We start from the raw sequence: 100,910 nt of genomic DNA, 5'->3' as shown, positions 1-100,910 counted from the left end.
CAGCGATCCGGCCCGGCTGCTCCGGCTGCTGACGCCCCGTGAGACCCAGGCCCTCGCCCTGCTCGCCTCCGGCCGGGACACCGCGGCCGTCGCCGAGGCCCTCGGCGTCTCCATCGGCACGGCCCGCACCCACCTGCACCGGGCGATGCGCAAGCTCGGCGTGCACACCCGCGCGGAGGCCACCGCCGTGGCCGCCCTGCTCGACCCGGCGCCCGCGTCTGCTTCTGCGCCCGCAGCCGAGCCCGCCACCGAGCTCGCCACCGAGGCCGTGCCGCAGGCCGTGCCGGACCCGCGCCCGGAGAGCTTCGAGGAGTTCTGCGCGGTCACCCACACCCGCCTGGTGCAGCAGACCTTCCTGCTCACCGGCTGCCGCCACCGCGCCGTGCACGCCGTGCACCTGGCCCTCTCGGCGACCGGCCGCCGCTGGCGGGAGGTGGGCGCGCTGCCGGACCCGGAGGCCTGGGCCCGGGCGTACGCCTTCGAGGCCGCGCAGGCACCCTGGCACCGCGGCGGCCCGCGCCGGGCCCACCTGTGGCGGCTGCCGAAGCGTCGGATCCGGGTGCACCCGCTGCCGGCCGCCGAGGCCCCGGAGCCGGACGGTCCCACCCCGCGCGACCACGATCTGCTCAAGGCGCTCGGCCGGCTGACCCGCCCTCAGCTGCGGGCCCTGGTGCTGCACGACGCGCTCGGACTGCCCGCCGAGGAGGTGGCGGCCGAGGTGGAGTCCAGTACGGCCGCGGCGGCCGGGCGGGTGCGCAGCGCGCGGGCGGCGCTGGCCGCCTCGGTGCCGGCGCTGGTGGGGCCGGACCCGGCGGCGGAGGGCTTCGGCGACCGCCTCGGCGAGCTGCTGCACCGGGCGGCGGTGCACGGCTGCCCCGCGCCGAAGGCGCCCTCCCCCGGGCTGCTCAGGGCCCGCGGGCGGCTGCGGTCCGGGCTGCTGACGGCCACCGCCGGGGTGGTCACGCTGGGCATGACGGCGACGGTGGTGACCACCCTGGCGGGCAACGGTCCGTCATCCCTCTTCCGGGAGGCCCGACTCGGGCCGCCGTCGGTCTGCTCCACCGCCGACAGCGGCAGCGCGGGACCGGTCCGGCCGGAGGCCGCGACCTGGCCGGGCCTGCCCAGCCACTGGTGCGGCCCGACCCCGGGCAGTTCGCTGCCGCTGGGCCCGGCACCCGAGCCCGCCCCGGCCGCGGCCGCCCCAGCCGCCGCTGCCGCCACCGGCTCCGGCCCGCTCGCCGAGGCGGTGCTGCCCCCGGCCGCGCCCGTCACCCCGGCCACCCCGGCCACCCCGGCCACGGCATCCGACGCGGGCGCACCGCTGCTCCCACCCGTCCCGGTACCGGTCCCGGCCGCGCCCTGCCAGCCGCTGCGGCTCTGCCCTGCGACCGGAACCGCCGGACCTGCCGACGCCCCGCTCCGCTTCGAACTGCCGCCCGCCTAAGACCGACCGGGGCCGCTCAGGCCCGGCTGGGCAGCCAGCCGTGCTGGACGGCCTTGACCCCGGCCTCGAAACGGCTGCGGGCGCCCAGACGCTCCATCAGTTCGGTGGCGGTCCGCCGGGCGGTCCGCTGCGAGACCCCGAGCCGCTTGCCGATCGCCTCGTCGGTGAACCCCTCCGCCAACAGCCGCACGGCGGTGGCCTCCTGCGGGGTGAGCCCGTTGACGTCCGGGGTGCCGGAGGAGCCGAGCGGCTCGGCCGTCGACCAGACGTTCTCGAACAGCGCGCAGAGCGCGGTCACCGTGCCGTGCCCCGTGAGCACCACCGCGGCGGCGGCGCTGTCCTCGCCGTTCACCGGGATCACCACGGTGGACCGGTCGGTGATGATCATCCGGGTCGGCAGCGCGGGCGTCAGCCGGACCTGGCCGCCGCGCTCGGCGAGCCACTCGACGTGGTCCACGGTCGGCTGGTTGTTGCGGCAGCTCTCCAGGTAGACGGTGCGCATCCGGACGCCGCGGTCCAGCAGGTCCTGGTTGAGCGGCCGGGACGCCTCCATGCTCTCCCGGGTGTGCGCGCCGTCCGGGGCGAAGGTCATCACCTCGTCCTTGACGTCCCGGGTGAGCGAGGTGAGCTTGCCGCGGATCGCGTCCAGCCCGACCAGCTGCTCCACCCCCGGGTACGCGGTGACCGGCCGGATGTCCGAGTACTCGGCGATCAGCTGGGCGGCGGCGGCCCGGGAGGCCTCGATCCGCAGCTGCTGGGCGGCCAGCTCGGCCTGCTGACGGGACATCAGGATCTCCATCCCGACGTCCGGCGAGACGGCGCGCAGGGCCCCGCTCTGCTCGTACGAGGGCCGCACCAGGGCCAGCTCGCTGAGTATGTCCAGTGCTCCCCGCACGCTCTCCTCGGAGAGTCCGGTGGAGGCGGCCAGACCGGCCACGCCCTCCTGCGGGTACATCAGCATGGCCCGGTAGACGGCTTCCGAGGCCGTGTCCAGCCCGAGGGTCGTGAGCATTTCCCCCACCTAGATAGCTCTCTCACGAAGTATTCAAGAGATCATTACACGGGGCTCCGTCAAGTGCCGATCGTGTTTGGACACTTCGGGCCAAGGCCCAGACGGTCCAGCTTTCACCCCTGTTCAACCGATTCCGGCATTGCCAGAGTCAGCTCATGTACCTCATCCACGTCGAACTCCGGCAAACCGCGCATGGGGCCCAACTCCCCACGGAGACGGCCGAGCTGATCCGCGCGACCGCCCTGCCCGAGGAACGTCTGGAGCACGTGGTGGTGCACGGCCGGGTGGCGCCGCACCCCGTGGTCGGGCTCTTCCTGATCGCCGATGACCTGCACCAGGCCGAGCGGAGCGCCGCCGCCCTGGCCGACCGCGCGGTCCACCTGCACCCCGCCCTGCTCGGCTGGGAACCGGGCCGCGCGGCCGCCCCGCTGATCGCGCCCGCCGTGGAGCTCGGCCTGGCCGGATACGGCCTCGGTGGACGGAACGGTCCAAGGCCCTTTCCGTCCACCGGAGATCCCTTCCATCGGCCCTGACCTGCGACGAGAGTAGTGATCGCCGGAAGGGACACCCCACCGGCCGGCCCGGAGGCCGAAAGCGTCACCGCGGGACGCAGGACTCCGGAGCCACTCCACACCCCACTTCTCTCCGAAGGACTCGTCATGCTGCGCACCCACGTCGCCAAGGCCGCCGCGGTCATCGCCCTCGCCCTCGCCACCGTCCCCACCCTGGCCGCCCAGAGCTCCCAGGCCGCCACCACCGCCAAGGCCACCACCCCGGTCGTCGTCCAGTACGACATGACCTGGCAGTAGGCCCGCACCACCACGGGACCGCTGCGCCTGCAGGGCGGCCGTCCCAGGAACGCCGAAGGACCCGCGCCGGGGGGCGCGGGTCCTTCGGTGTTGCCGTACTACCGGGCGCTGAGCCCTGGCCGACCGTCTTACTTGGAGATCAGCTCACGGGCCAGGCGGGCGGTCTCGGACGGCGTCTTGCCGACCTTGACGCCGGCGGCCTCGAGGGCCTCCTTCTTCGCCTGGGCGGTGCCGGAGGAGCCGGAGACGATGGCGCCGGCGTGGCCCATGGTCTTGCCCTCGGGGGCGGTGAAGCCCGCGACGTAGCCGACGACCGGCTTGGTGACGTACTCGGCGATGAAGGCCGCGGCACGCTCCTCGGCGTCGCCACCGATCTCACCGATCATCACGATCAGCTCGGTGTCCGGGTCGTCCTGGAACGCCTTGAGCGCGTCGATGTGGGTGGTGCCGATGACCGGGTCGCCACCGATGCCGACGGCCGAGGTGAAGCCGATGTCCCGCAGCTCGTACATGAGCTGGTAGGTCAGGGTGCCCGACTTCGAGACCAGGCCGATCTTGCCGGCCTGGGTGATGTCGGCCGGGATGATGCCCGCGTTGGACTGACCGGGAGAGATCAGGCCGGGGCAGTTCGGGCCGATGATCCGGGTCTTGTTGCCCTTGGAGCCGGCGTAGGCCCAGAACGCGGCGGTGTCGTGCACCGGCACGCCCTCGGTGATGACGACCGCGAGGCCGATCTCGGCGTCGATCGCCTCGACCACGGCGTCCTTGGTGAACTTCGGCGGAACGAAGATCACGGTGACGTCGGCGCCGGTGGCCTCCATCGCCTCGGCGACGGTGCCGAACACCGCGACCTCGGTGCCGTCCACGTCAACGGTGGTGCCGGCCTTGCGCGGGTTCACGCCACCGACGATCTGGGTGCCCGAGGCGAGCATCCGACGGGTGTGCTTCATGCCCTCGGAGCCGGTCATGCCCTGGACGATGACCTTGCTGTCCTTGGTGAGGAAGATAGCCATGATTCAGTCCCCTTCCTTACTTGTTGGCCAGCTCGGCGGCGCGGTCGGCCGCACCGTCCATGGTGTCCACCTGCTGCACCAGCGGGTGGTTGGCGTCGGTCAGGATCTTGCGACCCAGCTCGGCGTTGTTGCCGTCGAGGCGGACGACCAGCGGCTTGGTGACCGCCTCGCCCTTCTCCTCGAGCAGGGCGAGCGCCTGCACGATGCCGTTGGCCACCGCGTCGCACGCGGTGATGCCGCCGAAGACGTTGACGAAGACCGACTTGACGTCGGCGTCGCCCAGGATGATCTCCAGGCCGTTCGCCATCACCTCGGCGGAGGCACCGCCACCGATGTCGAGGAAGTTGGCGGGCTTGACGCCACCGTGGTTCTCACCGGCGTAGGCGACCACGTCGAGGGTGCTCATGACGAGACCCGCGCCGTTGCCGATGATGCCGACCTGGCCGTCGAGCTTGACGTAGTTCAGGCCCTTGGCCTTCGCGGCCGCCTCGAGGGGGTTGGCCGAGGCCTTGTCCTCGAGCTCCTCGTGGTGCGGCTGACGGAACTCGGCGTTCTCGTCCAGCGAGACCTTGCCGTCGAGCGCGATGATCTTGCCGTCGCCGGACTTGATCAGCGGGTTGACCTCGACGAGGAGGGCGTCCTCGGCGATGAAGACCTTCCAGAGCTTCACCAGCACGTCGGCGACCTGGTCGGCGATCTCGGCCGGGAACTTGGCCGCGGCGACGATCTCGGCGGCCTTCTCCGGGGTGCAGCCCTCGTTGGCGTCGACCGGGATCTTGGCGAGCGCGTCGGGGTTCTCCTCGGCGACGACCTCGATCTCCACGCCGCCCTCGACGCTGGCCATGGCCAGGAAGGTGCGGTTGGTGCGGTCCAGCAGGAACGAGACGTAGTACTCGTCCTTGATGTCCGCCGTCTGAGCCAGCATCACCTTGTGAACGGTGTGGCCCTTGATGTCCATACCGAGGATCGCCCCGGCCTTGGCCACGGCGTCGGCCGGGTCGGCGGCGAGCTTCACGCCACCGGCCTTGCCTCGTCCACCCACCTTCACCTGAGCCTTGACGACGGCGCGGCCGCCGAAGCGCTCCGCGATGGCGGCAGCGTCTGCGGCGGTCTCGATGACATCGCCGTCAAGCACGGGCACACCGTGCTTGGCGAAGAGGTCCCTCGCCTGGTACTCGAACAGGTCCACGTGTTTGTCCTTGTTCGTGGTCGCGGATTGTGTCTCTACGAGCGTGCCACGGCAGGATCTTCGCTGCGGGTCGTCGAGGCTGGGCGGGTACGCAGAGACAGCCTTGCGGCCCACACAGCCACGGGCGCACACGTCAATCAACACGCGCGTCACGTCCGCATGGCAGGTTATCCCCGTACGACGTGCGTGTTTCGCCCGGGGCCCCGTCCGCTTTGGTGAGAACCGTCACAACGGGACGCTCCGGGCGTGCCGCACACCCAGCTCACCGGTGGTCCGGACCGCCCGTGAGGGGTGTGCGGCCATCCCTCGTCCGGGTGAATGGTTTGGACACTCCGTCAGTTGCCCCCACCCCCGGGAGGCCGGACCGTCAGGTCTCCGGGACCGGCAGCGGACGGCGCTCGATCGCCGCCGCCATGATTTCCGGGAAGGCGTCCGGCGTGCAGGCGAAGGCCGGACAGCCGAGCGCGGCCAGGGCGGCGGCGTGCGCGTGGTCGTAGGCCGGCGCCCCCTCGTCGGAGAGCGCGAGCAGCGCGACGAACTGCACCCCGGCCGCCTTCATCGCGGCCACCCGCTTGAGCATCTCGTCCCGGATGCCGCCCTCGTAGAGGTCGCTGATCAGCACCACCACGGTGTCGGCCGGGCGGGTGATCCGGGACTGGCAGTACGCCAGCGCCCGGTTGATGTCGGTGCCGCCGCCGAGCTGGGTGGCGAACAGGACGTCCACCGGATCGGTGAGCTGCTCGGTGAGGTCCACCACCGAGGTGTCGAAGACCACCAGCCGGGTGGAGAGGGTCTTCATCGAGGAGAGCACCGCGCCGAAGACCGCCGAGTGCACCACGGACGGGGCCATCGAGCCGGACTGGTCGACGCAGAGGATCACCTCCTTCTTCACCGAGCGCTGCGCCCGGGCGTAGCCGACCAGCCGCTCCGGCACCACGGTGCGGTACTCGGGGAGGTAGTTGGCGAGGTTGGCCCGGATGGTGCGGCCCCAGTCGATGTCCTGGTGGCGCGGGCGGTTGACCCGGGCGCTGCGGTCGAGCGCGCCGCCGAGGGTGGCCCGGGTGCGGTCGGCCAGTCGGCGCTCCAAGTCCGCCACCACCCGGCCGACCACGGCCCGGGCCGTCTCCCGGGTGGTCTCCGGCAGGGCGTGCTTGAGCGAGAGGAGGGTGGAGACCAGGTGCACGTCCGGCTCCACGGCCTCCAGCATCTCCGGCTCCAGCAGCAGCCGTTCGAGCCCGAGACGGGTGATCGCGTCCTGCTGCATCACCTGCACCACGGAGGTGGGGAAGTACTCCCGGATGTCCCCCAGCCAGCGGGCCACCTGCGGGGCGGAGCCCCCGAGGCCGGCCGACCGCGGCCCGCCGGTGCGGGAGCGGGCGCCGCTCTCCTCCGCGCCCCGGTAGAGCGCGGCGAGCGCGCCGTCCATCGCGGCGTCCCGGCCGGCCAGGGTGCGGCCGGTGCCGTCGGCCTCGCCGCCGAGCACCAGCCGCCAGCGGCGCAGCCGCTCCTGACGGGCCTGCTCGGACTGCGGCTCGGACTGCGGCGCCGACTGCTCGGGGAGCTGGGTGGTCGTCATCAGGCACTCCTGCGGTCGGTCTGACGGGGGATCCGGGGGCGGGGCTCCGCGGCGGTGGCCGTAGCGACGATGGTGGTCGTGGCCGGCTGCTCCAGGCCGAGGAGGAGGCGGAGCACGGGCAGCGCCGCGTCGGCCCGCTCGCCGTCCAGCTCCTCGACGGCGGCCGGGCCACCCGGACCGGCCGGACCGGTGGCGGCGCCGAGCCTCCCGGCCGCGACCTGCTCGCCGACCGTGCGGCGCACCCCGGCCTCCAGCGCGGCGAACGTCCGGCGCAGCAACGGCAGCACGTCGGTGAACACCTCGTCCGGGACGGTGCTCAGCCAGGCGTCGAGCAGGGCGAGCAGCTCCGGGTCGTGCAGCAGCAGGACACCGCTGCCGGCCAGGAAGCCCTCCACCCAACCGGCGGTGTCCGCCGGCGGGTTGGCGTGCGAGAGCACCAGGCCGAGCTGCTGCCCGGCCGCCGCCGAGTCGATCCGGCCGCCGTCCAGCAGCAGCCGCACCGCCCGCCCGCGCAGCAGACCCGGCACCGCCGCACCGGCGCCGCCCGCCGAAGCCCCGGGCTGACGACGGGCCAGCGAGCGCAGCGCACCGGCCCACCGGTCGGCCAGCGACCCACCCGGCGCGACCGGCACGCCGGCCTCCGCCACACCCGCCGGGGCGCCGTCCGACACACCGTCAGCAGCCCCGCCGGCAGCCTCGTCGGCCCCCTCCGCCGCGTCCGCCGCGAGCAGTGCGACGGCCGCGTGGACGCCCTCCAGATGGCCGCGCACCACCCCCGCCTGCTCCGCGTCGAGCCCGACGCAGGCCGGCGGCAGGCCGACGCAGATCCGGTCGGCCAGCCCGTTCGCCACCGCGGCCAGGGCGGAGCTGTCGGTGCCCCGGACGTCGCCGTAGCGCAGGGCTCGGACCAACGCGGGGAGGGCCGCGGCGAGTTGGGCCACGTCGGTGTCGAGCGCGGCCCGGTCGGCCAGCGCCCGCATCACCGGCGGGAGGGCGGCCGGGAGCCCGGCCAGCAGGCACTGCTCGACCAGTTCGGTGAGCTCCGGCAGGCCCTCGGCCCGGGCCGCCAGCTCGACCGCCCGGCCGGTGGCGGCGGCCTCCACCGTGGTGCCCCACTGGGCGGCCACCGCGATCCGCACCGCGAACTCCGGCTGCCAGCGCAGCAGCCAGGTCTCCCGGAAGGTGCCGGTGGCGCGGACGGTGTCCTGCGACCGGCTGCCCCAGTCGATGCCGATCAGCCGCAGCCGGTGCAGCAGCAGGGAGCGGGCCGCGTCGTTCTCCTTCCGCAGGTCGAGGGCGAGCTCGCGCGGCTCGGGCTCGGGCTTGAGCCGCAGGCTGCGCTGCAGCCGGGCGAGGTCCCGCTGGAGCGGCACCGTCGGTGCGCCGTCCGGGACTTCACCGAGCGCGTCGCCGATCACCAGCCGCTCGCGGACCAGCTCCAGCGCCACGTCGGAGCCGTCGCACAGCACGGAGCGGATCGCGTCCAGCGTCTCCGGCAGCCCGGGCAGCGGGCGGCCGCGCAGCACGCCGAGCGTCTCGGCCAGCCGGACGGCCTCGATCACGTGCGCGGAGGAGACCGGGTGGTCCTCGGCCCGGAGCAGCGCGGCCGCCCTGGTCATCCAGAGTGGGAGGGCACCGGCGGGGCCCTCGGCTCCGGTTCGGGCGCCGGTTCCGGCTCCTGACGGGGCGTCGGCTCCGGCCGTGAAGAGGTGGTGGTACCAGCCGGGCGAGTCGATCCCGGCGCCGTAGCCGGTGTGCTGGGAGAGCCTGCGGTGCGTCCAGGGCACCCAGGTGACCTCCACCTTGGCCTTCTTCGGCAGGGTGGCCAGCAGCGCCCGGTCGTGCGCGACCGTCGGCAGGGTGGCCAGCGCGGGGACGTGCCAGGCTCCGCAGACCACGGCGATCCGCCGGTGCCCGGCCCGCTTTGCGGCCCGCAGCGCCTGCCGCATGTACGCCTCGCGCAGCTCGTCCCGCCGCCCGGCCGGGTACCGCTCGCGCAGCGCCGTCATCGCCTCGGCGACGGCCTCGAACGGGGCCAGCGGATCGGCCTCGGGGCCGCTGCCCGGGAGGCGGTGCTCGATCACGTCCTCCCACCAGGCCTCCGGGTCGGCGTGTCCGGCCACCGCCGCGAGGGCTCCGATCGGATCGAAGCCCGACGCGTCGTCAACTTCCGGCCGTGCTTCCCCCTGTGCGCCCTCGGACGACTCGGAAGTGCCCCCCGGCACTCCCGGGCCGTCCGGGGCGTCGACGGTCTCCACGGCGGGCACCCCGTGCGCGGTTCCCGGGGCGTCGGCAACGGGTGCCGGAGCGGGCGAGAGTCCGTACCCGGCCGGCAGGTCGATGAAGGTGGCCGGGACGCCGTGCCCGGCCGCGTACCGGATCGCCACCCACTCCGGGGAGAAGGAGGCGAACGGCCAGAACGCCGCCCGTGACGGGTCGTCGGCCGCGTGCGCGAGCAGCGCGACCGGCGGCACCATCCCCTCCTCGGCCGCCAGCCCGACCACGGCGTCGGCCTCCGGTGGGCCCTCGATCAGCACCACGTCCGGCCGCAGCCGCTCCAGGGCGGCCCCCACCGCCCGGGCCGAGCCCGGCCCGTGGTGGCGGACGCCGAGCAGCGTGACCTCTGCCGTGCTCATTCCCCTACTCCCCTCGTTCGCTTCCCGCCGTGCCGCCGTGCCGCCGACCCACCGCCGCTCAGTGCGCGCTCTCCCTGGCCGCGCGGTAGAAGTCCTTCCAGCCGTCCCGCTCGCGCAGCACGCCCTCCAGGTACTCCTGCCAGACCACCGTGTCGGCGCCCGGATCGCGCAGCACCGCCCCGGCCACGCCCGGCACCACGTCCCCCGCGCGCAGTGCGCCGTCCCCGAAGTGGGCGGCCAGCGCCAGCCCGTTGGTCACCACCGAGATGGCCTCGGCGGTGGAGAGGGTGCCGCTCGGGGTCTTCACCTTCGTCCGCCCGTCGGCGGTGACGCCGGCCCGCAGCTCGCGGAAGACCGTCACCACCCGGCGGATCTCGGCGGCACCGTCCGGGAGTTGGGGCAGGTCGAGCGAGCGGCCGAGCTGGGCGACCCGGCGGCTGACGATCTCCACCTCCTCCTCCAGCGAGCCTGGCAGCGGGAGCACCACCGTGTTGAACCGGCGGCGCAGGGCGCTGGACAGCTCGTTCACCCCTCGGTCGCGGTCGTTGGCGGTGGCGATCAGGTTGAAGCCGCGGACCGCCTGCTGCTCGGCGCCCAACTCCGGTATCGGCAGGGTCTTCTCGGAGAGGATGGTGATCAGGCTGTCCTGCACGTCGGCCGGGATGCGGGTGAGCTCCTCGACCCGGGCGATCTGCCCCTGCGCCATCGCCCGCATCACCGGGGAGGGCACCAGGGCGTCCCGGCTGGGGCCGTGGGCGAGCAGCTGCGCGTAGTTCCACCCGTACCGGACGGCCTCCTCCGGGGTGCCGGCCGTGCCCTGCACCAGCAGGGTCGAATCCCCGCTGACGGCGGCGGCCAGGTGCTCGGAGACCCAGGTCTTGGCGGTGCCGGGCACGCCGAGCAGCAGCAGCGCCCGGTCGGTGGCCAGCGTGGTGACGGCGACCTCGACGGTGCGGCGCGGGCCGACGTACTTGGGGGTGATCACGGTGCCGTCGGGCAGCGTGGCGCCGAGCAGGTAGGTGGCCACCGCCCAGGGCGAGAGCCGCCAGCGCTCGGGGCGCGGCCGGTCGTCCTGGGCGGCGAGCGCGGCCAGCTCGGCGGCGAAGGCGTCCTCGGCGTGCGCGCGGAGCACCTCGGGCGCACCACCGCGAGCGGTCTGAGCAGTCATCAAAAGCTCCTCTGGATCGGCCTCAGGGCAGAGCTGTGGCAAGGGAGTGGAGGGGGACGTGCTGGGTGCAGAGGCGTCTTCACATGGGCAGCTACCAGCGCGGGCAGACGGCGAGCGGACCGACGACAACCCCGGAGCCCGTCGCCCTGCGAGAACAACGATGCACCCTCGGACTGACAGTCGGGGCGGTCGAACTGACAGATCACCAGTTCGAGTGAACGGCTGTCAGTGCCCCGTCCTAGCGTCGTCCCCATGGATCGATGGACCACCGAACACGTCCTCTCCCTCGCCCCCGACCAGCCCTCCCGCAAGGCCGCCGGCAAGCTCGGCTCCCCCGCCCCGTGGTCCGGCACCGGCCTCGGGCGCGGTGCGCTCTGGGGCCAGTGCGAGGGCAGCGGCTCGACGCCCTACCGCACCGTGGTCGAGCTCGGCACGCCCGCCTACAAGTGCAGCTGCCCGAGCCGCAAGTTCCCCTGCAAGCACGCCCTCGGCCTGCTGCTGCTCTGGAGCGGCAGCCCCGAGGCCCTCACCGAGGCCGAGCCGCCCGACTGGGCCGGCGAGTGGCTGGACGCGCGCGAGCAGGCCGCCGCCCGCCGCGCCGCACCACCCGCCGCCCCCGCCGATCCGGCCGCCGCCGCCCGCCGCGCGGCCCGCCGGGCCGGGCGGATCTCGGCCGGCGCCGCCGAGCTCCGGCTCCGGCTGGCCGACCGGGTCCGGCACGGCCTGGCCGAGGAGCGGCCCGGCGGCTGGGACGAGGTGGCCGCCCGGATGGTCGACGCCCAGGCACCCCGGCTGGCCACCCAGGTACGGGAGTTGGCGTACGCCCCGACGGCCGAGCGGCTCTCCGAGTACGCCCTGCTGCACCTGCTGGCCGGCGCCGTCTCCCGCGCCGAGGAGCTGCCCGAGCCGCTGGCCGCCACCGTCCGCGCCCGGGTCGGCGTCCCGGTCGACACCGCCGAGCTGCTCGCCGGGCCGACGGTGCGGGACCGCTGGCTGGTGCTCGGCAGCCGGGACACCGCCGACGACCGGCTGACCACCCGCCGCACCTGGCTGCGCGGCGCCAAGACCGGCCGCCCGGCCCTGCTGCTCTCCTTCGGCGCCCCCGGCCGCTCCCCCGAGCTCGCCCTCCCCACCGGCCACCTGCTGGAGGCCGAGCTGGCCTTCCACCCGGGCACCCGCCCGCTCCGGGCCGTGCTCGGCACCCGCCACGGCGCACCCGAGCCGGAGCTCCCGGCGCCCGCCGGCACCGGCCCGGGCGAGGCCGTCGCCGAGTACGGCCGCGCCGTCGCCGACGACCCGTGGCTGGCCTCCTGGCCGGCCGTGCTCGCCGACGTGGTGCCCGTGCTCGGCCCCGAGGGCTGGCGCCTGACGGACGGTCACCACAGCGTCCCGGTCCGCCCCGGCAGCTGCCCCGAGCCAGCGCTCTGGCGCCTCGCCGCGCTCTCTGCCGGGCACCCGCTCACCGTCTTCGGCGAGTACGGCCACCGCGGCTTCGCCCCGGTCACCGCCTGGTCCCCGGACGGCACCCCTACGGGGCTCACCCAATGACCACGACCCCCGGTGCGGCTGGCGAAGGTGGCCACCCCGGGGGCGCGAGGAACTGCGCGCAGGGGAACGGCACCACGTGCAACTGGCTCGCCTGCCCCGACCCAGCTCTGAGCCGCCTTCCGAACACGCGCAGTTCCTCGCGCCCCCAGCGGCACAGCCACCTGCCTCAAGCGCTGGGCCGCCTTCGGCCTCGCGCCCACGCGGCGGAGCCGCAGATCGGCAGAGCCCCGCGCCCCCGGTGTAACCAACTCGATCGACGGAGGGTCAGATGACCACCGACCTCTGGCAGGAGCTGAACACCACCGCCCTGCTCGGCACCGACCGCCGCCCGCTCCCCGCCGATTCCGGCCACCTCCCGGTGGACCGCGGCGACCCGGCCACCGCCCTGCTCGACCTGGCCGCCGTGGCCACCGTCCGCCGCCGGGCCGGGGCCCTCGCCGACCCGGCCGTCCCGGTGCCCGCCCCCGCCGCGGCGGACCCGCGCCCCGCGCCCTCCCCCGCCGCCGCCCACCGACTGGCGATCCTGCTCACCGGGCACGGCCCGCACGGCGGCAACGGCCACGGCACCGCCAACCTCGGCGAGTTGCTCCCGCAGTGGCTGACCGCCGCCCGAGGGCACGGCTACCGCGCCCCGGCCGCCGCCGTCCCCGCCCTGCTGGACGCGGCCCGCGCCCGCAGCGAACTCCGGCCGGACGTGGTCGCGTTGACCGGCCCGCTGGGCCGCTGGCTGGCCGAGCGGAACCAGGAGTGGAAGTACGTCGACCGCACCATCACCGAGGAGCTCGCCCCCGAGCCGGACGAACGGCTCTGGCAGGAGGGCCTGTTCGCCGAGCGGGTCGGCCTGATCTCCCGGCTGCGCGGCAGCGACCCGGCCGCCGCGCTCACCCTGCTCGGATCCACCTGGGCCACCGAGCGCGCCGAGGACCGGCTGCTCTTCCTGGACGCCCTGCACGAGGGGCTGTCGCTCGCCGACGAGGCCTTCCTGGAGGCCGCCCTCACCGACCGGAGCAAGAACGTCCGGGCCACCGCCGCCGAGCTGCTCTCCACCCTGCCGGGCTCGGCCCTGGCCACCCGGATGGCCGAGCGCGCCCGCGCCGCCGTCCGTGCGGTCCCCTCCCGTGCCGTCTCCTCCCCAGCGGCGGAGGCCGACCGGCTGGCCGTCCACCCGCCCGTCGAGTGCGACGCCGGGATGCAGCGCGACGGCATAGCGCCCAAGTCGCCCACCGGGCGCGGGCAGCGGGCCTGGTGGTTCGGCGAGATCGTGGCGGCCGCACCGCTCTCGCTCTGGACCGCCGACACCGGCCTGACGCCGGATCAGCTGCTGCGCCTGCCGGTCACCGAGGAGGAGCCGGACGACTGGCGGGAGGACCTCCACGAGGCCTGGGCCAGGGCCGCCGTCCGCCAGCGGGACACCGCCTGGGCCCGCGCCCTGCTCGGCCCCCCGCCGCGCCCCGCCACCGCCCTGGCCCGCCTCACCGGCCGCTCCCGCACCAAGGCCGACCGGACCGCCCGGGCCGCGAACCGGGCCGCCCAGGCCACCGGCGTCCCGTCCCGGCTGCTCGGCGTGCTGCCCGAGGAGGAACGGGCCGCCTGGACGGCCGCGTTCATCACCACGCACGGTCTGGGCGAGGCCTTCCAACTGCTCGGCGCCTGCGCCACCCCGTGGACCCCGCCGCTCAGCACCGCCGTGGTCGCCGCCCTGGAGCGGGCCGCCGCCTCCGGCTCGTACCCGTGGAGCCACAGCGGCGTGCTGGGCATGACCGAGCGGGCGCTCAGCCCCGCCACCGCCCCGGCCGTGGCGGCCCTGGCCGCCGCCGCCACGCCGAACTCGGCCTGGGCCGACACCCTCACCCGGCTCGCCGAGACGCTCCTCTTCCGCGCTGCCATGCTCGACGAACTCGACCCGAGCTAGCGGCACGACGAAGGGCCCCGGGGGACGCCCCGGGGCCCTCACGATCCGTCAGTCTCAGCCCGCCGCGCGCAGGTTCGCCTCGACCCAGGCCACCACGTCGCGGGTGGGGGTGCCGGGGGTGAAGATGTCGGCGACGCCCATCCGCTTCAGCTCGACGATGTCCTCCTCCGGGATGATCCCGCCGCAGAACACCTTGATGTCGAGCGCGTCGCGCTCCTTGAGCAGCTCGATCACCCGGGCGCAGAGTGTCATGTGGGCGCCCGACAGGATCGACAGCCCGATCCCGTCCGCGTCCTCCTGGATCGCGGTGTCCACCACCTGCTCGGGCGTCTGGTGCAGCCCGGTGTAGATGACCTCCATGCCGGCGTCGCGCAGCGCCCGGGCGATGACCTTCGCGCCCCGGTCGTGCCCGTCGAGACCGGGCTTGGCGACCACCACGCGGATCGGCCCTGACACACCCATCACTGCCTCCGGTTAACCACCGATAACTGAACCTGAGGGGAGGGTAGCGCCCTCTGCCCCGGTTGGCGGAGACCCCTCCCCAAGGGAGGGGAAAATCACAGCCCCGGGGCAGGTCGGACCGACCCTAGGCACCTACCCGGTCCGACGGACCCCTACTCGACCCCTACAGCTTCTCCACCGGCGCGTACCGCAGCAGCAGCTGCTTGCGCCCGGTGGCACCGAAGTCCACCGTGGCCTGCGCCTTGTCGCCGACCCCGGAGGTGGCCACCACGGTGCCGAGACCGAAGGAGTCGTGCGTCACCCGGTCCCCGACCGCCAGCGCCACGACCTCCTTCTCGACCACCCGCCGGGCCGACTGCCCCCAGCCCGCCTTCGGCGAACTCGCCGCCGCCCCACCGGACTTGCGCCCACCGAAACCACCCGAGCCGCCCGAGGACGAGGAGAAGCCGCGAGAGGCCGGCACCGCCGAGGACCCCGTCCGCTTCCACTCCACCAGCGTCTCCGGGATCTCCTCCAGGAAGCGCGAGGCCGGGTTGTACGAGGGCTGGCCCCAGGCGCTGCGCAACACCGAGCGGGTCAGGTACAGCCGCTGCCGGGCCCGGGTCAGGCCGACGTAGGCGAGCCGCCGCTCCTCCTCCAGCTCCTTGACCTGGTTGAGCGCCCGCATGTGCGGGAAGATCCCGTCCTCCATGCCGGTCAGGAAGACCACCGGGAACTCCAGGCCCTTGGCGGTGTGCAGGGTCATCATCGTGATGACGCCCGCGCCGTCCTCGTCGTCCGGGATCTGATCGGAGTCGGCCACCAGCGCGACCCGCTCCAGGAAGTCCGCCAGCGAGCCCACCGGCGGGGCCCCCTCGTCGTCGCCCTCCGGCCGCTCGCCCGGGTCCTGCTCGTACTCGAGGGCCACCGAGGCGAGCTCCTGGAGGTTCTCCACCCGGGTCTCGTCCTGCGGGTCGGTGGAGGACTGGAGCTCGGCCAGGTAGCCGGTCTCCTCCAGCACCGCCTCCAGCACCGCGGCCGGGCCCGCGCCGGACTCGACCACCTGGCGCAGCCCGGCCAGCAGGTCGTTGAACTTCTTCACCGCGTTGGCCGAGCGCGCGGCCATGCCGTACGCCTCGTCCACCCGCACGAGCGCCTGGGCGAAGGAGATCCGCTCGCGCTGCGCCAGCGCGTCGATCATCGCCTCGGCCCGCTCGCCGATGCCGCGCTTGGGCACGTTGAGGATCCGGCGCAGCGGCACGGTGTCCTCGGGGTTGGAGAGCACCCGCAGGTACGCCAGCACGTCCCGGACCTCGCGACGCTCGTAGAAGCGCACCCCGCCGACCACCTTGTACGGGAGGCCGACCCGGATGAACACCTCCTCGAACACCCGGGACTGAGCGTTCGTCCGATAGAAGATCGCCACGTCGCCCGGGCGGGCGTCGCCCGCGTCCGTCAGCCGGTCGATCTCGTCGGCGATGAACTGGGCCTCGCCGTGCTCGTCGTCGGCGACGTAGCCGACCACCTTCTCGCCGTCGTCCCCGGCGGTCCAGAGGTTCTTCTTGCGGCGGTTGGTGTTCCGCTCGATGACCGCGTTGGCCGCGGTCAGGATCGTCTGGGTGGAGCGGTAGTTCTGCTCCAGCAGGATGGTGGTGGCGTTCGGGTAGTCCTCCTCGAACTGGAGGATGTTCCGGATGGTCGCGCCGCGGAAGGCGTAGATCGACTGGTCCGCGTCACCCACCACGCAGAGCTCGGCCGGCGGCACCTCGGCGAGGCGGCCCTCCGCCGGGTTCACGAAGTCGCCGTCCACCGTCCGCTTCGGGGCCGAGGTGGCCGTGCCACCGCTCAGCTCCCGCACCAGCATGTACTGGGCGTGGTTGGTGTCCTGGTACTCGTCGACCAGGATGTGCCGGAACCGCCGCCGGTAGTGCTCGGCGACGTCCGGGAAGGCCTGGAGCAGGTTCACCGTGGTCATGATGATGTCGTCGAAGTCCAGCGCGTTGGCCTCGCGCAGGCGCCGCTGGTAGAGGAAGTACGCCTCGGCGAGCTTCTTCTCCATCGGGTTGGCGGCCTGGTCGGCGTAGGTCTCCTCGTCGATCAGCTCGTTCTTCAGGTTGCTGATCTTCGAGGTGAAGGACTTCGGCGGGAACTGCTTCGGATCCAGGTCCAAGTCCCGGCAGACCAGCGCCATCAGGCGCTGCGAGTCCGCCGAGTCGTAGATCGAGAAGCTCGAGGTGAAGCCGAGCAGCTTGCTCTCCCGGCGCAGGATCCGCACGCAGGCGCTGTGGAAGGTCGACACCCACATCGCCTTGGCCCGCGGCCCGACCAGCGCCTCGACCCGCTCGCGCATCTCGCCGGCGGCCTTGTTGGTGAAGGTGATCGCCAGGATCTCGCCCGGCTGCGCCCCGCGCGCCCCCAGCAGGTACGCGATCCGGTGCGTCAGCACCCGGGTCTTGCCCGAGCCGGCACCCGCCACCAGCAGCAGCGGCGACCCGGCGTGCACCACGGCCTCCCGCTGCGGGTCGTTCATGCCCTCCAGCAGCTGCGCCGGGTCGACCACCGTCCGGGCCGCGCCGTTGCGGTACCAGGCGTCCCGCTCGGCGTCCGCCGCGCGGTCGGTCTCGAACAGACCGTCCGGGATCGCCTCCTCGTACGGCGGCTCCTCCCCGTACCCCGGCGGCTCCTCCCCGTACTCGCCGGCCGGCGGCTCGTCGTCGGAGGACTGCTGCGACCCGGGGGTGGACGGAAGCTCGAACCCGGGGAGCGGAAGGTCGTCAAAGAGGCTACTCATGGCCCTCCGAGTCTATGGCCCACCGCCGACAGGCCCGAAGGATCCGACGGACTCCCCGGCACAGACCGCCCCGGCCCCGGAACGCCGACGGGGCGCCGCCCTCCGCCGAGCGGAGAAGGACGGCGCCCCGTGGGCGTACGGACCGGGCCTAGCGGCGCTCGGCCGACCCCGTGCCACCGGGCGGGAAGGCCTGCGCCCCCGAGGCGGGCTGGAAGCCCTGCGGCCAGGCGCCCTGGTAGCCGCCCTGCTGGCCGGAGGGCTGGAAGGAAGGCGCCCCCGCCGGCGGGTAGCCCTGCTGCCCGGACGGCTGGTAGCCCTGCGGACCGGCGGGCGGGAACGCCTCGGCCGGGCCGGCCTCGGCGACCGCCGGCGGAGCCGCCTTCTGGCCCGCCTTGGCGGCGGCCGCCTCGTCGACCGAGGTGACCGAGGCGAAGGAGGCCGTGAGCCCCTTCTTCAGCAGGTTCGACAGCGGGTTCTCCACCAGCTTGTGCAGCAGGTAGGAGGCCACCAGGATGCCGCCGACCACCGTCCCCAGCGTGGCGAGCGGGGCCATCGACCCGCGCAGCCAGTGGATCGAGGTCAGGCCGATCTCCTGGTGCAGCAGGTAGACGGGGTAGGTGAGCGCCCCGGCCACCGTGAGCCAGCGCCACTGGATCCGGTTGAAGGCGCCGAGCGCCGAGAGCAGCACCAGCACGAAGCAGAGCGTCATCAGCGCCGCCGCCACCGTGAAGGAGATCTTCTGCGGCAGGTACATCTGGTACATCTCGACGGTGCCCTTGAGGCGGTACTGCGCGACCAGCCAGGAGAAGCCGAGCATCGCCCAGAGCAGCAGGTTCTGCCCGAACTTGTACATCAGGTACATCACCACGCCGGCCGTGAAGAACGGCGCGTAGCTGGGCTGGGTGAGGGTGTCCAGCAGCGGGAAGTTCACCGCCGGCGCGATCGCGGCCAGGAAGGTCCAGATGCCGCAGAACGCGACCACCCGACGGTACGTCAGGCCCATCGCGACCACGACCGCGAACAGCACGTAGAACAGCATCTCGACCCAGAGGGTCCAGTAGCTCGGGTCCACCGACGGGGCCCCGATCGGTGCCTGAAGCATCGTCAGGTTGACCAGCACGTTGCGCAGCGACAGGTCCTTCGCCGTGCTGAACGCGTAGCCCGCCGACGCCACCACCGCGGTGGTGATCAGCACCGCCGCCCAGTAGGCCGGGTAGAGCCGGACCACCCGGGAGATGAAGAAGTCCTGCGGACGCTTGCCCCAGCAGGACATGCAGATCACGAATCCGCTTATCAGGAAGAACAGTTCGACGCCGATCCACCCGTAGATCGCCACGCCGTGCAGCCCCGGCATCAGCTTGTCCGGGCTGCCCCGCCACACCTGTTCCCACCCGGCCGGCTTGCCGACGTAGTGGAAGAGCACCACGCTGAGCGCGGCGATCAGCCGCAGCCCGTCGAGCACGTACAGTCGCGGCCGCTTCTGCCCGGGGGTGACGGCGGAGCGCCGTCCCTTCCTACGGGGCTCGGCGGCGGGCGGCACGGCCCCGTTGCTCGGCAGTACGGATGTAGACATCAGGACGCTCTCCTGGAAGGGGACCGCGCGGCCGCCGATCTGGATCGGCGACCGCGCGGTCGGGAACTGAGCCGGATTACGGCTTGGTGACCTTGACCAGAGCCTCACCCTGCGGGCTCTTGGTGACCAGCGTGAAGCCCGGGCCGCTCGGCACCACACCGTCCTCAGGGCGGACGATAACCCACTCGACGTGGTACTTGTCGACGAGGTTCCACTTCTCGGCGCTGGTCGCCTCCTTGGAGAAGAACTTCCAGGTGTCGTTCGCACGCTCGTCGAGCTGCTTCTGCGGCACCGCCGGGTCCGGGTAGCCCGCCTGCACGGTGTAGTAGCCGTAGGCCGGGAGCTGGACGAGCGGACGCTCGCCGGTGGCCATCACCACGTCGCCGTAGGCCAGGTACTTGGTGGCCCACTTGTAGCCCGGCCACGGGTTCCAGGCCTGGACGTTGTCGACGACGCCCTTCGGGAAGTCCTTCTTCGGGACCAGGTAGAACATCGCACCGGACTGGACCCACATGCCGAAGACCAGCGCCACGGTCAGCACCAGGGTGAACTCGCGCTTGAACCACTGCTTGATCGGGGCACGGGAGGCCTCCAGCGCGGCGGCCATCTGCAGCATGACGATCAGGCCCGGGTAGGCCCGGCCCCAGCTGTAGTGGCCGCTGAACCAGCCGTACGCGATGGCCGAACCGACCAGCGCGGCGGTGAGCACCAGCGGGTCGAGCTTGTTGCGGCGGAACCGCATGACCAGCGCGGGGATGCCGAGCACCAGCGCGAAGCCGAACCAGTTCAGCGGGTGGTTGTAGAGGCCCCGGTGCATGGAGTCCAGCGCGGCCGACTGCTCCAGGTCGAAGACGCTCCAGTACGGCCAGAACAGGATGCCGGCCATCAGCACCGCGGCGGAGCCGACCCAGAGCAGCCAGTTCCGCAGCGACAGGCCGCGGATCGAGCCCAGGATGATCCCGGCCAGGCCGAGGCAGACCACGATGCCGGTGAAGGGGTGCGAGAGCAGGATGACGAAGAGCGTCAGACCGACCGCGAGGTGCGCGGGGATCCGGACCAGCAGCGAGTCGGAGAGCGGCTCCTTGCCGGGCACCCGGCCGAGCAGCCGCAGCGTGCCCGCCCAGAGCAGGAACATCAGGCCGGCCGCGAAGGCGCTCGGGTAGGAGACGCCGAGCGAGAAGGAGAGGAAGGACTCGTAACCGCTCCACACCGAGACGTCGACGCCCCAGAGGAACCAGTAGGTGAGCAGCGCGATGACCGGCGCCCACGGCCGGGTGGTCAGCGCCCGCACGAACGCGCCGATGCCGGCCAGCACCAGCAGGACGTTGAGCACGGCCATGGCGTGCAGCGCCTGCAGCGGGGTCCAGCCGGTGGCCAGCGAGACCAACGCGGTGAGCACCTGGTACGGCGAGAAGTACGGGCTGCCGTCGCCGGGCACGTTGATCATCGGGCTGGTGGGGTCGCCCAGGTTCTCGCGCAGTCGCCAGATCGTCGACGCGTGCTGGCCGATGTCACCGGACCACGGCATGGCGATGCACATCGGCACCAGCACGAGCAGGGAGAGCAGCACGGTGATCCGGTACGGGGTCGGCCGGAACCACCGGCGCAGCCCCTTCGCGGTGGGCCGGTCGCCGGCACCGCCGTCACCGTCTCGACGGGAGCCCGGCGCACCGGTGGCGTCGTCCTGGTCGACGCTCGTCTCGGGTGGGGGGCTGCTCGGGGAGGCGATCTGGGTCATGGGGTTCAAGATACGGCACCTGGGCAGGCTCTCCGTCGCCCCCCGGGGCCCGTCCCGCCCTCCCGCTCGACCCCTCTTCTAAGGACTGACGGACCGCCGGGGCGGTTCGCACCGTATTGGTTCCGTTCGTCCCTGGATCTTGTCCCCGGCAGCCTCCGCGCCCTGCCCGACCGGCCCCGTTCGGATGCCCGCCGAGGCCCGACGAGGCCCGCCGGCCGCCCCGGTGGTCAGACCAGACGGCGGGCGGTGGCCCAGCGGGTGAGTTCGTGACGGTTGCTCAACTGCAGCTTGCGCAGCACCGCGGAGACGTGCGACTCCACCGTCTTCACCGAGATGAAGAGCTGCTTGGCGATCTCCTTGTACGCGTAGCCGCGGGCGATCAGCCGGAGCACCTCGCGCTCGCGCTGGGTCAGCCGGTCCAGGTCCTCGTCCACCGGCGGGGTGTCGGTGGCGGCGAAGGCGTCCAGCACGAAACCGGCCAGCCGGGGGGAGAAGACCGCGTCGCCGTCGGCGATCCGGAAGACCGCGTTGACCAGGTCGGTGCCGGTGATGGTCTTGGTCACGTAGCCGCGGGCGCCGCCGCGGATGACCCCGATCACGTCCTCGGCCGCGTCCGAGACCGAGAGCGCCAGGAAGCGCACCCCGTTCGGGTCGGCCATCACCGGTGCGGAGCGCCGGAGCACCTCGACCCCGCCGCCACCGGGCAGGTGGACGTCGAGCAGCACCACGTCCGGCCTGGTCTCGGCCACCACCTTGACCGCCGACTCGACGTCGTCGGCCTCCCCCACCACGTCGATGCCGGTCAGCTCGGTCCGGCCGATCTCGGCCCGGACCCCGGTGCGGAACATCCGGTGGTCGTCCACCAGCACCACCCGGGCCCGCCGCTCCGGCTCAGCCGCCCCCGTAGCCGACACTGCGTCAGTCATCTGCCCTCTCCATCTCCAACTCGACCTCGGTCCCGCCGTCCGGCGCGGGCCGCACCTTGGCGGTGCCGCCGTTGCGCTTCATCCGGCCGATGATCGACTCGCGAACGCCCATCCGGTCCTCGGGCACGTCGTCCGGGTCGAAGCCGGGGCCGTGGTCACGGACGAAGACCGACACCGTCCGCCCCTCCACCTCGGCGTAGACCTGGACCGGCCCACCGCCACCGTACTTGGCGGCGTTGACCATCGCCTCCCTCGCGGCCTGCATCTGCGAGGCGATCCGCTCGTCCATCGGGCAGTCACCGACGCAGACCAGCTCCACCGCGACCCCGTGCAGGTCCTCGACCTCGGCCACCACCGAGCGGATCCGCTCGGCCAGGGTGTCCGGCGCGGCCTCGGCGGCGGCCTCCGGGCGGTACAGCCAGAGCCGCAACTCCCGCTCCTGGGCCCGGGCCAGGCGCAGCACCTCCTTGGCGTCGTCGGCGTTGCGCTGGATCAGGGTGAGGGTGTGCAGCACCGAGTCGTGCACGTGGGCGGCGATCTCGGCCCGCTCCTGGGCCCGGATCCGGGCGGTCCGCTCGGCGCCCAGGTCCTGCCACATCCGCAGCGCGTACGGGCCGACCAGCACCAGCACCCCGGCCAGCACGGCGAGCGAGGCCTCCAGCACCGAGGAGATGGTGGAGCCGCTGCCCTGGAGGATCAGGAAGGCCACGATGCCCGCCACCACCAGCAGCACCCCGGCGCCGATCCTGGTGTACGCGGCCCGCCGCCGGGTGCCCTCCACGCCGAACCAGCGCTGCCAGCGGGAGTCGTCGGCCTGCCGCCAGACCAGCGCGACGCCGACCCCGACGGTGAGCAGCGGCCAGACGTACGGCTTGGCCGGCTGGATGTTCAGCGCGCTGAGCGCCGCCATGATCCCGACCACCAGGCCGAGCAGCGCGAAGACCTGACCGAGCCCGCCGCGCGGAGCGGCACCGGCCGGCTCCTCGCCGGGGGCGCCGGCCGCCACCGCCGCCTCGCCGTGGAAGGTGCGCTGCAGCAGCTCGCGCAGCCGCCCGGGCCGGGCCGGCCTCCCCTTCCTCAGCTCCTCGCCGCCGACCACCGCGTCGGCCGGTACGAAGCGGCCGTTGACGTACAGCCAGCGCGGCCCGCCGCCGGCCGCCTCGCCGATGCCGATCGGCACCACGAACCAGAACGCCGCGTACAGCAGCACCCCGATGCCCTGGGCGAAGAACAGCAGCACGAAGGCGACCCGCACCCAGGCCACCGGCAGCCCCAGGTGGAGCGCCAGGCCGTGCGCGACGCCGCCGAGGATCCGGCCGTGCCGGCTGCGGTAGAGCCGCCGGTACGGCGGGCGTTCGACGCCGCCGTCGGCTGACGCGCCGTCAGCGGGGTAGGGGCCGTCGAGGGCTCTGGGATCGGTACCGGGGGCTGCCACGCCCCGAATGGTCACACGTGCGCGCCGGTGCGCGCATCAGGGTGCCACCCCGAACCCGTCTCAGGGACAGATCAGGGTACGCACCGGGCCCGCGCCGGTTGGGCCGCGGCCGCCGAGCCACCAGGATGTGGAGCATGACCGACGAGCAGACCACCGCGCCGGGGCCCGACGCCCCCACCGGGCCGGAGCAGCCGCCCCGTCCGCCGCTCACCCGGAGCGAGAGGCACCGGGTGGTGGCCGGCGTGTGCGGCGGGCTCGGCCGCCACCTGGACATCGACCCGGTGGTGTTCCGGGTGGTCACCGCGGTGCTCTGCCTCTCCGGCGGCCTGGGCCTGTTCCTCTACGGCCTGGCCTGGCTGATCGTGCCGCGCGAGCCGGAGGACGGGCAGACCGGCCGGACCGAGCTGCAGCGCGCGCTGACCGGCCGGGTCGACGGCCAGTCCATCGGCGCGGTGCTGCTCACCGTGATCGGCACCGGCGTCTTCTTCTCCTCGATGGGCGACGGCGGCCAGCTCTTCCCGATCCTGCTGCTCGGCGGCCTGGTGCTGCTGGCGGTCCGGTACGACCCGGAGCGCCGCCGCCACCCCCGCCGGCGCGGCCGCCGCCGGGACCACGGCGGCCCGTACGACCGGCTGACCGACGAGACCGGCCACCCGTACGACGCCACCGGCGCCGCGCCCGGCTGGCGCGCCGTCAACGACCCGGCCGGGGGCCGGCACTGGTGGGACCAGGCCGAGCAGCACATGAAGCAGGCCTGGCAGGCCCGCCAGGAGTACATGCACGGCGCCTTCGGGTCCGCCCGCGGGCAGGCCCGCTCCGACACCCCACCGGCCGGCCCGAGCGGCTACCTCTGGGACCCGCGGCACCCGGAGCGCAACCCGTACGGCACCACGCCCCCGCCCGGCGCCCCGGCCCGGCCCTGGTGGCAGCGGACCGACCTGCCGGAGGGAGACCCGCTGCGCAAGGCCGAGGCCCCCCTCCCCCCGGAGGAGCCGCTGCCGCCCGCCCACTCCGCCTACCCGGTCCACCCGGTCCGCCGGGGGCCGAACGTGCTGCCGCTGCTGGGCCTGCTGATGGCCGCCGGCGGCGGCGCGCTCGCCTGGCTAGTGACGGAGCGTCAGGGCGAGGCGGTGCTGCTCTCCACCGTGCTGGCCTCGGCGCTGGCCGGGCTCGGGCTGGCGCTGCTGATCGGCGCCAAGTTCGGCCGGGCCCGCGGCCTGGCCGTCCCCGCGGCGCTGCTGGTGATCCTGCTGACCGCCACCACCGGCTCGGACTTCACCCTGGCGAGCAGCGCCGGGGACCGCTTCTGGGCGCCCACCTCGGCCGCCGAGGTGAAGCCCGAGTACACCCTCGGCCTGGGCGACATGAGGCTCGACCTCACCGACTTCGACCCGGCCGGCACCACCGTGGCCACCACCGCCAAGCTCGGCGCCGGCGACATGCAGGTGACCGTGCCGGGCGACGTGGAGGTCCGGCTGACCCTGAAGAACGGCCTGGGCGAGATCCAGGTCGCCGACCGCCACCTGTCCTCCGGGGCGGGCAACGACGTGGAGTACCAGTTGCACCCGACCAACGGCCGGCCGTCCCGGGGGACGCTCGACCTCACCCTGACCGTGGGCCTCGGCGACCTCCAGGTGGTGCAGTCGTGAGGAAGCACCCGCTGGACCCGTTCTCGCTGATCGCGGGCCTGCTCTTCGCCGCCCTGGCGGTGCTCTGCCTGCTCGCCTCGCTGAACGGCCGGGAGGTGAGCGGGCGGGTGCTGCTGCCGGTCACCTTCCTGGTGCTCGGCGGAGCCGCGGTGATCGGCGCGGTCACCGCGATGACCCGCCGCTCCCGGGAGCTGCGCCGGATCCGCGAGGCCCGCGAGGTCCGCTCCTCCGACTGACCGTCAGCTCTGCTGCGCGCCGAGCTCCAGCTGGTCGCCCTTCTTGGTGACCGCGAACTTCGGCAGCGGCTTGGTGGCCGGCCCGTTGAGCACCGCGCCGGTGGTGGCGTCGAAGCGGGAGCCGTGGCACGGGCAGTACATCTGGTTGTCCTTCGGGGCGTCCACGGCGCAGCCCGAGTGGGTGCAGATCGAGGAGAAGGCGCAGTACTGGCCGGCCTTGGGCTGCACCACGTAGAGCGCGTCCCCGCTGGCCGGGTCCTTGACCTTGGCCGAGCCGCCGACCGGCACCGAGGCGGCCGCCACCGTGACGCCGCTGCCGCTGCCGCCGCCGCTCGCGCTCGCGCTCGGGGTCCCCGAGCCGGCCGGCACCGGCGAGGGCGCGGCCGCGGTGGCGGGCAGCTCGTCCCGCCCGAAGGTGGCGGTCAGCGAGCCGGCCAGCAGCCCGGCCCCGCCGAGCGCGACCGCCGCGATCCCGCCGTCCACCAGCGCCCGGCGGCCGACCTGGTCCTCCGTCAGTCCGCGGTGGCGGTCCCGCCCCGCCCGGGCGGCCAGGTAGCCGTCCACCGAGAGGTACGGGGTGCCGGCCAGCAGCAGCGGGGTCCAGGCCATCAGGTAGGCCAGGTCGTTGCCGTAGTAGTACGGGGCCACGTTCCAGCTGACGGTGAGCCACAGGCTCAGGCTGATCGCCGCGCCGCCGGCCGCGGCCAGCCGCCCCCAGAGGCCGAAGAGGGTGCCGAGGCCGACCGCCAGCTCGCCGAAGGCGATGGCCAGCGCGGAGAAGGTGGGCGCGTCCAGCGCCGGGCCGAGCGCCCAGCCGATCGGGCTGTTCGCCTTGGCGGCGGTGGTCTGCGCGACGAAGGAGGCGCTGTCCGCCGCGCCGGCCAGGAAGTGCGGGTCGGCCAGCTTGTCCAGGGCCGCGTAGACGAAGGTCACCCCGAGGAACAGCCGGAGCGGGAGCAGCGCGTACCGGGTGGCCAACTCCCGTCGCTGGGAGGCCCGTTCGGCTCTGCCAGGACGTTCCGGCCCGCTCAGCCCCACCGCCATCGCCGACACCCTTCGCTCACGGCCCGTCAACTCCTGACGGGTCCGGTCCGATTCTGCCCGCTGCCAGCCCGTTTCGGGGGCACGGCCCCCTCACCGGAACGACCGCGCCGCCACACCCGACACGGTCGGGGCGGCGGCGCGGTCGTTCAGCGACGGGGAGGGGTCACTCCCACTCGATGGTGCCCGGCGGCTTGCTGGTGCAGTCCAGGACCACGCGGTTGACGTCCTTGACCTCGTTGGTGATCCGGGTGGAGATCCGGGCCAGGGTCTCGTACGGCAGGCGCGACCAGTCGGCCGTCATGGCGTCCTCGGAGGAGACCGGACGGAGCACGATCGGGTGGCCGTAGGTGCGGCCGTCGCCCTGCACGCCGACCGAGCGGACGTCGGCCAGCAGCACCACGGGGCACTGCCAGATCTCACGGTCCAGGCCGGCCTTGGTGAGCTCCTCGCGGGCGATGGCGTCCGCGTCGCGGAGCAGGTCCAGGCGCTCCTTGGTGACCTCGCCGACGATCCGGATGCCCAGGCCGGGGCCCGGGAACGGCTGGCGCTGGACGATCTCCTCCGGCAGGCCGAGCTCCTGGCCGACCATCCGGACCTCGTCCTTGAACAGCTGGCGCAGCGGCTCGATGAGCTTGAACTGCAGGTCCTCGGGGAGGCCGCCGACGTTGTGGTGCGACTTGATGTTCGCGGTGCCGGTGCCGCCACCGGACTCGACCACGTCCGGGTACAGGGTGCCCTGGACGAGGAACTCGACCTCCTCGCCGTGCTCACCCGCCTCGGCGATGATCTCGGCCTGGGCCTGCTCGAAGACCCGGATGAACTCCCGGCCGATGATCTTGCGCTTCTCCTCGGGGTCGCTGACCCCGGCCAGCGCGGTCAGGAAGCGCTCCTGGGCGTCGACCACCTTGAGCTGGATGCCGGTGGCGGCGACGAAGTCCTTCTCGACCTGCTCGGTCTCGCCCTTGCGCATCAGGCCGTGGTCCACGTACACGCAGGTGAGCTGCGAGCCGATGGCCCGCTGCACCAGCGCGGCCGCGACGGCCGAGTCCACGCCGCCGGAGAGGCCGCAGATGGCGCGCTTGGTGCCGACCTGCTCGCGGATCGCGTTGACCTGCTCCTCCACCACGTTGGTAGTGGTCCAGGTCGGGGCGATGCCCGCGCCGCGGTAGAGGAAGTGCTCGAGGATCTGCTGACCGTGGGTCGAGTGCAGCACCTCGGGGTGGTACTGGACGCCGTAGAGCTTGCGCTCGTCGTTCTCGAAGGCGGCGACCGGCACCACGTCGGTGGAGGCGGTGACGGTGAAGCCCTCGGGGGCGGCGGAGCAGGCGTCGCCGTGCGACATCCACACCGACTGCTCGGCCGGGGTGCCCTCGAAGAGGGTGGAGCCGGTCTTCGAGACGTGCAGCGGGGTGCCGCCGTACTCGCGGGCACCGGAGTTGTCCACGGTGCCGCCGAGGGTGATGGCCATCAGCTGGAAGCCGTAGCACATGCCGAAGACCGGGACGCCGGCCTCGAAGATCGCACGGTCCAGGCGGGGCGCGCCCTCCTCGTAGACCGAGGACGGACCGCCGGAGAGGATGATCGCCTTCGGGTTCTTGGCGAGCATCTCGGCCACCGGCATGGTGGACGGCACGATCTCGCTGTAGACCCGGGCCTCACGCACCCGACGGGCGATGAGCTGGGCGTACTGGGCGCCGAAGTCGACGACCAGCACGGTGTCGAGCTCGGCGGCGGACAGGTCGGGAGTAGCAGAGGACACAGACGGCCTTCCGGCAGCGATGTGGGGGTGTCACCGCCGATTCTACCGGGCACCCACCGCGCGCCGTTTCACCCGCATGCCGGGGCGGCGGGCCGTGACCGGGGTCACGGCAGGATCGTTGCACCCATCGACCGCACCACGCGGGCCGCCCCGGCCAGGGGCGGGCCGGACGGCGCGGACACCGAACCATGCGCGTGGATCTCTCTTCAGTCCACCGGCGCGCGTGGCGCCGCCGCTCCCGAACGGAGCGGCCCGCCGTGGGACCGTGCGCGGGTGGAAGTGGCCGGACCGGCAGGGGACAGCTGGGCCGGGCACGACTGAAAAACGGTGAAGGAGGTGCGGCGGGCGACTCCCGGGACGCCGGGGACGGCCGCCGCACCTCCGCACGCCCGTCCCGGCGTGCCAGTACTACGGACAGTAGTCGACCAACGGGTCGGTATCCACCGGTGTTCGACCGTCTCCGAACGGTCCGACAGGGTACGCCTGCCCCGGGAAGTACACGCCGGACTGTACCGAACTGCGTCGAACCGGTTGCAGAGCCGGGGCTCCGTCCAGCACGATGCTGGATGTGGAGGTCGACCGGGCGACAGCCGGATGATCACGCTCCGTCATGGCCGACACTCCGCACCCATGACCATCTCTCCGAGACGGCGCTCATCCCCCGGCGCCGTCAGCCAGCACCGGCGCCGCCCTGACGCCGCGTGCTGAACGACAAAGGGCCCCGTTCCCCCGCGGGGCCCTTTGCCCGTCCCGGGCCGGGTGGCTCAGCGCTTCCCGAAGTCCAGCACCTCGCCGCCCTGCGGGGGCAGGTACCCGGAGGAGGCGGTCAGCTCCAGCCCCGACGGGTCCTCCTCGTCCGCCTCCGGGCCCGGCCCCTCGGCCGGTGCCGGGCGGCCGCGCCCGCCGAAGCGGTCGAGCAGCTCGGGAACGGCCAACACGCCCAGCGCCGCGAGCACCAGATGGACCGTCAGCAGCGGGAGCGGGTCCAACCCGATCAGGAACTCGGTGCCCATGCCGCGCCCACCCGCCCCCGCCGCGGCGCCGGGCCGCGAGAACTCCGTCGCGTACCGGCCCCCGGCCACCACCGTCAGCAGTGCTCCGCCGAGCCAGACCAGGAGCGCCGCCCGCAGCCGGCCGGGCCGGTCGAGGCGGCGGACCGACCAGGCCAGCAGGGCCACGACGGCCGGCACCAGCAGCAGCGCCAGCCGCCACGGGCCGGGCTGGCCGTCGAGGTGGAGGAGCGAGTAGGTGCGCTCCATCACCGTGGCCGTCCCCCGGTCGGTCATGCCGGTCATCCGGGCCTCGAAGCGGACGTCCGCCCCGGCACCGAACCCGAGCATGGCGAGCCCGAGGTTGGGCAGGACGAGCAGCCCGGCCCACCGCCCCGTCATCGAGGTGTACGCGCAGACCACGACCAGGGCCGCGGAGCCGGCCAGCCCCACCGTCAGGGCCAGGGCCCGGCCGGCCGCCACCGCGCCCGCCCACCAGAGCGGGGCCCGGCGGCGCAGTGCCGGAGCGCCCAGGAGGATCCAGCCGGCCAGGAGCGCGGCGAGCACGGCGGTGCCCAGCACCGGCCAGAGCAGGCCGGCGGTCACCTCGATCCGCCCGGAGACCTCGCCGTCCTCCACCGTCTCGGCGAAGCCGGTGGTGCGCTCGTACCCCGAGAGCAGGGCGAGCAGCCCGCCGCCCGCCGCCGCCAGCACCACCGGGGGGACCGCCTGACGGACCGTCGGCCCGGCCCAGCGGCGCAGCCCGAGGCCGAACAGCAGGGCCCAGAGCAGGGTGACGGTCATCGGCAGTACGTGCAGCAGGGACTCGCTCACCGTGCCGCCGCCGCCGAACCGCGTCGTGGTACGGCCCGCCACCTCGCCGCCGAAGGCGGTCAGCGCCTCGGCCAGGCCGATGCCGAAGCGGTCGCCGAAGCCGAGGTCCTCCCCGCCGATCGCGCCCTCCAGGCCGAGGGCGGTCAGCACTCCGGTGAGCAGCAGGAGTCCGGTCGGCGCGGCCACCACCCGCAGCGCGGATCCCCAGTCGGCCAGCCGGGCCGGCGTGTCGCTCCCCCACCGGGGCGCCACCTCCCGGCCGCCGCCCCAGCGGCCCCGGTCGGGCGCGCCGCCCGCGCCGAACTCCACCTCGCCGATCGCCGGGCCGGTGCCCGGATCAGCCGCGTCGAAGGCGGTCCCGCAGGCGGCACAGTGTGCCACCCCCGTCGCCGAGGCCGCCCCGCAGGTCGTACAGATCGCCATTTCGCCCCCCTCCAGAGGGGGCGTTTATCCCACCGGCGCTGACGGGGTGTCAACCGGGTACCGGGTCAGGGGCGCTTCTTCGGCACCTCCGGCACCGGCAGCAGCAACTCGCCGAAGGCGCCCTTGGGCACCATGGGCGCGGCGGGGGTCACCGCCGCCACCCGGCGGTACGCCTCGCCCTGCTCCGGGCGCGGGTCGGCCTCGCCCTTGTTCGGCCACATCGACATGGCCCGCTCGGCCTGCGCGGTGATGGTGAGCGAGGGGTTGACCCCGAGGTTGGCGGAGACCGCCGAGCCGTCGACCACGCTGATCCCGGGGTGGCCGAAGAGACGGTGGTACGGGTCCACCACGCCGTCCTCCGGGCGGTCGGAGATCGGGCAGCCGCCGAGGAAGTGCGCCGTCATCGGGATGTCGAAGATCTCGCCGACCGAGGAACCGGCGAAGCCGTTGATGGAGGCGGCCAGCGCGTTGGCGCCCTGCTCGGCGGCCGGGATCCAGGTGGGATTGGGCGCGCCATGGCCCTGACGGGAGGTCAGCTTGCCCTTGCCGAGGCCGTCCTTCTTCAGCGAGACGGTGATCGAGTTGTCCAGCGACTGCATCACCAGGCCGATGATGGTCTTCTCCGACCAGCGGTGCTGGTTCATCGAGAGCGCGAAGATCCACGGGTGCCGGGCGGCGGTCACCGCGTAGCGCAGCCAGCGCGGGCCGCGCCCCCCGCCGCTGACCTGCTGCACCGAGAGGGCGCCCATCGCGTTGGAGCCCTTGCCGTAGCGGACCGGCTCGATGTGGGTGTTGGCGTCCGGGTGGATGGAGGAGGTGATCGCCACCCCCTTGGTGAAGTCCACGCGCTCCCCGTACCGCCGGTCGGTGGTCGAAGCCCCCACCAGCGCCTCGGAGTTGGTCCGGGTGAGCTCACCCAGCTTCGCCGAGAGGCCGGGCAGGAAACCCCGGTCCCGCATCCGGTGCAGCAGGGTCTGCGTGCCGTACGTCCCGGCCGCCACCACCACCTTGGCGGCGGTGATGGTCCGGGCCCCGGCCTTGGCCCGGTCGGTGGAGCGGGAGTTGGTGCGCCGCACGTCGACGGCGAAGCCGTCCCCGTGCGGCCGCAGCCGCTCCACGGTGGTGAGCGGGTGGATCTCGGCGCCGCCCCGCTCGGCCAGGTAGAGGTAGTTCTCGGTGAGCATGTTCTTGGCGCCGTGCCGGCAGCCGGTCATGCACTCGCCGCACTCGGTGCAGGCCCGCCGCCGGGGCCCGGCCCCGCCGAAGTACGGGTCCTCGACCTCGGCGCCGGGGGCGGCCACCGCCTCCCCCTCACCGTCCCGGCCGTCGCCGAAGAAGACGCCGACCGGGGCCATGTGGAAGGTGTCCGCGACGCCCATCCGCTCGGCGGCGTCCTTGAGGTGGACGTCGGAGGGGGTCATGGTGGGGTTCTCGCGGACCCCGAGCATCCGCTTGGCCTGGTCGTAGAAGGGCGCCAACTCCTCCTGCCAGTCGGTGATGTGGGCCCACTGCCGGTCCTGGAAGAACGGCTCCGGCGGCACGTACAGGGTGTTGGCGTAGTTCAGCGAGCCGCCGCCGACCCCCGCACCGGCCAGGATCAGCACGTTGGCCAGCAGGTGGATCCGCTGGATGCCGTAGAGGCCGAGCGCGGGGGCCCAGAGGTAGTTCTTGGTGTCCCAGGAGGTCTTCGGCAGCTCGTCCCGGCCGAACCGCCGGCCGGCCTCCAGCACCGCGACCTTGTAGCCCTTCTCGGTCAGCCGCAGCGCCGAGACCGACCCGCCGAAACCCGACCCGACCACGACCACGTCGTAGTCGTACGCACCATCCGTCATGAGATCCACAACTCCCGGGGAGCGAGCACCAGTTGCTTACTTGAAGCGGAGCGCCTTCAGCGCCTTCAGGCTGGAGGTGAACAGCGCGGCGAACTTCTCGTCGCTGAGCCCGAAGGACGGGCCGAGCGGCATCACCCGCTGGGTGGAGATGGTCTGCGCCTCGGTGTAGCGCAGGATGCCGTCCGAGCCGTGCCGGCGGCCCAGGCCCGAGTCGCCCATGCCGCCCATCGGGGCGGAGACCGAGCCGTAGGCCGCGGCGTAGGCCTCGTTCACGTTGACGGTGCCGGTGTGCAGCCGGGCCGCGACCGCCCGGCCGCGCCGGGCGTCCTTGGTCCAGACGCTCGAGTTCAGGCCGTACGACGTGGAGTTGGCGGCCTCGACCGCCTCGTCCTCGGTGTCGAAGCGGTAGACCGAGACCACCGGGCCGAAGGTCTCCTCCGCGCAGACCGCCATCTCGCGGGTGACCCCGTCCAGGACGGTCGGCTCGAAGAACAGCGGGCCGAGGTCGGGGCGGGCCTGACCGCCCGTCAGCACGGTGGCGCCGGCCTTGACGGCCTCCTCCACGTGCCGGGTGACGACCTCCAGCTGCCGCTCGGAGACCAGCGAGCCCATGTCGGCGCCGTAGGCCAGGCCGCCGCCGAGCCGCAGCGCGGCCGTCCGGGCGGTGAACCGGGCGAGGAACTCCTCGGCCACCGAGCGGTGCACGTAGAGCCGCTCGATCGAGATGCAGAGCTGCCCGGCGGAGGAGAAGCAGGCCCGTACGGCGCCCTCGGCGGCCCGGTCCAGGTCGGCGTCCTCCAGCACCAACAGGGCGTTCTTGCCGCCGAGTTCGAGCGAGGCGCCGACCAGCCGGGCGGCGGCCCGCTGGGCCACGTCGCGGCCGGTGCGGGTGGAGCCGGTGAAGGAGACGTAGTCCGCGTGGGCGACCACCTCGGGGCCGACCACCGGGCCGTCGCCGATGACGATCTGCCACAGGTCGTTCGGCAGCCCGGCCTCGACCAGCAGCTCGCGGGCCCACAGGGCGGTCAGCGCGGTCTGGGTGTCGGGCTTGTTGACCACCGCGTTGCCGGCCGCGAAGGCGGGCAGCGCGTCGCCGACGGAGAGCTCCAGCGGGTAGTTCCACGGCGAGATCTGGCCGACCACGCCCTTGGGGCGGCGGGCCTCCACGGTGTGGGTGAGCACCGGCACGGCCCCGCCGCGGCGGCGGTCCCGCAGGTAGGCGGCGCTCTTGCGGCCGTAGTGACGGGCGGCCAGCGCGGCGGCCAGCACCTCCTCGAAGGCGTGCAGCCTGGCCTTGCCGGTCTCCGCCTGGATGAGGTCGAGCACCTCGTCCTGACGCTTCAGCAGCAGGTCGTGGAAGCGCAGCAGCACGCCCTGCCGGTGGCTCACCGGCAGCGCGGCCCAGGTCTTCTGGGCCCGCCGGGCCAGCTGGTAGGCCACCTCGACGTCGGCCGGGGTGGAGCGCGGCAGGGTGGCGAGGCGCTCGCCGGTGAGCGGGGCGGTGGTGTGCACCAGGTCCGGCTCGCCGGTGGCGGTGACGCCCTTGGCCAGCCGGGCGACCAGCGCGGCCGGCACCGCCGAGGCGACGGTGCGGGCCGAGCCGGGGGCCGCGGGGTTGCGTCCGGTGGTCTTTCGGGCTGCCGTGGTGTCCGTCATGGGCGCAGCCTAGGGCCTGCGTCCCCGCTTGTGTACCCGCCGGTAACAGAAAACCCCCGGAGGAGGGCCGCGGGTCAGACCGTCCCGAAACCGTTGAGCACCGTGGTGTAGAGACGCTGCGCGTCGGTCCACTCGGCGTCGGGGTACGAGACGTAGATCGCGTACGAGGTGCCCTTGTCGTCCCGGTACTCCACCTCCCGGGCGTGCCGGCGGCCGTCCTTGCCCAGGTAGCTGAACTCCCAGACCGCGCCCTCGTGCCCCTGCACGTCCACCTCGTCGAAGGCGACCCGCTTGTACTCCTTGAGGCTCTTGGAGACGGTCGCCTCCATCTCCTTGAAGTGCGCCGTCGGCGTCAGCGGCTGACCGACCGTCACGGCGAACTGGAGGTAGCGGTTGCGCTTGTCCGGCGAGTAGTAGATCTGGTTGTTCTCCACCGTCCGCTCCCAGTTGCCCGAGGTGGGCAGCAGGAAGCGGAAGCCGGCCGGGTCGTCCGTCCAGCGGAAGCCCTTGGGCGCGGGCGCCCCCGGGGTGACCGAGACGGTCGGCGTGGCCACCCCGGGCTCGCCGCCGCCCCGGCCGGCGGTCATCGCGTAGGTGCCGGCCCCGGCCAGCACCGCCACCAGCACCCCGGCCAGCAGCAGCCTGGGCCAGCGCCGCCCCGGCTTGGGGAGCACCACCGTGCCGGGCTCCGGCGCCACGGGGGCCGCCGGCTGCTCCACCGACTCGGCCCGGTCCACCACCGGCACGTTCTGGGTGGGCTCGGCCTGCGGCCGCTCCTGCGCCTGCGGCTTGATCGCCAGGGTGTGCCCGGCCCGCACCTCGGCCAGCATCCGCATCGCCTGGTCCGCGCCCGGACGCTCCGCCGGGTCCTTGGTCATCAGCGCGGCCAGCACCGGCCCCAGCGCCCCGGCCCGGCGGGGCTCCGGCAGCGGGTCTCCGACCACGGCGGCCAGCGTGGTGATCGGCGAGGTCCGGCGGAACGGCGAGTCGCCCTCCACCGCCGCGTACAGCGTCGCGCCCAGCCCCCACAGGTCGGAGGCCGGCCCCGGCCGCTCGCCCTGGGCCCGCTCCGGGGCCAGGTAGTCCGGCGAGCCCACCAGGTCACCGGGGCGGGTCAGTTCGGTCGACCCCTCGAAGGTGGCGATGCCGAAGTCCAGCAGCACCACCCGGCCGGTGTTGTGCTCCAGCAGCACGTTGGCCGGCTTCACGTCCCGGTGCAGCACGCCGAGTTGGTGCCCCCGGTGCAGCGCGGCCAGCACCTGGCAGCCGACCTCGGCCGCCTCCCGCGGCGACAGCGTCCCGTCCTGGCTGATCACGTCGGCCAGCGAACGCCCGTCCACCAGCTCCATCACGATCCACGGCCGGCCGTCCTGCTCCAGCACGTCGTGGATGGTGATCACGCCCGGGTGCTTGATCCGGGCGGCCGCCCGGGCCTCCCGCTTCATCCGGGACTGGAGGATCTCCAGGTCCTCCTCCGGGAGGTGGCTGACCGTCAGCTCCTTGACCGCCACCTCGCGGTCCAGCATCTCGTCGCTGGCCCGCCAGACGGTGCCCATGCCGCCCCGGCCGAGCCGCTCCCCGAGCCGGTATCTCCCCGCCAGCAGACGCTGGCCGTCCTGCCCGTCCACAGCGACTGCTCCCCCCGTACCCAGGTGTTCGAATTCCGTACCTGCACAGGTTAGATCAGCCCCCGAGCGCCGCCACCGCCGCCACCGCCACCACCATCAGCACCAGCACCCCGCCCACCAACAGCGGCCCCAGCAGCGCGGGCGACACCCTCGGCGGCCTGCGCTCCACCACACCCGCCGGCCGGCGCTCCACCGGCCCCCGCCGACGGGCCGTCACCGCCCCGCCCCGCCGCACGGCCGGCAGCACCTCGGCCCGCTCCGGGTCGTACGGCTCCGGCGCCCCGGCCAGGAACGCCCCCAGCCAGGGCCGCACCTGGTCCACCGTCAGCCGGCCGGCCAGCAGCCCGCCCACCACCCCGGCCAACGGCCCGCAGCCGTCCAGCGCCTCGTGCCGCCCGTCCCGCACCGCCGCCAGCAACTCCCCCAGGTCCCGCTCCGGGTACGGCGCCCGGCCGGTCAGCAGACGGTGCATCAGCACCCCCAGCGCCCAGGCGTCCCCCGCCGCCCCGCCGTACGGCGCCCAGCGCTCCGCCCGCACCCCCAGCAGCACAGCCCTGGTCTCGTACACCCGGCGCTCCACCACCCCGCCGAGCTCCCGGCAGTACGCCTCCTGCACCGCCCCCAGCAACAACCCGCCCAGCATCGCCGCGCCGTCCTCGCAGACCAGCACCGACTCCGGCGTCACGTTCCCGTGCACCACCCCGCCCCGGTGCAGCTCCGCCAACGCCCGCGCCAGGTCAGCCGCCAGCTCCGCCACCCGGTACGGCGACCACGGACGCTCCGTCAACTCCGAGAGCACGCTTCCCGACGGAGCCTCCTCCGCCACCCAGAGCAGCCGCCCCTCCACGAAGACCTCGAACCCGCGCAGCAGCCTCGCCCCGGACGGCGCCCCGGCCAGCTCCCCCGCCACCCGCGCCGCCAAGCCCTCCCACGGCTGCGGCCGGTCCCAGTCCTCCTGGTCCAGCACCTCCGGCAGCGCGATCCCCACCAGCCGCACCGGCTCGTCCCCCAGCACCGCACCCAGGGCACCACCCATCGGACGGCCCGTCACCCGGTACCGCCCACCGACCACGTCCCCCGGGGTGTACATGCGTGTCCTCCCTAGACCGCCAGCGTACGCGGTGGTCCCTCCGAAGGAGGTACCTCGGGGGCGCGGGTTGGTGGTCACCCCGGGGGCGCGGGGCTCTGCTGACTTGCGGCTCCGCCGCGGGGCGCGAGTCGGAAGGCGGCCCACAGTTGGATCGGGGCACACGAACCAGTTGCACGCGCTGCCGTCCCCTAGCTGCCTATGCTCGTCCTGTGGTGACAGCCGAAGTCGTCGTCGTGGGCAGCGGCCCGAACGGCCTCGCGGCCGCCCTCACCCTGGCCCGCGCCGGCCTCCACGTCGAGGTCCGCGAAGCCGCCCCGACCCCCGGCGGGGGCCTGCGCACGGAGCCCCTCTTCCGCCCCGACGTGCTCCACGACATCTGCGCCGCCGTCCACCCGATGGCCACCGCCTCCGCCTTCTTCCGCGCCTTCGACCTCCCCGCCCGCGGCGTCGAACTCCTCCGCCCGGAGATCAGCTACGCCCACCCGCTCGACACCCGCCGCGCCGCCCTCGCCCACCACAGCCTCGACGCCACCTGCGAGCGCCTCGGCCCTGACGACGGCCCCCGCTGGCGCGCCCTGATGGAGCCCCTGCTGAGGCACAGTCAGGGCCTGGTCGACTTCATGCTCTCCGGTCAGCGCTCCCTCCCCGCCGACCCGGCCGCCCCGCTGCTCCTCGCCCGCGGCCTCCTGGCCCACGGCACCCCCCTCGCCACCCGCCGGTTCAGGACCCCCGAAGCCGCCGCCCTGCTCGCCGGCGTGGCCGCCCACGTGGTCGGCCCGATGCCCACCCCGTCCTCCGCCTCGGTGGCCCTGATGCTCGGTCACCTCGCCCACGCCGGCGGCTGGCCGGTGCCGCGCGGCGGCAGCGCCCGGATCGCCGAGGCGATGACCGCCGACCTGACCGCGCACGGCGGCACGGTCCGCACCGGAGCCCGCCTCGACGACCTGCGCGAACTGCGCGGCGCCCGCGCCGTCCTGCTCGACCTCGGCCCCAAGGAGTTCCTCCGCGTCGCGGGCCCGCTCCTGCCGCAGTCCTACCGCCGCGCGCTCGGCCGCTTCCGCCACGGCCCCGGCGCCGCCAAGGTGGACTTCCTGCTCGACGCCCCGGTCCCGTGGGCCGAACCACTGGTCGGCCGGGCCGGCACCGTCCACCTGGGCGGCACCCAGCACCAGGTCTTCCACCAGGAGACCCAGGTCGCCAAGGGCCTCCCCGGCGACGCCCCCTTCGTCCTCGTGGTGGACCCGTCGGCCGCCGACCCCACCCGGGTGGCCGCCGACGGCCACCGCCCGCTCTGGGCCTACGCCCACGTCCCGCACGGCGACCGCACCGACCCGGCCGAGCTGGTCACGGCCCGGATCGAGCAGTACGCCCCCGGCTTCACGGAGACCGTGGTGGACCGCCGCTCGGTCAGCGCCGCCGCCCTGGAGACGTACAACCCCAACTACGTCGGCGGCGACATCGCGGCCGGCGCCATGACCCTGCGTCAGGCCCTGCTGCGCCCCGTCCCCGCCTGGGACCCGTACCGCACCCCGCTCAAGGGCGTCTACCTCTGCTCGGCCGCCACCCCGCCGGGGCCCGGCGTGCACGGCATGCCCGGCTACCTGGCGGCCTGCTCGGCGCTGCGCCGCGAGTTCGGCATCCGCACCACGCCCCGGCTGACGCCGGATCAGGGAGCGGGCTGGAAGCTGTCGTAGGACGTCTGACGGGCCTGCACCTGCTCCGGCGAGTTCCAGACCGCGTCCGGAGCGATCCAGTAGATCGAGTAGCCGTACTTCCCGGTCACGAAGCCCCGGTTGAGCGCGTGCATCCGGACGCCGTCCTTGTCGAACGTCCACTCCCAGTCCGCCGAGTTGCTCCAAGACCGGAAGGGCGCCGGACGGACCCCGAGGCTCTTGTACCCCGGGAAGCTCCCCTCCGCGTCCGACTCCTCCCAGACCTTCAGCGCGCTCGGCCCCGGGGTGTTCGTGTAGGCCACGATCAGGCTGACCCCGTTGGCCCGGAAGGCCTGCTGGGTCGAGCTCGCCGCCTGCGACTTGAGCGCCTCCGGCGCCGACACCGTGAATCCCTGCGTGCCCTTCTGGCTCTGGTACCCGGCCGGGGCCGCCGGCGGCGTCTGCGTGGCCGGGGTCTGGGCCTGGACCGGCTGCGTCTGCGTCGCGGTGGCCGTCACCGTGGCCGTGGCCGTCACGGTCGAGGTCGGCGCCGGGTTCTGCTGGTTCTGCCCCTGGGCGGGCGGCGTGGGCGAGGGCGTCAGCTGCCCACCGGCCACCGGCACCGCCGCCGGGTTCTGCGTCCCCTTGTCCTTCTCCCCCTCCGGCCAGAGCACCGCCCCGACCACCAGCGCCGCCACCACCGCGACGGCCGCCGCGACCAGCAGCCACCGCTTGCGCGCCGCGTCCCCGCCCGCCGGAGCCACCGACGGCACGGCCGGTGCCGCCACCACCGTGGTGGCCTCGGCCCGGGTGGTGGCCACGGCGGCCACCCGCCGCAGCATCGCCCGCGCCTGGCCCGCGTCCATCCGCCGGGCCGGGTCCTTCTCCAGCAGCCCCTCGATCACCGGCCGCAGCAGCGGCCCGGCGTTCACCGGCGGCTCCAGGTCCTCGGTCATCACCGCCGTCAGGGTAGCCAGTGCCGAACCCCGGTCGTACGGCGGCTTGCCCTCGGTCATCGCGTACAGCGTGCCGCCCAGAGACCAGAGGTCGGCCGGCGGCCCGGGCTTCTGCCCCTTGGCCCGCTCCGGGGATATGTACGAGGGCGCGCCGACCAGCATCCCGGTGGAGGTGATCGAGGTGTCGCCCTCGACGCTGGCGATGCCGAAGTCGGTGAGCACCACCCGGCCGTCGACGTCGACCAGCACGTTGGAGGGCTTCACGTCCCGGTGGATGATGCCCAACTCATGGGCCTCGACCAGGACTCCGAGCACCTCCAGGGCGATCTCGGCGGCCCGGGCCGGCGCCAGCGGACCGTCCTGCTGGATCACCTCGGACAGCGAGCGGCCGCCGACCAGCTCCATCACGATCCACGGCCGGCCGTCCTCCTCGACCACGTCGAAGACGGTCACCGCCGCGGCGTGCCTGATCCGCGCGGTGGCCTTGGCCTCCCGCAGCGTCCGGGCGATCAGCCGGTGCCGGTCGGCCTCGTCCACGCCCTCCTGCATCCGGAGTTCCTTGACCGCGACCACCCGGCCGAGCATCTCGTCCTCGGCCCGCCAGACCGTACCCATCCCGCCCCGGCCCAGCACACCGGTCAACCGGTAGCGGCGCCCCAGCAGACGTCCGTCGGTCTCGGTCATCGATGTCCCCCAGGGTCCGGCAGCCAAGCCCCCATCATCTCGCGTCCACCCGACTCCGTGTCAGCCACCCCCGGCCACAACCGCGTTCGTACCCGACCCGTGACCGGAAACCACCGTCCCCGCCCGCTCACCCGCTGCTCCGGCTCCGACCCCACCCGGCCCTTCGTCTCCTGACGACGCGCCACCGGCAAGCGGAAGGCCCCCGCCCCCTCGGAGGGGGCGGGGGCCTTCCGGCCTTGACGGGCCGTCAGCGCTGGGCCGGGTTGACCGTCACCTCGACGCGCTGGAACTCCTTGAGCTCCGAGTACCCGGTGGTGGCCATCGCCCGGCGCAGCGCGCCGAACAGGTTCATGGTGCCGTCCGGGGTGTGCGACGGGCCGGAGAGGATCTCGGCCGTGGTGCCCACGGTGCCCAGGTCGACGCGCTTGCCGCGCGGCAGCTCCTCGTGCACCGCCTCCATGCCCCAGTGGAAGCCCTTGCCCGGAGCGTCGGTGGCCCGCGCCAGCGCGGCCCCGATCATCACCGCGTCGGCGCCACAGGCGATCGCCTTCGCCAGGTCGCCGCTGTAGCCCACGCCACCGTCGGCGATCACGTGCACGTACCGGCCGCCGGACTCGTCCATGTAGTCCCGGCGGGCCGCCGCCACGTCCGCCACCGCGGTCGCCATCGGCACCTGGATGCCCAGCACGTTCCGGGTGGTGTGCGCGGCGCCGCCGCCGAAGCCCACCAGCACGCCGGCCGCGCCGGTCCGCATCAGGTGCAGCGCGGCGGTGTAGGTGGCGCAGCCACCGACGATCACCGGCACGTCCAGCTCGTAGATGAACTGCTTCAGGTTCAGCGGCTCGGCCGCACCCGACACGTGCTCCGCCGAGACCGTGGTCCCGCGGATCACGAACACGTCCACGCCCGCGTCCACCACGGCCTTGGAGAACTCGGCGGTCCGCTGCGGCGACAGCGCCGCGGCCGTCACCACGCCCGAGTCACGGACCTGCTTGATCCGCTCCTTGATGAGCTCCGCCTTGATCGGCTCCGCGTAGATCTCCTGGAGCCGACGGGTCGCCGCCGCCTCGTCCGTGATCGTCGCGATCTCGTCCAGCAGCGGCTGCGGGTCCTCGTACCGGGTCCACAGCCCCTCCAGGTTCAGCACCCCGAGACCGCCCAGCTCACCGATGGCGATCGCCTGCGCGGGCGACACCACGCTGTCCATCGGAGCCGCCAGGAACGGCAGCTCGAACCGGTAGGCGTCGATCTGCCAAGCGATCGAGACCTCCTTCGGGTCGCGGGTACGGCGGCTGGGGACGACGGCGATGTCGTCGAAGGAGTACGCCCTGCGGCCGCGCTTGCCTCGCCCGATCTCGATCTCAGTCACTTCGAGCCCTTCCTGCACATGCATTTGCTGGTCGCCCCAGTATCCCGTACCGGGCCGCACCGACGCGCATGTGTCCAGGAGGCACACGCCAAGGGGCGCGGGGATTCCCCGCGCCCCTGGCGTGACCTGGTCGGTCAGCTACCTCAGCGGCCGTGGTAGTTCGGCGCCTCGACGGTCATCTGGATGTCGTGCGGGTGGCTCTCCTTGAGGCCCGCCGAGGTGATCCGGACGAAGCGGCCCTTGCTCTCCATCTCGGCCACCGACGCGGCACCGACGTAGCCCATGGTCTGCCGCAGGCCGCCGACCAGCTGGAACAGCACCGCGGAGAGCGGGCCGCGGTAGGGCACCTGGCCCTCGATGCCCTCGGCGATCAGCTTCTCGTCGGAGGAGACGTCGGCCTGGAAGTAGCGGTCCTTGGAGAAGGACTTCGCCTGGCCGCGCGACTGCATCGCACCCAGCGAGCCCATCCCGCGGTACGACTTGAACTGCTTGCCGTTGATGAAGAGCAGCTCGCCCGGCGACTCCTCGCAGCCCGCCAGCAGCGAACCGAGCATCACGGTGTCCGCACCGGCGGCCAGCGCCTTGCCGATGTCACCGGAGTACTGCAGGCCACCGTCACCGATCACCGGCACGCCGGCCGCCTGGCAGGCCAGCGCCGCCTCGTAGATCGCCGTCACCTGCGGCACGCCGATGCCCGCGACCACCCGGGTGGTGCAGATCGAGCCCGGCCCGACGCCGACCTTCACGCCGTCCACGCCAGCGTCGATCAGCGCCTGCGCACCGTCCCGGGTCGCGACGTTCCCGCCCACCACGTCGACGGCGACCGCCGACTTGATCTTCTCGATCCAGGCCAGCGCGTTGTGGCTGTGCCCGTGCGAGGTGTCGACGACCAGGAAGTCCACTCCGGCGGCGACCAGCGCCTGCGCCCGGTCGAAGGCCTCGGCCGAGGCGCCGACCGCCGCGCCGACCAGCAGCCGGCCCTCCGAGTCCTTGGCCGCGTTCGGGTACTGCTCGGCCTTGACGAAGTCCTTGACCGTGATGAGGCCCTTGATCCGGCCCTCGTCGTCGACCAGCGGGAGCTTCTCGATCTTGTGACGGCGGAGCAGCGCCATCGCGTCCGGCCCGCTGATGCCGACCTTGCCGGTGATCAGCGGCATCGGGGTCATGATCTCGCGGACGATGCGGCTGCGGTCCGACTCGAAGGCCATGTCGCGGTTGGTGACGATGCCGAGCAGCTTGCCCGTCTCGTCCGCGATCGGCACACCGGAGATGCGGAACTTGGCGCAGAGCGCGTCCGCCTCGGCCAGCGTGGTCTCCGGGCCGACCGTGATCGGGTCGGTGACCATGCCGGACTCGGAGCGCTTCACCAGGTCGACCTGGTTCGCCTGGTCCTCGATCGAGAGGTTGCGGTGCAGCACGCCGACGCCGCCCTGACGGGCCATCGCGATGGCCATCCGGGCCTCGGTGACCTTGTCCATCGCGGCCGAGAGCAGCGGGATGTTCACCCGGACGTTGCGGGAGACCCGCGAGGAGGTGTCCACCTCGTTGGGCAGGACGGCCGAGGCACCGGGCAGCAGCAGGACGTCGTCGTAGGTGAGTCCGAGCATCGCGAACTTCTCGGGTACGCCTGCGGCGTTGTAGGACATGATGTGGGGACCTTCCATGGCGGCCGTCGTCTGATCCCGCGCTCCCCGCTGAGGGTCTGTGGGAGCACGCTGCTCTCGAACCGGCACTAGCTCAGGACCGCCAAGACACCCGAGGTTTTGGAGGAACCTCCGAGGGAACCTCGCCCACACCCGCGAAACTTTGGCGACCTGCCCAGGCGCCGATACCCCATGGTACTGGCATCCGGTATGCCGAACTCGCGCCCCCTTGACAACGCCGCGAGGGGCGGATCCCTTCCAGGGAACGTTAGGAACTCTCCTCGGCCAGCTCGGCCAGCGCCCGCAGCCGGCTGAGCGCCCGGTGCTGGGCCACCCGGACGGCGCCCGGCGACATCCCGAGCACCTCCCCGGTCTCCTCCGCCGAGAGTCCGGCGGCCACCCGCAGCAGCACCAGCTCGCGCTGACGGGCCGGCAGGTTGGAGAGCAGTTCCTTGGCCCAGGCCGCGTCACTGCTGAGCAGCGCCCGCTCCTCGGGGCCGAGCGCGTCGTCCGGCAGCTCCGGCAGGCCGTCCGGCGGGATCACCGTCGCGCCGGGGCCGCGCATCGCGGCCCGCTGGAGGTCGGCCACCTTGTGCGCGGCGATCCCGTAGACGAAGGCCTCGAAGGGACGCCCCTCGTCCTTGTACCGGGGGAGCGCGCAGAGCACCGCGACGCAGACCTCCTGGGCCACGTCGTCCACGTGGTGCCGGGCCCCGCCGGGGAGCCGGAGCAGCCGGCCCCGGCAGTAGCGGAGCGCCAGCGGGTGGACGTAGGCGAGCAGGGCCTCGATGGCCGGGCCCTCACCGCGGACCGCGGCGGCGACCAGTTCGCCCAGCTCGACCGCCGACGCCGCGACGGCCGGTGCCTCGGCCGGGGCGCCGGGTGGGCCACCGGCCGGAGGAGCGTCGTCGTCGCGCATCGGTCCATGGTGCCTGGTCGGCACGGAAAACGCGGCACCGCCTCCGGAGTTGTGCATCGGAACGTTATGCGTCTCCCCCACCGCCCCCGCCTCCGCCCGCTGGTCCCCGAGGTGCTCCACTGCTCCATGGTGCAGCCTCGGGACCGTGACGTCATACGTCCGAGCGAGCGATGACCGGTGCGGGCCGGTCAGCGGACCAGGCCCCAGCGGAAGCCGAGCGCCACCGCGTGGGCGCGGTCCGAGGCGCCGAGCTTCTTGAACAGGCGCCTGGCGTGCGTCTTCACGGTGTCCTCGGACAGGAAGAGCTCGCGGCCGATCTCCGCGTTGCTCCGCCCGTGGCTCATGCCCTCCAGCACCTGGATCTCACGGGCCGTCAGGGTCGGTGCGGCGCCCATGTCCGGGCTGCGCAGCCGGCGCGGGGCGAGCCGCCAGGTCGGGTCCGCCAGCGCCTGGGTGACGGTGGCCCGCAGCTCGGCGCGCGAGGCGTCCTTGTGCAGGTAGCCGCGCGCCCCGGCGGCGACCGCGAGCGCGACCCCGTCCAGGTCCTCGGCCACGGTGAGCATGATGATGCGCGCGCCCGGGTCGGCCGAGAGCAGCCGGCGGACCGTCTCCACCCCGCCCAGGCCGGGCATCCGGACATCCATCAGGACGAGATCGGAGCGGTCGGCCACCCAACGGCGGAGGACCTCCTCACCGTTCGTCGCCGTGGTCACCCGGTCGACCCCGGGGACCGTCGCCACCGCGCGGCGAAGCGCCTCCCGGGCGAGCGGGGAATCGTCGCAGACGAGTACGGATGTCATGACCGTCGTCCTCCGCAGCTGATCCGCGTCACGTTGAGCCTCCTGGCTGGTACGAATCTCTCCGACACGGCCGAATGACGAAGGACTCCGGTCGCTCGCGGTCTCCCGCGTTCGTTCCCGGCGCCCAGCGTCCGCTAACCGCCTCCGCACTTCCAACGACCGTCACTCGAATGAGTTACGGCTTTCAGGGCCATCTCCACCACTGTACGTGGCCGACCCGTTACCGATCAGCCGCATCGCGGTGCACACGCCGCACTTTCGTGCTGCTCACGCGCTTGCCGCGCACCACCGGCGCCGTCGAACGAGCCTCCGCGCGCCCGGAGCCACCCGATCGGCAGACCGACACACGCCAAACCTCATGCCCTCATTTGTCCGTTTTTATAGCTTCTGTGGGGTCATTGACTGTTGTGCACCGCTGTGAGTGACTTGTCCCAGTGGTTGCCGTAAGTCATATTTCCAGGTGTCCATATCGGTACCGGGCAGGAACGCCGGCCGGACCGGGACCCTCGCCAGCACTCCATGAAGGGAACAAGTGCCATGGCCGACTTCTCCCGCCTCCCCGGCCCGAACGCGGACCTCTGGGACTGGCAGCTCTCCGCCGCCTGCCGCGGCGTGGACAGCTCGCTCTTCTTCCACCCGGAGGGCGAGCGCGGGGCGGCCCGCAGCTCGCGCGAGGCCAGCGCCAAGGAGGTCTGCATGCGCTGCCCGGTACGGGCCCAGTGCGCGGCGCACGCGATGGCGGTCCGCGAGCCCTACGGCGTCTGGGGCGGCCTGACCGAGGACGAACGCGAGGAGCTGATGGGGCGTTCGCGCAACCGGCTGGTCGAGGTGCCGCTCACCATGCCCGCCACCATCCGGCGCTGACGGCGCGTCACCCCTTCGGCGCCACCGCAGAAACGTTTCTTCGCCACCCAGTACCCCATGGCACCCCCGCCGTCAGCGCGCGGCGGCCGCCCCGGCGAGCTGGTCCAGCATGAGCGCGACGGCCGGCACCTCGGCCAGGTCCGGCAGCGTCAGCGCGACCACCTGACGCACCGCCGGGGCCCCCGAGGCGGCCCGCACCGGCACCGCCGCGACGCCCTCGTGCCGGACCGCCTCCAGGGCCAGCCCCGGCAGCACCGCCACCCCCAGCCCGGCCGCCACCAGACCGACCACCGCCGGGTAGTCGTCGGTGGCGAAGTCGATCAGCGGCTCGAAGCCCGCACCCGCGCAGAGCTCCACCAGATGCCCCCGGCACTGCGGGCAGCCCGCGATCCACTGCTCCCCCGCGAGCTCCGCCAGCTCCACCGGCCTGCTCTCGTCCCGGCCCGCCAGCGGGTGCCCGGCCGGGAGCAGGCCCACCAGCGGGTCGTCCAGCAGCGGCCGCACCACCAGGTCGGACCAGTCGCTGGCCGCCTGGCTGGCCGCCGCCTCCAAGGTCGCCTCGGCCCGCGCCTGACGGGCCGTCACGTGCGGCGCCGGCACCGTGGTCACCCCCTGCGAGTCCGGGTACCGGAACGCCAGCGCCACCTCGCACTCGCCCCCGCGCAGCATCGCCAGCGATTCCGGCGGCTCCGCCTCCACCAGCGACACGCGCACCCCCGGACGGGCGCCCCGCAGACGGGCGACGGCCGGCGGCACCAGGGTGGAACTCGCCGTCGGGAACGACACCAACCGCACCCGCCCGGCCCGCAGCCCGGCGATCGCGGCCACCTCCTCCTCGGCGGCGGACAGCCCCGAGAGGATCCCGTTGGCGTGCTTCAGCAGCACCTGCCCGGCCTCGCTGAGCTGCATCCCCTTGCCGGCGCGCACCACCAGTGGCGTGGCCACCGACTTCTCCAGCGCCTTCATCTGCTGGCTGACGGCAGGCTGGGTGCATCCCAGCTCCCGGGCCGCGGCGGAGAACGAACCGGTTCGGGCGACGGCGCGCAGGACGCGCAGGTGGCGGGCCTCGATCATGACTCCGTTATAAGCGATCCTTTGGGCAAACGCCCAACCACCCAGCTCCGGGTCGCCCTCGGACCGCCCTCAGGCCGGCCGGAGGGCGGTCAGGGGCGCGAGGAACTGCGCGCTGCGGAAGAACGAGACCCGTGTGCCGGGTACGGAGACTCACTGGCAAGTGGCTGTCCGTACCCGGCACACCGGTCAGCGTCTTCCGACTCGCGCAGTTCCCCGCGCCCCTGGTGTGACCAATTTCCACGGGCGCCCCGGAGGGCGGCGGCCAACGCCGGAGGCCCGGCTCCCCCGCGTGGGGGAACCGGGCCTCCGGTCGGGCTGACGGTGCGTCAGTGGGAGTGGCCGTGGCCGCCGTGAGCGGCCGGCTCCTCGTCGGCCGGCTTCTCCACCACGAGGGTCTCGGTGGTGAGGAGCAGCGACGCGATCGAGGCGGCGTTCTCCAGGGCGGAGCGGGTGACCTTGACCGGGTCGATGACGCCGGCCTTCAGCAGGTCGCCGTACTCACCGGTGGCCGCGTTGAAGCCGTGGCCCGGCTCCAGCTCGGCGACCTTGTGGGTGATGACGTAGCCCTCGAGGCCGGCGTTCTGGGCGATCCAGCGCAGCGGCTCGGCGAGCGCCTTGCGGACGACCGCGACACCGGTCGCCTCGTCGCCGGTCAGGCCGAGGCCGCCGTCGAGCACCTTCTGGGCGTGCACGAGGGAAGCGCCGCCACCGGCGACGATGCCCTCCTCGACCGCCGCGCGGGTCGCCGAGATGGCGTCCTCGAGACGGTGCTTGCGCTCCTTGAGCTCGACCTCGGTGGCAGCGCCGACCTTGATCACGCAGACGCCGCCGGCCAGCTTGGCCAGGCGCTCCTGCAGCTTCTCGCGGTCCCAGTCCGAGTCGGTGTTGGCGATCTCGGCCTTGATCTGGGCGACGCGGCCCGCGACGGCGTCGGCGTCGCCGGCCCCGTCGACGACCGTGGTCTCGTCCTTGGTGATGGTGACGCGGCGGGCGGTGCCGAGCACCTCGACGCCGGCCTGGTCGAGCTTGAGGCCGACCTCCTCGGAGATGACGGTGGCACCGGTCAGGGTGGCCAGGTCACCGAGGATCGCCTTGCGGCGGTCGCCGAAGCCGGGAGCCTTCACCGCGACGGCGTTGAAGGTGCCGCGGATCTTGTTGACCACCAGGGTGGAGAGCGCCTCGCCGTCCACGTCCTCGGCGATGATCAGCAGCGGCTTGGAGGCGCCGCCCTGAAGGATCTTCTCCAGCAGCGGGAGCAGCTCCTGGATGGAGGAGATCTTGCCCTGGTTGATCAGGATGTACGGGTCCTCGAGGACCGCCTCCTGACGCTCCGCGTCGGTGACGAAGTACGGCGACAGGTAGCCCTTGTCGAACTGCATGCCCTCGGTGAAGTCCAGCTCCACGCCGAAGGTGTTCGACTCCTCGACGGTGATGACACCGTCCTTGCCGACCTTGTCGATCGCCTCGGCGATCAGGTCGCCGACCTGCTGGTCCTGGGCGGACAGGGACGCGACGGCGGCCACGTCCTCCTTGCCCTCGATCTCGCGGGCGACGGAGAGCAGGTGCGCCGAGACGGCGGCGACGGCCTTGTCGATGCCCTTCTTCAGGGCGGCCGGACCGGCGCCGGCGGCGACGTTCCGGAGACCCTCGTTGACCAGGGCCTGGGCGAGCACGGTGGCGGTGGTGGTGCCGTCACCGGCGACGTCGTTGGTCTTGGTGGCCACCTCCTTGACCAGCTGGGCGCCGAGGTTCTCGTACGGGTCGTCCAGCTCGACCTCACGGGCGATGGTGACACCGTCGTTGGTGATGGTCGGCGCGCCGAACTTCTTGTCGATGACGACGTTGCGGCCCTTGGGGCCGATGGTCACCTTCACCGTGTCGGCCAGCTTGTTGACACCGCGCTCGAGCGAGCGGCGGGCGTCCTCGTCGAACTGCAGGATCTTCGCCATGGTTCCGTTTCCTCTGGGGATCTACTGACTACGGGAGCCAACAACCGCGCCCCGGCCGCCGTCTGACGACGAGTGACCGGGGCGGGCTGGAACGACTTACTTCTCGATGATGGCGAGAACGTCGCGGGCCGAGAGGACGAGGTACTCCTCGCCCTGGTACTTCACCTCGGTGCCGCCGTACTTCGAGTACAGGACGATGTCGCCGACCGCGACATCGAGGGGAAGGCGCTGGCCATCCTCGAAGCGACCCGGGCCGACGGCCAGGACGACGCCCTCCTGGGGCTTCTCCTTGGCGGTGTCCGGGATAACCAGGCCGGAGGCCGTGGTGGTCTCGGCGTCGAGCGGCTGGACCACAATGCGGTCCTCGAGCGGCTTGATGGCAACCTTGCTGCTGGCGGTCACGTCCGAGCTCCCCTTCGGAGATTACGGGGTTGTTCTTCAGGTAGGTGGCGATGTGCACGCGTCCGCCGTCGCGGGGGTCGGACACGAGTCCATCGCGTTAGCACTCACCCGGTGGGGAGTGCCAGGAACGACCATAGGCCGCTGTTAGCACTCAGTCAACCAGAGTGCCAACGCCGCGCGTGGCGCTACGGAGGCCCGAAGGGCCGACCGGGGCGCGGGGAACTGCGCGAATCGGAAGGCCCCGACCCGTCTTCCGGGTACGGACAACCACTTACAAGTGCAGGCCCGCCCCCGGCACACGGGTCATCGCCTCCCGCCCCGCGCAGTTCCCCGCGCCCCCGGGGTGACCACCTTCCCCCAGCGCCGCAGGCGTGCCCACCCCGTCGGACCCGCGAGAATGGCCTCCGTGGAGATCGACGCGTTCAAGGCCCTGTTGACCGATCAGGGCCAGGCCCTGCTGGCCGAGTTGCGGGAGTTCAAGCCCGGCGAGGAGCTGGCGCTGGCCACCCGGCTGCGGAAGGAGCACCCCGCCGAACTGGTGACCGCCGCGTTGGCGCAGGCGCACCTGCGCCAACGCGCCCGCGCGAAGTTCGGCCCCGACGCCGACGCCATGTACTTCACCCCCGACGGAGTCGAACAAGCCACCCGCCGCAGCGTCGCCGAGTGGCGGGCGTCCCGCTTCGCGGCCCTCGGCGTCCGCCGCCTCGCGGACCTCTGCTGCGGGATCGGCGGCGACGCGATCGCGCTCGCCCGGGCCGGGGTGCACGTCCTGGCCGTCGACCGCGACCCGCTGACCTGCGCCGTCGCCACCGCCAACGCCGCCGCCCTGAACCTCACCGATCTCATCGAGGTCCGTGAGGCGGACGTCACCGAGGTCGACGTCACCGGCTACGACGCGGTCTTCACCGACCCGGCGCGCCGGACCGCCCGGGGCCGGGTGTTCGATCCGGAGGCGTACTCGCCGCCGCTCTCCTGGGCGGTCGAGGCCGCCCGCCGCACCCCGTTCGGGGCGCTCAAGGTGGCCCCGGGCATCCCGCACGAGCTGGTGCCGGAGGGCGCCGAGGCGGAGTGGGTGTCGGACCACGGCGAGGTCAAGGAGGCCGTCCTCTGGTTCGGCACCGAGGCAACGGCCCCGCACCGGGCCACCCTGCTCCCCGGCCCGCACACCCTGACGGGCGGTCACCTCCCCGACCCGGCGCCCGGCCCGGTCGGCCGGTACCTCTACGAGCCGGACGGCGCGGTGATCCGGGCCCACCAGGTGGCCGAGGTCGCCGAACAGGTCGAGGGCCGGCTGATCGACCCCAAGATCGCCTACCTCACCTCGGACCGCCTGGTGGCCACCCCGTACGCCCACGCCTACGAGCTCAGCGACGTGCTGCCCTACAACGTGAAGAAGCTCAAGGCCCTGCTGAAGGAGCGTCAGGTCGGCACCGTGGTCATCAAGAAGCGCGGCCTCTCCGTCACCCCCGAGGAGCTCCGCAAGCAGCTCAAGCCCAGCGGCCCGAACGAGGTCACCGTGATCCTGGCCCGGACCGACGACGGCCCGCTCATGATGCTCGGTCAGCCCGCCGGAGCCGCGATGTAGTCCTCCAGCCGGGCCACCGCGAAGCCCTGCTCCTGGATCCGGCGCAGCATCTCGGCGAACATCTCGGTCATCGTCTCGCCCTTGAGGTCCTTCGGGCCCCGGAAGTGCGCGAGCACGATGTCGCCGGGCTTCAGCTTCTTGTCGGCGGCCTGGTACTGCATGTCGTGGATCTGCATCGACTCGCGCCAGAGCACGATCGCGCGCGGCCCGCACTGCTGCACCGAGGTGTTGAGCTGCGGGGTGTGCGCGCCGTCCCCGTACGGCGGGCGGAACAGCAGCGGGGCCTTGCCGTACTGCTGGGTCAGCGCGGCCTGCGCGTCGCAGACCTCGGACTTCTGCTTCTCCGCCGAGACCTTGCTCAGCTGGGCGTGGTCCGTGGTGTGGTTGTGGATCTGGTTGCCGAGCGCCTGGAGCGGCTTGAAGTAGCCGTAGTCGTCCTTGACGATGTCCCGGGTCAGGAACATCGAGACCGGGACCTTGAGGTCCTTGATCATCTCGACGAACTTCGGGTCCTTCTCGGCACCGTCGTCGATCGTCACGAAGACGACCTTGTCCTTGGTCGGCACCTCGGAGAAGACCGGCACCGGGCCGCTCGCGGTCAGCTTCACCGGCTTGTCGGCCGGGGCCGGCGGGGCGGCGGGCAACGGCTTGATCCCCCACTTGGCCCAGGCGTCGGAGGAGGCCACCGGGCTGCCGCCCGCGGCCGGCTGACCCTCCTTCACCTGCGGCGCGGAGCTGCTCGGAGCCGGCGGCGCGGGAGTGGGTGACGTCGTCGTCCCGCTGCCGCAACCGGCCACCAGCAGCAGCGCCGACACCGCCACCCCGTACGTCCTCTTCACCGTGCTCCCCGTCGTCGTGCGCTCTCAGCGAACTCCCAGGAACACTACCGGGGTCAGCGCAGCGCTTCGTGCGCCGCCGCGTGCAGATCGGTGTGCGGCACGGAGACCTCGGTCACGGGCAGCGAGGAGTCCGCCGAGAGGCCGAGCGAGGAGGGGGCCCGGTTGCGCCAGACCATCTCGGCGCCGAGCGCGGCGACCATCGCGCCGTTGTCGGTGCACAGGCCCGGGCGCGGCACCCGGAGCACGATGCCGGCCTTGTCGCAGCGCTGCTGGGCCATCTCGCGCAGCCGCGAGTTGGCCGCCACGCCGCCGCCGATCATCAGGTGGTCGACGCCCTGGGCCTTGCAGGCCTTGACCGCCTTGCGGGTCAGCACGTCGGTGACCGCCTCCTGGAAGGACGCGGCCACGTCGGCCACCGGCACCTCCTCGCCGGCCCGGCGCTTGGCCTCCACCCAGCGGGCCACCGCGGTCTTCAGGCCGGAGAACGAGAAGTCGAACTCCGGGTCCTTCGGGCCGCTCAGTCCGCGCGGGAACCTGATCGCCTTCGGGTCGCCCTCGCGGGCCATCCGGTCCACCACCGGCCCGCCGGGGAAGCCCAGGCCGAGCACCCGGGCCACCTTGTCGAAGGCCTCTCCGGCCGCGTCGTCGATGGTCGCGCCCAGCGGGCGGACGTCGGTGGTGATGTCCTCGCTGAGCAGCAGCGAGGAGTGCCCGCCGGAGACCAGCAGCGCCATGGTGGGCTGCGGCAGCCGGCCGTGCTCCAGCTGGTCCACGCAGATGTGCGAGGCCAGGTGGTTCACCCCGTACAGCGGCTTGTCCAGCGCCCAGGCGAAGGCCTTCGCGGCCGAGACGCCGACCAGCAGCGCACCGGCCAGGCCGGGCCCGGCGGTGACGGCGATGCCGTCCAGGTCGGAGCCCTTGATCCCGGCGGTGTCCAGCGCGCGCTGGATGGTCGGGACCATCGCCTCCAGGTGCGCCCGGCTGGCGATCTCCGGCACCACGCCGCCGAAGCGGGCGTGGTCGTTGACGCTGGAGGCGACCGCGTCGGCCAGCAGGGTGGTGCCCCGGACGATGCCGACGCCGGTCTCGTCGCAGGAGGTCTCGATGCCGAGGACCAACGGTTCGTCAGCCATGCTGCCGCTCTTTCGGGTTGTCGAGGCGCATCACGAGCGCGTCCACGTTGGCGGGTTGGTAGTAGCCGCGCCGGATGCCGACCGGCTCGAAGCCGTACCGCTCGTACAGCCGCTGGGCGCCGAGGTTGTCCACCCGCACCTCCAGCAGCAGTTCGGTGCAGCCCCGGCGGGCCGACTCGTCGATCAGGTCGGTGAGCAGCCGGGCACCCAGCCCCATGCCCTGGTGGCCCGGGGCCACCGCGATGGTCTGCACGTCGCCCTCGACGCCGATCGCCATCAGCCCGGCGTAGCCGACCAACGCGCCGTCCAGCTCCGCCACCGTGTAGTGCCGGGTGCCCTCCGGGCCGGTGTCGGCCAGCTCGGACCAGAACATGCCGCGCGACCAGGCGTCCTCCGGGAAGAGCTCCTGCTCCAGCGCGATCACCGGCTCGATGTCCCACCAGCGCATCGGCCGCAGCCGCACGCTCATGCCGGGAGCACCGCCTTGTAGCCTGCCGGCACCTGGGCGTCCGGACGGCGCAGGTACAGCGGGACGTTCGGCAGCAGCTCGCGGCCGGCCGCCAGCTCCCGCACCGCGAAGTCGGCGAGCGCGCCGGCCGAGACGTGCTCCGGCGCGACGGCGTCCGGGAAGGTGTCGGGGTAGAGCAGCGCACCGGCGCCGAACGACACCTGGTGCGGCGTCAGATCGGCCGGGCGGCCGACCTCCGGGCCCTCCGTGCGGCGCTTCCCGCCGTCGTACGAGGCCCAGTAGACCTCCTTGCGGCGGGCGTCGGTGGCCACCGTGAAGGGGGCTCCGTCGTTCTCGGCCTGGTGCGCGAGCGCGTCGAGCGTGCAGACGCCGTACACCGGCAGGCCCAGCGCGTGCCCGAGCGTCGCGGCGGTCACCAGGCCGACCCGCAGTCCGGTGTACGGGCCGGGGCCGACGCCGACGGCGATCGCGGTGAGCGCGCTCTTGTCGACCCCCGCGTCCCGCAGCACCCGGTCGATCGACGGCAGCAGCAACTCCCCGTGCCGCCGGGCATCCACCTGGTGGGCCTCGGCGAGAACCCGCTCCCCGTCGTGGACGGCAGCGGTGACGGCAGGGGTCGCGGTGTCGAAGGCAAGCAGCAGCACGCCCCCAAGGTTAAGGGCTCCCGCGAGCACACGAACGCCCGGAGGGCGTTCAGGGGCGCAAGCTCGCCGCGTTGCCTGACCGTCGTGCTCCGCAGGAACTGGCACGATGGCCAGGTAGTCAGAAAACCTCGAGCCTGGCGGGAGCCGACGTGTCGCGTCCTGGAGTGGTGGTCACCGGTCTGACCGTGGCGGCGTTGGCGGCCGTCGGGCTGCTGGCGTTCCAGGCGAACGGGGCGGCCTCCCGGACGGTGCCGGTGGCGAAGCCGTCCGCTCCGGCGAGTTCGGCCGCGCCGAGCCCGTCCGCCTCACCGACCGTCACCGTCCCGCCGCTGCCGGCCAGTTCGGGCACCGGCCGCCGCGTCGTCTACTCGGCCGGCACCCACTGGGTCTGGCTGGTCGACCCCAAGAAGCCGACCCCCCTGCAGGCGGCCTTCGCCGTCACGCCGGGCACGGCCGAGCCGACGCCGGGCAGCTACACCGTCTACAGCCGGACGGCCGCCGGTACCGGCACCGACGGCGCCCAGATCGAGCACGTGGTGCGGTTCGCCCAGCAGAACGGCGTGGTGTTCGGCTTCAGCGCGGCCATGGACTCGGCGGCGGTGCCCGCGCCGCCGGCCGATCCGAAGACCAAGACCGGCGGCATCCGTTCGAGCCGGGCGGACAGCCAGAGCCTCTGGGACTTCGCCCCCAACGGGACGAAGGTCGTCGTCATCCCCTGACGGCCACTCAGGATCAGCGGTCAGCGGTCGACGGGCTGCGGCGGGGGCGGCGTCGAGACCGCCCTCGCGGCCGCGCACGCGGCGAGCAGCGCCCGCATCGGGCTGGGCGTCTGCGGAGTGGTGGGCGTGGTGCTCGTCATGATGTGTCTCCCTGGTTAGGCACACCTAACTGCCAAGGTCATCCCACCACACCGGCGCACCCGCCCACAACCGCTTGCCGACAGCCCGTCGGCAAACGACGCGCGGTCAGACCTCGGCCAGCACCGCCAGGTCCACCCCGGCCCAGCGTTCGCCGATCCCGGTCAGCCGGACCTGCCGCGGGTCGGAGTCGTCCACCGCGTCCGCGCCGATCGCCCGTTCGATCCGGACCTCCAGGCGGTCGTCCGTCAACTGCTCGACCTTGCCCTCACCCCACTCGACCACCACGACCGACTCGGGCAGCGAGACGTCCAGGTCGAGGTCCTCCATCTCGTCCAGACCGCCGCCCAGCCGGTAGGCGTCCACGTGCACCAGGGCCGGGCCGCCGGCCAGCGGCGGGTGCACCCGGGCGATCACGAAGGTCGGCGAGGTGACCGCACCGCGCACGCCGAGGCCCTCGCCCAGGCCGCGGGTGAGGGTGGTCTTGCCCGCGCCGAGCTCGCCCGAGAGCATCACCAGGTCGCCGGGGCGCAGCAGTCCGGCCAGCGCCTTGCCGAGGCGGTTCATCCGCTCCGGCGTGTCCACCGTGATCACCGAGGTCACTCCTTCTCTCCGACGGCGGCCAGCAGGTCCGCCAGCTGACGGTTCACCAGGTCGGGCCGCTCCAGCATCACCAGGTGCCCGGCGTCCGGCACCAGGACCAGTTCGCAGCCGGGCAGTTCGGCCGCGATGGCCTCGCTGTACTCGGCCGGCGTCAGCAGGTCCTTCGTCCCGGCCAGCACCAGCACCGGCAGGCCGGCCATCGCCCGCAGGGCGGCCACCTTGTCCATGCCGCTGAAGGCCGGGTAGAACTCGGCGACCACGTCGAAGTGGGTGGCCTCCAGCAGCTGCTCGGCGAAGCGGACCACGCCCAGGTCCACGTCCTTGGTGCCGAAGGAGTACCGCCGGTAGAACACCGCCGTGAGTTCGGAGCCGGCCCGCCGGGTGGCCTCCACCAGCGCGGCCTGACGGCCCAGCAGCTTCACCACGCCGGGCGCCATCCGCTTGACCAGCTTGGAGCCGAAGGCGGGCAGCCCGAGGGTCACCTCGTCCCAGCCGCTGGCCAGCGTGCCGACCAGGGCGACGCCCACCACCCGGGGGCCGAACAACTCCGGGTGCCGGTCGGCCAGTGCCATCACCGTCATGCCGCCCATCGAGTGCCCGACCAGCACCACCGGGCCCTCGGGCACGACGGCGTCCAGCACCGCCTTCAGGTCCTCGCCCAGCTGGTCGATGCTCGCCGGCTCGCCCTCCAGGTACGAGCGGGAGCGCTCGGAGCGACCGTGGCTGCGCTGGTCCCAGAAGACCAGCCGGGCGCGGTCACGCAGCGCGGCCCGCTGGAAGTGCCAGCTGTCCTGGCTCAGGCAGTAGCCGTGGCTGAACACCACGGTCAGCGGGGCGCTCTCGTCGCCGTCCACCTCGACGTGCAGCACGGTGCCGTCGGCCGCCGTCACCGGCACCGTCCGCCCGCGCAGCGAGCCGTACGGGGCCGCGGCGTCCAGCTCCTCGCGGGCCCGGCGCCGGGTGGCCCGGCCGACGGTGAGCCGCTCGACCGCGACGCCGGCGGCCGCCCCGGCGGCCAGCAGGCCGACCGAGATGCCGATCAGCCCCGCCGTCCGGCCCACCCCCTTCACCTCCGTCACGCCGACGCCCCCAGGTAGCGGCGCGGCACCCGGGCGCCGATCCGGGTGATGATCTCGTACGCGATGGTGCCGCAGGCCCGGCCCCAGTCCTCGGCGGTCGGCTCGCCGTGCTCGCCGTTGCCGAACACCAGCACCTCGTCGCCGGCCCGGGCGTGGTCGCCGCCGAGGTCGATCACGAACTGGTCCATCGCCACCCGGCCGGCCACCGAGTACCACTTGCCGTTGACCTGGACCGGGCCGGTGCCGCTGGCATGCCGGGGGATGCCGTCCGCGTAGCCGACCGGCACCAGGCCCAGGGTGGACGGGCCCGGAGTGGTGTAGTGGTGGCCGTAGCTGACGCCGTGTCCGCCCGGCACCTCCTTCACCAGGGCCAGCCGCGCGGTCAGCGCCATCACCGGCCGCAGCCCGAAGTCGGACGGCGAGCCCACCTCGGGCACCGGCGAGAGCCCGTACATCGCCAGGCCGGGCCGGACCAGGTCGTAGTGCGACTCGGGCAGCAGCAGGGTGGCCGGGGAGTTGGCCAGGTGCCGCACCTCGGGGCGCAGCCCGGCCCGCTCGGCGTGCGCCAGGGCCTGGGCGAAGGCGTCCTGCTGGAGCCGGATCGAAGGGTGGCCGGGCTCGTCTGCGGCGGCGAAGTGCGACCAGATCCCGACGACCTTCAGCATCCCCTCGGCCTCGGCCCGGCGGGCGGTGGCCACCAGGTCCGGCCAGTCGTGCGGCTGGCAGCCGTTGCGGCCCAGGCCGGTGTCGGCCTTGAGGTGCACCCGGGCCTGGAGGCCGGTCTCACGGACGGCGGCCAACAGCTCGTCCATCGCCCACAGGCCGCTCACCGAGATGTCGAGGTCGGCCCGGAGCGCCTCGGCCCACGGGCCGCCGGGGATCCACAGCCAGCACAGGATGCGGGCCTGAGCGGCGGAGATCCCCGCCGCCCGCAGCGCCAACGCCTCCTCCGGGGTGGCCGTGCCCAGCCACCGGGTGCCGGCCGCGACCGCCTCGCGGGCGCAGCGCACCGCACCGTGGCCGTAGGCGTCCGCCTTCACCACGGCCATCAGCTCGGGGCCGTCGGTCCGGGCGCGCAGGGCGTCGAGGTTCCCGCGCAGAGCGGCCAGGTCGATGGTCGCCTCGGCGCGGACCCCCTCGGTGAGCAGGGCCGTCCCGGTCGTGTTCGCAGTCGTCATCGCGTACCAGTCTCCCATCCCGCCCCGGCGCCCCCGCGCATACGCCTCTGCGACGCGGCGGGTGGAACGTTCGGTTCCGCGTGCAACTGACTCGTGGGCCCCGATCCGACTGTCGGCGCCTTCCGCCTCGCGCAGTTCCTCGCGCCCCCGGCGGCATGGCCTAGTCCCGCGAGGTCAAGTGCGCCGCGACTTCGGTGGCGGTGATCGGGGTGCCTTGCGCGGCGGCGCGCCTCCCTGCCAGTCCGTGTCGGTACGCCGCCACCGAGGCCGCATCGAAGGGGTCGAGCCCCGCAGCCAACAGCGACCCGAGGAGGCCGGCCAGGACATCACCGCTGCCGGCCGTGGCGAGCCAGGAGGTGCCGGTCGGATTGACTCTGGCTCGACCGTCCGGGGTGGCCACCACCGTCGTGGAGCCCTTGAGCAGCACCACCGCCCCGTACTTCTCCGCCAACCGCCGGGCGGTGCGCAGCCGGGTGGCCGCCAAGTCCGCCGCGGCGGGCGGCTCCCCACCCTCCGTCAGCAGCCGGGCCGCCTCCCCGGTGTGCGGGGTGAGCACCAGCGGCGGGCCGTCCTGCGGGCCGCGCCGGGCCAGCTCGGTGATCCCGTCCGCGTCCACCACCACCGGGACCGTGCCCGCCAGCGCCTGGTCGAGCCGCTCCCCCACCCCGGCGCCGCCGCCCGGCCCGACCACCCAGGCCTGCACCCGCCCGGCCGCCGCCAGCGTCCCCTCGCTCACCAGCGCCTCCGGGAAGCGCCGCACCACCTCGGCCGCCGCCGAGCCCACGTACCGCACCGCCCCGGCACCGCCGCGCAGCGCCCCCGCCACCGCCAGCACCGCCGCCCCCGGGTACTGCTCCGACCCGGCGGCCACCCCGACCACGCCCCGCCGGTACTTGTCGCTCTCCGCCCCGGGCACCGGCAGCAGCGCCGCCACGTCCGCGTCCTGAAGCGCCGTCACCCCCGCCTCCGGCAGCTCCAGCCCGATCTCCACCAGGTGCACCACCCCGGCGTACGAGGCCCCCGGATCGATCAGCAGGCCCGGCTTGTACGTGCCGAAGCAGACCGTCACGTCCGCCCGCAGCGCCGCGCCCTCCACCTCCCCGGTGTCCGCGTCCACCCCGCTCGGCACGTCCACCGCCACCAGCGTGCCGCGCCGCCCCGCGGCCGCCAGCCCGGCCGCCCCGGCGCGCAGCCCGCCCCGGCCGCCGATCCCGACGATCCCGTCCAGCACCAGGTCCGCCGTGCCGTACTCCCCCTGATCCGCCGTCACCACCCCGCCGGCCGCCCGCAGCGCCGCCAGCCCGCCGGCGTGCACCCGCTCCGGACTCAGCAGCAGCGCCCGCACCGAGGCCCCCCGCCGGGCCAGCAGCGCCCCCGCGTACAGCGCGTCCCCGCCGTTGTCCCCGCTCCCCGCGAGCACCAGCACCCGGGCTCCGTACACCCGCCCCAGCAACCGGGCGCAGACCGCCGCCAGCCCGTACGCGGCCCGCTGCATCAACGTCCCCTCCGGCAGACGGGCCATCAGCTCCGCCTCCGCCGACCGGACCTGACCGACCGTGTGGGCGCTGCGCATGTCCGACTCCCTGACTCTCGGCGATGACCACTCCGACGCTACGCCCCCGGGGCCCGGAGCTTGCGGCACACTTTCGAATGAGAACCGCTTCGATCCCCTCCGGGAGCCGGTTCGCGCACCTAGCCTTTCGCGCGACGCCACCCGACAGGAGGGAGAAGGGCCTTGGCCGCCATGCCTGCCATCGAGCACCTGTCACCCGAGGACGAGCTCCTGCAAGCCTTCCTCGACCTCGACACGCCACTCGGCTTCAAGGCTGAACTGATCGAAGGGGAGATCGTCGTGACCCCACCGCCGGACGGTTCGCACGAGGCAGCGATCTCCTCGCTGCTCCGTCAGTTCATCCGCGAGGCCCCTGTCGATCTGGACCTGGCGCCGACCAAGGGTCTGATCACCCCCCTCGGCCGCTTCATCCCTGACGGCACCGTCACCCCCGTCGGCCACTTCCACGGCGCCGAGCCCTGGGCCGACACCTCCGGTGTCCTGCTGGTCTTCGAGGTCACGTCCGGCAACGCCGCCAAGGACCGCGACGCCAAGCGCCGTGGCTACGCCGCCGCTGCCATCCCCTGCTACCTGTTGATCGACCGCGGCCGCTCCGAGGCCGTCCTGTTCGGCGACCCGGTGAACGGCGACTACGCCAGCCGCCTCCAGGTCCCCTTCGGAAAGCCGCTCGATCTGCCCGCCCCGTTCTCCTTCGCCCTGGACACCACCCCGCTGGGCTGAGAGCCCGGCGGGGTGGTGACACCCGGTCAGCCCTATTCGACCGTGACGGACTTGGCGAGGTTGCGGGGCTGGTCGACCTCGTGGCCCTTGGCGGTGGCGAGTTCGCAGGCGAAGACCTGGAGCGGGACGGTGGCCACCAGCGGCTGGAGCAGTACCGACGTCGCCGGGATCCGGATCAGGTGGTCGGCGTACGGGACGACGGCCTCGTCGCCCTCCTCCGCGATCACGATGGTGCGGGCACCGCGGGCCCGGATCTCCTGGATGTTGGAGACGATCTTGTCGTGCAGCACCGACCGCCCACGCGGCGACGGCGCCACGACCACCACCGGCAGCCCCTCCTCGATCAGCGCGATCGGGCCGTGCTTCAGCTCCCCGGCCGCGAAGCCCTCTGCGTGCATGTACGCCAGCTCCTTGAGCTTCAACGCCCCCTCCAGCGCCACCGGGTAGCCCACGTGCCGCCCCAGGAAGAGCACCGAGCGGGCGTCCACCAGCGAACGGGCCAGCTCGCGCACCGGCTCCATGGTCCGCAGCACCTGCTCCACCTGCCTGGGCGCGTCCCGCAGCTCCTCGATCACCGCGAGGATCTCGTCCCCCCACTTGGTGCCGCGCACCTGCCCCAGGTAGAGCGCCACCAGGTAGCAGGCGACCAGCTGGGTGAGGAACGCCTTGGTCGAGGCGACCGCCACCTCCGGCCCGGCGTGGGTGTAAAGCACCGCGTCGGACTCGCGCGGGATCGTGGAGCCGTTGGTGTTGCAGATCGCCAGCACCTTCGCGCCCTGCTCCCGCGCGTGCCGCAGCGCCATCAAGGTGTCCATCGTCTCCCCCGACTGGGAGATCGCGATCACCAGCGTCCGCTCGTCCAGGATCGGATCCCGGTACCGGAACTCGCTGGCGACCTCCACCTCGCACGGCACCCGCGTCCAGTGCTCGATCGCGTACTTGGCGATCGCCCCCGCGTGGTAGGCCGTCCCGCAGGCGACGATCACCACCTTCTCCACCGACCGCAAGTCCGCGTCGGCCAACCGCAGCTCATCCAGCGTCAGCTGCCCGTCCGCCCCGATCCGACCCAGCAGGGTGTCCGCGACCGCCTTCGGCTGCTCGGCGATCTCCTTCAGCATGAAGTAGTCGTAGCCCCCCTTCTCCGCCGCCGACGCGTCCCAGTCCACGTGGTACTCCCGCACCACCGCCGGCGCACCGTCGAAGTCCGTCACCGACACACCGTCAGCCCGCAACTCCACCACCTGGTCCTGCCCCAGCTCCACCGCCTCCCGCGTGAACGCGATGAACGCCGCCACATCCGACGCCAAGAAGTTCTCCCCCACACCACGCCCCACCACCAACGGCGAATTACGCCGAGCCCCCACCACCACACCCGGCTGCTCCGCGTGCACCGCCACCAACGTAAAAGCACCCTCCAGACGACGGCACACCACCCGCATCGCCTCCGCCAGATCCCCCGCGAACACCTCCCCCAACAGATGCGCCACCACCTCCGTGTCCGTCTCCGACCGCAACACGTGCCCCCGCCCCGCCAACTCCTCCCGCAACACGGCGAAGTTCTCGATGATCCCGTTGTGCACCACCGCCACCAGCCCGTGGTCATCCAGATGCGGATGCGCGTTCACGTCCGTCGGACCACCATGCGTCGCCCACCGCGTATGACCGATCCCGGTGGTACCGGCCGGGAGCGGCTGCTCCGCCAGCGCCTTCTCCAGATTGGCCAGCTTTCCGGCCCGTTTCTCGGTGGCGAGGGCCCACCGTCCGTCAGGTCGCGGTGTCTGAAGCGCCACACCGGCCGAGTCGTAACCGCGGTACTCCAGTCGTCGTAGCCCTTCGACGACCACGTCCATGGCTCCCTGAGAGCCCACATAAGCCACAATTCCGCACATAAGGTCAGCATATGCGTGGCCCTCGTCACGGACCCGGCGCCGCTCGTGACCGACACCACAGCACCCGCCCGCCCCGGAACGGCCCACAATGGAGCACGTGCTGACCGAACTCTGTACGAGGGGCGCTCCCGCGACGCCCACCCCCTCCCCGTACGTGGATCTGGACCGGGCCGAGTGGAGCGCGCTACGCGAGCGCACTCCACTGCCGCTGACCGCCGAGGAGGTCGAGGAGCTCCGCGGTCTGGGCACGGCGCTCGACCTGGACGAGGTGCGGGACGTCTACCTGCCGCTGTCCCGGCTGCTCAACCTCTACATCCACGCCACCCACGAGCTGCGCAGCACCGTCGGGACCTTCCTGGACACCCCGGACACCGAGCGCACCCGCACCCCGTTCGTGATCGGCGTGGCCGGCTCGGTCGCGGTCGGGAAGTCCACCACCGCCCGCCTGCTCCAGGCCCTGCTGGCCCGCTGGCCCGAACACCCCCGGGTCGAGCTGGTCACCACGGACGGCTTCCTGCTCCCCAACGAGGAGCTCCGCCGCCGGGGCCTGATGGCCCGCAAGGGCTTCCCCGAGTCCTACGACCGCCGGGCGCTGATGCGCTTCGTGGCGGACGTGAAGGCCGGCAAGGACCTGGTCACCGCCCCGGTCTACTCGCACCTGGTCTACGACATCGTGCCGGACGAGCGCCTCACCGTGGAGCGCCCCGACATCCTGATCGTCGAGGGCCTCAACGTGCTCCAGCCGGCCCTGCCCGGCACCGACGGCCGCACCCGCCTCGCGGTGGCCGACTACTTCGACTTCTCCATCTACGTGGACGCCCGCACCGACGACATCGAGCGCTGGTACCTGTCCCGCTTCAAGAAGCTCCGGGACACCGCCTTCCAGGACCCGAACTCCTACTTCCGCCGCTTCACCGAGGTGCCGGAGGAGGAGGCGATGGAGTACGGCCGCCAGGTCTGGCGCACCATCAACAAGCCCAACCTGCTGGAGAACGTCCTCCCCACCCGCGGCCGGGCCACCCTGGTCCTCCAGAAGGGCGCCGACCACAAGGTCCGCCGCGCCCTGCTGCGCAAGCTCTGAAACGGACTCAGGCCCCCACCACCGGTGGGGGCCTGAGTCACGGTCGGAACGGGATCAGCCGAGGTACGTCCGGACGTCCGCCGCCAGCCGCTCCGCGACGGCCTTGGCCTGCACCTCGTCGGCCGCCTCCACCATCACCCGCACCAGCGGCTCGGTGCCGGAGGGCCGCAGCAGCACCCGCCCGGTGGCACCCAGCTCCGCTTCGGCGGCCGCGACGGCGGCGGTCAGCTCCACCGAGGTGGACACCCGGCTCCGGTCCACGCCCTTGACGTTGATCAGCACCTGCGGCAGCCGGGTCATCACGGCGGCCAGGTCGGCCAGCGGCTGCTTGGTGGCGGCCACCCGGGCACCGAGCATCAGGCCGGTGAGGGTGCCATCGCCGGTGGTGGCGTGGTCCAGCAGGATCACGTGACCGGACTGCTCACCACCCAGCGCGAAGCCGTGCTGCTTCATCGCCTCCAGCACGTAGCGGTCGCCGACGGCGGTCTGCACCAGCTCGATGCCCTCGCGCTCCATCGCCAGCTTGAAGCCCAGGTTGGACATCACGGTGGCCACCGCGGTGTTCCGGCGCAGGGTGCCGGCCTCCTTCATGGCCACCGCGAGGATGGCGATGATCTGGTCGCCGTCCACCTCGTTGCCGTCCGCGTCGGCGGCAAGGCAGCGGTCGGCGTCGCCGTCCAGGGCGATGCCCAGGTCGGCCCGGTGCTCCCGCATCGCGACGCGCAGCTTGTCCAGGTGGGTGGAGCCGACGCCGTCGTTGATGTTGAGCCCGTCGGGCTCGGCGCCCAGCGTGTAGACCACCTCGGCGCCGGCCCGGGCGAAGGCCTCGGGAGCGACCCGGGCGGCCGCGCCGTGGGCGCCGTCGATGACCACCTTCACGCCGTCCAGGCGGTTGGGCAGCACGGCGACCAGGTGGGCGACGTACCGGTCGAAGCCCTCGGTGTACTGGCGGACCCGGCCGACGGCCGCGCCGGTCGGGCGCTGCCAGTTCTCGTCCGTGCCGACCCCGTAGCGGTGGTAGTGCGCCTCGATGGCGTCCTCGATGGCGTCGTCCAGCTTGTGGCCGCCGCGGGCGAGGAACTTGATGCCGTTGTCGGGCATCGCGTTGTGGCTCGCCGACAGCATCACGCCGAAGTCGGCCCCGAGCGCACCCGTGAGGTACGCCACGGCGGGGGTCGGCAGCACGCCGACCCGCAGCACGTCCACGCCCGCGCTGGCCAGCCCGGCGATGACCGCCGCTTCCAGGAACTCCCCGGACGCCCTCGGGTCCCGGCCCACCACCGCGACCGGGCGGTGGCCGTCGAAGGCCCCCGCGTCACCGAGCACGTGCGCCGCAGCCACCGAGAGGCCGAGCGCCAGTTCGGCGGTCAGGCCCTCGTTGGCCACACCGCGCACACCGTCCGTACCGAAGAGTCGTCCCACGTTTTCCGTCCTCCGTCGCCGTTCCACCAGCAGTCTGACAGGCAGAAATCTCTCGCGTCCCGAGCCCTCCGCACAGGCGCTCGAACGCGGAAAGCACGACGCCCCGGAGCACACGGGGTGCTCCGGGGCGTACAACACACCCCAGGGGCGCGCACCATCGAAACGGTACGCCCCCCGAAGGGAATGTTTAGCGCTTGCTGTACTGCGGCGCCTTGCGGGCCTTCTTGAGACCGGCCTTCTTGCGCTCGACGGCACGCGCGTCACGCATCAGGAAACCGGCCTTCTTGAGCGCGGCGCGGTTGTTGTCCACGTCCGCCTCGTTCAGCGCACGGGCGACACCGAGGCGCAGCGCGTAGGCCTGACCCGAGACACCGCCACCCGAGATGCGGGCGACGACGTCGTAACGGCCGTCGAGCTCAAGGAGCTTGAAGGGCTCGTTCACGGTCTGCTGGTGCACCTTGTTGGGGAAGTAGTTCTCCAGGGTGCGACCGTTGATCTTCCACTTGCCGGTGCCCGGAACGATCCGGACGCGGGCAATGGCCTCCTTGCGACGGCCGAGGCCGGCGCCGGGGATGGCCTCGCCGAAGCGGCCGGCCAGGGACTCGGAGGTGTAGGTCTCCTCCGAGGTGTAGTCGCCCTCGACGACGGTGTCGTCGAACTCGACCTCAAGGGTGCTCTCGATGGCAGTCTCGGCCACGGTGTTCCTCAGCTTTTCAGTGATGGGGGCTTGGTGGCCGGAATTACTGCGCGACCTGGGTGATCTCGAACGGCACCGGCTGCTGGGCAGCGTGCGGGTGCTGGTCGCCCGAGTAGACCTTCAGCTTGGAGAGCATCTGACGGCCCAGGCTGTTCTTGGGGATCATGCCCTTGATGGCCTTCTCGACGGCCTTCTCCGGGTTGTTCGCCAGGAGGTCGTCGTAGCGGATCGAGCGGAGACCGCCCGGGAAGCCGCTGTGGCGGTACGCCATCTTCTGGGTCTTCTTGTTACCCGACAGGTGCACCTTGTCCGCGTTGATGATGATGACGAAGTCACCAGTGTCAACGTGCGGCGCGTAGATCGCCTTGTGCTTGCCCCGGAGGAGGTTGGCGGCCTGGGAGGCCAGGCGGCCGAGCACAACGTCTTGCGCGTCGATGACGTGCCACTGACGCTGGACGTCGCCGGGCTTGGGGCTGTACGTACGCACGGTCGTAGCCTCTGCTTTTCAGTGAGTGAGTCCTGACAGGAGCACCTGGGCGGGAGATCAGCCTGGCTCCACTTGGACGCAATTCAAGGGGAAGCCGCTGGTCATCGGCCTTGGTGTCTCCGGCGTACCGACCTCTCACGTGAGATGGAGCGAGCCAATACGCACAACAAGGGCCCAGCCTACCGGCCGGGTCCGTACGGGTCAAAAACGCCCGGCGGCCGAGCGGCTCAACGGTCGCGCCGGACCCGGGTCTCGTCCCAGACCGGCTCCTTGGATTCGTACACCCGGCCGTCCGAACCGAAGACCAGGAAGCGGTCGAAGGTCTTGGCGAACCAACGGTCGTGGGTCACGCACAGCACGGTGCCCTCGAAGGCCTCCAGGCCCTGCTGGAGCGCCTCGGCGCTCTCCAGGTCGAGGTTGTCCGTCGGCTCGTCCAGCAGCAGCGCGGTGACGCCGTCCAGCTCCAGCTTGAGGATCATCAGCCGGGCCTGCTGGCCGCCGGAGAGCGACTCGAACTTCTGCTCCTCCTGCCGGTCCAGCTCGTACCGGCGCAGCGCGCCCATCGCGGCCCCGCGGCTGAGCGCGTGCTCCTCCTCGATGATCGACCTGACGGTCCGTCCGAACAGCTCCGGATGGGCGTGGGTCTGCCGGAAGTGGCCGGGCACCACCCGGGCGCCGAGCCTGAACGAGCCGGAGTGCTTCACCGTCTCGTCGCCGGCCAGCAGGCGCAGGAAGTGCGACTTGCCGGAGCCGTTGGAGCCCAGCACGCCGACCCGCTCGCCGTAGAAGACCTCCAGGTCGAAGGGCTTCATCAGCCCGGAGAGCTCCAGCTGCTCGATGGTGAGCGAACGCACACCGGTGCGGCCGCCCTTGAGCCGCATGGTGATGTTCTGCTCGCGCGGCGGCTCCTCCGGCCGGCCGGCCGCCTCGAACTTCTTCAGCCGGGTCTGCGCGGCCGCGTACCGGGTGGCCAGCGCATGGCTGACGGAGGCGGCCTGACGGAGGTTCACCACCAGCTTCTTGAGCTTGGCGTGCTCCTCGTCCCAGCGCCGGCCCAGCTCCTCGAAGCGCTCGAAGCGCTCCTTGCGGGCCTCGTGGAAGGAGTCGAAACCACCGCCGTGCACCCAGACCGAGCTGCCGCCGCCACCGAAGCCGGTCTCGACGCTGATGATCTTGTCGGCGGAGCGGGAGAGCAGCTCGCGGTCGTGCGAGATGAACAGCACGGTCTTCGAAGTGGCCTTGATGGCCTCCTCCAGCCAGCGCTTGCCCGGCACGTCGAGGTAGTTGTCCGGCTCGTCGAGGAGCAGCACCTCCTCGGGGCCGCGCAGCAGCGCCTCCAGGACGAGCCGCTTCTGCTCACCGCCGGAGAGGGTGTTCAGCCCGCGGAACTGCGCGCGGTCGAACGGCATCCCCAGCGCGGCGGCGGTACAGAGGTCCCAGACCGTCTCGTAGTCGTAGCCGTCGGCGTCGGCCCAGTCCGAGAGCGCCTGCGCGTACGCCATCTGCGACTTCTCGTCGTCCTGCGCCATCATCGCCAGCTCGGCGGCGTCCACCGCCTTGGCCGCCGTGGCGATCCGCGGCGGCGCCACCGAGACCAGCAGGTCCCGCACCGAGGCGTCGGCCGGCAGCGCCCCGGGTGTCTCCCGCTGGTCCTCCCGGCCGGTCGTCCCGACGAACTGGCGCATCACGCCCAGCCCCCCGCTGACCGTCACCGTCCCGCCGTGCGGCTGGGTGTCCCCCGCGATCATGCGCAGCAGCGTGGTCTTACCGGCCCCGTTCGCGCCCACCAGCGCCACCGCGGAGCCCTCGCCGACCCGGAACGACGCGTCGTCGAACAGCACCCGCCCGTCCGGCAGGTAGTACTCCAGGTGCGAAATCTCGACGTGTCCCATGGCAGGGATTGTGCCGCCTTCCGCCCATACGGCCCAAACCGTTTTGGCCGGCCAGCACCGGTGGCCCCGAAGGGGCCATCGGGGGCGCGAGGAACCGCGCGAGTCCGGAAGGCGGCCCAGCGCTGGATCGGGGCACACGAGCCAGTTGCACGCGCTGCCGTTCCCCTACGCTCCGGGAAGCGTCCGCATGCGCCGCGCGAGCCGGTTCCGCTCCGCGAGCTGGTCGTCGGCCGGGTAACCGACCTCCTCCAGCGTCAGCCCGTACGGCCGGACCACGTTCACGGCCGAGTTCCGTACCCGGCCGGCCAGCACCTCCCCCGGGAACTCCACCGGCCGGTGCCCGTCGCCGACCAGCAGCATCGCCCCCACCAACGACCGCACCATGTTGTGGCAGAACGCGTCCGCCCGCACGGTGGCCACCGCCAGCGACCCCTCCTGCGAGGCGTAGGAGTCCACCGGCACCCGGTCCCAGCGCAGCTCCAGCAGCGTCCGGATCGTCGTGGCCCCCTCGCGCTTCTTGCAGTAGGCCGCGAAGTCGTGCTCCCCCAGCAGCAGCCGCGCCGCCTCGTTCATCTTCTCCACGTCCAACGGCCGGTCGTGCCACAGCACATGCCCCCGCAGCAGCGGGTCGACCCCGCCCGGGTGGTCGGCGACCCGGTACGCGTACCGCCGCCAGACCGCCGCGAACCGCGCGTCGAACCCGCTCGGCGCCTCCGAGACCCGGTAGATCCGGACGTCCGCCGGCAGCCGCCCGGCCAGCCGCCGCAGCAGCTTCTCGCCGTGCTCGGCCCACAGCTCCGCCGGCAGGTCCACGTGCGCGACCTGGCCCCGTGCGTGCACCCCGGCGTCCGTGCGGCCCGCCACCGTGAGCGGGAAGAGCTCCTGACTGCGCGTCACGATCTGCAGCGCGCTCTCGATCTCCTCCTGCACGGTGCGGCGCCCGCGCTGCCGCGCCCAGCCGGAGAACTCGGCGCCCTGGTAGGCCAGGTCGAGCCGGATCCGCACGTGCCCGTCCGCCGGGCCGTCCTTGACCGGGGGCTGCTCGGCACAGTCGTTCACCACGTAGTACTCCTAAAAAGGGAACGGGCCCGCCCCCCGGTGAAGGGAGCGGGCCCGGACGTCACCTGAGAAGGTGTCAGGCCTTGTCGGCCTCGACCTCGGTGGCCTCGGTCTCCTCGACCGCGGTCTCCTCGGCCTTGGCGTCGGCCTCCTTGACGGCGCGCTTGGTGGCGCCCTCGGCCTCGCCGACGGCGGTCTGCGCGACGGTGAGCGCCTCGACCAGCTCGATCACGGCCATCGGGGCGTTGTCGCCACGACGGGGACCGATCTTGGTGATACGGGTGTAACCACCCGGGCGGTTCTCGTAGCGCGGCGCGATCTCGGTGAAGAGGGTGTGCAGCACGGAGACGTCGGTGATCGTCTTGCGGACGATGCGACGGTTGTGGATGTCGCCGACCTTCGCCTTGGTGATGAGGCGCTCGGCCAGCGGGCGCATCCGACGGGCCTTGGCCTCGGTCGTGGTGATGCGGCCGTACTGGAACAGCTCGCGGCACAGGCCGGCGAGCAGCAGCGGCTCGTGGTGCGGGCCACCGCCGAGGCGGGCACCCTTCGTGGGACGGGGCATGGTTGCTCCTCAAATCTCCGAACCCGGCCGTATCAGGTACCGGGACGGGCGCACCGGCACTGTTGCCGGTACGGCTTTCCTTCATCGAACAGGAGCGGCCCCGAGGGGCCGCCCCGTCCAAACACGGGGTCTGGGGGTGGTCCCCCGGACAATGCTCAGTACTGCTCGGTCTCCGCGTAACCCGCGTCGTCCAGGTCGTCGGCGCCGAAGGCGTCGGCGGCGGCGGTCGGGTCGAACCCGGGCGGGCTGTCCTTGAGCGCCAGGCCCATGCCGGCCAGCTTCGCCTTGACCTCGTCGATCGACTTCGCACCGAAGTTGCGGATGTCGAGCAGGTCGGCCTCGGAGCGGGCGACGAGCTCACCCACGGTGTGGATGCCCTCGCGCTTGAGGCAGTTGTACGACCGAACGGTGAGCTCGAGCTCCTCGATCGGCAGGGCGAGATCGGCGGCCAGGGCGGCGTCCGTCGGGGACGGGCCCATGTCGATGCCCTCGGCGTCGATGTTCAGCTCGCGGGCGAGACCGAACAGCTCCACCAGGGTCTTGCCGGCCGAGGCCATGGCGTCACGGGGGCGCATGGCGGGCTTGGTCTCGACGTCGACGATGAGCTTGTCGAAGTCGGTCCGCTGCTCGACACGGGTGGCCTCGACCTTGTAGGTGACCTTCAGCACGGGGCTGTAGATCGAGTCGACCGGGATGCGGCCGATCTCCTGGCCGGAAGCCTTGTTCTGCACGGCGGAGACGTAGCCGCGACCGCGCTCGACGGTCAGCTCCATCTCCAGCTTGCCCTTGCCGTTGAGCGTGGCGAGGATCAGCTCGGGGTTGTGCACCTCGACACCGGCCGGGGGCGCGATGTCGGCGGCGGTGACCACACCCGGACCCTGCTTGCGCAGGTACATCACGACCGGCTCGTCGTGCTCCGAGGAGACGACCAGCTGCTTGATGTTGAGGATGAGGTCGGTGACGTCCTCCTTGACGCCCGGCACGGTGGTGAACTCGTGCAGGACACCGTCGACCCGGATGCTGGTGACAGCGGCACCGGGGATCGAGGAGAGGAGCGTGCGGCGGAGAGAGTTGCCGAGGGTGTAGCCGAAGCCCGGCTCGAGCGGCTCGATCACGAACCGCGAGCGGAACTCGTCGACGACCTCTTCGGTCAGCGAGGGACGCTGAGCGATCAGCATGTTTTCAGATCCTCCAGTTGGAACTCGGCACCCACTATTTGATGCCGAACAGAACCAGCGTACGGGGTCCGGCCGCACAGTGACATGCACCGAGCCAGACCCCGTACGAGGTTTAAATCATCAGACTGCCCGAAGGCGCCGGATCAAACGCGGCGACGCTTCGGCGGACGGCAGCCGTTGTGCGGGGTGGGGGTGACGTCCTGGATCGAACCGACCTCGATGCCCGCGGCGGACAGCGAACGGATCGCGGTCTCGCGGCCGGAGCCCGGACCCTTGACGAAGACGTCGACCTTGCGCATGCCGTGCTCCATCGCGCGACGGGCAGCGGCCTCGGCGGCCATCTGCGCGGCGAACGGGGTGGACTTGCGCGAGCCCTTGAAGCCGACGTGGCCGGCGGAGGCCCAGGAGATCACGTTGCCCTGCGGGTCGGTGATCGAAACGATGGTGTTGTTGAACGTGCTCTTGATGTGCGCGTGGCCGTGAGCGACGTTCTTCTTTTCCTTGCGGCGCAGCTTCTTCGCGCCGGCAGCCTGACGACCCTTGGGGGGCATAAGTCTGTTTCTCCTACTGAGGTGGTCGGTCCGCTAACCCGCGGGCCGGAGGGATGTCCGGTTAACGGGCGGACTACTTCTTGCCCGGCTTCTTCTTGCCGGCAATCGCGCGACGCGGGCCCTTGCGGGTACGCGCGTTGGTGTGGGTGCGCTGACCGCGGACCGGGAGGCCACGGCGGTGACGCAGACCCTCGTAGCAGCCGATCTCGACCTTGCGGCGGATGTCAGCGGCAACGGCGCGGCGGAGGTCACCCTCGACCTCGAAGTTCGCGTCGATGTACTGGCTCAGCTTGACCAGGTCGTCCTCGGTGATGTCGCGAACGCGGACATCCGGGTTGACGCCAGTCTCCGCGAGCGCGAGCTGCGCGCGGGTGCGGCCGATGCCGTAGACGTAGGTCAGTGCGATCTCAATCCGCTTCTCACGCGGGAGATCAACGCCTGCGAGGCGTGCCATTCATGGCTCCTGTGGTTCTTCAGAGGTCTGACGTGCTACCTACTCCGACACCTCTCGGTGTGGGAGCCCCGGCCTCTGCGCCGGAGGTGGCAGTCCGTCCCGCGAGGGACGGATCGGGCAGCCCGCGTATGACGTTGTTCGCGTCGCGCGAAGCTGTGTTCACGCAAAGACGTACGAGAAATGCGGGGTGAGGCTGATCAGCCCTGGCGCTGCTTGTGGCGCAGGTTGTCGCAGATCACCATGACCCGGCCGTGACGGCGGATCACCTTGCACTTGTCGCAGATCTTCTTGACGCTCGGCTTGACCTTCATGGTTCAGGTTCTCCGGGTCTAGATCTGACAGATGCTTGTTACTTGTACCGGTAGACGATCCGGCCTCGAGTCAGGTCATAAGGGCTGAGCTCCACGACAACCCGGTCGTCCGGGAGGATACGGATGTAGTGCATCCGCATCTTGCCGCTGATGTGCGCGAGGACCTTGTGACCGTTCTGCAGCTCCACCTTGAACATGGCGTTCGGCAGGGACTCGATCACGGTGCCCTCGATCTCAATGGCGCCTTGCTTCTTTGCCATGAACTACGAGATCCACCTTCCGGGGAACGGCTACCGTATGCGGCACGCTCGTGCGAACCTGGGTTCACCCCCGCCCTAGTGGGTAGAGGGCGTGCAGAAGCACGCTACGAGTGAGCCGACGGTCCATCGTACGCCACGGGCCCAGCCACGCCAAAACCGGCTCAGAGGCTGGTGAACACCAGCGGCTCCACCTGCGCGGTGCAGTGCGCGCAGCGGCGGGCGGCCTCGGGGATGTCGCTCAGGCACTCCGGGCACGGGCGCTTGGCCGCCTTCGGCTTCTTCGGCAGGTAGCGCGCGGTCGCCTTGGTGACCGGCAGCACCACGCAGAAGTACAGGACCGCGGCGGTCAGCAGGAACGCGATCAGCACGTTCAGGAACTGGCCGTACGGGAAAGTGACCTCCAGCACGGTGAAGCTGTACGACCGGAAGTCGCCGGCCGCACCGACCACCACGCCGACCAGCGGGGTGAGGAAGGCGGCGACGAAGCCCGTCACCACCGCGGTGAAGGCCGAGCCGATGACCACACCGACGGCCATGTCGATCACGTTGCCGCGCATCATGAAGTCGCGGAATCCCTTGAGCACTTGCTCGTCCCCTTTTCAGCGGTTGTCAGCTGCTAAAAATAGGACAAACGGCCTGCAGGACGAAACCTGCAGGCCGTGGCTGTGTCCGAGGGCTCAGGCCAGCGGGTCGGGAGCTGCCGCGACGCCCAGCTTCGCCAGCTCGGCCTTGCCGCCGTCGAAGGCGGTGAGCACCAGCGGGCCCTCCTCGGTGACGGCCACCGAGTGCTCCCAGTGCGAGGCCCAGGTGCCGTCGTTGGTGACGACCGTCCACTCGTCGTCCAGGATCGCGGTGTGCGGGGTGCCGAGCGAGACCATCGGCTCGATCGCCAGCACGGTGCCCGGAATCAGCTTGGGGCCCTTGCCGCGGCCGGCCACGTAGTTCAGCACGTGCGGCTCCATGTGCATCGCGGTGCCGATGCCGTGGCCGCCGTAGCCCTCGGTGATGCCCCACTTGCCCTTGGGCGGCAGCGGCTGGCGGCGGATGAAGCCCTCGATCGCCCGGGAGACGTCGACCAGGCGGTTGCCCTTCTTCATCTGGGCGATGCCGGCCCACATCGAGCCCTCGGTCACCTGCGAGAGCAGCACGTTCTGCGGGGCGGTCTCCCCCACCGCGACGGTGATCGCCGCGTCGCCGTGCCAGCCCTCCAGGATCGCGCCGCAGTCGATCGAGATCAGGTCGCCCTCCTGGAGGACCCGCTCGCCGGGGATGCCGTGCACGACCTCCTCGTTGACGGAGGCGCAGATCACGCCGGGGAACCACAGCCCGCCGTGGTGCGCGCGGAAGTTCGAGGTCGCACCGTGACCGGTGATCACCTTGTCCGCGATGTCGTTCAGCTCCTGGGTGGTGATCCCCGGGGCCACCGCCTCCCGGCAGGCCTTCAGCGCCTCGGCCACGACCAGCCCGGCCGCCCGCATCTTGGCGATCTGCTCGGGGGTCTTGATCTCCACCATCTGGGTTCCACGCCTTCCGTCCGTACTGCTGCTACTCACCTACGGTACGACGTGACGACGGCCGGGAAGCCCACGAAGGGCTTCCCGGCCGTCGTCACGAGACCGTCAGGCGTTCTTCTTCAGCGCGCCGACCGCGCGCTCGGTGACCTCGTCGACCTTGCCCAGCGCCGAGATGGTGACCAGCAGACCCTGCTGCTCGTAGTAGGCGATGATCGGCTCGGTCTCCGTGTGGTAGACCTCGAGCCGGGTCCGCACCTTCTCCTCGGTGTCGTCCGAGCGCTGGTACAGCTCGCCGCCGCACTCGTCGCAGACGTCCTCGGTCTTCGGCGGGTTGTAGACCACGTGGTACACGTGACCACCGTCGTTGCGGCAGAGCCGGCGGCCGGCGATCCGCTTGACGACCTCGTCCTCGGGGACCTCCAGGTCCAGCACGCCGTCGAGGGCGATGCCGAACTCGACCAGGATCTCGTCCAGGGCCTTGGCCTGGCCGAGGTTCCGGGGGAACCCGTCCAGCAGGAAGCCGTTGGCGGCGTCCTCCTGGAGCATGCGGTCCTTGGCCATCCCGATGGTGACCTCATCCGGTACCAGGCGACCCGCGTCCATGTACGCCTTGGCCTCGAGCCCCAACGGGGTGCCCTGGCTGATGTTGGCGCGGAACAGGTCTCCGGTGGAGATGTGGGGAATGGACAGGGTCTTGGCCAGGACGTGCGCCTGAGTACCCTTCCCGGCCCCGGGAGGTCCGACGAGGACGATACGCATCAGCGGAGGAACCCTTCGTAATTACGCTGCTGGAGCTGGCTCTCGATCTGCTTCACAGTTTCGAGTCCGACACCGACGACGATGAGCACACTGGTGCCACCGAACGGGAAGTTTTGGTTCGCGTTGAAGGCGACCAGGGCGATCATCGGGATCAACGCGATCAGGCCCAGGTAGAGCGACCCCGGCCACGTGATACGGGTCAGCACGTAGTTAAGGTACTCGGCCGTCGGTCGGCCGGCCCGGATGCCCGGGATGAACCCACCATACTTCTTCATGTTGTCGGCAACTTCTTCGGGGTTGAAGGAGATGGCGACGTAGAAGAACGCGAAGAACACGATCAGCACGAAGTAGGTGGCCATGTAGACCGGGTGGTCACCACGGACGAAGTTGGTGTTGATCCACGTCGCCCAGCCCGCCTGACTGTTGGTCAACTGGGCCACCAGCGCCGGGATGTACAGCAGCGAGGAGGCGAAGATGACCGGGATGACACCGGCCTGGTTGACCTTCAGCGGGATGTAGGTCGAGGTGCCGCCGAAGGCGCGGCGCCCGATCATCCGCTTGGCGTACTGGACCGGGATCCGGCGCTGGGCCTGCTCGACGAAGATGACGAGGACCACCACGACGACGCCGATCGCGATCACGCTGAAGAACTCGACCCAGCCGCCACCGATCTTGCCGGAGAGCTTGATCGCCCACATCGAGCCCGGGAAGCCGGAGGCGATGGAGGTGAAGATCAGGATGGACATGCCGTTGCCGATGCCGCGGTCGGTGATCAGCTCACCGAGCCACATGACCACGGTGGTGCCCGCGGTCATGGTGATCACCATGGAGGCGATGCGGAAGATCGACTGGTCCGGCACGACCTGGCCGGCCACGGTGCAGCCCGAGAACAGGGCGCCGCTGGAGGCCGTCGCGACGATGCCGGTGCCCTGGAGCACAGCGAGCGCGATGGTCAGGTAGCGGGTGTACTGGGTGATCTTCGTCTGGCCGGCCTGCCCCTCCTTCTTCAGCGCCTCGAGCCGCGGGATCACCACGGTGAGGAGCTGGAGGATGATGCTGGCCGTGATGTACGGCATGATCCCGAGCGCGAAGATCGTCAGCTGGAGCAGTGCGCCACCACTGAAGAGGTTCACCAGGCCGAACAAGCCGCTCTGCGACTGGTCCTTCAGGCACTGGTTGACCGCGACGAAGTTGACGCCCGGTACGGGAACGTGGGCGCCCAGCCGGAACAGCACCATGATGCCCAGCGTGAACAGCAGCTTCTTGCGCAGGTCGGGCGTCTGGAACGCCCGCGCGAACGCACTGAGCACGGTGCCTCCTGCGCCTCCCGCACGTCGTCGGCGGAAGGGTCGGTCCTGAATGGGTGTGTGGGGATTGCAGCCCCCGTGGGCCCCGGGTTTCTCCGGACGGCACAGGCAAGCCTGGGCGCAGCCTACAAGGGAACTCCACGGACTCTAACAGTGGTCGGCCACCCGAAAGAAGCGCGTACCACCCCTCCCCCACGCATGGGGGACGGGATGCCCGTTTTGACACACAAAAGTCAGCGGAAAATCGTCCCGGAAAGCACGGAACCCCGTCCCTCCCGAAGGAGGAACGGGGTTCCGTGGAACGGCAGCGGGCTCAGAGGAGCTCGGTGACCGAACCGCCGGCGGCGGTGATCTTCTCGGCGGCGGAGCCGGAGACGGCGTCGACCGTCACCTGCAGCGCAACCGCGATGTCGCCCTGGCCGAGGACCTTGACGAGCTCGTTCTTGCGAACGGCGCCCTTCGCGATCAGGTCGGCCACGGTGACCTCGCCACCCTGCGGGTAGAGCTCGGCCAGCTTCTCCAGGTTCACGACCTGGAACTGCTTGTGCGCCGGGTTCTTGAAGCCCTTGAGCTTCGGCAGACGCATGTGGAGGGGCATCTGCCCACCCTCGAAGCGCTGCGGAACCTGGTAGCGGGCCTTGGTGCCCTTGGTACCACGACCTGCAGTCTTACCCTTGGAACCCTCACCACGACCGACGCGGATCTTGTCGGTCTTGGCACCGGGGGCCGGGCGCAGGTTGTGGATCTTGATCGGCGAGTTGTCTGCCATTTCAGTCCACCTCCTCGACCGTGACGAGGTGACGAACGGTGTGGACCATGCCGCGGATCTCCGGGCGGTCCTCCTTCACCACGGTGTCGTTCAGCCGCTTCAGGCCGAGCGAACGCAGGGTGTCACGGTGGTTCTGCTTGCTACCGATGTACGACTTGGTCTGAGTGACCTTCAGGCGAGCCATCAGGCGCTCACCGCCGCAGCGGTACCCGCCGCGCGAGCACGCAGCAGGGCGGCCGGAGCCACGTCCTCCAGCGGCAGGCCACGACGAGCGGCGATCTCCTCGGGGCGCACGAGGCCCTTCAGAGCGGCCACCGTGGCGTGCACGATGTTGATCGCGTTGTCCGAGCCGAGCGACTTCGACAGGATGTCGTGAACGCCGGCGCACTCCAGGACGGCACGCACCGGGCCACCGGCGATAACGCCGGTACCGGGGGACGCCGGCTTCAGGAGCACGACGCCGGCGGCCTTCTCACCCTGGATCGGGTGCGGGATGGTGCCCTGGATACGGGGGACCTTGAAGAAGTTCTTCTTGGCCTCCTCAACACCCTTGGCGATGGCGGCCGGAACCTCCTTCGCCTTCCCGTAGCCGACACCTACGGTGCCGTCACCGTCGCCCACCACGACCAGCGCGGTGAAGCTGAAACGACGACCACCCTTGACAACCTTGGCGACACGGTTGATCGCAACGACGCGCTCGACGTAAGCAGTCTTCTCGACGGCGGGGGCGTTGCCCCGGTCGTCACGCTTACGGTCACGCCGCTCGCCACCGCCGGTGCCGCCGCCGGCGCCGCTTCCGCGGCGCTGGGGTCCAGCCATTGGTATTACCTCTCTCGTTTACGTCCGTCGACTAAGTCGACGAGCGGCTTAGAAGTCGAGCCCGGCCTCGCGGGCCGCGTCCGCCAGGGCGGCGATGCGGCCGGCGTACCGGTTGCCCGCGCGGTCGAAGACGACCGACTCGATGCCGGCGGCCTTGGCGCGCTCGGCGACCAGGCTCCCGACCTTCTTGGCCAGCTCGGTCTTGTCGCCCTCGTTGCCCTTGATGGACACGTCGAGGGTGGACGCCGACGCCAGGGTGTGACCCTTGGCGTCGTCGATGACCTGGGCGACCATGTGACGGTTCGAGCGCGTCACGACGAGGCGCGGACGCACCTCGGTGCCGACGACGCGCTTGCGAACGCGGATCGCGCGGCGCTTGCGGGCAGCGTTCTTGTAGCCGTTGCCCTTGCCGATCTTGACAGAGACGGTCATGGCTTACTTACCACTCTTTCCGACCTTGCGGCGGATGACCTCGCCCGCGTACTTGACGCCCTTGGCCTTGTACGGGTCGGGCTTCCGCAGCTTGCGGATCTTCGCGGCGACCTCGCCGACCTTCTGCTTGTCGGTGCCGTCCACGTGGAACTTGGTGGGCGACTCGACGACGAAGGAGATGCCCTCCGGCGCCTCGACCAGGATGGGGTGGCTGTAGCCCAGCTGGAACTCCATGTCGGAGCCCTTCGCCAGGACACGGTAACCAACACCGCTGATCTCGAGCGACTTGCGGTAGCCCGCGGTCACGCCGGTGATCATGTTCGCCACCAGCGTGCGGGAAAGGCCGTGCAGGGCCTTCGACTGACGCTCGTCGTTCGGGCGGGTGACGAGCAGCGTGCCGTCCTCGCCCTTGCCGATCTCGATCGGCTCGGCGACAACGTGGGTGAGGGAGCCCTTGGGGCCCTTCACCGAGACCGCCTGGCCATCGATGGTGACGTCCACGCCGGCGGGAACCGGGATGGGCAGCCGTCCAATGCGAGACATTGCTGTACCTCCGTTTCCCGAATTACCAGACGTAGGCGAGAACTTCTCCGCCTACGCCCTTCTTGGCGGCCTGCTTGTCCGTGAGGAGACCCGAGGACGTGGAGATGATCGCCACGCCCAGGCCGCCGAGGACCTTCGGCAGGTTGGTGGACTTTGCGTAAACGCGCAGACCCGGCTTGCTGATGCGCTTGATGCCGGCGATGGAGCGCTCACGGTTGGGGCCGAACTTGAGCTCGATGGTCAGCTTCTTGCTGACCTCGCCCTCAACCGGCTCCTCAACCTTGTAGGAGGAGATGTACCCCTCCTGCTGCAGGATCTCGGCGACGTGCGCCTTGAGCTTGCTGGCCGGCATCGCCACGGTGTCGTGGTACGCCGAGTTCGCGTTACGCAGACGCGTGAGCATGTCTGCGATGGGGTCGGTCATGGTCATGATGGCCTCAGGCCTCTCTCGCCGTGGTTTCTCCGCACCAGGTCCCCTTGCCGCACTCCGGAGAGTGCGGCAAGGGCACAGGCGCAGGGGACCTGCGACGTAGTAAGACTGGGTGCGAGCCCTCTCAGAGAGGGTCGCGGACAGCACACAACTGACCGCGACAGGGGGCCCGACCCCACTACCTTACGGGATCCCGTACGGCTCCCCCAAAACGGGGGTGCGTGGGGTCGGGCACACTGCTGATTCGCAGGGAACCTAGAGCCTGGGTTACCAGGAGCTCTTGGTCACGCCCGGCAGCTCGCCGCGGTGCGCCATCTCACGGAGGCACACACGGCAGAGGCCGAACTTGCGGTAGACAGAGTGCGGACGACCGCAACGCTGGCACCGGGTGTAGGCCCGCACGCCGAACTTCGGCTTACGCTCGGCCTTCGCGATGAGGGACTTCTTCGCCATTGGCTCACGCCTCCTTGAACGGGAAGCCCAGTGCGCGCAGGAGCGCACGGCCCTCGTCGTCGTTCTGAGCGGTGGTCACGACGGTGATGTCCATACCGCGCTGACGGTCGACCTTGTCCTGGTCGATCTCGTGGAACATGACCTGCTCGGTCAGACCGAAGGTGTAGTTGCCACGGCCGTCGAACTGCTTCGGCGAGAGGCCGCGGAAGTCACGGATACGCGGCAGGGCCAGCGACACCAGACGGTCCACGAACTCCCACATGCGGTCACCACGGAGGGTGACGTGGGTGCCGATCGGCTGGCCCTCACGCAGCTTGAACTGCGCGATGGACTTACGAGCCTTCGTCACCGCCGGCTTCTGGCCGGTGATGGCGGTGAGGTCGCGGATCGCGCCCTCGATCAGCTTGCTGTCACGGGCAGCCTCGCCGACACCCATGTTGACCACGACCTTGACCAGGCCGGGGATCAGCATGACGTTCTCGTACTTGAACTGCTCCTGCAGCTGGCCCTTCACCTCGGAGTTGTAACGCTCCTTGAGGCGGGGGGTCACCTTCTCAACAGTCGTCTCAGACATCAGATGTCCTCACCGGTTCGCTTGGCAACGCGGATCTTGTTGCCCTCGTCATCGAAGCGGTAGCCAACTCGGGTGACGACCTTCTTGCCGTCCTTCTCCACGACCAGCTGGACGTTGGAGACGTGCACCGGGGCCTCGACGGTGACGATGCCACCCTGAGTGCCCGGGCCCGGCTTGGTGTGCTTCTTGACCCGGTTCACACCCTCGACCAGGACCTTGTTGGTAGCGGGGATGGCCTGGATGACCTTGCCCTGCTTGCCCTTGTCCTTGCCGGTGATGACCTGAACCAGGTCACCCTTCTTGATCTTCATGCTGTTCGCCATGGGTTAGAGCACCTCCGGCGCCAGCGAGATGATCTTCATGAACTTCTTGTCGCGCAGCTCGCGGCCCACCGGGCCGAAGATGCGGGTACCGCGGGGGTCACCATCGGTGTTCTTCAGAACGACCGCGGCGTTCTCGTCGAAGCGGATGTACGAGCCATCCGGACGGCGACGCGACTTGACGGTACGGACGACGACGCACTTGACGACGTCACCCTTCTTCACCGAACCGCCGGGGATCGCGTCCTTGACGGTGGCGACGATGACGTCCCCGATACCGGCGTAGCGGCGACCGGAACCACCGAGAACACGGATGCAAAGGATTTCCTTGGCACCAGTGTTGTCGGCGACACGCAGTCGCGACTCCTGCTGGATCACAGCTTTCTCCTGATCGTCAACGAAGGTCGACGGGCCGGCCGCTGCTCACCCGGTCGTCTTGCGACACCGGGCACATACGGCCGTACCACATCGGCTTCGTTACTTGGCCTTCTCGAGGATCTCGACGACGCGCCAGCGCTTCGTCGCGGACAGCGGGCGGGTCTCCATGAGGAGGACCCGGTCGCCGATGCCGCAGGCGTTGGCCTCGTCGTGCGCCTTCAGCTTGTTCGTACGGCGGATGACCTTGCCGTACAGCGCGTGCTTGACGCGGTCCTCGACGGCGACGACGACGGTCTTGTCCATCTTGTCGCTGACGACGAGACCCTCACGGGTCTTGCGGAAGCTGCGCGTCTCGTTGGTGTTCTCAGTCATCAGGCGCTCTCCACCGTCTCGATGCCCAGCTCGCGCTCGCGCATCAGGGTGTAGATCCGCGCGATGTCCTTACGGACGAGCTTGAGCCGTCCGTGGTTGTCGAGCTGCCCGGTCGCCGCCTGGAAGCGGAGGTTGAACAGCTCCTCCTTGGCCTCGCGGAGCTTCGCAACGAGACCCTCGTTGTCCAGCTCGCGCAGCTCAGCAGCCTTGGTGCCGGCCGACATCAGCTCTCACCTGCCTCGCGCCGGACAATCCGGCACTTCATCGGGAGCTTGTGAGCAGCGCGGGTGAGCGCCTCACGAGCAATCTTCTCGTTCGGGTAGGACAACTCGAACATGATCCGACCCGGGTGAACGTTGGCGATCCACCACTCCGGAGAACCCTTACCGGAACCCATGCGGGTCTCGGCGGGCTTCTTGGTGAGCGGACGGTCCGGGTAGATGTTGATCCAGACCTTGCCGCCACGCTTGATGTGACGGGTGACGGCGATACGAGCGGACTCGATCTGCCGGTTCGTCACGTAGGCGGGGGTGACCGCCTGGATGCCGTACTCGCCGAACGCGAGCTCGGTGCCACCCTTCGCAGCGCCGCGGCGCTTCGGGTGGTGCTGCTTGCGGTGCTTGACCCGACGGGGGATCAGCATGTCGGTCAGGCCTCCGTTCCGGTGCTCTCGACGGCCGGCGCCTCGGCGGTCACCGCGGCCGGAGCCTCGGTGTTCGCGGGACGACGACCGCCACGGGCGCCACCGCGCTCGCCGCCACGGCCACCGCGCTCGCCGCCACGCGCGGGGCGGGCGTCGTTGCGGGCCGGACGGTTGCCCGAGCGGGCAGCAGCGTTCTCAGCGCGGACCTCGGCGATGTTCTTGACGTCGCCCTTGTAGATCCAGACCTTCACGCCGATGCGGCCGAAGGTCGTCTTGGCCTCGAAGAAGCCGTAGTCGACGTTCGCGCGAAGGGTGTGCAGCGGCACACGACCCTCGCGGTAGAACTCCGAACGGCTCATCTCGGCGCCGCCGAGACGACCGGAGCACTGGACCTTGATGCCCTTGGCGCCCGACTTCATGGTGCCCTGCATGCTCTTGCGCATGGCACGACGGAAGGAGACGCGCGAGGACAGCTGCTCCGCGACGCCCTGAGCCACGAGCTGGGCGTCCAGCTCGGGGTTCTTGACCTCGAGGATGTTCAGCTGGACCTGCTTGCCGGTCAGCTTCTCGAGGTCGCCGCGGATGCGGTCGGCCTCGGTGCCACGGCGACCGATGACGATGCCGGGGCGAGCGGTGTGGATGTCAACGCGGACGCGGTCGCGGGTGCGCTCGATCTCGACCTTGGAGATGCCGGCGCGCTCCATGCCCTTCGTCATCATGCGACGAATGGCGACGTCTTCCTTGACGTAGTCCTTGTACAGCTTGTCGGCGTACCAGCGGGACTTGAAGTCCGTGCTGATGCCGAGACGGAACCCGTGCGGGTTAACCTTCTGGCCCATTACCGGGTCCCTTCCTTGCTGCTGACGACCACGGTGATGTGGCTGGTCCGCTTGCGGATCCGGTAGGCACGGCCCTGGGCACGCGGACGGAACCGCTTCAGGGTCGGGCCCTCGTCAACGTACGCCTCGCTGATGACGAGGTCGTCCACGTTGGAGTGGTTGTAGTTGTGCGCGGCGTTGGCGATGGCGCTGTTGAGCACCTTGCCGACCGGCACGGTGGCAGCCTGCGGAGCGAAACGCAGGACCGCCTGGGCCTCCGTGGCACTCATGCCACGGATGAGGTCCACCACGCGGCGGGCCTTCATGGGCGTGACGCGGATGTACCGCGCCTGGGCCCTGGCTTCCATGGTTGTCCCCTTAATGGAGTAAGTCACTTGAGTCGTGCTGGCGCTGAAGCTCGCGGAGCGACTAGCGGCGCTTCGACTTGCGGTCGTCCTTCACGTGCCCCTTGAAGGTGCGCGTGGGGGCGAACTCGCCGAGCTTGTGGCCGACCATCGACTCGGTGACGAACACCGGGACGTGCTTGCGGCCGTCGTGCACCGCGATCGTGTGACCGAGCATGCTCGGGGCGATCACGGAGCGGCGGGACCAGGTCTTGATGACGTTCTGGGTGCCCGCCTCGTTCTGCACGTCCACCTTCTTGAGAAGGTGGCCGTCGATGAAGGGGCCCTTCTTGAGACTGCGCGGCATCTGACCTGCTCCTAGCGCTTCTTGTTGGTCTTGCGGCGGCGCACGATGAGCTTGTCCGACGCCTTGTTCGGGCGACGGGTACGGCCCTCGGGCTTACCCCACGGCGAGACCGGGTGGCGACCACCGGAGGTCTTACCCTCACCACCACCGTGCGGGTGGTCGATCGGGTTCATGGCCACACCACGCACGGTCGGGCGGACGCCCTTCCAGCGCATACGGCCGGCCTTGCCCCAGTTGATGTTCGACTGCTCGGCGTTGCCGACCTCGCCGACCGTCGCGCGGCAACGCGCGTCGACCAGGCGGATCTCACCGGAGGGCATGCGCAGGTGCGCCATCTTGCCCTCACGCGCCAGCAGCTGGATGCCGGAACCGGCGGAGCGGGCCATCTTGGCACCGCCACCGGGACGCAGCTCCACCGCGTGGATGGTGGTACCGACCGGGATGTTGCGCAGCGGCAGGTTGTTGCCCGGCTTGATGTCGGCCGCGGGGCCGTTCTCGACCCGGTCACCCTGGGCGATGCCGCGCGGGGCGATGATGTAGCGCTTCTCGCCGTCCGCGTAGTGCAGGAGCGCGATGCGCGCGGTGCGGTTGGGGTCGTACTCGATGTGAGCGACCTTGGCCGGCACGCCGTCCTTGTCGTGACGACGGAAGTCGATCACACGGTAGGCGCGCTTGTGACCGCCACCCTGGTGGCGAGCGGTGATACGACCGGCGTTGTTACGGCCGCCCTTGCTGTGCAGCGGGCGAACCAGCGACTTCTCCGGCGTGGACCGCGTGATCTCGACGAAGTCGGCCACGCTGGAGCCACGACGGCCCGGCGTAGTCGGCTTGTACTTGCGGATACCCATTTTCGTCCTCGTCCTTAACGACGATCCGAGTCCTCCGTCAGGAGGTCGGACCACCGAAGATGTCGATACGGTTGCCCTCAGCCAGCGTCACGATGGCGCGCTTGGTGTCCTTGCGCTTGCCAAAGCCCGTCTTGGAGCGCTTGCGCTTGCCCTGACGGTTGAGCGTGTTGACGGACTCGACCTTGACCGAGAAGACCGCCTCGACGGCCTGCTTGATCTGGGTCTTGTTGGCACCGGGCGACACGACGAACGTGTACTTGTTCTCGTCGAGGAGCGAGTAGCTCTTCTCCGAGATGACCGGCTTCACCAGGACGTCACGGGGGTCCGTGAACGTCTTGCTCGTGATCTCTGCAGCCATCAGGCGGCGCTCCCTTCGAGCTCGCCCTCAGCAGCCACAGCCTTGGCGGACGCGGCCGGACCGGCCACGAAACGCTCGAAGGCGGCCTGGGTGAAGACCACGTCGTCGGAGACGAGCACGTCGTAGGTGTTCAGCTGACCCGCGTCCAGGATGTGCACGTTCGGCAGGTTGCGAGCGGACTTGATGCCCAGCTCGTCCTCGCGCTCGACGACCAGGAGGACGTTCTTGCGCTCGGAGATCTTGCCGAACAGACCCTTGGCGGCCTTGGTCGACGGGGCCTCGACCGCGACCACGTCGGTGATGACGTGGATGCGGCTGTGACGGGCCCGGTCGGTGAGCGCGCTGCGCAGGGCGGCGGCGATCATCTTCTTCGGGGTCCGCTGCGAGTAGTCACGCGGCTGCGGGCCGTGGACAACGCCACCGCCGACGAACTGCGGAGCGCGGGTCGAGCCCTGACGGGCGCGGCCGGTGCCCTTCTGGCGGTACGGCTTGCGGCCACCGCCTCGCACCTCGCCACGGGACTTGACCTTGTGGGTGCCCTGACGGGCCGCAGCGAGCTGCGCCACGACGACCTGGTGCATCAGCGGGACGCTGACCTTGGCGTCGAAGATCTCAGCAGGCAGCTCGAGGCTGCCGGCCTTGTCGCCCGAGGGCGACAGGATGTCAATGGTGCTCATATCCTCACAGCCCCTTCGCCGCAGTGCGGACGAGGACGAGGCCGCCGTTCGGACCCGGGATTGCGCCCTTGATGAGGAGCAGCCCCTTCTCCGCGTCAACGGCATGGACGGTCAGGTTCTGGGTGGTCACGCGCTCGTGGCCCATCCGGCCGGCCATCTTCATGCCCTTGAACACGCGACCCGGGGTGGCGCAGCCACCGATCGAGCCGGGCGAACGGTGCTTGCGCTGCACGCCGTGACCGGCGCCGAGGCCCCGGAAGTTGTGACGCTTCATGACACCGGCGAAGCCCTTGCCCTTGGAGGTGCCGGTCACGTCGACCTTGACACCCGCCTCGAACAGCTCAGCGGTGATCTCCTGGCCGAGGGTGTACTCGGAAGCATCCGCGGTGCGGAGCTCGACCAGGAAGCGGCGCGGGGTGACACCGGCCTTGGCGAAGTGGCCCGCGAGGGGCTTGTTCACCTTGCGGGGGTCGATCTCGCCGAAGCCGATCTGCACGGCGTCGTAGCCGGCAGCGCTGTCAGCGGTGTGAACCTGGGTCACGACATTCGGCCCGGCCTTGACGACGGTCACCGGAACGATCCGGTTGTTCTCGTCCCAGACCTGGGTCATGCCGAGCTTCTCGCCCAGGATGCCCTTAATCTGCTTTGCCATCTTCGTCGTGCCTCTCAGAGCTTGATCTCGATGTCGACGCCGGCCGGAAGGTCGAGGCGCATCAGCGAGTCAACGGTCTTCGGGGTCGGGTCGAGGATGTCGATCAGACGCTTGTGAGTGCGCATCTCGAAGTGCTCGCGCGAGTCCTTGTACTTGTGCGGCGAGCGGATGACGCAGTAAACGTTCTTCTCAGTGGGCAGCGGCACCGGGCCCGCGACCTGCGCACCAGTGCGAATGACGGTCTCGACGATCTTCTTCGCCGAGGAGTCAATCACCTCGTGGTCGTAGGCCTTGAGCCGGATGCGGATCTTCTGTCCCGCCATGGCTACTCAGTAGTCCTTTGTGTCGTCTGTCGCTTCTACGGCCGGACCCTGCCGGGTGGCTTGGTCCGGTGGCGCCCCCGGGTGGTTGCTTCTCCGACCCCCGCGCTCGGGCGTGTCGCCCTCTCGCTTACAAGAAACCGGGAAGGTCACGCCTTCTCGGTCTCGGTACATCGGGATCGGCGAGGTCTTGCACCCGCCAGGCGCCGGGTCGAGGCCCTGCCCACGCTTCCCGGAAGATTCCCGTACGTCCGCCCCGCAGCTGCCGCGGTGTCGACTACACACCACTACGCCCACATAAAGCACATGGGAATATGAACGGCCATCACGGGAACGACGAGTACTTGGGACTCGCTTCCAGTCCTCCCGGCGGGAGGCGCGCAGCATCGGCAACTCAACCGAGCAACTAGGACATCCTGCCACATTCGGCAGGCTGGATGCCAATCGGAGCAGCGCGTGATCCGCGCCACGCGCCCCCACGGGCACCAACTCGGGCTCACGGCACGGCAGTTCGGCCCTCGGTGGCCAATCGCGCCCAGGCCGCGGGTGCGACGGGCAGGAGCAGGCCGGCGGAGGCCCTGGAGGCCGCGTACGGAGGCTCCGGCGCCGGCCGTGCGCTCCGGGGGCCCAGGAGCCCTCGGCGAACGGCAGAGGGCCTGCCCTCCGTCCTCTTGGACGGGGAGCAGGCCCTCTGATGACCGAAGGTCAGATCGACAATTACTTGTTGATCTTGGTGACCTGGCCGGCGCCGACGGTGCGACCACCCTCACGGATGGCGAACTTGAGGCCCTCCTCCATGGCGATCGGCTGGATCAGCACGACCGTCATGGCGGTGTTGTCGCCCGGCATGACCATCTCGGTGCCCTCGGGGAGGGTCACGACGCCGGTCACGTCCGTGGTACGGAAGTAGAACTGCGGGCGGTAGTTGTTGAAGAACGGGGTGTGACGGCCACCCTCGTCCTTCGACAGGATGTACGACTGGGCCTCGAACTCGGTGTGCGGGGTGACCGAACCGGGCTTGATGATGACCTGGCCGCGCTCGACGTCCTCGCGCTTGATGCCACGGAGGAGCAGACCGACGTTCTCGCCCGCCTGGCCCTCGTCGAGCAGCTTGCGGAACATCTCGATGCCGGTGACCGTGGTGGTGGTCTTGGTCTCCTTGATGCCGATGATGTCGACAGTCTCGTTGACCTTGAGGACACCACGCTCGATGCGGCCGGTGACGACGGTGCCACGACCGGTGATCGTGAAGACGTCCTCGATCGGCATCAGGAACGGCTGGTCCACGGCACGGGCCGGGGTCGGGATGGCCTCGTCCACGGCCTCCATCAGGCCGAGGAGCTTCTGGCCCCACTCGGCGTCGCCCTCGAGCGCCTTCAGCGCCGAGACGCGGACGACCGGCAGGTCGTCGCCCGGGAAGTCGTACTCGGAGAGCAGCTCGCGGACCTCGAGCTCGACGAGCTCCAGGATCTCCTCGTCGTCCACCATGTCGGCCTTGTTCAGGGCGACGACGATGTAGGGGACGCCGACCTGGCGGGCCAGGAGGACGTGCTCCTTGGTCTGCGGCATCGGGCCGTCGGTGGCGGCGACGACGAGGATCGCACCGTCCATCTGGGCCGCACCGGTGATCATGTTCTTGATGTAGTCAGCGTGACCCGGGCAGTCGACGTGGGCGTAGTGACGCGCCTCGGTCTGGTACTCGACGTGCGCGATCGAGATGGTGATACCGCGCTGCCGCTCCTCCGGCGCCTTGTCGATCTGGTCGAACGGCGTGAAGGGGTTGATCTCCGGGTACGCGTCGTGCAGCACCTTGGTGATGGCCGCGGTAAGGGTCGTCTTACCGTGGTCAATGTGACCAATGGTGCCGATGTTGACGTGGGGCTTCGTCCGCTCGAACTTCGCCTTCGCCACTGCAGTCCTCCTGAGGACAGTTCTGTACGCCGTGCTGACGTCAGTTGGTCTTTGATCGGGATTGGGTACGGGCTGCGCCCATGCCGTCCCGCGGGTGGGGGCCGGAGGGAACCTGGGGGAATCCGGGTGGATTCCCCCAGGTTCGCCTCCTAATAGCCTAAGGGGTTACGAACATCCCGATTGTCGGGACGTCACTCACCCTTGGCCTTGGCGATGATGTCGTCCGCCACGTTCCGCGGAACCTCGGCGTACGAGTCGAACTGCATCGAGTAGCTCGCGCGACCAGAGGTCTTGCTGCGCAGGTCACCGACGTAGCCGAACATCTCGGAGAGAGGCACCAGCGCCGAAACGACGCGGGCACCGTGACGCTCGTCCATGGACCGGATCTGGCCACGACGAGAGTTGATGTCGCCGATCACGTCGCCCATGTAGTCCTCGGGCGTGGTGACCTCGACGGCCATCATCGGCTCCAGCAGGGCCGGGCCGGCCTTGCGAGCACCCTCCTTGAACGCCATGGAACCGGCGATCTTGAAGGCGAGCTCGGAGGAGTCGACGTCGTGCGAGGCACCGTCGAGCAGGGTCACGCGGACACCCTGGAGCGGGTAGCCGGCGAGGACACCGAACTCCATGGCCTCCTGGCAGCCGGCGTCGACCGACGGGATGTACTCGCGCGGAACGCGGCCACCGGTGACCTTGTTCACGAACTCGTAGCCCTCGCCGGACTCGATCGGCTCGATCGCGATCTGGATCTTCGCGAACTGACCGGAGCCACCGGTCTGCTTCTTGTGCGTGTAGTCGATGCGCTCGACGGCCTTGCGGATCGTCTCGCGGTACGCGACCTGCGGCTTGCCGACGTTGGCCTCGACCTTGAACTCACGACGCATGCGGTCGACCAGCACCTCGAGGTGCAGCTCGCCCATGCCCGCGATGATGGTCTGGCCGGTCTCCTCGTCGGTGTTGACCTGGAAGGACGGGTCCTCCTCGGCCAGACGCTGGATGGCGACACCCAGCTTCTCCTGGTCGCCCTTGGACTTCGGCTCGATGGCCACGCGGATGACCGGGGCCGGGAAGTCCATGGACTCGAGGATGACCTGCTGCTTCTCGTCGCAGAGGGTCTCGCCGGTGGTGGTCTGCTTGAGACCCATCACGGCGATGATGTCGCCGGCGCCCACCGACTCGATCTCCTCACGCTTGTTCGCGTGCATGCGGTAGATCTTGCCGATGCGCTCCTTCTTGCCCTTGACGGAGTTCAGCACCGAGGTGCCGGACTCCAGGCGACCGGAGTACACGCGGACGAAGGTGAGCTTGCCCAGGTGCGGGTCCGACATGATCTTGAACGCCAGGGCGGCCAGCGGCTCATCGTCAGAGGCCTGACGGATGATCTTCTCGTCGCTGTTCGGCTTGGTGCCCTCGATGCCGTCGATGTCGAGCGGCGACGGGAGGTACTTGACGACCGCGTCGAGCAGGGGCTGGACGCCCTTGTTCTTGAACGCCGAGCCGCAGAAGATCGGAGTGAAGTCCGAGTTCAGCGTGCCCTTGCGGATCGCGGCGACCAGGATCTCCTCGGGGATGTCCTCGCCCTCGAGGGCGAGCTCCATCACCTCGTCGGAGACGTTGGAGACGGTGTCGATGAGCGCCTCGCGGTACTCAGCGGCCTTCTCCGCCAGGTCGGCCGGGATGTCGACGGTGTCGTACATCTCGCCCTTGGGGGCGTCCGCGGACCAGACCAGCGCCTTCATCTTCACCAGGTCGACGACGCCGGCGAAGTCGCCCTCGGCACCGATCGGCAGCTGCATGACCAGCGGGGTGGCGCCGAGGCGGTCCACGATGGTCTGCACGCAGAAGTAGAAGTCCGCGCCCGTGCGGTCCAGCTTGTTGATGAAGCAGATGCGCGGGACGCCGTAACGGTCGGCCTGACGCCACACCGTCTCGGACTGGGGCTCCACACCGGCAACGCCGTCGAACACCGTCACGCCACCGTCGAGCACGCGGAGCGAACGCTCCACCTCGACGGTGAAGTCGACGTGACCCGGGGTGTCGATGATGTTGATGGTGTGGTCGCTGTCATCGAGCGTCCAGTGACAGGTCGTCGCGGCCGACGTGATCGTGATGCCGCGCTCCTGCTCCTGCTCCATCCAGTCCATGGTGGCAGCGCCATCGTGGACCTCACCGATCTTGTACGACACACCGGTGTAGAACAGGATCCGCTCGGTGGTGGTGGTCTTGCCCGCGTCGATGTGGGCCATGATCCCGATGTTCCGGGTCTTGGCCAGGTCAAGGGAGGTTGCAGCCATGGTGGCTCGTTCTCTCTCTGTCTAGTGACGGGGTTGGGACTACCAGCGGTAGTGCGCGAAGGCCTTGTTGGACTCGGCCATCTTGTGGGTGTCCTCGCGACGCTTCACGGAAGCACCGAGGCCGTTGGAGGCATCGAGGATCTCGTTGAGCAGACGCTCGGTCATGGTCTTCTCACGACGGGCGCGGGAGTACCCGACCAGCCAGCGAAGGGCCAGGGTGTTGGCGCGGCCCGGGCGAACCTCGACCGGCACCTGGTAGGTGGCGCCACCGACGCGGCGGGACTTCACCTCAAGGGTGGGCTTGACGTTCTCGAGCGCACGCTTGAGGGCGACCACGGGGTCGGCACCGGTCTTCTCACGGACGCCCTCGAGGGCGCCGTAGACGATCCGCTCGGCAGTGGAACGCTTGCCGTGGAGCAGGATCTTGTTGACCAGCGAGGTCACGAGCGGCGAGCCGTAGACCGGGTCGATGATGACCGGGCGCTTCGGGGCAGGACCCTTACGAGGCATTCTTACTTCTCCTTCTTGGCGCCGTAGCGGCTACGAGCCTGCTTGCGGTTCTTGACACCCTGGGTGTCGAGCGAGCCGCGGATGATCTTGTAGCGGACACCAGGAAGGTCCTTCACACGGCCACCGCGAACCAGCACGATGGAGTGCTCCTGCAGGTTGTGGCCCTCGCCCGGAATGTAGGCGGTGACCTCGATCCCGCTGGTGAGGCGCACACGGGCCACCTTGCGAAGCGCGGAGTTCGGCTTCTTCGGGGTGGTGGTGTACACACGCGTGCAAACACCGCGGCGCTGAGGGGAACCCTTCAGCGCGGGCGTCTTGTTCTTCTCGACCTTGTCCTGCCGGCCCTTTCGGACCAGCTGCTGGATCGTAGGCACCGTTTCTCCGTTTTCTGTGTGCCAAGGCTGCGTAAAACTAACCTGTGATGTCCTCAACTCTCCGACCCACGCGGTCGGGTGTGTTGAGCCTCGTTCGAGGAACGGAATCCATGGATGTGCAGTGACGGCGCTCACGGAGCGGTGAACCGCTCCGGCACTGCGGCCGGTCTGCTGGCACGCACAAGGACCCGGGGACACCCCAGGCACAAGGTCAGAGCGTACCTAGCGCATCCGCGCCGGTCAAAACAAATGCAACGCCGCAGCTCCGCCCGTGACCGAGCCGGTCACGGGCGGTGGCCGGGGCCGCACGGGTCAGGCCTAGGGCCTGTCTCCTTGGTGGGGTCGATGGGCGGGCGTCGTTGGAGTGCGTGCCTCGGCGGCGCCGAGAAGGGGGCACCTCCCGGCCGGAGGCTGGGATGCCGAAGGCTGGGTGGGGGCACCTCCCGGCCGGAGGCTGGGATGCCGAAGGCTGGGTGGGGGCACCTCCCGGCCGGAGGCTGGGGGAGAGTCCATGCGGAGCATCGGCGACTGACGAGAGCCGGCGAGGCACGCACTCCAACGACGCCCGCCAGGCCCCACCAAGGAGACAGGCCCTAGCCGGCCATGCCGATCAGCGCCAGCACCCAGAGCGACACCGCCATCCAGCCGAACACCAGGCCGGCGGTGGCCATCGCGTCGCCCTCCTCGCGGCTGCGCCGGATCTGACCCTTCGCCAGATGGCCGGTCACCAGGGCCGGCACGGCCGTCATCCCGAGGCTCGGCAGGCACAACAGTCCGAGCACCAGGGAGGTCACGGCCAGCGGGTTGGTCCTCGCCCGGGCCGGCGGGAAGTACGGCGGCGGCACCGGGGTGACCGCGACCATCGGCACCACCATCGGGGTCGGGGCCGGGCCGACCGGCAGGTCCGAGACCAGGTAGGCGAGTTGACCGTAGGTCTTGGCCCGCTGCACCGCCTCGAAGCGCTGGCCGTACTCGTCGGCGGAGAGCCGGCCCTCCGCGTACGCGGCCTTGAGTACGTCGACCGCCCGCTCGCGGTCGGTGTGGCCGGCCCGCATCCCCAGCTGGGCGTCCTGCTGGCCCGGCTGCTGCTGCGGGTACTGCGGACCCCATGGCTGGACGTTCATCAGTCCTCCTCCTGTCCCCCAGTCAGCATGACGAACGACACCGGCCGGCAGTTGCGGCTTCACCCGGACGGACCATGATCACTTCCCGCCGTTCGAAGGGTGCCGCCGGCCGGGGTTCCTCTGAAAAGCTGACGGTAGACCCGTACCTAGGAGTGCGCTCATGACACCTGCCGTCAGCATCCACGACCTGTGGAAGCGCTTCGGCGACCACACCGCCGTGGCCGGCCTCACCCTGGACCTGCCCGCCGGTTCCTTCATCGGACTGGTCGGCCCCAACGGGGCCGGCAAGACCACCACCCTCTCGATGGCCACCGGCCTGCTCCGCCCCGACCAGGGCACCGTGCTGGTGCACGGCGCCGACGTCTGGGCCGATCCGGTCAGCGTGAAGGCCCGGATCGGCATCCTGCCCGAGGGCCTGCGCATGTTCGAACGGCTCAGCGGCCGCGAGCTCCTCCAGTACAACGGGCGGCTGCGGGGGCTGCCCGGTGCCGAGGTGGACCGCCGCGCCGAGGAACTGCTCACCGTGCTGGACCTGCTGCCCGCCGCCGACAAGCTGGTGGCCGACTACTCCACCGGCATGCGGAAGAAGATCGGGCTGGCCTCCGCGCTGCTGCACAACCCGGACGTGCTCTTCCTGGACGAGCCCTTCGAGGGAGTCGACCCGGTCTCCGCGCAGACCATCCGCGGGGTGCTCAAGCGGTACGCCGCCAGCGGCTCCACCGTGGTCTTCTCCAGCCACGTGATGGAGCTGGTGGAGCAACTCTGCGACTGGGTCGCGGTGGTGAACGCGGGTCAGGTCATCGCCCAGGGCCCGCTGGACGCCGTCCGCGGCGAGCGCTCGCTGCACTCCGCCTTCCTGGAGCTGATCGGCGTCCGCGAGGAGGCCGGCGAGGGCCTGGACTGGCTGGGCGAAGCCCGGTGAGCGCCACCGTCACCCCGGACGCGGTGGTCGTCCGCACCCTCGTCCGGCTCAAGCTCCGGCTGCTCGCCAACGGGCTGAAGCGCAGCCGCGGCCGGCGGGCGCTGTACGTCATCGGCTCGCTGCTCGGCCTGGCCGTCACCGCGCTGATCGCCACCGCCTTCTCCTTCCTGCGCGGGCACTCCGGCGCGGGGGACGCCGCCGTGATGCTCACCACCTCGATGGTGATCGGCTGGGGCGCGCTCCCCCTCTTCCTGTTCAGCAGCGACGAGGCGGCCGACCCGACCCGGCTGACCATGCTGCCGCTGCGGCCCGCGGCGATGCTGCGCGGCACCCTGCTGGGCGCGCTGATCGGGCCCGGCCCGGTGATCGCGCTGGTGATGCTGAGCGGTGCGGCGGTGGCCGGCTCGGCGGGCGCGGTCTCGGTGCCGTTCGCCGTGGTGGGGGTGCCGCTGACCGTGCTCACCCTGGTGACGCTCTCCCGGGCGGTGGCGGCGGGCAACGCCAAGCTGCTCTCCAGCCGCCGGGGCAAGGACTTCGCCATCTTCGGCGGCCTGCTGTTCGCCCTGCTGATCCAGGTCGGCAACCTGGTCTCGCAGTCGGTCCTCGGCAAGCCCGGCGAGAAGGGGCTGGACCTCTCCCCGCTGGAGCCGTTCGCCGCCGTGCTGCGCTGGATCCCCCCGGTCGCCGCGCTGGACGCGGGCCGCACCGCCGGCGAGTCGGTGCCGCTGGCGCTGCTCCAGCTGGCCTCCACCGCCGCGCTGCTGGTGCTGCTGCTGCGCTGGTGGCGGCGGAGCCTGGTGGACCTGATGGTCACCGCGGACTCCTCCACCCTGATCACCACCCGTCAGGTCGGCCGCTCCACCCGGGACTTCTTCCCGGCGGGCCGGGTCGGCGCGGTGATGCAGCGTCACCTGCGGTACGCCTGGCGCGAGCCGCGGGCCAAGGCGGCCGTCTTCACCAGCATCGGCATGACGCTGGTGATGTGCGTGCTCTCGCTGGTGCAGGGCTGGGCCACGGTGTACCTGGTCTCCTTCACCGGGCTGATGCTCGGGCTGCAGATGGTCAACCTGTTCGGCATGGACGGCTCGGCGTTCTGGATGGTCTCGGCCACCCTGGCCACCCCGGCCGACGCCCGGGACGAGCTGCGCGGCCGCGCGTACGGGGTGCTCTCGTACGCGGTGCCGGTGACGCTGGTGCTCTCGCTGGTGCTGGCGGTGGCCACCGGGAAGTGGTCCGAGTGGCTGCCGGCCCTCGGCCTGGCGTTCGCCGGGCTCGGGGCCGGGGTGGGGGCCGGGGCGCTGCTCAGCGTGCTGGCCCCGTTCGCGCTGCCCGCCGACTCCAACCCGATGCGCAACGCCGCGCCGGGGCAGGGCGGCCTGGTGATCCTGAACACCTTCGGCTCGATGCTCCTGGCCGCGCTGGTCGCCTCACCGGTCGCGCTGCTGCTGCTGGTGCTGCCCGAGTGGACGCTGCTGCCGGGCGGGCTGGTGTACGGCGGGCTCTTCGCCCTGCTCGGCACCCGGCTGGCCGCCGCCCGGCTGCTGGAGCGGCTGCCGGAGATCCTGGCGACGGCGATCGAGCGCTGAGCGGTACCTCTGGTGACGATGCCGGGGCGGCGCTGCCGCTCCGGCATCATTGCTGTGGTCCCCCCTTTTCCTTTCTTTGCGAGGCAGCTCCCCATGCCCCAGCAGTCCACCGCCGAAGCCCTGGTCGCGCAGGCCGTCGCCCAGGTGACGGGCGCCGAGCCGGGGCGGCTCGACCTCGCGCTCGACACCGGGGCCTCGCTGCTCGCCGCCGCCGACTGGTCCGAGGTCAGCCGGGCCCTGGTGGCCCAGGCCGAACGGACCGTCAGCCGCGCCTGGACGGTCGGCTGGCGCCCCGCCGACCTGGCCCGGGTCGTCCGCCGCGAGCTCGGCCCCGTCCACCAGCAGCTCGGGATCGACCTGATCGCCGCCGAGCAGCGCAGGCACCCGGCCGCCGCGCTGGACCGGCGCTGGCACGAGCAGCTGCGCGAACTCGCCACCGAGGTGTGGTGGGACGGCGACGGCGGCTACCTCGCGGAGTACGCCGCCAAGCACCGGCTGGACCGCTTCGCGCTGGCCACCGCGGCGCTGGAACTGATCAGGCTCTGGTCGCTGCTGCCCCCCGTGACGCCGGTCGGCCCCGCGCCGGGCGCCGCCGGGCCGGTGGAGCACCGGATGACCGGGCCGGTGCCCGGTGAGCCCAAGATGCTGTCCCGGATCCGGGCGCTGCTGGCCAAGGCCGAGTCCACCGAGTACCCGGAGGAGGCGGAGGCGCTCACCGCGAAGGCGCAGCAGCTGATCGCCCAGCACAGCATCGACGAGGCGCTGCTGACGGCCGGTCAGGCCTCGTCGAGCACCCCGGGCGCGGTGCGGATCGGGGTGGACAACCCGTACGAGAGCCCCAAGGCGATGCTGCTGGACGCGGTGGCGACGGCCAACCGGTGCCGGACGGTGTGGGCCAAGGAGTTCGGCTTCTGCACGGTGATCGGCTTCGACTCCGACCTGGACGCGGTGGAGCTGCTCTACACCTCGCTGCTGGTGCAGGCCACCGCCGCCATGCAGCGGGCCGGCAGCCGGCACCACAAGGAAGGCGCCGCCCGCACCAAGTCCTTCCGGCAGTCCTTCCTGATCGCCTACGCCGCGCGGATCCGCGAACGGCTCGCCACCGCCACGGCCGAGGCGGTCGCCGGGCACCGGGTCGGCGAGGACGGGACCGTGACGGAGCGGCCGGTGCAGGACGAGCGGCTGCTCCCCGCCCTGGCGGCCCGCGAGGAGGCGGTGGACCACACGGTCGACCGGATGTTCCCGCGGCTGACGTCGCAGCGGGTCCGGGTCTCCAACGCGGACGGCTGGTACGAGGGCCGCGCGGCGGCGGACCGCGCGGCCCTCGGCGGACGCTCGGGGTCGATCTCTCGGTAGTGGTCACACCAGGGGCGCGGGGAACTGCGCGCGGGGGAACGGCGGCACGTGCGACTGGCTCGACTGCCCCGATCTCACGCTGGTCCGCCTTCCGATTCGCGCAGTTCCCCGCGCCCCTGGTGTGACCACCTGCCCTCGCGGCCCCCGGCGAGGGTCAGCGCTTGGTGGAGTCGACGATGACCGGGGTGCCGTTGGTGCCGCAGGGGCTGGCGTAGACGGGGTTCTTCTCGGCGGCGGCCTTGAAGGCCTCGATGCACTGGCTGAGCAGGATCTTGTCGGTCAGCGAGTTGGCGAGCAGCTGGTTGGCGTTGGCCTGGGCCTCGGCCTCGATCTTCTTCTTCTCGGCCTCGGCCTTGGCGGTGGCGACGGAGGCCTGGGCCTGGGCGGTGGCCTGGTCCTGCTGGATCTTGGCCTCGATGGCCTTCTGCAGGGAGTCGCTGGGCTTGACGTTGCGCAGGTTGACGCCGTTGACGACGACGCCGCGCGGGGTGAGCCGCTCGACCACGAGCCGGTCGATCTCGGAGCTGATGGCCTCGCGCTTGGAGCTGTAGCCCTCGACGTTGGTGTAGCGGGCGAAGACGTTGCGGATGATCTCGCGGCTGTCGGAGTAGACCAGCCGCTGCTGCACGGCGCTCTCGCTGCCGGCCAGCTTGTAGAGGTCGACGGCGTGCTTGGGGTCGATGGACCACTTCAGCGTGACGTCGGCGTAGAGGACGCCGCCCTCGGAGGAGCGGACCTCGACGGTGGTGTCGCCGGTGAGGTTGAGGTCGACCGGGCGGGTGGAGAAGGTGGTGACGTCGGTGAGCGGGGACTTGAGGTGGAGGCCGGGCTGCCAGGCGGAGCCGACCTTGCCGAGGGTGGTGGGGACGCCGACCTCGGTCGGCTCGACCACGTGGACGAAGGTGGTCAGGCCGAGGCCCAGGCCGAGCAGCACCGAGGCCAGGCCGCCGAAGACCGAGGCCCGGCCGTCGAAGACCCCGCGCCGGCGGAGCACGAACAGCACCACGCCGACGACCAGCAGGATGACGGATATCAGCAGCATGGCCGCAGCCTAGGGACGTAGTGATCACCCTGACAGTGCGTCACCCAGTGTTCGCCGAAACGTGGCCCTGTGTTCAGTCCCAGAGGGCGCCGAAGGCCAGCAACTCCTCGCGGTACTCGATCCGTTGGACCCAGTCGGCCGGCCAGGCGGCCAGGCCGTGGCGGGCACCGGCGAAGGCGCCGGCCAGGCAGGCGATCGAGTCGGAGTCGCCTCCGGAGACGGCGCCGCGCCGGACCGCCGCGACCGGGTCGTCGGGGAAGAGCAGGAAGCAGAGCAGGCCGGTACCGAAGGCCTCCTCGGCGATCCAGCCCTCGCCGGTGACGGCGCACGGGTCGCCCTCCGGCTCGGGGTGGGCGAGCGCCGCGTCCAGCCGGTCGAGCTGGTGCAGGCACTCGTCCCAGCCGCGCCGGGCGAAGTGCTCCGGGAAGGGGTCCTGGGCGCGTTCGGCCAGGTCGCCGAGCCAGAGCGCGTCGTAGCCGCGCTCCCGGGCGGCCAGCGCGTACTCCCGCAGCAGGCCGGGGAGTTCGGCCGGGGCGGCGCCGTTCACCAGCAGGTGGACGGTGTGCGCGGTGAGGTCGCTGGCGGCCAGGGCGGTGGGGTGGCCGTGGGTGAGGCCGGACTGGAGCTGCGCGGCGCCGGAGCGCTGGCGGTCCGTCAGGCCGGGGACCAGGCCGACCGGGGCGACCCGCATGTTGGCGCCGCAGCCCTTGGAGCCGACGTCACTGGCCTGCTGCCAGGTGGTGTCGGGCTTCCGCAGGCGGTTGCAGGACTGCAGGCAGGTCCGGCCGGGGGCGCGGTTGTTGTCCGGGTCGTGGTACCAGTGCACGAACTCCTCGCGGACCCGGTTGGCCAGCCGCAGCGGGGCGAGCGGGCCGCGCTCCAGCGCGGCCCGCAGGCCGGCGGCCAGGGCCAGCGTCATCTGGGTGTCGTCGGTCACCAACGCCCGCCCGGGGAGCGGTAGTTCACGCCAGGGCGCGCCGCGCAGCAGGTCCTCGTACTCCTCGAACTCGGCGTCCTTGCCGATCGCGTCGCCGATCGCCAGGCCCACCATGGTGCCGCTCGCCCGCCGCATGTCCCCGCCCCCTAGATCTCGACCAGCAGCTCTTCCAGCCCCCGGATCACGTACCCGGGCCGCCAGCGCGGCTCGGTGACCAGCCGCAGGCCGGGCGCCCGTCGCAGCAGTGCCCCGTACGACTCGATCAGCTCCAGTCTGGCCAAGGGGGCGCCCAGACAGAAGTGGATTCCGGCGCCGAAGGTGATGTGCGCGTTGTCGGCGCGGCCGAGGTCGAGCCGGTCGGGGTCGGGGAAGCGCTCGGGGTCGCGGTTGGCGGAGCCGAACAGCAGGGCGATCTCGGCGCCGCGCGGGATCGTGACGGCGCCGAGCTCGATCTCGTCCAGGACCCAGCGCTCGAACATCTGGAGCGGGGTGTCCCAGCGCATCAACTCCTCGACGGCGGTGGGCAGCAGGGCCTCCGGCTCGGCGCGCAGCCGGGCCAGCTCGGCCTCGTTGCGGAACAGCGCCCACCAGCCGTTGCCGGTGGTGTTGACGGTGGCCTCGTGGCCGGCGTTGAGCAGCAGGACGCAGGTGGAGACCATCTCCTGCTCGGTCAGCGCGTCGCCGCCGTCGGCGGCCGCGACCAGGGCGCTGATCAGGTCCTCGCCGGGCTCGGCGCGGCGGGCCCGGATCAGGCCGCGCAGGTACTCGGAGAACTCGGTGCTCGCGGTGACCGCCCGGCGGGCGGTCTCGTCGGAGGGGTTGAGCTCGAACATCGCGGTGATGTCGGCCGACCACGGGCGCAGCAGCTGCCGGTCCTCGGCCGGGAAGCCGAGCATCTCGGCGATCACAGCGACCGGCAGCGGCTCGGCCACCGTCGCGATCAGGTCCCCGCCGCCGTCCCGGAGCAGCCCGTCGACCAGTTCGCCGGCCAGCTTCTCCACGGTGGGCCGCAGCCCGGCCACCATCCGCGGGGTGAAGGCCTTGGAGACCAGCCGCCGGATCCGGGTGTGGTCGGTGCCCTCCAGGTCGAGCAGACCGTGCTCGTTGAGGGTGTGGAACGCCTCGTGCGCCGGATCCGGCTCCGGGCGGCCGAACTCGGCGTGGCTGAACCGGTGGGTGTAGGTGCGGCCGAGCCGGCGGTCCCGCAGCAGCGCGTTGACGTCGGCGTACCGGGAGACCAGCCACTGCCCGCTGGGCTCGTGGAAGACCACCGGCGCCTCGGCGCGCAGCCGCGCGTACGCCTCGTAGGGGTGCGCGACGAACTCCGGTGACCACGGGTCGTACGCGGCGGTGACGTCCTGCTCGGCCATGCTGGTGCCCTCCCTGACTGTGCGGGGAGGGCCCATCGTACGCAGACCGCCGGACGGGCCGTCAGGCGGCCAGCAGGCGTTCGACCAGGGCGGGCAGGGCGGTGGAGATCGGCTCGCGGATCACCTCGTGGGCCAGCTCGTCGTACGGGGTGGGCTCGCCGTTCACCACGATCAGCCGGGCCCCGTTCATCACCGCCACCTCGGCCAGCCCGGCGGCCGGGTGGACCTGGAGGCTGGTGCCGATCGCGACGAACACCTCGCAGGCGATCGAGACGGTCTCGGCCTGGTCCAGCACCTTGGTGTCCAGGCTCTCGCCGAACATCACGGTGCAGGGCCGCAGGATGCCGCCGCAGACCAGGCAGGCCGGGTCCGGCTCGCCGGCCTCGACCCGGGCCAGCGCCCCGGTCATCGGGCCGCGGTCGCCGCAGGAGGCGCAGCGCACGTCCCGGGCGGTGCCGTGCAGTTCGAGCACCTTGCGCGGGGTCTGCCCGGCGGCCTGGTGCAGGCCGTCGACGTTCTGGGTGAGCACCCGCATCGGCACTCCGGCGCGCTCCAGCCCGACCAGGGCGCGGTGGCCCGCGTTCGGCTCGGCGTTCAGCGCCCCGGCGTCGCGGCGCATCAGCCAGGCCCGGCGGCGGATCTCGGTGTCGGCGAGGTAGGGGCCGATGGTGACCAACTGCTGGGCGCTCGGGTCGCGCTGCCAGAGGCCCTGGGGGCCCCGGTAGTCGGGGATGCCGGAGTCGGTGGAGATCCCTGCTCCGGTGAGGACGGCGGTGAGCGGGCGCTTGATGGTCATGCGCGTGACGTTACGGCCCGTCAGACCCCGGCCGCGAGCGGGTTTCCAGCGGCTACGGTGAGACGGTGAACAGTGCAGCGGCCCTGGTGAAGTGGTTGACCCGGCGCACCCCGGAGGAGCTGACGCTCCTGCTGGAGCGGCGCGGCCTGCCGCACGGAGGCACCGGCTCCGCCGATCCGCGGCAGCTGGCCGGGCTGCTGCTCACCGCCCCCTCGGTACGGCTGGCCCTGACCGGGCTGGACCGGGCGCAGCTCCAGGTGCTGGCCGCCGTGGCCGTCCTCGCCGAGCGCCGGTACGGGCCGGTCGCCGACGCCGCCGGGCCGGTGCTGACCGGCTTCGCGGGCCGCCGCCCGGGCGGGTGGGCCGCGACGGAGGACCTGGAACCGTCCGACCGGGCCGTGGAGCGGGCCGAACTCGCCGCCGCGCTGGGTCAGTTCGGCGAACGGGCACTGCCGTTGCTCGACGGCCTGGCCGAGCGTGCGCTGCTGCTGCCGCACGGGAAGCTGCTGGTCGTGCCGGCCGTGCTGCACCGGCCGTCCGGCGGCCTGCTCGGGTACGGGCGCCCGGCCGAGGTGCTGTACTCCGAGGCCTACCTGGCGGCCGAAGTCCGTTCGGTGGAGGACACGTTGGGGCTCGGCCCGGCGCGCAGCCGGGAGGAGGCGCAGCGGGACGTCGTGGCACTGCTGCGGGATCCGGCCGCCGTACGGGAGCTGGTCGCCGGGGCGCCGCCGGAGACGGCCCGGCTGCTGGCCTCGCTGGCCGCACCGGCGCTCGGCTCACCTCGGCTGAGCAGCGGGCACTTCCGCTCGAAGGACCCCGGCCCGTTCACCAGGTACCACTTCCCGCCGGTCGGTTCCGGCGATCCGGCGGTGGCCTGGGCGGCGGCGCGGGGCCTGCTGGCGCCGGCGGGGCCGGGCCTCGTCGAGCTGCCGTACGAGGTGGGGCTGGCGCTGCGCGACCCGTCGCAGCCGCTGCCCTTCGACCCGGACCCGCCGGCCGTGGCCCCGGGGGCGGGCGCGGAGGCGGCACTGGCGGGGGCGGCGCTGACGGGTACGGCGCTGGCGGGTGCGGCGCTGACGGAGGCTCAGGCCGCCGCGACCGCCACCGCCTCCCGGGTGGAGGTCCTGCTGCGGGCGGTCGCCGCCCGGCCGCTGACGCTCCGCAAGGCGGGCGGCATCGCCGTCCGGGACACCGCCCGGCTGGCGAAGGAGACCGGCGCCGGGGAGGTACGGACCCGCCTGTGGCTGGACCTCGCCGCCAACGCCGGGCTGCTCGCCCCGCACCTGGAGCAGCCCGCCGCGCCGGTCCGACGAGGACGGCGGCCCGCACCCGCACCGGCGGCGCAGCTGCTGCCGACCGCGCGGTACGACGCCTGGCTGGCCGCCTCCCCCGCCGACCGGCTGCTGCCGCTGATCGCGGCCTGGACGGTCACGCCGGAGGTCTTCGGCCGCGAGCACGGCGGCCCGGAGGTCGCCCTGACGACGCCTCAGGACCGGACGGCCGTACCGCTCCGCCGCAGCCTGCTCGCCGCACTGGCCGCCGCCGCAGGGGACCGCTCGGGGGACCAAGGCGACAGCCCCGGGGGCGCGGGGAACTGCGCGCAGCGGGAGGAGACGACCGGTGTGCCGGGCGCGGAGACCCACTTGCAAGTGAACGTCCGTACCCGGCACACGGGTCCGCCTGTTCCGCCGCGCGCGGTTCCCCGCGCCCCCGGTATCGCCGATCTCGTGGAGGCGGCCGCCTGGTTCGCCCCGCTGGAGGTCGAACTCTCCACCGCCACGACGGACTCCGCCCGGGCCACG

At 71.7% G+C, this 100,910-nt stretch carries 97 protein-coding genes and 2 pseudogenes; 17 read left to right on the top strand and 82 right to left on the bottom strand.

The window, feature by feature from the left end:
- On the top strand, positions 1–1,444 hold a 1,444-nt coding region (locus tag ACZ6ZR_RS24690), incomplete at its 5' end, for a sigma factor-like helix-turn-helix DNA-binding protein (protein WP_465645661.1).
- A gap of 16 nt (positions 1,445–1,460) precedes the next feature.
- Here the strand turns inward: ACZ6ZR_RS24690 and ACZ6ZR_RS24685 are convergent.
- Positions 1,461–2,456, bottom strand: a complete 996-nt coding sequence (locus ACZ6ZR_RS24685; RefSeq protein ID WP_465645659.1) for a helix-turn-helix transcriptional regulator — start codon at positions 2,454–2,456, stop codon at positions 1,461–1,463.
- A 155-nt stretch (positions 2,457–2,611) separates the two neighbouring features.
- On the opposite strand from ACZ6ZR_RS24685, the gene ACZ6ZR_RS24680 reads away from it, so the two are divergent.
- Complete coding sequence (locus tag ACZ6ZR_RS24680) at positions 2,612–2,989, top strand: hypothetical protein (RefSeq protein WP_465645657.1); 378 nt, start codon at positions 2,612–2,614, stop codon at positions 2,987–2,989.
- Positions 2,990–3,115: 126 nt separating this feature from the next.
- Positions 3,116–3,265 carry a hypothetical protein gene (locus tag ACZ6ZR_RS24675; protein ID WP_465645655.1) on the top strand — a complete coding sequence of 50 codons (150 nt, stop codon included), beginning with the start codon at positions 3,116–3,118 and terminating at the stop codon, positions 3,263–3,265.
- 128 nt (positions 3,266–3,393) lie between these two features.
- On the opposite strand, the gene sucD is transcribed toward ACZ6ZR_RS24675, so the two are convergent.
- The 5 genes from sucD to ACZ6ZR_RS24650 form a co-directional block, all read right to left on the bottom strand.
- Positions 3,394–4,278 carry a succinate--CoA ligase subunit alpha gene (sucD, locus tag ACZ6ZR_RS24670; protein ID WP_465645653.1) on the bottom strand — a complete coding sequence of 295 codons (885 nt, stop codon included), beginning with the start codon at positions 4,276–4,278 and terminating at the stop codon, positions 3,394–3,396.
- Between the two features lie 16 nt (positions 4,279–4,294).
- Positions 4,295–5,467 carry an ADP-forming succinate--CoA ligase subunit beta gene (gene sucC, locus ACZ6ZR_RS24665; RefSeq protein ID WP_465645651.1) on the bottom strand — a complete coding sequence of 391 codons (1,173 nt, stop codon included), beginning with the start codon at positions 5,465–5,467 and terminating at the stop codon, positions 4,295–4,297.
- A 367-nt stretch (positions 5,468–5,834) separates the two neighbouring features.
- The gene (locus ACZ6ZR_RS24660; protein WP_465645649.1) at positions 5,835–7,043 is read right to left on the bottom strand and encodes a VWA domain-containing protein; all 1,209 of its coding nucleotides are present in this window, start codon (positions 7,041–7,043) and stop codon (positions 5,835–5,837) included.
- Positions 7,043–9,679, bottom strand: coding sequence for a DUF5682 family protein (locus ACZ6ZR_RS24655; protein WP_465645647.1), 2,637 nt, complete (start codon positions 9,677–9,679; stop codon positions 7,043–7,045). The genes ACZ6ZR_RS24660 and ACZ6ZR_RS24655 overlap by 1 nt, the downstream gene beginning before the upstream one ends.
- A 58-nt stretch (positions 9,680–9,737) precedes the next feature.
- On the bottom strand, positions 9,738–10,847 hold the full coding sequence (locus tag ACZ6ZR_RS24650) for an ATP-binding protein (RefSeq protein WP_465645645.1): 1,110 nt from the start codon (positions 10,845–10,847) through the stop codon (positions 9,738–9,740).
- A 252-nt stretch (positions 10,848–11,099) separates the two neighbouring features.
- On the opposite strand from ACZ6ZR_RS24650, the gene ACZ6ZR_RS24645 reads away from it, so the two are divergent.
- Positions 11,100–12,395 carry an SWIM zinc finger family protein gene (locus ACZ6ZR_RS24645; protein ID WP_465645643.1) on the top strand — a complete coding sequence of 432 codons (1,296 nt, stop codon included), beginning with the start codon at positions 11,100–11,102 and terminating at the stop codon, positions 12,393–12,395.
- Between the two features lie 268 nt (positions 12,396–12,663).
- Entirely contained in the window at positions 12,664–14,307 is a 1,644-nt protein-coding gene (locus ACZ6ZR_RS24640) for a DUF5691 domain-containing protein (RefSeq protein WP_465645641.1), read from the top strand.
- A 54-nt stretch (positions 14,308–14,361) separates the two neighbouring features.
- Here ACZ6ZR_RS24640 and ACZ6ZR_RS24635 read toward each other — a convergent pair whose 3' ends face one another.
- The 6 genes from ACZ6ZR_RS24635 to ACZ6ZR_RS24610 all read right to left on the bottom strand — a co-directional run bounded on the left by ACZ6ZR_RS24635 (position 14,362) and on the right by ACZ6ZR_RS24610 (position 23,220).
- The gene (locus tag ACZ6ZR_RS24635) at positions 14,362–14,769 is read right to left on the bottom strand and encodes a cobalamin B12-binding domain-containing protein (protein ID WP_465645639.1); all 408 of its coding nucleotides are present in this window, start codon (positions 14,767–14,769) and stop codon (positions 14,362–14,364) included.
- A gap of 163 nt (positions 14,770–14,932) precedes the next feature.
- The gene (pcrA, locus tag ACZ6ZR_RS24630; RefSeq protein ID WP_465645637.1) at positions 14,933–17,539 is read right to left on the bottom strand and encodes a DNA helicase PcrA; all 2,607 of its coding nucleotides are present in this window, start codon (positions 17,537–17,539) and stop codon (positions 14,933–14,935) included.
- Positions 17,540–17,687: 148 nt separating this feature from the next.
- Positions 17,688–19,112 carry an acyltransferase family protein gene (locus tag ACZ6ZR_RS24625; RefSeq protein WP_465645635.1) on the bottom strand — a complete coding sequence of 475 codons (1,425 nt, stop codon included), beginning with the start codon at positions 19,110–19,112 and terminating at the stop codon, positions 17,688–17,690.
- A 76-nt stretch (positions 19,113–19,188) separates the two neighbouring features.
- The gene (locus tag ACZ6ZR_RS24620; protein ID WP_465645633.1) at positions 19,189–20,850 is read right to left on the bottom strand and encodes a hypothetical protein; all 1,662 of its coding nucleotides are present in this window, start codon (positions 20,848–20,850) and stop codon (positions 19,189–19,191) included.
- A gap of 227 nt (positions 20,851–21,077) precedes the next feature.
- Complete coding sequence (locus ACZ6ZR_RS24615; RefSeq protein WP_345286129.1) at positions 21,078–21,776, bottom strand: response regulator transcription factor; 699 nt, start codon at positions 21,774–21,776, stop codon at positions 21,078–21,080.
- A complete protein-coding gene (locus tag ACZ6ZR_RS24610) occupies positions 21,769–23,220 on the bottom strand; it encodes an ATP-binding protein (RefSeq protein WP_465645675.1) in 1,452 nt (483 codons plus the stop codon). The genes ACZ6ZR_RS24615 and ACZ6ZR_RS24610 overlap by 8 nt, the downstream gene beginning before the upstream one ends.
- 125 nt (positions 23,221–23,345) lie before the next feature.
- Between ACZ6ZR_RS24610 and ACZ6ZR_RS24605 the strand changes: the two genes are divergently transcribed.
- Together ACZ6ZR_RS24605 and ACZ6ZR_RS24600 are read left to right on the top strand one after the other, a co-directional pair.
- Positions 23,346–24,860 carry a PspC domain-containing protein gene (locus tag ACZ6ZR_RS24605; RefSeq protein WP_465645631.1) on the top strand — a complete coding sequence of 505 codons (1,515 nt, stop codon included), beginning with the start codon at positions 23,346–23,348 and terminating at the stop codon, positions 24,858–24,860.
- On the top strand, positions 24,857–25,096 hold the full coding sequence (locus ACZ6ZR_RS24600) for a hypothetical protein (protein ID WP_465645629.1): 240 nt from the start codon (positions 24,857–24,859) through the stop codon (positions 25,094–25,096). Before ACZ6ZR_RS24605 ends, ACZ6ZR_RS24600 begins: the two co-directional genes overlap by 4 nt.
- A 3-nt stretch (positions 25,097–25,099) precedes the next feature.
- On the opposite strand, the gene ACZ6ZR_RS24595 is transcribed toward ACZ6ZR_RS24600, so the two are convergent.
- The 8 genes and pseudogenes from ACZ6ZR_RS24595 to ACZ6ZR_RS24560 form a co-directional block, all read right to left on the bottom strand.
- A complete protein-coding gene (locus ACZ6ZR_RS24595; RefSeq protein ID WP_465645673.1) occupies positions 25,100–25,384 on the bottom strand; it encodes a Rieske (2Fe-2S) protein in 285 nt (94 codons plus the stop codon).
- Between the two features lie 243 nt (positions 25,385–25,627).
- A pseudogene (locus ACZ6ZR_RS24590) lies at positions 25,628–26,140 on the bottom strand (DoxX family membrane protein); the annotation flags it as partial.
- A gap of 163 nt (positions 26,141–26,303) precedes the next feature.
- Complete coding sequence (gene guaA / locus ACZ6ZR_RS24585) at positions 26,304–27,899, bottom strand: glutamine-hydrolyzing GMP synthase (protein ID WP_465645627.1); 1,596 nt, start codon at positions 27,897–27,899, stop codon at positions 26,304–26,306.
- Between the two features lie 764 nt (positions 27,900–28,663).
- The gene (locus ACZ6ZR_RS24580; RefSeq protein ID WP_465645625.1) at positions 28,664–30,145 is read right to left on the bottom strand and encodes a hypothetical protein; all 1,482 of its coding nucleotides are present in this window, start codon (positions 30,143–30,145) and stop codon (positions 28,664–28,666) included.
- 65 nt (positions 30,146–30,210) lie between these two features.
- Positions 30,211–31,977: a GMC oxidoreductase gene (locus tag ACZ6ZR_RS24575; RefSeq protein ID WP_465645623.1), complete on the bottom strand. Its 1,767-nt coding sequence runs from the start codon at positions 31,975–31,977 to the stop codon at positions 30,211–30,213.
- 36 nt (positions 31,978–32,013) lie between these two features.
- Positions 32,014–33,633, bottom strand: coding sequence for a succinic semialdehyde dehydrogenase (locus ACZ6ZR_RS24570; RefSeq protein ID WP_465645621.1), 1,620 nt, complete (start codon positions 33,631–33,633; stop codon positions 32,014–32,016).
- 74 nt (positions 33,634–33,707) lie between these two features.
- Positions 33,708–35,261: a serine/threonine-protein kinase gene (locus tag ACZ6ZR_RS24565; RefSeq protein WP_465645619.1), complete on the bottom strand. Its 1,554-nt coding sequence runs from the start codon at positions 35,259–35,261 to the stop codon at positions 33,708–33,710.
- Between the two features lie 55 nt (positions 35,262–35,316).
- A complete protein-coding gene (locus ACZ6ZR_RS24560; protein ID WP_465645617.1) occupies positions 35,317–36,351 on the bottom strand; it encodes a protein kinase in 1,035 nt (344 codons plus the stop codon).
- Between the two features lie 209 nt (positions 36,352–36,560).
- Between ACZ6ZR_RS24560 and ACZ6ZR_RS24555 the strand changes: the two genes are divergently transcribed.
- Positions 36,561–38,045: a phytoene desaturase family protein gene (locus ACZ6ZR_RS24555; protein ID WP_465645615.1), complete on the top strand. Its 1,485-nt coding sequence runs from the start codon at positions 36,561–36,563 to the stop codon at positions 38,043–38,045.
- Here the strand turns inward: ACZ6ZR_RS24555 and ACZ6ZR_RS24550 are convergent.
- The 5 genes from ACZ6ZR_RS24550 to ACZ6ZR_RS24530 all read right to left on the bottom strand — a co-directional run bounded on the left by ACZ6ZR_RS24550 (position 38,018) and on the right by ACZ6ZR_RS24530 (position 44,374).
- Positions 38,018–39,643 carry a serine/threonine-protein kinase gene (locus ACZ6ZR_RS24550; protein WP_465645613.1) on the bottom strand — a complete coding sequence of 542 codons (1,626 nt, stop codon included), beginning with the start codon at positions 39,641–39,643 and terminating at the stop codon, positions 38,018–38,020. The two genes, ACZ6ZR_RS24555 and ACZ6ZR_RS24550, sit on opposite strands and share 28 nt — an antisense overlap.
- 247 nt (positions 39,644–39,890) lie before the next feature.
- Positions 39,891–41,012 (bottom strand): GuaB3 family IMP dehydrogenase-related protein, encoded by a 1,122-nt coding sequence (locus ACZ6ZR_RS24545; protein WP_465645611.1) that lies wholly within the window; start codon positions 41,010–41,012, stop codon positions 39,891–39,893.
- A gap of 143 nt (positions 41,013–41,155) precedes the next feature.
- A complete protein-coding gene (gene guaB, locus ACZ6ZR_RS24540; protein ID WP_465645671.1) occupies positions 41,156–42,658 on the bottom strand; it encodes an IMP dehydrogenase in 1,503 nt (500 codons plus the stop codon).
- 265 nt (positions 42,659–42,923) lie between these two features.
- Positions 42,924–43,574, bottom strand: coding sequence for an RNA polymerase sigma factor ShbA (shbA, locus tag ACZ6ZR_RS24535; RefSeq protein ID WP_465645609.1), 651 nt, complete (start codon positions 43,572–43,574; stop codon positions 42,924–42,926).
- 188 nt (positions 43,575–43,762) lie between these two features.
- The gene (locus ACZ6ZR_RS24530) at positions 43,763–44,374 is read right to left on the bottom strand and encodes a response regulator transcription factor (RefSeq protein WP_014136228.1); all 612 of its coding nucleotides are present in this window, start codon (positions 44,372–44,374) and stop codon (positions 43,763–43,765) included.
- 537 nt (positions 44,375–44,911) lie between these two features.
- On the opposite strand from ACZ6ZR_RS24530, the gene ACZ6ZR_RS24525 reads away from it, so the two are divergent.
- The gene (locus ACZ6ZR_RS24525; RefSeq protein WP_345286160.1) at positions 44,912–45,238 is read left to right on the top strand and encodes a WhiB family transcriptional regulator; all 327 of its coding nucleotides are present in this window, start codon (positions 44,912–44,914) and stop codon (positions 45,236–45,238) included.
- A gap of 72 nt (positions 45,239–45,310) precedes the next feature.
- Here the strand turns inward: ACZ6ZR_RS24525 and ACZ6ZR_RS24520 are convergent, their stop codons facing one another.
- The 3 genes from ACZ6ZR_RS24520 to groES form a co-directional block, all read right to left on the bottom strand.
- Positions 45,311–46,312 carry a LysR family transcriptional regulator gene (locus tag ACZ6ZR_RS24520; protein WP_465645607.1) on the bottom strand — a complete coding sequence of 334 codons (1,002 nt, stop codon included), beginning with the start codon at positions 46,310–46,312 and terminating at the stop codon, positions 45,311–45,313.
- A gap of 326 nt (positions 46,313–46,638) precedes the next feature.
- Positions 46,639–48,261: a chaperonin GroEL gene (gene groL / locus ACZ6ZR_RS24515; protein ID WP_465645605.1), complete on the bottom strand. Its 1,623-nt coding sequence runs from the start codon at positions 48,259–48,261 to the stop codon at positions 46,639–46,641.
- A 96-nt stretch (positions 48,262–48,357) separates the two neighbouring features.
- On the bottom strand, positions 48,358–48,663 hold the full coding sequence (gene groES, locus ACZ6ZR_RS24510; protein WP_057231242.1) for a co-chaperone GroES: 306 nt from the start codon (positions 48,661–48,663) through the stop codon (positions 48,358–48,360).
- 397 nt (positions 48,664–49,060) lie between these two features.
- Here groES and ACZ6ZR_RS24505 point away from each other — a divergent pair, with 397 nt between their 5' ends.
- Positions 49,061–50,248: a class I SAM-dependent methyltransferase gene (locus ACZ6ZR_RS24505; RefSeq protein ID WP_465645602.1), complete on the top strand. Its 1,188-nt coding sequence runs from the start codon at positions 49,061–49,063 to the stop codon at positions 50,246–50,248.
- Here ACZ6ZR_RS24505 and ACZ6ZR_RS24500 read toward each other — a convergent pair.
- Genes ACZ6ZR_RS24500 through tsaB form a run of 4 tightly spaced genes read right to left on the bottom strand, consistent with a single transcriptional unit; the run spans position 50,224 to position 53,333 of the window.
- On the bottom strand, positions 50,224–51,087 hold the full coding sequence (locus tag ACZ6ZR_RS24500) for a polysaccharide deacetylase family protein (protein ID WP_465645600.1): 864 nt from the start codon (positions 51,085–51,087) through the stop codon (positions 50,224–50,226). The genes ACZ6ZR_RS24505 and ACZ6ZR_RS24500 overlap by 25 nt on opposite strands.
- Positions 51,088–51,140: 53 nt before the next feature.
- Positions 51,141–52,220, bottom strand: coding sequence for a tRNA (adenosine(37)-N6)-threonylcarbamoyltransferase complex transferase subunit TsaD (tsaD, locus tag ACZ6ZR_RS24495; RefSeq protein ID WP_465645598.1), 1,080 nt, complete (start codon positions 52,218–52,220; stop codon positions 51,141–51,143).
- Positions 52,213–52,689 (bottom strand): ribosomal protein S18-alanine N-acetyltransferase, encoded by a 477-nt coding sequence (gene rimI / locus ACZ6ZR_RS24490; protein WP_465645596.1) that lies wholly within the window; start codon positions 52,687–52,689, stop codon positions 52,213–52,215. The genes tsaD and rimI overlap by 8 nt, the downstream gene beginning before the upstream one ends.
- Positions 52,686–53,333 carry a tRNA (adenosine(37)-N6)-threonylcarbamoyltransferase complex dimerization subunit type 1 TsaB gene (gene tsaB, locus ACZ6ZR_RS24485; protein WP_465645594.1) on the bottom strand — a complete coding sequence of 216 codons (648 nt, stop codon included), beginning with the start codon at positions 53,331–53,333 and terminating at the stop codon, positions 52,686–52,688. The genes rimI and tsaB overlap by 4 nt, the downstream gene beginning before the upstream one ends.
- A 149-nt stretch (positions 53,334–53,482) precedes the next feature.
- On the opposite strand from tsaB, the gene ACZ6ZR_RS24480 reads away from it, so the two are divergent.
- A complete protein-coding gene (locus ACZ6ZR_RS24480; protein WP_465645592.1) occupies positions 53,483–54,052 on the top strand; it encodes a hypothetical protein in 570 nt (189 codons plus the stop codon).
- Between the two features lie 246 nt (positions 54,053–54,298).
- Here ACZ6ZR_RS24480 and tsaE read toward each other — a convergent pair whose 3' ends face one another.
- From tsaE to ACZ6ZR_RS24460, 4 genes are all read right to left on the bottom strand, one after another.
- Positions 54,299–54,757 carry a tRNA (adenosine(37)-N6)-threonylcarbamoyltransferase complex ATPase subunit type 1 TsaE gene (tsaE, locus tag ACZ6ZR_RS24475; RefSeq protein WP_465645669.1) on the bottom strand — a complete coding sequence of 153 codons (459 nt, stop codon included), beginning with the start codon at positions 54,755–54,757 and terminating at the stop codon, positions 54,299–54,301.
- 32 nt (positions 54,758–54,789) lie between these two features.
- Entirely contained in the window at positions 54,790–55,872 is a 1,083-nt protein-coding gene (locus tag ACZ6ZR_RS24470) for an alpha/beta fold hydrolase (RefSeq protein ID WP_465645590.1), read from the bottom strand.
- A complete protein-coding gene (gene alr, locus ACZ6ZR_RS24465) occupies positions 55,869–57,050 on the bottom strand; it encodes an alanine racemase (protein WP_465645588.1) in 1,182 nt (393 codons plus the stop codon). The genes ACZ6ZR_RS24470 and alr overlap by 4 nt, the downstream gene beginning before the upstream one ends.
- Before the next feature lie 160 nt (positions 57,051–57,210).
- Positions 57,211–58,623, bottom strand: a complete 1,413-nt coding sequence (locus tag ACZ6ZR_RS24460; protein WP_465645586.1) for an NAD(P)H-hydrate dehydratase — start codon at positions 58,621–58,623, stop codon at positions 57,211–57,213.
- Between the two features lie 171 nt (positions 58,624–58,794).
- On the opposite strand from ACZ6ZR_RS24460, the gene ACZ6ZR_RS24455 reads away from it, so the two are divergent.
- Positions 58,795–59,343, top strand: coding sequence for a Uma2 family endonuclease (locus ACZ6ZR_RS24455; protein ID WP_465645667.1), 549 nt, complete (start codon positions 58,795–58,797; stop codon positions 59,341–59,343).
- A 32-nt stretch (positions 59,344–59,375) separates the two neighbouring features.
- Here the strand turns inward: ACZ6ZR_RS24455 and glmS are convergent, their stop codons facing one another.
- Complete coding sequence (gene glmS, locus ACZ6ZR_RS24450) at positions 59,376–61,232, bottom strand: glutamine--fructose-6-phosphate transaminase (isomerizing) (protein ID WP_465645584.1); 1,857 nt, start codon at positions 61,230–61,232, stop codon at positions 59,376–59,378.
- 88 nt (positions 61,233–61,320) lie between these two features.
- On the opposite strand from glmS, the gene coaA reads away from it, so the two are divergent.
- Entirely contained in the window at positions 61,321–62,313 is a 993-nt protein-coding gene (gene coaA, locus ACZ6ZR_RS24445; protein ID WP_465645582.1) for a type I pantothenate kinase, read from the top strand.
- Positions 62,314–62,367: 54 nt separating this feature from the next.
- Here coaA and glmM read toward each other — a convergent pair whose 3' ends face one another.
- From glmM to ACZ6ZR_RS24240, 41 genes are all read right to left on the bottom strand, one after another.
- Positions 62,368–63,735 (bottom strand): phosphoglucosamine mutase, encoded by a 1,368-nt coding sequence (glmM, locus tag ACZ6ZR_RS24440; RefSeq protein WP_465645580.1) that lies wholly within the window; start codon positions 63,733–63,735, stop codon positions 62,368–62,370.
- 187 nt (positions 63,736–63,922) lie between these two features.
- Positions 63,923–64,417 carry a 30S ribosomal protein S9 gene (gene rpsI, locus ACZ6ZR_RS24435; RefSeq protein ID WP_465645665.1) on the bottom strand — a complete coding sequence of 165 codons (495 nt, stop codon included), beginning with the start codon at positions 64,415–64,417 and terminating at the stop codon, positions 63,923–63,925.
- Between the two features lie 58 nt (positions 64,418–64,475).
- Positions 64,476–64,919 carry a 50S ribosomal protein L13 gene (gene rplM, locus ACZ6ZR_RS24430; protein WP_465645578.1) on the bottom strand — a complete coding sequence of 148 codons (444 nt, stop codon included), beginning with the start codon at positions 64,917–64,919 and terminating at the stop codon, positions 64,476–64,478.
- Positions 64,920–65,146: 227 nt separating this feature from the next.
- Positions 65,147–66,811, bottom strand: a complete 1,665-nt coding sequence (locus ACZ6ZR_RS24425) for an ABC-F family ATP-binding cassette domain-containing protein (protein ID WP_465645576.1) — start codon at positions 66,809–66,811, stop codon at positions 65,147–65,149.
- Between the two features lie 165 nt (positions 66,812–66,976).
- Positions 66,977–67,873, bottom strand: a complete 897-nt coding sequence (gene truA, locus ACZ6ZR_RS24420) for a tRNA pseudouridine(38-40) synthase TruA (RefSeq protein ID WP_465645574.1) — start codon at positions 67,871–67,873, stop codon at positions 66,977–66,979.
- 73 nt (positions 67,874–67,946) lie between these two features.
- On the bottom strand, positions 67,947–68,435 hold the full coding sequence (rplQ, locus tag ACZ6ZR_RS24415) for a 50S ribosomal protein L17 (RefSeq protein WP_465645572.1): 489 nt from the start codon (positions 68,433–68,435) through the stop codon (positions 67,947–67,949).
- A gap of 155 nt (positions 68,436–68,590) precedes the next feature.
- Positions 68,591–69,613: a DNA-directed RNA polymerase subunit alpha gene (locus ACZ6ZR_RS24410; RefSeq protein ID WP_030393313.1), complete on the bottom strand. Its 1,023-nt coding sequence runs from the start codon at positions 69,611–69,613 to the stop codon at positions 68,591–68,593.
- A gap of 143 nt (positions 69,614–69,756) precedes the next feature.
- Complete coding sequence (rpsK, locus tag ACZ6ZR_RS24405) at positions 69,757–70,164, bottom strand: 30S ribosomal protein S11 (RefSeq protein ID WP_396296772.1); 408 nt, start codon at positions 70,162–70,164, stop codon at positions 69,757–69,759.
- Between the two features lie 73 nt (positions 70,165–70,237).
- Positions 70,238–70,618: a 30S ribosomal protein S13 gene (gene rpsM / locus ACZ6ZR_RS24400; protein WP_345286202.1), complete on the bottom strand. Its 381-nt coding sequence runs from the start codon at positions 70,616–70,618 to the stop codon at positions 70,238–70,240.
- 197 nt (positions 70,619–70,815) lie between these two features.
- Entirely contained in the window at positions 70,816–70,929 is a 114-nt protein-coding gene (gene rpmJ / locus ACZ6ZR_RS24395) for a 50S ribosomal protein L36 (RefSeq protein WP_003956441.1), read from the bottom strand.
- A 38-nt stretch (positions 70,930–70,967) separates the two neighbouring features.
- A complete protein-coding gene (infA, locus tag ACZ6ZR_RS24390; protein ID WP_003956442.1) occupies positions 70,968–71,189 on the bottom strand; it encodes a translation initiation factor IF-1 in 222 nt (73 codons plus the stop codon).
- 161 nt (positions 71,190–71,350) lie between these two features.
- Complete coding sequence (gene mscL / locus ACZ6ZR_RS24385) at positions 71,351–71,773, bottom strand: large conductance mechanosensitive channel protein MscL (RefSeq protein WP_465645568.1); 423 nt, start codon at positions 71,771–71,773, stop codon at positions 71,351–71,353.
- A 93-nt stretch (positions 71,774–71,866) separates the two neighbouring features.
- Entirely contained in the window at positions 71,867–72,703 is an 837-nt protein-coding gene (gene map / locus ACZ6ZR_RS24380) for a type I methionyl aminopeptidase (RefSeq protein ID WP_465645566.1), read from the bottom strand.
- 105 nt (positions 72,704–72,808) lie between these two features.
- Positions 72,809–73,462 (bottom strand): adenylate kinase, encoded by a 654-nt coding sequence (locus tag ACZ6ZR_RS24375; protein ID WP_465645564.1) that lies wholly within the window; start codon positions 73,460–73,462, stop codon positions 72,809–72,811.
- Entirely contained in the window at positions 73,462–74,772 is a 1,311-nt protein-coding gene (gene secY, locus ACZ6ZR_RS24370; RefSeq protein WP_465645563.1) for a preprotein translocase subunit SecY, read from the bottom strand. Before secY ends, ACZ6ZR_RS24375 begins: the two co-directional genes overlap by 1 nt.
- A 310-nt stretch (positions 74,773–75,082) precedes the next feature.
- Positions 75,083–75,538: a 50S ribosomal protein L15 gene (gene rplO, locus ACZ6ZR_RS24365; RefSeq protein WP_465645561.1), complete on the bottom strand. Its 456-nt coding sequence runs from the start codon at positions 75,536–75,538 to the stop codon at positions 75,083–75,085.
- Position 75,539: 1 nt separating this feature from the next.
- Positions 75,540–75,722, bottom strand: coding sequence for a 50S ribosomal protein L30 (gene rpmD, locus ACZ6ZR_RS24360; protein ID WP_014136270.1), 183 nt, complete (start codon positions 75,720–75,722; stop codon positions 75,540–75,542).
- The gene (rpsE, locus tag ACZ6ZR_RS24355; protein ID WP_345286217.1) at positions 75,722–76,357 is read right to left on the bottom strand and encodes a 30S ribosomal protein S5; all 636 of its coding nucleotides are present in this window, start codon (positions 76,355–76,357) and stop codon (positions 75,722–75,724) included. The genes rpmD and rpsE overlap by 1 nt, the downstream gene beginning before the upstream one ends.
- Positions 76,358–76,405: 48 nt before the next feature.
- A complete protein-coding gene (gene rplR / locus ACZ6ZR_RS24350) occupies positions 76,406–76,789 on the bottom strand; it encodes a 50S ribosomal protein L18 (RefSeq protein WP_345286219.1) in 384 nt (127 codons plus the stop codon).
- 3 nt (positions 76,790–76,792) lie between these two features.
- The gene (gene rplF, locus ACZ6ZR_RS24345; RefSeq protein ID WP_465645559.1) at positions 76,793–77,332 is read right to left on the bottom strand and encodes a 50S ribosomal protein L6; all 540 of its coding nucleotides are present in this window, start codon (positions 77,330–77,332) and stop codon (positions 76,793–76,795) included.
- A gap of 22 nt (positions 77,333–77,354) precedes the next feature.
- Positions 77,355–77,762 carry a 30S ribosomal protein S8 gene (rpsH, locus tag ACZ6ZR_RS24340; protein ID WP_345286223.1) on the bottom strand — a complete coding sequence of 136 codons (408 nt, stop codon included), beginning with the start codon at positions 77,760–77,762 and terminating at the stop codon, positions 77,355–77,357.
- Between the two features lie 267 nt (positions 77,763–78,029).
- Positions 78,030–78,215: a type Z 30S ribosomal protein S14 gene (locus ACZ6ZR_RS24335; protein ID WP_030393303.1), complete on the bottom strand. Its 186-nt coding sequence runs from the start codon at positions 78,213–78,215 to the stop codon at positions 78,030–78,032.
- A gap of 4 nt (positions 78,216–78,219) precedes the next feature.
- On the bottom strand, positions 78,220–78,789 hold the full coding sequence (gene rplE / locus ACZ6ZR_RS24330; protein WP_465645557.1) for a 50S ribosomal protein L5: 570 nt from the start codon (positions 78,787–78,789) through the stop codon (positions 78,220–78,222).
- Complete coding sequence (rplX, locus tag ACZ6ZR_RS24325; RefSeq protein WP_465645663.1) at positions 78,789–79,100, bottom strand: 50S ribosomal protein L24; 312 nt, start codon at positions 79,098–79,100, stop codon at positions 78,789–78,791. Before rplX ends, rplE begins: the two co-directional genes overlap by 1 nt.
- A gap of 15 nt (positions 79,101–79,115) precedes the next feature.
- Positions 79,116–79,487, bottom strand: a complete 372-nt coding sequence (gene rplN, locus ACZ6ZR_RS24320) for a 50S ribosomal protein L14 (RefSeq protein ID WP_030393301.1) — start codon at positions 79,485–79,487, stop codon at positions 79,116–79,118.
- 99 nt (positions 79,488–79,586) lie between these two features.
- Positions 79,587–79,859 carry a 30S ribosomal protein S17 gene (gene rpsQ / locus ACZ6ZR_RS24315; protein WP_345286229.1) on the bottom strand — a complete coding sequence of 91 codons (273 nt, stop codon included), beginning with the start codon at positions 79,857–79,859 and terminating at the stop codon, positions 79,587–79,589.
- On the bottom strand, positions 79,859–80,083 hold the full coding sequence (gene rpmC / locus ACZ6ZR_RS24310; RefSeq protein ID WP_030393300.1) for a 50S ribosomal protein L29: 225 nt from the start codon (positions 80,081–80,083) through the stop codon (positions 79,859–79,861). Before rpmC ends, rpsQ begins: the two co-directional genes overlap by 1 nt.
- A complete protein-coding gene (gene rplP / locus ACZ6ZR_RS24305) occupies positions 80,083–80,502 on the bottom strand; it encodes a 50S ribosomal protein L16 (protein WP_184918570.1) in 420 nt (139 codons plus the stop codon). The genes rpmC and rplP overlap by 1 nt, the downstream gene beginning before the upstream one ends.
- 5 nt (positions 80,503–80,507) lie before the next feature.
- Positions 80,508–81,341: a 30S ribosomal protein S3 gene (rpsC, locus tag ACZ6ZR_RS24300; protein ID WP_402295216.1), complete on the bottom strand. Its 834-nt coding sequence runs from the start codon at positions 81,339–81,341 to the stop codon at positions 80,508–80,510.
- Entirely contained in the window at positions 81,341–81,688 is a 348-nt protein-coding gene (rplV, locus tag ACZ6ZR_RS24295) for a 50S ribosomal protein L22 (protein WP_057231334.1), read from the bottom strand. The genes rpsC and rplV overlap by 1 nt, the downstream gene beginning before the upstream one ends.
- Before the next feature lie 61 nt (positions 81,689–81,749).
- Positions 81,750–82,031, bottom strand: a complete 282-nt coding sequence (gene rpsS, locus ACZ6ZR_RS24290; RefSeq protein WP_465645554.1) for a 30S ribosomal protein S19 — start codon at positions 82,029–82,031, stop codon at positions 81,750–81,752.
- An 11-nt stretch (positions 82,032–82,042) separates the two neighbouring features.
- Complete coding sequence (gene rplB / locus ACZ6ZR_RS24285) at positions 82,043–82,879, bottom strand: 50S ribosomal protein L2 (RefSeq protein WP_465645552.1); 837 nt, start codon at positions 82,877–82,879, stop codon at positions 82,043–82,045.
- A 37-nt stretch (positions 82,880–82,916) separates the two neighbouring features.
- Positions 82,917–83,237, bottom strand: coding sequence for a 50S ribosomal protein L23 (gene rplW, locus ACZ6ZR_RS24280; RefSeq protein ID WP_030393296.1), 321 nt, complete (start codon positions 83,235–83,237; stop codon positions 82,917–82,919).
- The gene (gene rplD / locus ACZ6ZR_RS24275) at positions 83,237–83,914 is read right to left on the bottom strand and encodes a 50S ribosomal protein L4 (RefSeq protein ID WP_465645550.1); all 678 of its coding nucleotides are present in this window, start codon (positions 83,912–83,914) and stop codon (positions 83,237–83,239) included. Before rplD ends, rplW begins: the two co-directional genes overlap by 1 nt.
- 4 nt (positions 83,915–83,918) lie before the next feature.
- The gene (gene rplC / locus ACZ6ZR_RS24270) at positions 83,919–84,566 is read right to left on the bottom strand and encodes a 50S ribosomal protein L3 (protein WP_465645548.1); all 648 of its coding nucleotides are present in this window, start codon (positions 84,564–84,566) and stop codon (positions 83,919–83,921) included.
- Between the two features lie 14 nt (positions 84,567–84,580).
- Positions 84,581–84,889 carry a 30S ribosomal protein S10 gene (gene rpsJ / locus ACZ6ZR_RS24265; RefSeq protein WP_012785157.1) on the bottom strand — a complete coding sequence of 103 codons (309 nt, stop codon included), beginning with the start codon at positions 84,887–84,889 and terminating at the stop codon, positions 84,581–84,583.
- A gap of 714 nt (positions 84,890–85,603) precedes the next feature.
- Entirely contained in the window at positions 85,604–86,797 is a 1,194-nt protein-coding gene (tuf, locus tag ACZ6ZR_RS24260; RefSeq protein WP_465645547.1) for an elongation factor Tu, read from the bottom strand.
- A gap of 191 nt (positions 86,798–86,988) precedes the next feature.
- A complete protein-coding gene (gene fusA / locus ACZ6ZR_RS24255) occupies positions 86,989–89,091 on the bottom strand; it encodes an elongation factor G (protein ID WP_465645545.1) in 2,103 nt (700 codons plus the stop codon).
- A gap of 39 nt (positions 89,092–89,130) precedes the next feature.
- Positions 89,131–89,601, bottom strand: coding sequence for a 30S ribosomal protein S7 (gene rpsG, locus ACZ6ZR_RS24250; protein ID WP_030457432.1), 471 nt, complete (start codon positions 89,599–89,601; stop codon positions 89,131–89,133).
- 2 nt (positions 89,602–89,603) lie between these two features.
- A complete protein-coding gene (rpsL, locus tag ACZ6ZR_RS24245) occupies positions 89,604–89,975 on the bottom strand; it encodes a 30S ribosomal protein S12 (RefSeq protein WP_014144289.1) in 372 nt (123 codons plus the stop codon).
- Positions 89,976–90,568: 593 nt separating this feature from the next.
- The gene (locus tag ACZ6ZR_RS24240; protein ID WP_465645543.1) at positions 90,569–91,099 is read right to left on the bottom strand and encodes a DUF1707 and DUF4190 domain-containing protein; all 531 of its coding nucleotides are present in this window, start codon (positions 91,097–91,099) and stop codon (positions 90,569–90,571) included.
- 160 nt (positions 91,100–91,259) lie between these two features.
- On the opposite strand from ACZ6ZR_RS24240, the gene ACZ6ZR_RS24235 reads away from it, so the two are divergent.
- The 3 genes from ACZ6ZR_RS24235 (at position 91,260) to ACZ6ZR_RS24225 (ending at position 94,963) form a co-directional block, all read left to right on the top strand.
- The gene (locus ACZ6ZR_RS24235) at positions 91,260–92,021 is read left to right on the top strand and encodes an ABC transporter ATP-binding protein (RefSeq protein ID WP_465645541.1); all 762 of its coding nucleotides are present in this window, start codon (positions 91,260–91,262) and stop codon (positions 92,019–92,021) included.
- A complete protein-coding gene (locus ACZ6ZR_RS24230) occupies positions 92,018–93,607 on the top strand; it encodes a transporter (RefSeq protein WP_465645539.1) in 1,590 nt (529 codons plus the stop codon). Before ACZ6ZR_RS24235 ends, ACZ6ZR_RS24230 begins: the two co-directional genes overlap by 4 nt.
- A 93-nt stretch (positions 93,608–93,700) precedes the next feature.
- Positions 93,701–94,963, top strand: a complete 1,263-nt coding sequence (locus tag ACZ6ZR_RS24225) for a DUF2786 domain-containing protein (protein ID WP_465645537.1) — start codon at positions 93,701–93,703, stop codon at positions 94,961–94,963.
- 154 nt (positions 94,964–95,117) lie between these two features.
- Here ACZ6ZR_RS24225 and ACZ6ZR_RS24220 read toward each other — a convergent pair whose 3' ends face one another.
- The 4 genes from ACZ6ZR_RS24220 to ACZ6ZR_RS24205 all read right to left on the bottom strand — a co-directional run bounded on the left by ACZ6ZR_RS24220 (position 95,118) and on the right by ACZ6ZR_RS24205 (position 99,108).
- The gene (locus ACZ6ZR_RS24220) at positions 95,118–96,005 is read right to left on the bottom strand and encodes a prohibitin family protein (protein ID WP_465645535.1); all 888 of its coding nucleotides are present in this window, start codon (positions 96,003–96,005) and stop codon (positions 95,118–95,120) included.
- 73 nt (positions 96,006–96,078) lie between these two features.
- Positions 96,079–97,077 carry an ADP-ribosylglycohydrolase family protein gene (locus tag ACZ6ZR_RS24215; protein ID WP_465645533.1) on the bottom strand — a complete coding sequence of 333 codons (999 nt, stop codon included), beginning with the start codon at positions 97,075–97,077 and terminating at the stop codon, positions 96,079–96,081.
- Positions 97,078–97,088: 11 nt separating this feature from the next.
- Positions 97,089–98,312, bottom strand: a complete 1,224-nt coding sequence (locus ACZ6ZR_RS24210) for a cytochrome P450 (RefSeq protein ID WP_465645531.1) — start codon at positions 98,310–98,312, stop codon at positions 97,089–97,091.
- A 61-nt stretch (positions 98,313–98,373) separates the two neighbouring features.
- On the bottom strand, positions 98,374–99,108 hold the full coding sequence (locus ACZ6ZR_RS24205; protein ID WP_465645529.1) for an SIR2 family NAD-dependent protein deacylase: 735 nt from the start codon (positions 99,106–99,108) through the stop codon (positions 98,374–98,376).
- Between the two features lie 65 nt (positions 99,109–99,173).
- Between ACZ6ZR_RS24205 and ACZ6ZR_RS24200 the strand changes: the two are divergent.
- Positions 99,174–100,910 (top strand): annotated as a pseudogene (locus ACZ6ZR_RS24200) (hypothetical protein); the annotation flags it as partial.

Source organism: Kitasatospora sp. NPDC088742 (assembly GCF_055584905.1).
This window is presented reverse-complemented; position numbering and strand designations above follow the sequence as displayed.

Excerpts from the sequence above, each read along its gene's own strand:
- ACZ6ZR_RS24685 (WP_465645659.1), bottom strand. The coding sequence starts at position 2,456 with ATGCTCACGACCCTCGGGCTGGACACGGCCTCGGAAGCCGTCTACCGG.
- ACZ6ZR_RS24680 (WP_465645657.1), top strand. The coding sequence starts at position 2,612 with ATGTACCTCATCCACGTCGAACTCCGGCAAACCGCGCATGGGGCCCAA.
- ACZ6ZR_RS24675 (WP_465645655.1), top strand. The coding sequence starts at position 3,116 with ATGCTGCGCACCCACGTCGCCAAGGCCGCCGCGGTCATCGCCCTCGCC.
- sucD (WP_465645653.1), bottom strand. The coding sequence starts at position 4,278 with ATGGCTATCTTCCTCACCAAGGACAGCAAGGTCATCGTCCAGGGCATG.
- ACZ6ZR_RS24660 (WP_465645649.1), bottom strand. The coding sequence starts at position 7,043 with ATGACGACCACCCAGCTCCCCGAGCAGTCGGCGCCGCAGTCCGAGCCG.
- ACZ6ZR_RS24655 (WP_465645647.1), bottom strand. The coding sequence starts at position 9,679 with ATGAGCACGGCAGAGGTCACGCTGCTCGGCGTCCGCCACCACGGGCCG.
- ACZ6ZR_RS24650 (WP_465645645.1), bottom strand. The coding sequence starts at position 10,847 with ATGACTGCTCAGACCGCTCGCGGTGGTGCGCCCGAGGTGCTCCGCGCG.
- ACZ6ZR_RS24645 (WP_465645643.1), top strand. The coding sequence starts at position 11,100 with ATGGATCGATGGACCACCGAACACGTCCTCTCCCTCGCCCCCGACCAG.
- ACZ6ZR_RS24640 (WP_465645641.1), top strand. The coding sequence starts at position 12,664 with ATGACCACCGACCTCTGGCAGGAGCTGAACACCACCGCCCTGCTCGGC.
- ACZ6ZR_RS24635 (WP_465645639.1), bottom strand. The coding sequence starts at position 14,769 with ATGGGTGTGTCAGGGCCGATCCGCGTGGTGGTCGCCAAGCCCGGTCTC.
- pcrA (WP_465645637.1), bottom strand. The coding sequence starts at position 17,539 with ATGAGTAGCCTCTTTGACGACCTTCCGCTCCCCGGGTTCGAGCTTCCG.
- ACZ6ZR_RS24625 (WP_465645635.1), bottom strand. The coding sequence starts at position 19,112 with ATGTCTACATCCGTACTGCCGAGCAACGGGGCCGTGCCGCCCGCCGCC.
- ACZ6ZR_RS24620 (WP_465645633.1), bottom strand. The coding sequence starts at position 20,850 with ATGACCCAGATCGCCTCCCCGAGCAGCCCCCCACCCGAGACGAGCGTC.
- ACZ6ZR_RS24615 (WP_345286129.1), bottom strand. The coding sequence starts at position 21,776 with ATGACTGACGCAGTGTCGGCTACGGGGGCGGCTGAGCCGGAGCGGCGG.
- ACZ6ZR_RS24605 (WP_465645631.1), top strand. The coding sequence starts at position 23,346 with ATGACCGACGAGCAGACCACCGCGCCGGGGCCCGACGCCCCCACCGGG.
- ACZ6ZR_RS24580 (WP_465645625.1), bottom strand. The coding sequence starts at position 30,145 with ATGGCGATCTGTACGACCTGCGGGGCGGCCTCGGCGACGGGGGTGGCA.
- ACZ6ZR_RS24575 (WP_465645623.1), bottom strand. The coding sequence starts at position 31,977 with ATGACGGATGGTGCGTACGACTACGACGTGGTCGTGGTCGGGTCGGGT.
- ACZ6ZR_RS24570 (WP_465645621.1), bottom strand. The coding sequence starts at position 33,633 with ATGACGGACACCACGGCAGCCCGAAAGACCACCGGACGCAACCCCGCG.
- ACZ6ZR_RS24560 (WP_465645617.1), bottom strand. The coding sequence starts at position 36,351 with ATGTACACCCCGGGGGACGTGGTCGGTGGGCGGTACCGGGTGACGGGC.
- ACZ6ZR_RS24550 (WP_465645613.1), bottom strand. The coding sequence starts at position 39,643 with ATGACCGAGACCGACGGACGTCTGCTGGGGCGCCGCTACCGGTTGACC.
- guaB (WP_465645671.1), bottom strand. The coding sequence starts at position 42,658 with ATGTCCTACAACGCCGCAGGCGTACCCGAGAAGTTCGCGATGCTCGGA.
- shbA (WP_465645609.1), bottom strand. The coding sequence starts at position 43,574 with ATGCGCGACGACGACGCTCCTCCGGCCGGTGGCCCACCCGGCGCCCCG.
- ACZ6ZR_RS24530 (WP_014136228.1), bottom strand. The coding sequence starts at position 44,374 with ATGACATCCGTACTCGTCTGCGACGATTCCCCGCTCGCCCGGGAGGCG.
- ACZ6ZR_RS24525 (WP_345286160.1), top strand. The coding sequence starts at position 44,912 with ATGGCCGACTTCTCCCGCCTCCCCGGCCCGAACGCGGACCTCTGGGAC.
- ACZ6ZR_RS24520 (WP_465645607.1), bottom strand. The coding sequence starts at position 46,312 with ATGATCGAGGCCCGCCACCTGCGCGTCCTGCGCGCCGTCGCCCGAACC.
- groL (WP_465645605.1), bottom strand. The coding sequence starts at position 48,261 with ATGGCGAAGATCCTGCAGTTCGACGAGGACGCCCGCCGCTCGCTCGAG.
- ACZ6ZR_RS24505 (WP_465645602.1), top strand. The coding sequence starts at position 49,061 with ATGGCCTCCGTGGAGATCGACGCGTTCAAGGCCCTGTTGACCGATCAG.
- tsaD (WP_465645598.1), bottom strand. The coding sequence starts at position 52,220 with ATGGCTGACGAACCGTTGGTCCTCGGCATCGAGACCTCCTGCGACGAG.
- rimI (WP_465645596.1), bottom strand. The coding sequence starts at position 52,689 with ATGAGCGTGCGGCTGCGGCCGATGCGCTGGTGGGACATCGAGCCGGTG.
- tsaE (WP_465645669.1), bottom strand. The coding sequence starts at position 54,757 with ATGAACCGCCTCGGCAAGGCGCTGGCCGGACTGCTGCGCCCCGGCGAC.
- alr (WP_465645588.1), bottom strand. The coding sequence starts at position 57,050 with ATGACGACTGCGAACACGACCGGGACGGCCCTGCTCACCGAGGGGGTC.
- ACZ6ZR_RS24460 (WP_465645586.1), bottom strand. The coding sequence starts at position 58,623 with ATGCGCAGCGCCCACACGGTCGGTCAGGTCCGGTCGGCGGAGGCGGAG.
- ACZ6ZR_RS24455 (WP_465645667.1), top strand. The coding sequence starts at position 58,795 with ATGCCTGCCATCGAGCACCTGTCACCCGAGGACGAGCTCCTGCAAGCC.
- glmS (WP_465645584.1), bottom strand. The coding sequence starts at position 61,232 with ATGTGCGGAATTGTGGCTTATGTGGGCTCTCAGGGAGCCATGGACGTG.
- coaA (WP_465645582.1), top strand. The coding sequence starts at position 61,321 with ATGGAGCACGTGCTGACCGAACTCTGTACGAGGGGCGCTCCCGCGACG.
- ACZ6ZR_RS24425 (WP_465645576.1), bottom strand. The coding sequence starts at position 66,811 with ATGGGACACGTCGAGATTTCGCACCTGGAGTACTACCTGCCGGACGGG.
- rplQ (WP_465645572.1), bottom strand. The coding sequence starts at position 68,435 with ATGCCCCGTCCCACGAAGGGTGCCCGCCTCGGCGGTGGCCCGCACCAC.
- ACZ6ZR_RS24410 (WP_030393313.1), bottom strand. The coding sequence starts at position 69,613 with ATGCTGATCGCTCAGCGTCCCTCGCTGACCGAAGAGGTCGTCGACGAG.
- rpsK (WP_396296772.1), bottom strand. The coding sequence starts at position 70,164 with ATGCCCCCCAAGGGTCGTCAGGCTGCCGGCGCGAAGAAGCTGCGCCGC.
- rpsM (WP_345286202.1), bottom strand. The coding sequence starts at position 70,618 with ATGGCACGCCTCGCAGGCGTTGATCTCCCGCGTGAGAAGCGGATTGAG.
- rpmJ (WP_003956441.1), bottom strand. The coding sequence starts at position 70,929 with ATGAAGGTCAAGCCGAGCGTCAAGAAGATCTGCGACAAGTGCAAGGTG.
- infA (WP_003956442.1), bottom strand. The coding sequence starts at position 71,189 with ATGGCAAAGAAGCAAGGCGCCATTGAGATCGAGGGCACCGTGATCGAG.
- map (WP_465645566.1), bottom strand. The coding sequence starts at position 72,703 with ATGGTGGAGATCAAGACCCCCGAGCAGATCGCCAAGATGCGGGCGGCC.
- ACZ6ZR_RS24375 (WP_465645564.1), bottom strand. The coding sequence starts at position 73,462 with ATGCGTATCGTCCTCGTCGGACCTCCCGGGGCCGGGAAGGGTACTCAG.
- rplO (WP_465645561.1), bottom strand. The coding sequence starts at position 75,538 with ATGGCAGACAACTCGCCGATCAAGATCCACAACCTGCGCCCGGCCCCC.
- rpmD (WP_014136270.1), bottom strand. The coding sequence starts at position 75,722 with ATGGCTCGCCTGAAGGTCACTCAGACCAAGTCGTACATCGGTAGCAAG.
- rpsE (WP_345286217.1), bottom strand. The coding sequence starts at position 76,357 with ATGGCTGGACCCCAGCGCCGCGGAAGCGGCGCCGGCGGCGGCACCGGC.
- rplR (WP_345286219.1), bottom strand. The coding sequence starts at position 76,789 with ATGACCGTCTCTGTCAAGATCGGCAAGGGCAACGGCTACAAGAACGCT.
- rplF (WP_465645559.1), bottom strand. The coding sequence starts at position 77,332 with ATGTCTCGCATTGGACGGCTGCCCATCCCGGTTCCCGCCGGCGTGGAC.
- rpsH (WP_345286223.1), bottom strand. The coding sequence starts at position 77,762 with ATGACCATGACCGACCCCATCGCAGACATGCTCACGCGTCTGCGTAAC.
- ACZ6ZR_RS24335 (WP_030393303.1), bottom strand. The coding sequence starts at position 78,215 with ATGGCGAAGAAGTCCCTCATCGCGAAGGCCGAGCGTAAGCCGAAGTTC.
- rplE (WP_465645557.1), bottom strand. The coding sequence starts at position 78,789 with ATGTCTGAGACGACTGTTGAGAAGGTGACCCCCCGCCTCAAGGAGCGT.
- rplX (WP_465645663.1), bottom strand. The coding sequence starts at position 79,100 with ATGAAGATCAAGAAGGGTGACCTGGTTCAGGTCATCACCGGCAAGGAC.
- rpsQ (WP_345286229.1), bottom strand. The coding sequence starts at position 79,859 with ATGACTGAGAACACCAACGAGACGCGCAGCTTCCGCAAGACCCGTGAG.
- rpmC (WP_030393300.1), bottom strand. The coding sequence starts at position 80,083 with ATGTCGGCCGGCACCAAGGCTGCTGAGCTGCGCGAGCTGGACAACGAG.
- rplP (WP_184918570.1), bottom strand. The coding sequence starts at position 80,502 with ATGCTGATCCCCCGTCGGGTCAAGCACCGCAAGCAGCACCACCCGAAG.
- rpsC (WP_402295216.1), bottom strand. The coding sequence starts at position 81,341 with ATGGGCCAGAAGGTTAACCCGCACGGGTTCCGTCTCGGCATCAGCACG.
- rplV (WP_057231334.1), bottom strand. The coding sequence starts at position 81,688 with ATGGAAGCCAGGGCCCAGGCGCGGTACATCCGCGTCACGCCCATGAAG.
- rpsS (WP_465645554.1), bottom strand. The coding sequence starts at position 82,031 with ATGCCGCGCAGTCTCAAGAAGGGCCCCTTCATCGACGGCCACCTTCTC.
- rplB (WP_465645552.1), bottom strand. The coding sequence starts at position 82,879 with ATGGGTATCCGCAAGTACAAGCCGACTACGCCGGGCCGTCGTGGCTCC.
- rplW (WP_030393296.1), bottom strand. The coding sequence starts at position 83,237 with ATGGCTGCAGAGATCACGAGCAAGACGTTCACGGACCCCCGTGACGTC.
- rplD (WP_465645550.1), bottom strand. The coding sequence starts at position 83,914 with ATGAGCACCATTGACATCCTGTCGCCCTCGGGCGACAAGGCCGGCAGC.
- rplC (WP_465645548.1), bottom strand. The coding sequence starts at position 84,566 with ATGGCAAAGCAGATTAAGGGCATCCTGGGCGAGAAGCTCGGCATGACC.
- rpsJ (WP_012785157.1), bottom strand. The coding sequence starts at position 84,889 with ATGGCGGGACAGAAGATCCGCATCCGGCTCAAGGCCTACGACCACGAG.
- fusA (WP_465645545.1), bottom strand. The coding sequence starts at position 89,091 with ATGGCTGCAACCTCCCTTGACCTGGCCAAGACCCGGAACATCGGGATC.
- rpsG (WP_030457432.1), bottom strand. The coding sequence starts at position 89,601 with ATGCCTCGTAAGGGTCCTGCCCCGAAGCGCCCGGTCATCATCGACCCG.
- ACZ6ZR_RS24240 (WP_465645543.1), bottom strand. The coding sequence starts at position 91,099 with ATGAACGTCCAGCCATGGGGTCCGCAGTACCCGCAGCAGCAGCCGGGC.
- ACZ6ZR_RS24235 (WP_465645541.1), top strand. The coding sequence starts at position 91,260 with ATGACACCTGCCGTCAGCATCCACGACCTGTGGAAGCGCTTCGGCGAC.
- ACZ6ZR_RS24225 (WP_465645537.1), top strand. The coding sequence starts at position 93,701 with ATGCCCCAGCAGTCCACCGCCGAAGCCCTGGTCGCGCAGGCCGTCGCC.
- ACZ6ZR_RS24220 (WP_465645535.1), bottom strand. The coding sequence starts at position 96,005 with ATGCTGCTGATATCCGTCATCCTGCTGGTCGTCGGCGTGGTGCTGTTC.
- ACZ6ZR_RS24215 (WP_465645533.1), bottom strand. The coding sequence starts at position 97,077 with ATGCGGCGGGCGAGCGGCACCATGGTGGGCCTGGCGATCGGCGACGCG.
- ACZ6ZR_RS24210 (WP_465645531.1), bottom strand. The coding sequence starts at position 98,312 with ATGGCCGAGCAGGACGTCACCGCCGCGTACGACCCGTGGTCACCGGAG.
- ACZ6ZR_RS24205 (WP_465645529.1), bottom strand. The coding sequence starts at position 99,108 with ATGACCATCAAGCGCCCGCTCACCGCCGTCCTCACCGGAGCAGGGATC.